The 115,343-nt window shown below is 56.3% G+C and carries 100 protein-coding genes (1 of these 100 running past the window's edge); 56 read left to right on the forward strand and 44 right to left on the reverse strand.

From position 1 onward, the window contains the following. The first annotated feature begins 233 nt into the window (after positions 1–233). The 3 genes from V6F78_RS00005 (at position 234) to V6F78_RS00015 (ending at position 2,139) form a co-directional block, all read left to right on the forward strand. Positions 234–449, forward strand: a complete 216-nt coding sequence (locus tag V6F78_RS00005) for an RHS repeat-associated core domain-containing protein (protein ID WP_421666740.1) — start codon at positions 234–236, stop codon at positions 447–449. A gap of 884 nt (positions 450–1,333) precedes the next feature. Next, positions 1,334–1,717 carry a hypothetical protein gene (locus V6F78_RS00010; RefSeq protein ID WP_047292650.1) on the forward strand — a complete coding sequence of 128 codons (384 nt, stop codon included), beginning with the start codon at positions 1,334–1,336 and terminating at the stop codon, positions 1,715–1,717. Between the two features lie 281 nt (positions 1,718–1,998). Beyond that, positions 1,999–2,139 (forward strand): hypothetical protein, encoded by a 141-nt coding sequence (locus tag V6F78_RS00015; protein ID WP_157315208.1) that lies wholly within the window; start codon positions 1,999–2,001, stop codon positions 2,137–2,139. Here V6F78_RS00015 and map read toward each other — a convergent pair. The 4 genes from map to poxB form a co-directional block, all read right to left on the reverse strand. Beyond that, positions 2,121–2,912, reverse strand: a complete 792-nt coding sequence (gene map / locus V6F78_RS00020; RefSeq protein ID WP_094991506.1) for a type I methionyl aminopeptidase — start codon at positions 2,910–2,912, stop codon at positions 2,121–2,123. The genes V6F78_RS00015 and map overlap by 19 nt on opposite strands. Then, on the reverse strand, positions 2,909–3,169 hold the full coding sequence (locus V6F78_RS00025; protein WP_332726419.1) for a ParD-like family protein: 261 nt from the start codon (positions 3,167–3,169) through the stop codon (positions 2,909–2,911). The genes map and V6F78_RS00025 overlap by 4 nt, the downstream gene beginning before the upstream one ends. Positions 3,170–3,306: 137 nt before the next feature. Next, the gene (locus V6F78_RS00030) at positions 3,307–4,854 is read right to left on the reverse strand and encodes a TerC family protein (RefSeq protein WP_047277817.1); all 1,548 of its coding nucleotides are present in this window, start codon (positions 4,852–4,854) and stop codon (positions 3,307–3,309) included. A gap of 401 nt (positions 4,855–5,255) precedes the next feature. Further along, the gene (poxB, locus tag V6F78_RS00035; RefSeq protein WP_332726420.1) at positions 5,256–6,977 is read right to left on the reverse strand and encodes a ubiquinone-dependent pyruvate dehydrogenase; all 1,722 of its coding nucleotides are present in this window, start codon (positions 6,975–6,977) and stop codon (positions 5,256–5,258) included. A gap of 511 nt (positions 6,978–7,488) precedes the next feature. Here poxB and V6F78_RS00040 point away from each other — a divergent pair. Then, the gene (locus V6F78_RS00040) at positions 7,489–8,868 is read left to right on the forward strand and encodes a glutamine synthetase family protein (protein ID WP_169858814.1); all 1,380 of its coding nucleotides are present in this window, start codon (positions 7,489–7,491) and stop codon (positions 8,866–8,868) included. A gap of 229 nt (positions 8,869–9,097) precedes the next feature. Next, a complete protein-coding gene (locus tag V6F78_RS00045) occupies positions 9,098–9,733 on the forward strand; it encodes a class I SAM-dependent methyltransferase (RefSeq protein WP_047292658.1) in 636 nt (211 codons plus the stop codon). Here the strand turns inward: V6F78_RS00045 and ampC are convergent. After that, positions 9,730–10,878, reverse strand: a complete 1,149-nt coding sequence (gene ampC, locus V6F78_RS00050) for a class C beta-lactamase (protein WP_047292660.1) — start codon at positions 10,876–10,878, stop codon at positions 9,730–9,732. The genes V6F78_RS00045 and ampC overlap by 4 nt on opposite strands. A gap of 295 nt (positions 10,879–11,173) precedes the next feature. Here ampC and rnd point away from each other — a divergent pair, with 295 nt between their 5' ends. The 3 genes from rnd (at position 11,174) to V6F78_RS00065 (ending at position 13,657) form a co-directional block, all read left to right on the forward strand. Further along, positions 11,174–12,307, forward strand: coding sequence for a ribonuclease D (gene rnd / locus V6F78_RS00055; RefSeq protein ID WP_047292661.1), 1,134 nt, complete (start codon positions 11,174–11,176; stop codon positions 12,305–12,307). Beyond that, positions 12,304–12,597 carry a YcgL domain-containing protein gene (locus V6F78_RS00060; RefSeq protein ID WP_047274112.1) on the forward strand — a complete coding sequence of 98 codons (294 nt, stop codon included), beginning with the start codon at positions 12,304–12,306 and terminating at the stop codon, positions 12,595–12,597. The genes rnd and V6F78_RS00060 overlap by 4 nt, the downstream gene beginning before the upstream one ends. Positions 12,598–12,724: 127 nt before the next feature. After that, entirely contained in the window at positions 12,725–13,657 is a 933-nt protein-coding gene (locus V6F78_RS00065; RefSeq protein ID WP_048377675.1) for a D-2-hydroxyacid dehydrogenase, read from the forward strand. 91 nt (positions 13,658–13,748) lie between these two features. On the opposite strand, the gene V6F78_RS00070 is transcribed toward V6F78_RS00065, so the two are convergent. Next, positions 13,749–14,342, reverse strand: a complete 594-nt coding sequence (locus tag V6F78_RS00070; RefSeq protein ID WP_094991510.1) for a nitroreductase family protein — start codon at positions 14,340–14,342, stop codon at positions 13,749–13,751. 154 nt (positions 14,343–14,496) lie between these two features. Between V6F78_RS00070 and V6F78_RS00075 the strand changes: the two genes are divergently transcribed. From V6F78_RS00075 to V6F78_RS00110, 8 genes are all read left to right on the forward strand, one after another. Then, positions 14,497–14,946, forward strand: a complete 450-nt coding sequence (locus V6F78_RS00075; RefSeq protein ID WP_047274118.1) for a YcgN family cysteine cluster protein — start codon at positions 14,497–14,499, stop codon at positions 14,944–14,946. Positions 14,947–14,973: 27 nt separating this feature from the next. Continuing rightward, on the forward strand, positions 14,974–16,206 hold the full coding sequence (locus tag V6F78_RS00080) for a hypothetical protein (protein WP_169858811.1): 1,233 nt from the start codon (positions 14,974–14,976) through the stop codon (positions 16,204–16,206). Between the two features lie 168 nt (positions 16,207–16,374). Beyond that, entirely contained in the window at positions 16,375–16,464 is a 90-nt protein-coding gene (gene kdpF, locus V6F78_RS00085; protein WP_047274123.1) for a K(+)-transporting ATPase subunit F, read from the forward strand. Positions 16,465–16,472: 8 nt separating this feature from the next. Continuing rightward, a complete protein-coding gene (kdpA, locus tag V6F78_RS00090; RefSeq protein ID WP_332726421.1) occupies positions 16,473–18,167 on the forward strand; it encodes a potassium-transporting ATPase subunit KdpA in 1,695 nt (564 codons plus the stop codon). 10 nt (positions 18,168–18,177) lie between these two features. Further along, a complete protein-coding gene (gene kdpB, locus V6F78_RS00095) occupies positions 18,178–20,250 on the forward strand; it encodes a potassium-transporting ATPase subunit KdpB (RefSeq protein WP_332726422.1) in 2,073 nt (690 codons plus the stop codon). Between the two features lie 18 nt (positions 20,251–20,268). Then, positions 20,269–20,820: a potassium-transporting ATPase subunit KdpC gene (kdpC, locus tag V6F78_RS00100; protein WP_047277802.1), complete on the forward strand. Its 552-nt coding sequence runs from the start codon at positions 20,269–20,271 to the stop codon at positions 20,818–20,820. A 74-nt stretch (positions 20,821–20,894) separates the two neighbouring features. After that, a complete protein-coding gene (locus V6F78_RS00105) occupies positions 20,895–23,561 on the forward strand; it encodes a sensor histidine kinase KdpD (protein WP_332726423.1) in 2,667 nt (888 codons plus the stop codon). Positions 23,562–23,597: 36 nt separating this feature from the next. Then, positions 23,598–24,287, forward strand: a complete 690-nt coding sequence (locus tag V6F78_RS00110) for a response regulator (protein WP_047292680.1) — start codon at positions 23,598–23,600, stop codon at positions 24,285–24,287. On the opposite strand, the gene V6F78_RS00115 is transcribed toward V6F78_RS00110, so the two are convergent. Continuing rightward, entirely contained in the window at positions 24,284–25,324 is a 1,041-nt protein-coding gene (locus tag V6F78_RS00115) for a patatin-like phospholipase family protein (RefSeq protein ID WP_047292682.1), read from the reverse strand. The two genes, V6F78_RS00110 and V6F78_RS00115, sit on opposite strands and share 4 nt — an antisense overlap. Positions 25,325–25,478: 154 nt before the next feature. Between V6F78_RS00115 and V6F78_RS00120 the strand changes: the two genes are divergently transcribed. The 3 genes from V6F78_RS00120 to V6F78_RS00130 all read left to right on the forward strand — a co-directional run bounded on the left by V6F78_RS00120 (position 25,479) and on the right by V6F78_RS00130 (position 27,425). Continuing rightward, positions 25,479–25,757 (forward strand): hypothetical protein, encoded by a 279-nt coding sequence (locus tag V6F78_RS00120; protein ID WP_047274136.1) that lies wholly within the window; start codon positions 25,479–25,481, stop codon positions 25,755–25,757. A 26-nt stretch (positions 25,758–25,783) separates the two neighbouring features. Then, entirely contained in the window at positions 25,784–26,551 is a 768-nt protein-coding gene (locus tag V6F78_RS00125) for a CHAD domain-containing protein (protein ID WP_047277796.1), read from the forward strand. 76 nt (positions 26,552–26,627) lie between these two features. After that, a complete protein-coding gene (locus V6F78_RS00130; protein WP_169858805.1) occupies positions 26,628–27,425 on the forward strand; it encodes an acyl-CoA thioesterase in 798 nt (265 codons plus the stop codon). A 133-nt stretch (positions 27,426–27,558) separates the two neighbouring features. On the opposite strand, the gene V6F78_RS00135 is transcribed toward V6F78_RS00130, so the two are convergent. The 3 genes from V6F78_RS00135 to V6F78_RS00145 form a co-directional block, all read right to left on the reverse strand. Next, positions 27,559–27,813, reverse strand: a complete 255-nt coding sequence (locus V6F78_RS00135; protein WP_052959377.1) for a hypothetical protein — start codon at positions 27,811–27,813, stop codon at positions 27,559–27,561. Positions 27,814–27,912: 99 nt separating this feature from the next. Next, positions 27,913–29,394: a methyl-accepting chemotaxis protein gene (locus V6F78_RS00140; RefSeq protein WP_332726424.1), complete on the reverse strand. Its 1,482-nt coding sequence runs from the start codon at positions 29,392–29,394 to the stop codon at positions 27,913–27,915. Between the two features lie 124 nt (positions 29,395–29,518). Next, positions 29,519–30,331 (reverse strand): TatD family hydrolase, encoded by an 813-nt coding sequence (locus tag V6F78_RS00145; RefSeq protein WP_047274144.1) that lies wholly within the window; start codon positions 30,329–30,331, stop codon positions 29,519–29,521. Between the two features lie 238 nt (positions 30,332–30,569). Here V6F78_RS00145 and V6F78_RS00150 point away from each other — a divergent pair, with 238 nt between their 5' ends. From V6F78_RS00150 to V6F78_RS00160, 3 genes are all read left to right on the forward strand, one after another. Further along, positions 30,570–31,988 (forward strand): transglycosylase SLT domain-containing protein, encoded by a 1,419-nt coding sequence (locus V6F78_RS00150; RefSeq protein ID WP_047292686.1) that lies wholly within the window; start codon positions 30,570–30,572, stop codon positions 31,986–31,988. 103 nt (positions 31,989–32,091) lie between these two features. Then, the gene (locus V6F78_RS00155) at positions 32,092–32,529 is read left to right on the forward strand and encodes a DoxX family protein (RefSeq protein WP_047292687.1); all 438 of its coding nucleotides are present in this window, start codon (positions 32,092–32,094) and stop codon (positions 32,527–32,529) included. A 280-nt stretch (positions 32,530–32,809) separates the two neighbouring features. After that, positions 32,810–33,118, forward strand: a complete 309-nt coding sequence (locus tag V6F78_RS00160) for a hypothetical protein (protein ID WP_047292690.1) — start codon at positions 32,810–32,812, stop codon at positions 33,116–33,118. Positions 33,119–33,170: 52 nt separating this feature from the next. Here the strand turns inward: V6F78_RS00160 and V6F78_RS00165 are convergent, their stop codons facing one another. The 4 genes from V6F78_RS00165 to V6F78_RS00180 form a co-directional block, all read right to left on the reverse strand. Beyond that, positions 33,171–34,025 (reverse strand): hypothetical protein, encoded by an 855-nt coding sequence (locus V6F78_RS00165; RefSeq protein WP_169858803.1) that lies wholly within the window; start codon positions 34,023–34,025, stop codon positions 33,171–33,173. A gap of 109 nt (positions 34,026–34,134) precedes the next feature. Next, positions 34,135–34,632 carry a transcription elongation factor GreB gene (gene greB, locus V6F78_RS00170; RefSeq protein ID WP_047274153.1) on the reverse strand — a complete coding sequence of 166 codons (498 nt, stop codon included), beginning with the start codon at positions 34,630–34,632 and terminating at the stop codon, positions 34,135–34,137. A gap of 34 nt (positions 34,633–34,666) precedes the next feature. Further along, the gene (locus V6F78_RS00175) at positions 34,667–37,171 is read right to left on the reverse strand and encodes an ABC transporter permease (protein ID WP_095007807.1); all 2,505 of its coding nucleotides are present in this window, start codon (positions 37,169–37,171) and stop codon (positions 34,667–34,669) included. Beyond that, positions 37,171–37,854, reverse strand: a complete 684-nt coding sequence (locus V6F78_RS00180) for an ABC transporter ATP-binding protein (RefSeq protein ID WP_047274157.1) — start codon at positions 37,852–37,854, stop codon at positions 37,171–37,173. The genes V6F78_RS00175 and V6F78_RS00180 overlap by 1 nt, the downstream gene beginning before the upstream one ends. 10 nt (positions 37,855–37,864) lie before the next feature. Between V6F78_RS00180 and V6F78_RS00185 the strand changes: the two genes are divergently transcribed. From V6F78_RS00185 to V6F78_RS00195, 3 genes are all read left to right on the forward strand, one after another. Next, a complete protein-coding gene (locus tag V6F78_RS00185) occupies positions 37,865–38,470 on the forward strand; it encodes an arylesterase (RefSeq protein ID WP_169840040.1) in 606 nt (201 codons plus the stop codon). Positions 38,471–38,528: 58 nt separating this feature from the next. Next, the gene (locus V6F78_RS00190) at positions 38,529–38,822 is read left to right on the forward strand and encodes a hypothetical protein (RefSeq protein WP_003446817.1); all 294 of its coding nucleotides are present in this window, start codon (positions 38,529–38,531) and stop codon (positions 38,820–38,822) included. A 109-nt stretch (positions 38,823–38,931) separates the two neighbouring features. After that, entirely contained in the window at positions 38,932–39,987 is a 1,056-nt protein-coding gene (locus V6F78_RS00195) for a L,D-transpeptidase family protein (RefSeq protein WP_047274164.1), read from the forward strand. Between the two features lie 124 nt (positions 39,988–40,111). Here the strand turns inward: V6F78_RS00195 and oprI are convergent, their stop codons facing one another. After that, the gene (gene oprI, locus V6F78_RS00200; protein WP_003172710.1) at positions 40,112–40,363 is read right to left on the reverse strand and encodes an outer membrane lipoprotei OprI; all 252 of its coding nucleotides are present in this window, start codon (positions 40,361–40,363) and stop codon (positions 40,112–40,114) included. A gap of 482 nt (positions 40,364–40,845) precedes the next feature. On the opposite strand from oprI, the gene V6F78_RS00205 reads away from it, so the two are divergent. The 3 genes from V6F78_RS00205 to ppk2 all read left to right on the forward strand — a co-directional run bounded on the left by V6F78_RS00205 (position 40,846) and on the right by ppk2 (position 43,141). Then, positions 40,846–41,127 (forward strand): GNAT family N-acetyltransferase, encoded by a 282-nt coding sequence (locus V6F78_RS00205; RefSeq protein WP_047292697.1) that lies wholly within the window; start codon positions 40,846–40,848, stop codon positions 41,125–41,127. A 161-nt stretch (positions 41,128–41,288) separates the two neighbouring features. Continuing rightward, entirely contained in the window at positions 41,289–41,795 is a 507-nt protein-coding gene (locus V6F78_RS00210; protein WP_047281719.1) for a macro domain-containing protein, read from the forward strand. 176 nt (positions 41,796–41,971) lie between these two features. Next, positions 41,972–43,141, forward strand: a complete 1,170-nt coding sequence (ppk2, locus tag V6F78_RS00215; RefSeq protein ID WP_047274170.1) for a polyphosphate kinase 2 — start codon at positions 41,972–41,974, stop codon at positions 43,139–43,141. A 57-nt stretch (positions 43,142–43,198) separates the two neighbouring features. On the opposite strand, the gene V6F78_RS00220 is transcribed toward ppk2, so the two are convergent. Beyond that, positions 43,199–44,275: a 3-deoxy-7-phosphoheptulonate synthase gene (locus tag V6F78_RS00220; protein ID WP_047274545.1), complete on the reverse strand. Its 1,077-nt coding sequence runs from the start codon at positions 44,273–44,275 to the stop codon at positions 43,199–43,201. 131 nt (positions 44,276–44,406) lie between these two features. Next, positions 44,407–44,853 carry a PilZ domain-containing protein gene (locus tag V6F78_RS00225; RefSeq protein ID WP_047277779.1) on the reverse strand — a complete coding sequence of 149 codons (447 nt, stop codon included), beginning with the start codon at positions 44,851–44,853 and terminating at the stop codon, positions 44,407–44,409. On the opposite strand from V6F78_RS00225, the gene V6F78_RS00230 reads away from it, so the two are divergent. From V6F78_RS00230 to V6F78_RS00250, 5 genes are all read left to right on the forward strand, one after another. Next, positions 44,852–45,238 carry a thioredoxin family protein gene (locus V6F78_RS00230; RefSeq protein ID WP_047281721.1) on the forward strand — a complete coding sequence of 129 codons (387 nt, stop codon included), beginning with the start codon at positions 44,852–44,854 and terminating at the stop codon, positions 45,236–45,238. The genes V6F78_RS00225 and V6F78_RS00230 overlap by 2 nt on opposite strands. Before the next feature lie 40 nt (positions 45,239–45,278). Continuing rightward, positions 45,279–46,196, forward strand: coding sequence for a 5'-nucleotidase (locus V6F78_RS00235; protein ID WP_047292704.1), 918 nt, complete (start codon positions 45,279–45,281; stop codon positions 46,194–46,196). An 83-nt stretch (positions 46,197–46,279) separates the two neighbouring features. Continuing rightward, the gene (locus tag V6F78_RS00240; RefSeq protein WP_047277774.1) at positions 46,280–46,780 is read left to right on the forward strand and encodes a universal stress protein; all 501 of its coding nucleotides are present in this window, start codon (positions 46,280–46,282) and stop codon (positions 46,778–46,780) included. A 114-nt stretch (positions 46,781–46,894) separates the two neighbouring features. Beyond that, positions 46,895–47,869: an HTH-type transcriptional regulator CysB gene (cysB, locus tag V6F78_RS00245; protein WP_094991297.1), complete on the forward strand. Its 975-nt coding sequence runs from the start codon at positions 46,895–46,897 to the stop codon at positions 47,867–47,869. A 161-nt stretch (positions 47,870–48,030) separates the two neighbouring features. Then, on the forward strand, positions 48,031–49,383 hold the full coding sequence (locus V6F78_RS00250; protein ID WP_332726425.1) for a hypothetical protein: 1,353 nt from the start codon (positions 48,031–48,033) through the stop codon (positions 49,381–49,383). A 17-nt stretch (positions 49,384–49,400) separates the two neighbouring features. Here V6F78_RS00250 and V6F78_RS00255 read toward each other — a convergent pair whose 3' ends face one another. Further along, on the reverse strand, positions 49,401–50,537 hold the full coding sequence (locus V6F78_RS00255) for a catalase family protein (protein WP_332726426.1): 1,137 nt from the start codon (positions 50,535–50,537) through the stop codon (positions 49,401–49,403). 40 nt (positions 50,538–50,577) lie between these two features. Next, positions 50,578–52,392, reverse strand: coding sequence for a di-heme-cytochrome C peroxidase (locus V6F78_RS00260; protein ID WP_332726427.1), 1,815 nt, complete (start codon positions 52,390–52,392; stop codon positions 50,578–50,580). A gap of 266 nt (positions 52,393–52,658) precedes the next feature. Here V6F78_RS00260 and V6F78_RS00265 point away from each other — a divergent pair, with 266 nt between their 5' ends. The 4 genes from V6F78_RS00265 to V6F78_RS00280 all read left to right on the forward strand — a co-directional run bounded on the left by V6F78_RS00265 (position 52,659) and on the right by V6F78_RS00280 (position 54,971). Continuing rightward, complete coding sequence (locus tag V6F78_RS00265) at positions 52,659–53,396, forward strand: FKBP-type peptidyl-prolyl cis-trans isomerase (RefSeq protein ID WP_047274188.1); 738 nt, start codon at positions 52,659–52,661, stop codon at positions 53,394–53,396. Positions 53,397–53,811: 415 nt separating this feature from the next. Continuing rightward, positions 53,812–54,150, forward strand: a complete 339-nt coding sequence (locus V6F78_RS00270; RefSeq protein WP_047274190.1) for a helix-turn-helix domain-containing protein — start codon at positions 53,812–53,814, stop codon at positions 54,148–54,150. Further along, positions 54,147–54,515, forward strand: a complete 369-nt coding sequence (locus tag V6F78_RS00275; RefSeq protein WP_047274192.1) for a hypothetical protein — start codon at positions 54,147–54,149, stop codon at positions 54,513–54,515. Before V6F78_RS00270 ends, V6F78_RS00275 begins: the two co-directional genes overlap by 4 nt. After that, the gene (locus V6F78_RS00280; RefSeq protein WP_047292714.1) at positions 54,516–54,971 is read left to right on the forward strand and encodes an SEL1-like repeat protein; all 456 of its coding nucleotides are present in this window, start codon (positions 54,516–54,518) and stop codon (positions 54,969–54,971) included. A gap of 189 nt (positions 54,972–55,160) precedes the next feature. Here the strand turns inward: V6F78_RS00280 and V6F78_RS00285 are convergent, their stop codons facing one another. Beyond that, a complete protein-coding gene (locus tag V6F78_RS00285; protein ID WP_169838526.1) occupies positions 55,161–57,242 on the reverse strand; it encodes a carboxy terminal-processing peptidase in 2,082 nt (693 codons plus the stop codon). A gap of 139 nt (positions 57,243–57,381) precedes the next feature. On the opposite strand from V6F78_RS00285, the gene V6F78_RS00290 reads away from it, so the two are divergent. After that, a complete protein-coding gene (locus V6F78_RS00290) occupies positions 57,382–58,344 on the forward strand; it encodes a zinc-binding dehydrogenase (RefSeq protein ID WP_094991301.1) in 963 nt (320 codons plus the stop codon). A gap of 45 nt (positions 58,345–58,389) precedes the next feature. Here the strand turns inward: V6F78_RS00290 and V6F78_RS00295 are convergent, their stop codons facing one another. From V6F78_RS00295 to V6F78_RS00320, 6 genes are all read right to left on the reverse strand, one after another. Continuing rightward, positions 58,390–59,043, reverse strand: coding sequence for an HAD family hydrolase (locus V6F78_RS00295; protein WP_047282611.1), 654 nt, complete (start codon positions 59,041–59,043; stop codon positions 58,390–58,392). Between the two features lie 34 nt (positions 59,044–59,077). Next, a complete protein-coding gene (locus V6F78_RS00300; protein ID WP_048377431.1) occupies positions 59,078–60,067 on the reverse strand; it encodes an ABC transporter ATP-binding protein in 990 nt (329 codons plus the stop codon). Beyond that, positions 60,064–60,864 (reverse strand): ABC transporter permease, encoded by an 801-nt coding sequence (locus tag V6F78_RS00305; RefSeq protein ID WP_332726428.1) that lies wholly within the window; start codon positions 60,862–60,864, stop codon positions 60,064–60,066. The genes V6F78_RS00300 and V6F78_RS00305 overlap by 4 nt, the downstream gene beginning before the upstream one ends. Further along, the gene (locus V6F78_RS00310; protein WP_047292719.1) at positions 60,851–61,687 is read right to left on the reverse strand and encodes an ABC transporter permease; all 837 of its coding nucleotides are present in this window, start codon (positions 61,685–61,687) and stop codon (positions 60,851–60,853) included. The genes V6F78_RS00305 and V6F78_RS00310 overlap by 14 nt, the downstream gene beginning before the upstream one ends. After that, positions 61,684–62,499 (reverse strand): alkaline phosphatase family protein, encoded by an 816-nt coding sequence (locus tag V6F78_RS00315; protein WP_047292721.1) that lies wholly within the window; start codon positions 62,497–62,499, stop codon positions 61,684–61,686. The genes V6F78_RS00310 and V6F78_RS00315 overlap by 4 nt, the downstream gene beginning before the upstream one ends. A gap of 80 nt (positions 62,500–62,579) precedes the next feature. After that, positions 62,580–63,647 carry an ABC transporter substrate-binding protein gene (locus tag V6F78_RS00320; RefSeq protein WP_047292723.1) on the reverse strand — a complete coding sequence of 356 codons (1,068 nt, stop codon included), beginning with the start codon at positions 63,645–63,647 and terminating at the stop codon, positions 62,580–62,582. 334 nt (positions 63,648–63,981) lie between these two features. On the opposite strand from V6F78_RS00320, the gene V6F78_RS00325 reads away from it, so the two are divergent. Further along, positions 63,982–64,704 (forward strand): UTRA domain-containing protein, encoded by a 723-nt coding sequence (locus V6F78_RS00325; protein WP_047292724.1) that lies wholly within the window; start codon positions 63,982–63,984, stop codon positions 64,702–64,704. Here the strand turns inward: V6F78_RS00325 and V6F78_RS00330 are convergent. The 7 genes from V6F78_RS00330 to minC all read right to left on the reverse strand — a co-directional run bounded on the left by V6F78_RS00330 (position 64,701) and on the right by minC (position 71,614). After that, the gene (locus V6F78_RS00330) at positions 64,701–66,857 is read right to left on the reverse strand and encodes a mechanosensitive ion channel domain-containing protein (RefSeq protein ID WP_047292726.1); all 2,157 of its coding nucleotides are present in this window, start codon (positions 66,855–66,857) and stop codon (positions 64,701–64,703) included. The two genes, V6F78_RS00325 and V6F78_RS00330, sit on opposite strands and share 4 nt — an antisense overlap. Before the next feature lie 290 nt (positions 66,858–67,147). Beyond that, positions 67,148–67,330 (reverse strand): hypothetical protein, encoded by a 183-nt coding sequence (locus tag V6F78_RS00335; RefSeq protein WP_047281732.1) that lies wholly within the window; start codon positions 67,328–67,330, stop codon positions 67,148–67,150. A gap of 135 nt (positions 67,331–67,465) precedes the next feature. Next, positions 67,466–68,755, reverse strand: a complete 1,290-nt coding sequence (locus V6F78_RS00340; RefSeq protein ID WP_047292727.1) for a M18 family aminopeptidase — start codon at positions 68,753–68,755, stop codon at positions 67,466–67,468. A 122-nt stretch (positions 68,756–68,877) separates the two neighbouring features. Beyond that, a complete protein-coding gene (locus V6F78_RS00345) occupies positions 68,878–69,513 on the reverse strand; it encodes an RluA family pseudouridine synthase (RefSeq protein WP_047292728.1) in 636 nt (211 codons plus the stop codon). Between the two features lie 91 nt (positions 69,514–69,604). Next, positions 69,605–69,859, reverse strand: a complete 255-nt coding sequence (minE, locus tag V6F78_RS00350; RefSeq protein ID WP_010208824.1) for a cell division topological specificity factor MinE — start codon at positions 69,857–69,859, stop codon at positions 69,605–69,607. Between the two features lie 3 nt (positions 69,860–69,862). Continuing rightward, positions 69,863–70,675 carry a septum site-determining protein MinD gene (minD, locus tag V6F78_RS00355; protein WP_047292732.1) on the reverse strand — a complete coding sequence of 271 codons (813 nt, stop codon included), beginning with the start codon at positions 70,673–70,675 and terminating at the stop codon, positions 69,863–69,865. Positions 70,676–70,876: 201 nt separating this feature from the next. Further along, positions 70,877–71,614 (reverse strand): septum site-determining protein MinC, encoded by a 738-nt coding sequence (gene minC / locus V6F78_RS00360; RefSeq protein ID WP_047292734.1) that lies wholly within the window; start codon positions 71,612–71,614, stop codon positions 70,877–70,879. A gap of 120 nt (positions 71,615–71,734) precedes the next feature. Between minC and V6F78_RS00365 the strand changes: the two genes are divergently transcribed. Next, positions 71,735–72,667 (forward strand): lipid A biosynthesis lauroyl acyltransferase, encoded by a 933-nt coding sequence (locus tag V6F78_RS00365; protein ID WP_047292736.1) that lies wholly within the window; start codon positions 71,735–71,737, stop codon positions 72,665–72,667. A 27-nt stretch (positions 72,668–72,694) separates the two neighbouring features. After that, a complete protein-coding gene (locus V6F78_RS00370; RefSeq protein ID WP_047292738.1) occupies positions 72,695–73,855 on the forward strand; it encodes a patatin-like phospholipase family protein in 1,161 nt (386 codons plus the stop codon). Positions 73,856–73,938: 83 nt separating this feature from the next. On the opposite strand, the gene V6F78_RS00375 is transcribed toward V6F78_RS00370, so the two are convergent. Beyond that, on the reverse strand, positions 73,939–74,289 hold the full coding sequence (locus tag V6F78_RS00375; RefSeq protein ID WP_332726429.1) for a DUF6124 family protein: 351 nt from the start codon (positions 74,287–74,289) through the stop codon (positions 73,939–73,941). Positions 74,290–75,001: 712 nt separating this feature from the next. Between V6F78_RS00375 and V6F78_RS00380 the strand changes: the two genes are divergently transcribed. From V6F78_RS00380 to V6F78_RS00390, 3 genes are all read left to right on the forward strand, one after another. Next, positions 75,002–76,984 (forward strand): hypothetical protein, encoded by a 1,983-nt coding sequence (locus tag V6F78_RS00380; RefSeq protein WP_332726430.1) that lies wholly within the window; start codon positions 75,002–75,004, stop codon positions 76,982–76,984. Positions 76,985–77,154: 170 nt separating this feature from the next. Next, positions 77,155–79,362, forward strand: a complete 2,208-nt coding sequence (locus tag V6F78_RS00385) for an autotransporter outer membrane beta-barrel domain-containing protein (protein WP_442965101.1) — start codon at positions 77,155–77,157, stop codon at positions 79,360–79,362. Between the two features lie 186 nt (positions 79,363–79,548). Further along, the gene (locus V6F78_RS00390) at positions 79,549–81,048 is read left to right on the forward strand and encodes a hypothetical protein (RefSeq protein ID WP_047292742.1); all 1,500 of its coding nucleotides are present in this window, start codon (positions 79,549–79,551) and stop codon (positions 81,046–81,048) included. Between the two features lie 197 nt (positions 81,049–81,245). Here the strand turns inward: V6F78_RS00390 and V6F78_RS00395 are convergent, their stop codons facing one another. The 5 genes from V6F78_RS00395 to V6F78_RS00415 all read right to left on the reverse strand — a co-directional run bounded on the left by V6F78_RS00395 (position 81,246) and on the right by V6F78_RS00415 (position 91,562). Beyond that, positions 81,246–82,331 carry a fimbrial protein gene (locus V6F78_RS00395; RefSeq protein ID WP_080963765.1) on the reverse strand — a complete coding sequence of 362 codons (1,086 nt, stop codon included), beginning with the start codon at positions 82,329–82,331 and terminating at the stop codon, positions 81,246–81,248. A 61-nt stretch (positions 82,332–82,392) separates the two neighbouring features. Continuing rightward, on the reverse strand, positions 82,393–84,891 hold the full coding sequence (locus tag V6F78_RS00400; RefSeq protein WP_332726431.1) for a fimbria/pilus outer membrane usher protein: 2,499 nt from the start codon (positions 84,889–84,891) through the stop codon (positions 82,393–82,395). Between the two features lie 35 nt (positions 84,892–84,926). After that, positions 84,927–85,682, reverse strand: coding sequence for a fimbrial biogenesis chaperone (locus tag V6F78_RS00405; RefSeq protein WP_080963766.1), 756 nt, complete (start codon positions 85,680–85,682; stop codon positions 84,927–84,929). Between the two features lie 77 nt (positions 85,683–85,759). Beyond that, complete coding sequence (locus V6F78_RS00410) at positions 85,760–86,314, reverse strand: fimbrial protein (RefSeq protein WP_047292744.1); 555 nt, start codon at positions 86,312–86,314, stop codon at positions 85,760–85,762. A gap of 241 nt (positions 86,315–86,555) precedes the next feature. After that, positions 86,556–91,562, reverse strand: coding sequence for an RHS repeat domain-containing protein (locus V6F78_RS00415; protein ID WP_332726432.1), 5,007 nt, complete (start codon positions 91,560–91,562; stop codon positions 86,556–86,558). 304 nt (positions 91,563–91,866) lie between these two features. Here V6F78_RS00415 and V6F78_RS00420 point away from each other — a divergent pair, with 304 nt between their 5' ends. From V6F78_RS00420 to V6F78_RS00440, 5 genes are all read left to right on the forward strand, one after another. Beyond that, a complete protein-coding gene (locus tag V6F78_RS00420) occupies positions 91,867–93,654 on the forward strand; it encodes a hypothetical protein (RefSeq protein WP_094990748.1) in 1,788 nt (595 codons plus the stop codon). Positions 93,655–93,694: 40 nt separating this feature from the next. Continuing rightward, a complete protein-coding gene (locus V6F78_RS00425; RefSeq protein ID WP_332726433.1) occupies positions 93,695–96,040 on the forward strand; it encodes a hypothetical protein in 2,346 nt (781 codons plus the stop codon). 49 nt (positions 96,041–96,089) lie between these two features. Further along, positions 96,090–99,062, forward strand: a complete 2,973-nt coding sequence (locus V6F78_RS00430; protein WP_169858793.1) for a hypothetical protein — start codon at positions 96,090–96,092, stop codon at positions 99,060–99,062. Positions 99,063–99,102: 40 nt separating this feature from the next. Then, positions 99,103–99,585, forward strand: a complete 483-nt coding sequence (locus V6F78_RS00435) for a hypothetical protein (protein ID WP_047292751.1) — start codon at positions 99,103–99,105, stop codon at positions 99,583–99,585. A 156-nt stretch (positions 99,586–99,741) separates the two neighbouring features. After that, positions 99,742–103,410 (forward strand): RHS repeat domain-containing protein, encoded by a 3,669-nt coding sequence (locus V6F78_RS00440; protein WP_332726434.1) that lies wholly within the window; start codon positions 99,742–99,744, stop codon positions 103,408–103,410. Between the two features lie 122 nt (positions 103,411–103,532). Here V6F78_RS00440 and V6F78_RS00445 read toward each other — a convergent pair whose 3' ends face one another. The 3 genes from V6F78_RS00445 to V6F78_RS00455 all read right to left on the reverse strand — a co-directional run bounded on the left by V6F78_RS00445 (position 103,533) and on the right by V6F78_RS00455 (position 106,430). Continuing rightward, on the reverse strand, positions 103,533–103,871 hold the full coding sequence (locus V6F78_RS00445) for a LuxR C-terminal-related transcriptional regulator (protein ID WP_094990744.1): 339 nt from the start codon (positions 103,869–103,871) through the stop codon (positions 103,533–103,535). A 479-nt stretch (positions 103,872–104,350) separates the two neighbouring features. Then, entirely contained in the window at positions 104,351–105,139 is a 789-nt protein-coding gene (locus tag V6F78_RS00450) for an MlaA family lipoprotein (RefSeq protein WP_047277744.1), read from the reverse strand. After that, a complete protein-coding gene (locus V6F78_RS00455) occupies positions 105,132–106,430 on the reverse strand; it encodes a serine/threonine protein kinase (protein ID WP_047274245.1) in 1,299 nt (432 codons plus the stop codon). The genes V6F78_RS00450 and V6F78_RS00455 overlap by 8 nt, the downstream gene beginning before the upstream one ends. 229 nt (positions 106,431–106,659) lie before the next feature. On the opposite strand from V6F78_RS00455, the gene V6F78_RS00460 reads away from it, so the two are divergent. Further along, a complete protein-coding gene (locus V6F78_RS00460; protein ID WP_047277743.1) occupies positions 106,660–107,025 on the forward strand; it encodes a hypothetical protein in 366 nt (121 codons plus the stop codon). A 78-nt stretch (positions 107,026–107,103) separates the two neighbouring features. On the opposite strand, the gene V6F78_RS00465 is transcribed toward V6F78_RS00460, so the two are convergent. Further along, positions 107,104–108,657, reverse strand: coding sequence for a glycoside hydrolase family 17 protein (locus V6F78_RS00465; protein WP_332726435.1), 1,554 nt, complete (start codon positions 108,655–108,657; stop codon positions 107,104–107,106). 212 nt (positions 108,658–108,869) lie between these two features. On the opposite strand from V6F78_RS00465, the gene V6F78_RS00470 reads away from it, so the two are divergent. The 3 genes from V6F78_RS00470 (at position 108,870) to V6F78_RS00480 (ending at position 111,914) form a co-directional block, all read left to right on the forward strand. Continuing rightward, positions 108,870–109,721 (forward strand): glycine betaine ABC transporter substrate-binding protein, encoded by an 852-nt coding sequence (locus V6F78_RS00470; protein ID WP_047292757.1) that lies wholly within the window; start codon positions 108,870–108,872, stop codon positions 109,719–109,721. Between the two features lie 226 nt (positions 109,722–109,947). After that, the gene (locus tag V6F78_RS00475) at positions 109,948–110,259 is read left to right on the forward strand and encodes a DUF485 domain-containing protein (protein WP_047274253.1); all 312 of its coding nucleotides are present in this window, start codon (positions 109,948–109,950) and stop codon (positions 110,257–110,259) included. Beyond that, positions 110,256–111,914 (forward strand): cation acetate symporter, encoded by a 1,659-nt coding sequence (locus V6F78_RS00480; RefSeq protein WP_332726436.1) that lies wholly within the window; start codon positions 110,256–110,258, stop codon positions 111,912–111,914. The genes V6F78_RS00475 and V6F78_RS00480 overlap by 4 nt, the downstream gene beginning before the upstream one ends. 328 nt (positions 111,915–112,242) lie before the next feature. On the opposite strand, the gene gltA is transcribed toward V6F78_RS00480, so the two are convergent. Next, on the reverse strand, positions 112,243–113,532 hold the full coding sequence (gene gltA / locus V6F78_RS00485) for a citrate synthase (protein WP_047292760.1): 1,290 nt from the start codon (positions 113,530–113,532) through the stop codon (positions 112,243–112,245). A gap of 351 nt (positions 113,533–113,883) precedes the next feature. On the opposite strand from gltA, the gene sdhC reads away from it, so the two are divergent. The 3 genes in view from sdhC to sdhA are tightly spaced (at most 3 nt apart) and all read left to right on the forward strand, a layout consistent with a single transcriptional unit that may run on beyond the window. Then, entirely contained in the window at positions 113,884–114,270 is a 387-nt protein-coding gene (sdhC, locus tag V6F78_RS00490) for a succinate dehydrogenase, cytochrome b556 subunit (RefSeq protein ID WP_070411961.1), read from the forward strand. Continuing rightward, positions 114,264–114,632 carry a succinate dehydrogenase, hydrophobic membrane anchor protein gene (gene sdhD, locus V6F78_RS00495; protein ID WP_003446906.1) on the forward strand — a complete coding sequence of 123 codons (369 nt, stop codon included), beginning with the start codon at positions 114,264–114,266 and terminating at the stop codon, positions 114,630–114,632. Before sdhC ends, sdhD begins: the two co-directional genes overlap by 7 nt. A gap of 3 nt (positions 114,633–114,635) precedes the next feature. Next, positions 114,636–115,343: the start of a succinate dehydrogenase flavoprotein subunit gene (sdhA, locus tag V6F78_RS00500; RefSeq protein ID WP_047274260.1), read on the forward strand. The gene runs 1,068 nt beyond the window's last position; 708 of the gene's 1,776 nt are visible here — the first part of the coding sequence; its start codon is at positions 114,636–114,638; its stop codon lies beyond the right edge, outside the window.

Genomic DNA, 115,343 nt, shown 5'->3' on the forward strand with positions numbered 1-115,343 from the left:
AGATAATTTAAGTTGGCTTTGATTGGAGAGTTAGGCAGTGGACGAAATTTGCTGACGAGTTAGTTATTGGCTCAGCGAAGTTACACCGGCGCCTATGACATCGACCAGGACCCGCTATGGACCCATACCCCGCAAGTGCAGCCGACCACACCGGCCAAATCGCCTGAAGCGCCCAGTACAGGGCGTGGGGAGAAATCAAAGAACAACGCTCGGAATGGGCACAGCAGAAAAGCCTGACCAATCCGATCATGTTTCAGGGCCAATACCTCGATCACGAAACAGGGCTGCACTACAATCGGTACAGGTACTATGATCCACGGGTCGGGCGGTTTGTCAGCAAAGACCCGATCAGCTATGCGGGTGGGCTGAATCTTTATGCGTATGCGCCGAATCCGCTGGGGCTTCAAAATGAAACTCTCCCACTCGGTAGTGAAAAAATCCGTTTGTAACATCAAGAGCTGCCCGACGTTAAGCGATGAGACAAGCACGAATACCAACTAGCCAGCAACCGATAAGTCCATCTAAAAACAACTCAGGATGGGAGTATCGTTATGAAACCCCTCAACCGGGTGGGGGTAAGGGATTAGCTTCTGTACAACAACAAACAATGGACGTTAGCCACCCCGATCAACCCCACTGGGAAGCCGGGAAAGTGAAGCTTGATGACGACGGAAACCCAAGAATGAGTAGGCACGGGCGGCCGCAAATTCGTAACGGTAAAGGAAAGGCCTTCGACATAAAGGAGTGCTGCAAATGAATATCGACCCTTACAAAAAAGAGCTGTTATATAGAAAGGCTCAAGAGAAAAAAATACTAAGCGCATTTGAAAAAAATTAGCGGACTTTTTTTGGATCGCCACCTGCAAAAGTTACAGATTAAATCTGTCAGAAACAGATCGAATTGTAAATTTTATTAGATCATTGCACGTGACTCCATGCATAGAAAAGTCTTACACCTCTCTTGGTGACTGCTTTGGTTTTGTTTCGGCTGAAATTGAACAAAGAGAATTCTACGTGCTGGTTGATGAGGACTGGGAATACTGTGGAGCAGTATTGGTGGGCTCTGGGGCGATTACGTTCAGGATTCAGGCGAATGCCTGTATGAATGCTCATTCAAAAGATATATGAGGCCGAATATTTGAGCGCTATTACTTCTTGAGCTCAAACAGGTTAAAGATACTGCCAGACATCTATTTAACAATGCCGGACGGTGATCGACTTATAAGCCATCAGAGTGGGTTGCAAGCCAAGAAAGTGCATGGCTCCTTAAGTGGTCTCGGGGAAAATTCCGGAACCGCAAAAAACTTACCAAAAAACAGAAAAGTCCGATAATAATGAAGCTTCAAAAAGAAAAAATATATGACGCTGCTTACAATATGATTGAAAACTTCATAGATGCGTTTAATAAGAAAAAATATACTAAGCTCGAGACCGAATTTGGTATGACCCCGGCTATATATAATGAGGCGCGCGAATACCTAGATGACTATTTTGATACTGACCAATACCTGCTGAAGCCCCCCCCAAAAAAAACCACTTCCCCGCATCTTCTAGAACCTAACCTTTTAGATATCTACGGTGCCGATGAAGAAACTGATTATTGGAGAATAAATTGCAGGCTGTTTAGCGAGCAGGGTGAAGAGGAGGTCTCAGCAAACTTTGATTTTTTCTATAATAAAGGAGAATTTAAACTTAAATATCTATATACAGCATCCTGATATGCTTGATTGAAATATGCTAATAGCTTGCCTTAGATATGCCGCCGAGTACGACGGTGTGGTTACCGACAATCACCCCTCTACACTAATTTACACGGCAGTTGAAGGCGGATTTTTCTCACGGTACAGCCATTCACATCAGCGCTCTTTAACAAGTAAATATCACCCTCCATGGCCCAGCGTCGCCAATGCAAGCGCGTCGTATATTGATCACGCCATGCTTGGCTTCTGTCTACGCTTCACGCTAACCAAAGGAATGCATAGAGCAGCACGAATACAACGTGCTCAACCAACGCATCGCCACCACCCGCCCGGATGGCCACGCAGTGAGCTGGCTGAGCTACGGCAGCGGCCACCTGCACGGGCCTGACCGCTCGGCAGGCCCGCTCATTGATCACGCGTTTCAGCTGACCGGCGGGTAATCAGGCACGCTGTCCGGCCACGGGCTGAGGACTTCGAAGCCGTTATCGGTCACGGCCACCATGTGCTCCCATTGGGCGGACAATGAATGGTCCTTGGTCACCACGGTCCACTGATCGGCCAGGGTTTTTACGTGACGTTTGCCTGCGTTGAGCATCGGCTCGATGGTGAAAATCATGCCCGACTTCAATTTCATGCCTTGGCCCGGGAAGCCGTAATGCAGCACTTGCGGCTCATCGTGGTACACCTTGCCGATGCCATGGCCGCAGTATTCGCGCACCACGCTGTAGCCTTCTTTCTCGGCCAGGGATTGAATGGCATGCCCGATGTCGCCCAGGGTCGCTCCGGGGCGGACGACGCGAATACCGGCGCACATGGCGTCGTAAGTGGTTTTCACCAAGCGCCGCGCTTCAGGGCTCGGCTCACCCACAAAGTACATGCGGCTGGTGTCGCCGTACCAGCCGTCCTTGACCACGGCGATGTCGATATTGACGATGTCGCCGTCTTTCAACGGGGTGGCTGTCGGGATGCCATGGCACACGACGTCGTTCACCGAGGTGCAGACTGTTTTCGGGAAGCCGTGATAACCCACGTTGCCGGGGATGGCCTTCTGCACATTGACGATGTAGTCGTGGCAGAGCTTGTCCAGTTGGTCTGTGGTCACGCCGGGTTTAACGTGTTCCGCGATCATGGCCAGGACTTCGGCGGCCAGCATGCCGGCCAATTTGGACTGAGCGATTTGCGCCGGGCTGTTGATGACGACGTGGTTTCTCATTGATCGGCCTGCGATACGGTTTCGAGGGGGGAAGCGTTGAGTGCGAGTTCGCTCAGGGACTTGAGGTCCAGACCGCCCGTCAGTTCGGCGCGAATCAGCAACCGGCAGATGTGGTTGTGGTCCAGGTCAGGGTGCAGCTCGCTCAGCATGCCGATGCGCATCCAGTGTTCGGCTTGCGCGTTGATGGAGCGGCTCAGCGCGTTGCTCGCGAGCCGCAGGTTTTCGTGCATGGGGTCTGAAATTTTTACGATGCCCATTGATACGCTCAATATGAAATGCATATGAAACGTATATTAAGCGATTGTTCTGGCGAAACGGAAGGCCGGATGTCGCCTTTGCACTCGGTGGGTGGCCCTTGCCGCTGGTGTGAAACGGGGCAAGGGCGCGCAGGTGTTTACGTTTTGGAGAGGTGCACGCGGGTTACGCGCCGTTCTTCAACGTCGGTGACGATCAGGTGCCAGCCCTCCCATTGAATCCGGTCGCCTTTGATCGGCAAGCGGTCTAGCAGGCTCATGACCATCCCCGCCACCGTGTGATAGTCGTCCGTGCCGTGGGCCGGGAACCCGGTGCGCTCACGTACCTGACTCAGGTTCAACGCGCCGCTGACGGCGAATCCGTCGTCCAGTACGTCGATGTCAGGCCCGTCAATTTCGCTGGCATCGGGTAACTCACCCGCAATGGACTCCAAAATGTCGGTCATGGTCAAAATGCCGAGGAAGTCCCCGAATTCATTGATCACAAACGCAATGTGGGTCGATTCCTTGCGCATCTGCTCCAGGGCGTTAAGGATCGTGAAGCTGTCCAGCAAGTTGATGGTTTTACGCGCCATGGCCTCCAGATTCGGCTGATTGCCCGCAAGCAACTCCTTGAGCAGTTCTTTCTTGTGAATGAACCCCAGCGGCTCATCAATTCGCCCTTCACGAATGAGCGGCAAACGGGAGTAAGACGAGTGCATCAGGGTCGTGCGAATGGTTTCGGGCGTATCCGCCAGATCGATGTGATCGATTTGGGCGCGAGGCGTCATCACGGTGCGTATAGGGCGTTCAGCCAACTGCAGCACGCCGCTGATCATGATGCGTTCGCGACGGTGAAACACCTCTTTGGTCTCGCCGCCTTCAAGCAGATCGGCAATTTCCTCGTCCACTTCATCTGCTTCCAGCTTGCGTCCGCTCAACAGCCGCATGACCGCATGCGCCGTCCGCTCTCGCATCGGGCGAAGGCCTTGCACACTTTTTTTGCGACGGGCCCGTGCGATCTGATTGAACAATTCGATGAGGATCGAGAAGCCAATCGCGGCATACAAATACCCTTTGGGGATATGGAAGCCCAGGCCTTCGGCCGTGAGGCTGAAGCCGATCATCATCAGGAAGCCCAGGCACAGCATGATGACCGTCGGGTGGCTATTGACGAAGCGGGTCAGCGGCTTGCTGGCCAGCATCATCAGGCCGATGGAGAACACCACGGCAATCATCATGACCGACAAGTGCTCCACCATGCCCACTGCTGTGATCACGGCGTCCAGTGAAAACACCGCATCCAGCACGACGATCTGCGCCACGATTGGCCAGAACAGTGCGTAGGTCGTGTTCGAGGTGCGTTCAGAGACATGGCCTTCCAGCCGTTCATGCAACTCCATCGTGGCTTTGAACAGCAGGAACAGGCCACCGAATAACATGATCAGGTCGCGGCCCGAGAACACTTTGCCGAACACTTCGAACAGCGGCTCGGTGAGCGTCACCATCCACGAGATACTGGCCAACAGGCCCAGTCGCATGATCAGCGCCAGCGACAAGCCGATCACGCGTGCCCGGTCGCGCTGCTCAGGCGGCAGTTTGTCCGCCAGAATCGCGATAAACACCAGGTTATCGATGCCCAGCACCAGCTCCAGCACGATCAGCGTCAACAGGCCCAGCCAGGCCGTCGGATCTGCAATCCATTCCATAGGAATCAGTAAACCTCTTGTTCAAGACAGGAAACGACAGGCCGGGCGACCACAGACGCGCTGACGCACGAACGCAGCGTGGGTGTCAGGGGTAGGGCAGGGACTGAAACAATGAGCGAGCACCGAGCGGAAGCGATGCCGGGAGATGAGGTGAAGCGGTGCACGTGAAGGGGCGTTGCGAGCGCCAAGAAGCGACTGGGAGGCTCCAGAAGGGTGTTCATATAAACCTTGCGTCAATGAGGGAGGGCAAGACTACAGCGATCCAGGCTTTTTCGGTCAGCCGGAGTTATTACAAAATTTGACGGGATAGCCTTGCGGGTGGGGTGAGGAACCGGCGCGGGCTGCGGGCGAACAAAACCCTCGAGGCGCCGGCCCCAAGGGTTTTGACAGGGCGGCGAACCTCAGCGCAACAGGTTGACCTTGGCCAGGTCGATCAACTCCCGCGCACGGCCGTCCATCACCGTTTTGAGCATGAACAGGCTAAAACCTTTGGCCTGCTCAAAAGTTTTGGTCGGCGGCATGACCAGTTCCTGACGGGCGCTGACCACATCCACCAACACCGGCCCCGGGTGGCTGAAGGCTTCGCGCAGCGCGGCTTCCAGTTGCGAAGGGTGTTCCACACGGATGCCCTTGACACCCATGGCCTCGGCCATTGCGGCGAAGTTCGGGTTTTTCAGGTCGCAGCCCACGTCGGGATACCCGGCCGCTTTCATTTCCATCTCGACAAAGCCCAGCGTGCCGTTATTCAGTACGATGACTTTGATAGGCAAACCCACCTGATTGAGCGTCAGAAAGTCGCCCATCATCATGGTGAAACCACCGTCGCCCGACATTGACACCACTTGCCGGTGCGCGAACGCCGCCTGTGCGCCAATCGCTTGCAACATGGCGTTGGCCATGGAGCCGTGGTTGAACGAGCCGACCAGACGCCGCTTGCCGTTCATTTTCAAATAGCGCGCTGCCCAAGCGGTGGGCGTGCCGACGTCGCAGGTGAAAATCGCGTCGTCATCCGCCAGCTCGCTGACCAGTCGATTGAGGTATTGAGGGTGAATGATGTCGCTGTTCGGTCCGCTTTCGGCCAGTGCATCGAGGTCTTCACGGGATTTTTTGTAGTCCTTGAGTGCCGCCTCCAAGTGCGCGCTGTCGGCGTTTTGTCTGATGCTGGGCAACACGGCCTGCAAGGTCAGCTTGACGTCACCGAGCAATCCCAGCTGCAACGGGCAACGGTTGCCCAGTGCTTCGGGACGCATGTCGATTTGCGCAATATTGCCGTGCTCCGGGTAGAACTGGCGGTATGGAAAGTTGGTGCCCAGCATCAGCAAGGTGTCGCAGTTCATCATCGCTTTGTAACCGGATGCAAAGCCGATCAAGCCCGTCATGCCGACGTCATACGGGTTGTCGTATTCGATGTGTTCCTTGCCGCGCAATGCATGCACGATCGGCGCTTTGAGGCGTTCGGCCAAGGCCAGGATCTCGGTATGTGCCCCGGCGCACCCTGCGCCGCACAGTAATGTCACGTTGCGCCCGTCGTTAAGGAAGGAGGCCAACTGATCGATTTCGGTGTCGGCGGGGCGAATCAGTGGCATGGTGGGCTTGAGCCAGTTGGGCACCTTGGCTTGCGTGGTTTGCAGGGCGACATCCCCCGGGATCACCACCACCGCCACGCCGCGCTTGGCGATGGCCATGCGCATGGCGCGTTCCAGAATCTGCGGCAACTGCTCGGGGTGCGACACCAGCTCCACGTAATGGCTGCACTCTTTGAACAGGCTTTCGGGGTGGGTGGCCTGGAAGTAATCAATGCCGATTTCGCTGCTGGGGATATGCGCGGCCAGCGCCAGCACCGGTACGCCGCTGCGGTGGGCGTCGAACAGGCCGTTGATCAAATGCAGGTTGCCGGGGCCGCAACTGCCGGCGCACACCGCCAGCTCACCGGTCAAATGCGCCTCGGCACCGGCGGCAAAGGCAGCGGCCTCTTCGTTGCGCATGTGAATCCACTCAATCTGTTCCTGACGGCGCAGCGAGTCAGTAAAGCCATTCAACGAGTCACCTACCACGCCAAACACGCGTTTGACGCCTGCCTCTTGCAGCGTTTCGGTAATGAAATCAGCAACCGTTCGGGACATGGGAGAGGCTCCTTGAAGTAAGAAAACAGACGGCCTGAGACAGGCGATTAACCCGTTCCCAAGCAGGTTAGACACTGGATCCGACCTTGCGCCTGGCGCAGTCGTTCGATGAAAAGATGTTCATCAGCGCAAGGCGTGCGGCATCGCATCGCTATCAGGTGCGTTCAAATGTTTAGCGGTTGGCCACTCAAAGGTTGATAAGTCTGTATTTAAGCGGGCTGCGGCGCATGGGAGGCTGCGTGTTCTTTTTCGGCAATGGTTTCAGGTATGAGGCTTGGCCTTGTAGAGATTCAACGCGTGAAGCTGTCAGGCATTTACGCGCCTGCAGGACGGCCGCTTCGAGGTTATCTTCCCTGCGCCACCCTTGATCGGTGTGATCTGCCGTGCGAACTGGCGTTTTGGGCCTTGTTTCACTGCCGTCATGCGCGCCCCCCGGATACCCCTTGTGTTGGCTGATGTTGATCAACCGCGCATTTGCGCGCCTGTCTGATACGCCTATACGAGTCTTCCCATGAGTGCCACGACCCTGTTTGCGCCGTTACAAGAAGCGTTGGATTTTCTGCAATCGCACCCGCATATCGAGATGTTTGAGTTGTTCATCCTTGACAACAACGGCGTGCCCCGCGGCAAGTTGCTGCACCGCGATGAACTGTTGGCGGTTTATGAAAGCGGCCGGCCGCTGCCGAGCACCATTCTGGGCCTGAGCATCAATGGCGACGATGTGGAAAATACCGGGCTGGTCTGGGACGTGGGCGACATCGACTGCCGCGCCTACCCGTTGAGTGGCAGCCTGCAGCCCATGCCGTGGCGCCAGATACCGATGGCAGCGGTGCAAGTCAGCATGCACCCCGAGCAAGGCATGCCCGCCACCGTGGCCGACCCACGTCATCTGCTGGTCAAGGTGATCGACGGGCTAAACGCCGACGGCTATTACCCGGTGATGGCGGCGGAGCTGGAGTTTTACTTGCTCGACCAAAAGCGCGACAGCCAGGGCCGGCCGCAACCGGCGCGTGATGCCGACGGCCAGCGACCGCGTGCGACGCAGGTCTACGGGTTGCGTGAACTGGAGCAAATCGAGCCGTTTCTGGCCGATCTGTACAGCGCCTGCAGACTGCAAGGCATTCCGGCGCGCACCGCCATTTCCGAATACGCACCGGGGCAAGTGGAAATCACCCTTGAACACCGCGCCGACGCGTTGCAGGCCATGGACGAAGCGGTGCGCTACAAGCGACTGGTCAAGGGCGTGGCGCACAAGCACGGGATGGCTGCGTGTTTTATGGCCAAGCCGTTTGACGATCTGGCCGGGACGGGCATGCACATGCACGTCAGCCTGGCCGACAAGGACGGCAACAACCTGTTCGCCAGTGAAGCGCCCGAAGGCACGCCGTTGCTCAAACAGGCGGTGGGCGGCATGCTCAGCACGCTGCTCGACTCACTGCTGATGTTTTGCCCGAATGCCAACTCTTATCGACGTTTTCAGAGCAACAGCTACGCGCCGCTGGCCGCGACGTGGGGCGTGGACAATCGCACGGTGAGCCTGCGGGTGCCGGGCGGCCCGGCTTTTTCGCGGCATATCGAGCACCGGATTTGCGGCGCCGATGCCAATCCTTATTTGGCCGCAGCGGCCATTCTGGCCGGTATCCATCGCGGTATTCGAGAGCAGCGTGATCCGGGCGCTCCGGTCCAAGGCAATGGTTACGCACAGGCCGCCGAGCAACTGCCCACCGACTGGTTGACGACCTTGCGTGCCTTGGAACGCTCCGACTGGGCCAAAGAAGCGTTCGGCCCTGCGTTTGTGAAGGTATACCTGGCGGTCAAAAACGCGGAATACCGCCAATTCATGGGCGAAGTGGGCGAGCAGGACTGGCGCTGGTATTTGCAGCACGCGTGAGCTTGCCGCGACAGGGTGGGGTGATCGGGCGCAATGGACCTGTCACCCCGGCCACGGGGCCACGGGGCCACCGTCCACGGCGACTGGGCCATGGATGGCTAAACGCCTTGTTCCTGTGAGGGCAGGCGTTTAACCGCCACGAAGGTTTTCATCCTTTCCTGACAATTTTTTCACTGCTGGCCCGCTAACCTCCTTGGCGAATAACTTCATACACAAGAGTTCGCGGGCCATGTCATCGCAGCCACCTTCCACCATTGAGCTTGAATTCGCTGAACGCTATGACCGCGAGCATGCTCAGGTATGCCGGGAAGTACGGCCCGAAGGTGTGCTCCGGCGTCTGGCCATGTGGCGGGAGCAGTCGCTGATTCGGCGCGCGCTCAAAGTGGCGGGCGAGCCAGGGCTGGTGCTGGACCTGGCGTGCGGTGCCGGGCGTTTCTGGCCGTTGTTGGCCGAGCATGGCAACCGGGTGATTCTGGCCGCCGATCCGTCTCAGGGCATGCTCGATCACGCCAGAACCCACCATTCGACGGGCTTGCTGGCGCGTGTCACCTTGTTTAAAAGCTCGGTGTTTACCATCGATATGCCTGAAAACGCCGTGGACTGCATTTTTTGCATGCAGCTGTTTCACCATGTGCGTGACAGCGAGCACCGTCTGGCGATCTTGCGCGAATTGCACCGGGTCAGCCGTGACACGTTGATCCTGTCGCTGTTTATCAAACCCTCGCAGAACCCGCAGCGCATCTGGGTGACCAAGAACGCAATCGAAGCCCAGTTTTCACAGGCGGGCTTCAGCGTACTCAAACAATACGATGTGTTGCCCGGCCACACGGCGGGCAGCATTTTCGTGTTGCGCAAAGGCAGTTAATTCAACGCCTCTAAAAGCGCATGAGCCAATTTCACCCGGGCTTCGTTCGGGTAATTTTTGTTCGCAAGAATGACCACGGCCTGCTTTTTGGCGGGCACGAACGCGATGTAGCCACCGAAGCCATTGGTGGAGCCGGTCTTATTGATCCAGCTGTCGGCGCGTGGGGCCAGTGGTGGATTCAAGGCCTCAACCGGTTGAGTGTCGTAGGCCATGGCGTTCGAGTTGCCCTCGACCAGTGCAGCCAATGTGACCGGTAAGGGGTATTGCTCCCACACCAGGTCCTGGGTCATGGGCCCGGCCCGGAAGTAACCGGTGTGAGTGGTGTCCAGGGCGCGGCGAAGGGGTGTGCTGACCTGGCCAAGGCCTGCATTCAGCTCGGCGAAATGGATCAGGTCGCGCGCCGAGGTTTTCAGGCCGTAGGCTTCGTCCGCCAATACGCCTGCCCCTAAACGTACGGGCGCATCCTCTTTGTTGTACCCCTGAGCGTAGCGGTGCATCTCGCTGTCAGGGATCTGCAGATAGCTGCTTTTCATCCCCAATGCCGGCAGCAAATGGTCTTGCATGGCCTCGGTGTAGGGCATGTTCATGCGTTTGGCGGCGATCACCCCCAGCATGCCGATGCTGGGGTTGGCATAGCTGCGCTGGGTGCCCTGCGGGTACGTCGGTTGCCAGGCCTTGAGGTAGGCCATGAGTTGTGTATCGTTTTGAACATCATCGGGCACCTGCAACGGGAATCCGCCAGCCGTGTGAGTGGCCAGCCCGATCAGCGTCACGTTGCCGAACGGGGTGTTGCGTAATTCGGGCAGGTACGTACTCACCGTCTTAGTGAGTGACAGTTGCCCATTGGCTTGAGCGTAAGTGGCCAGGGTCGCGGTCAGGGTTTTGCTGATGGAACCCACCTCGAACAGCGTGTCGGAGGTCACTTTGGTGGCTGTCATTTTTGAAGCGACACCGAAGTTATAGAAATGCTGTTGACCTTCGACGCTGATGGCGATGGCCAGGCCGGGCACGTTGTACTGTTGCATCACCGCTTGGGCGGCGTCTCGCACAGTGCTGTCGAGGCTCGCGGACACGGCGGGCATGCTCATGGCGCACAAACCCGACAGTAAAAGAGTAGATACGGTGTGTTTTAACGGCTGGCGCATGAGGGCGTCCTTCTTGTCTCTGTGGAAAAAGGGCAGGTTGAGTCGGATGCAGCGTGCGGCCTTGTCACCGAATGTTTCTTGATGACGGAGCAGCGATGCGTTTCATCACAGGTGTGAGCGTGCAGGCACGCTGTTCGAGGCGTGAGCTGGGTGAAAATACACATTTAACGGGGGCGTGTGTTGAAGGTGGAAGCCTGAATTTATGTAGGTTTTTTCGTCGACAAGTTTGTCAGTCAATCGCCGGAAATGCCTGATGCCGATATATACTGCGCGCCATTCTTCAAGGGAGAGCCGTGTGGCCATCGATATTCACTGGATTCGCGACAACGATAGCCTCGGCCAACATTGCGCCCAATGGCAGCATTTGCCGTTTGTAGCCCTCGACACCGAATTCATGCGGGTCGACACCTTTTACCCCATTGCCGGCTTGATTCAGATCGGCGACGGGGAGCGGGCTTACCTGATTGACCCGCTGACCATCGACAACTGGCAGCCGCTGGCGGCCCTGCTGGAAAACCCGGCCGTGGTCAAAGTGCTGCACGCGTGCAGCGAGGACCTTGAGGTGCTGTTGCGCTTGACCGGCAGCTTGCCCGCGCCATTGTTTGACACCCAGTTGGCAGCCGCCTACCTGAACCTGGGGTTCTCGATGGGCTATTCGCGTCTGGTCAAGGAAGTGCTCGACCTGGACCTGCCCAAAGGCGAAACCCGCTCTGATTGGCTGCAACGTCCACTGTCCGAAACGCAGATCAGCTACGCCGCCGAAGATGCCCAGCATCTGGCTGAAGTGTATGTGCTGTTGCGTCCGCGGTTGTCGCCCGAAAAGTACAACTGGGTGCTCGAAGACGGTGCTGAGCTGGTCGCCAACTTGCGCCGCGAAGTGGACCCGAACGAGGTGTACCGCGAGGCCAAGCTGGCGTGGAAGTTGTCCCGCGATCAGTTGGCGGTCTTGCGTGAAATCTGCGCCTGGCGTGAGCGTGAAGCCCGCGCCCGTGACCTGCCGCGCAACCGGATCGTGCGTGAACATGCGTTGTGGCCATTGGCCAAAACCCAGCCCGACAACCTGGTCTCGCTGGCGCGCATCGAAGACATGCACCCGCGCACTGTGCGTCAGGACGGCGAGTTTTTACTCGACTTGATCAAGCGTGCAGGCAGCCTGCCACCTGAGCATTGGCCGCCTGCCGTGCCCGAGCCGTTGCCGGTAGAAGCCGCGGCGCTGATCAAACGTCTGCGGGCGGTGGGCCAGGTGTATGCCGAACAACTGAACATGGCGCCCGAGCTGATGCTGCGCAAGAAAACCCTGGAAGCGCTGGTCAAGAGCGGCTTCCCCAATGGGCCTTATCAATTACCGGACTCACTGCGCGGATGGCGCCGTGAGCTGATGGGTCAGGCGCTGCTCGACAGCCTGGCCACTGCTGGAGAACCGTCTTGAAACGTATTTGCTCTATTTACCGCAGCACCAAGCGCAACGAAATGTACTTGTACGTGCTCAAGGCCGATGCTCTGGAGCGCGTGCCGGAGCCTTTGATGGCGGCATTTGGCAAAGCCATTCACGCGTTCGATCTGGTGCTGACCCCCGAGCGCAAGCTGTCGCGCGAAGACATCGCCGTGGTGCTGGAGAACCTTGAGAAACAGGGTTATCACCTGCAGATGCCACCGGCCGAAGACGAATACATCGAGCACTTGCCTGAAGAGCTGTTGCGTCGCAACGACCCGATGTAACGACCTGATCCGGGTGCCCGGCAAAGGGCACCTGTCCTGAGTGGATTCAATTGCATTGGCGGTGCCCCCATTCGACGCGTTAACCCGCGACGGCGGCCGCTGGCAGCGTTTTAAAAAGGTTACGAGCATGCGCGTTCTGATTGCCGAACATGACCACCCCCTTTACACACGCCTGCTGCAAGCGGCCGCGCCTGAACTGGAGGTGTTGACCAGTGGCGACTCGGCGCAGCTGTCGCGTCTGGCGGCCGATTGCCCGGTATGGCTGGGCCAGCCTGATCTGCTGGCCACGCTGATGCGTCAGGGGCATCAGCCACAATGGCTGCAATCGACCTGGGCGGGCATTACGCCGCTGTTGGCCGGCGGCTTGCAGCGCAACTACCGCCTGACCCGTGCCGTGGGTATTTTCGGTCAGGTCATGGCCGAATACGTGCTGACGTACATCCTCGGTCACGAGCGTGAAGTCATGGCGCGGCTGGTCAGTCAGGTGGAGCGCAAATGGGATAACCGCATGGGCCAGAGCCTGGTCGGGCGCAAGGTGCTGATCGTCGGCGCCGGCGACATTGGCCAGACCGTGGCGCAGTTTCTGCAACCGTTTGGCGTGGAGCTGTATGCCATCGCCCGTACCGCCCGTGAGCAGGCGCCCTTCAAGGAAGTCGGCACGCTGGACGATCTGCCGCGCCTGGTGGGGGCGGTGGATTACGTGGTGAACTTGTTGCCCAACACGCCGGACACCCACGACCTGTACGATGCCGAACTGTTTGCACAATTCAACCCGACCGGGGTGTTCATCAATGCCGGGCGTGGCGTCGCCGTGGTGGATGCGGACTTGGTTGAAGCGTTGCGGGTCGGCCATATTGCCGCCGCCGTGATTGACGTGTGCCGGCAGGAGCCATTGCCCGCGAAGCATCCGTTCTGGACCGCCTGGGGCCTGTTGTTGACCGGTCACAGTTCGGCGCCGACGTCACCGTCGTTGATGGTGCAACTGTTTGTCGACAACCTGCGTGCGTTTCAGGCGGGGCAGCCGATGCGTGGCGAAGTGGATTTCGCACGCGGCTATTAACAAGACTGGGGTCGCTGCCGGACAACGCGAGGCTGCGAGCTTTCAAGGGTCAGGTCAAAAGCTCGCGGTTTGCGGCAGCGACAGGCCGCGCTTAGAGGCTGAAATCACCTTCAGCGACTAATTTGCTCAGCGGCTCACGCTGGCTGGGCACTTCCTTGGCTTGCAGGTAATCGACCAGCGTCGCTTTGTCCCCCAGCTTGCCGATTGCCACCATGGCTTGCACGGCATAGCCTTCCGGGATCTTCAGCTCTTTGTGCGCGCGCTCGTAATCGAGCCCGCTCATGCCGTGGGTGTGCCAGCCGCTCAGGTGAGCTTGCAAGGCCAGATGGCCCCAGGCTGCGCCGGTATCGAACGCGTTAGTCGGTGACGGTTTTTCTTCGGTGGTGCCCGGAGCGGCAAAGGTGGTTTTCGACACAATCACCACCAGCGCGGCGGCGTGTTTAGCCCAGCCCTGGTTGAATTCCACCAGCAGGTTCAAGTAGCGATCAAACGCCGGGGTGCCGCGCAGCGCGAACAGAAAGCGCCAAGGCTGCGAGTTGTAAGCCGAAGGCGCCCAGCGTGCGGCTTCAAAAAAGCTCATGAGGGTCGGTGTGTCGAGGGTGGCATCGGTGAAAGCACGGGGCGACCAGCGCTGGGTGAATTGCTCGTGAATGGCGTAATCGGCGATGCGGGTATTAGCAGTCATTCTTGATACCTGAGTTGATTTTCGCGGTTCAGCGTAGGCGCAAAGCTACTGTTATGCCATCTGGCTGACAAGTCTGACGACAAGCGCTTGGCCCGCGGGGCCTTGGGCACTAGACTGGCGGCCTTTTCCATTCCCCGATGTTGATGTTTGAGCCATGGCCGCAAAAGTTGAACCGTTCTGGATCCGCAAAACCCTCGATCAACTGGATCAGGAGGAATGGGAGTCGCTGTGCGACGGTTGCGGCTTGTGCTGCCTGCAAAAGCTCGAAGATGAAGACGACAACAGCGTCTACTACACGCGCATTGCCTGCAAACTGCTCGACCTGAAAACCTGCCGGTGCACGGACTACCCGAATCGACGTGATTCTGTCCCGGACTGCATTCAACTGTCGCCGGGCAAGGCGGAGGAATTCAAATGGCTGCCGCCCACCTGTGGCTACCGGCTGGTCAGCGAACGCAAGGACCTGCCGCTGTGGCACCCCTTGGTGTGTGGTGATCCGGACGCCGTGCACCACGAGCGCATCTCGCAATCGGGGCGCATGCTGGCCGAAGGCAGCGTGCCGGAAGAAGACTGGGAAGATCATCTGATTTTCCGCGCCGGTTAATCGCCGGAGCGGTCGCAAGGAGTGTGTATGCCGCTGCGTTACCGAATCCCCCTGGGGCTGCTGATGGCACTGCTCGGCAGTCCGCTGTGGGCCGCGCAAAAAGTCAATCTGGATTACCACGTGCGCCTGATGCCGCAAACCGGCCAGGCCGACGTGCGCCTGACGCTGGCTGAAGGCTCAGCCGTGCGCAGTCTGGATTTCGACCTTGGCGCCCCCGGCAGCTACAGCGATTTCAAGGCCGATGGCGGCTGGCAGCTCACCCCCGACCCGCAGCACAGCCGTGGGGTGTGGCATCCCGCGTCAGGCACCGCCACGCTGAGCTACCGGGTTCGCCTCAATCACCCCTTTAAAAACGGCAGTTTCGACACCTATGCCACGGCCAAGTGGGCGTTGTTCCGTGGCGAGCAACTGGTGCCGCCTGCCAGCCTCGACCAGCAAGACGGTACCGAGCTGGTGTCACGGCTGACGTTCGCCTTGCCCGAAGGCTGGAAAAGTGTCGAAACCGCGTGGCCGCGCATCGGCAAAAACCGTTTCCGCATTGACGATGTTTCGCGTTTGTTTGATCGGCCAACCGGGTGGATGCTGGCGGGCACGCTGGGCAGCCGGCGCACCACGCTGGGCGAAACCGAGGTCACCGTTGCCGCGCCGCAAGGGCAGGGCATGCGGCGCATGGACGTCCTGACACTGCTGACCTTCGTCTGGCCGCAGGTGCAAGCGGTGTTCCCGCGCAACCCGCCCAAGTTGCTGATCGTCGGGGCCGGCAGCCCGATGTGGAAAGGCGCCAGCGCCGACCGCAACTCCATTTATCTGAGCAGCGCCTTGCCGATGGTCAGCGAATCTGGCAGCAGTCCGTTGTTGCGCGAATGGGTGCAACTGTTCAGTGGCATCAAGGTAGAACCGGGCCATGACTGGATCAGCCAAGGGTTGAGCGAGTATTACGCCATCGAACTGATGCGCCGCGCAGGCGGGATGAGCGACGAGCGGTATCAGACCTTGCAGCACAAGCTCAATGCGACTGGCAAAGGCGTGACGCGGATGCGCGGCGCGCAGGCCAATCCGGCGGCGGTGGCGCGTGCGGTGACGCTGTTGCAGGCGCTGGACCGCGAAATCCGTCTGCAAACCCATAGCAAGCGTTCGCTGGACGATGTGAGCCAAGCGTTAATGCGCATGGACAAGGTCAATACCCAATCGTTTATCCAACTGAGCGAAAGCGTACTGGGCGGCGCGTCTGACGTGCTCGCCACCCCACTGCTGCACTGAGCGTTCGCTTTACGGTCGTCGCAGATCCGCCAGCCGCGACAGGTCTGGCGCGATGGTTTTCTTTACGCCTTCTTTACGCCCTCGCATCCCCCTCGATCTCGATCCTTTACACCCCTGAACCCCACACTTTCCCCACACGCGGCAATCGCCGCTTTGGGGAGCACGTCGATGGGCATTCTGGATGGGGTGTCGCTGCTGTTGGCAGTGGGGCTGTTCGTTTATCTGCTGGTGGCGCTGTTGCGCGCTGATCGGAATTAGGAGCGGGTATGCACAGTTATGACTATGGGCTGTTGCTGGCCTTTTTCGCGTTGGTGTTGCTGCCTGCGCCCTGGCTGGGACGTTTTTATTACAAGGTCATGGAAGGTCAGCGCACCTGGTTGACGCCGGTGCTCGGGCCGGTCGAGAGGGTCTGTTACCGGGTGGCCGGGGTCGATCCGGGCGATGAGCATACCTGGCAGAAGTACGCGCTGGCGTTGCTGGCGTTCAACCTCGCAGGGTTTGTGTTGCTGTTTGCGATTTTGCTGTTGCAACAGTATTTGCCGCTCAACCCCCAGCAGTTGCCGGGGCAGGAGTGGACGCAGGCGTTCAACACCGCCGTGAGTTTTGTCACCAACACCAACTGGCAGAGCTACAGCGGCGAAGCAACCCTCAGTTACTTCAGCCAAATGGCGGGCCTGACCGTGCAGAACTTCGTCAGTGCGGCGACCGGCCTGGCGGTCTTGGTCGCCTTGTGCCGTGGCATCAGCCGCCGGTCCGCCCGCACGCTGGGCAATTTCTGGGTCGACATGACCCGCGCCACGCTCTACGGCCTGCTGCCGCTGTGCCTGGTGCTGGCGCTGTTGCTGGTGTGGCAGGGCGTGCCGCAAACCCTGGCGCACTATGTTCATGCGCTGACCCTGGAGGACCTGGATCAGGTCATCCCGTTAGGGCCGGCCGCGAGTCAGATTGCGATCAAGCAACTGGGCACCAATGGCGGGGGCTTTTTCGGGGTCAACTCGGCGCACCCGTTCGAGAACCCCACGGCCTGGAGCAACCTGTTTGAAGTGGCGTCGATCATCCTGATTCCCGTGGCGTTGGTGTTCACCTTCGGCCATTACGTCAAGGACCTGCGCCAAAGCCGCGCCATCATCGCCTGCATGCTGGCGTTGTTCCTGATCGGCGGCGGCACTGCGTTGTACGCAGAGTCTCAACCCAACCCTGCGCTCAACAGCCCGCTGGTTGAGCACACCGCACCGCTGGAGGGCAAGGAAGTGCGTTTTGGCACCACCGCCACGGTGCTGTGGACCGAGACCACCACCGCAGCCTCTAACGGGTCGGTCAATGGCATGCATGACAGCCTCAACCCGCTGAGCGGGATGGTGGCGATGGTCAACATGATGGTGGGCGAAGTGATCTTCGGCGGTGTGGGCGCCGGTCTCTACGGCATGTTGCTTAACGTACTGATTGCTGTGTTCCTGGCCGGTTTGATGATTGGCCGAACCCCCGAGTACCTGGGCAAAAAACTGCAAGCCAAAGAGGTTCAACTGCTGGTGGTCACGCTGCTGGTGATGCCGGTGGGCGTGCTGGTGCTCAGCGCGCTGGCGACCAGTTTGCCGAGCGCCGTGGCGTCGGTGAGCAACCCCGGTGCCCATGGCTTCAGTCAAGTGCTGTACGCCTTTACCTCGGCCAGTGCCAACAACGGGTCGGCGTTTGCCGGGCTCAATGCCAACACGCCGTTTTATAACCTGATGTTGGGGTTGGGCATGTTGATCGGCCGTTTCGGTTACATCCTGCCGGTGCTGGCGCTGGCCGGAAGCCTGGCGATGAAGAAAACCGCACCCGTGGGGCAGGACAGCTTTCCCACCCACGGCCCGCTGTTTGTGGTGCTGCTGACCATGACCATCGTGCTGGTGGGCGGGTTGACCTTCTTGCCGACACTGGCCCTTGGCCCAATCGCTGAACAACTGATTCCGGGTTTCTGAGGACACGATGATGAGCATGCCAGCTCCTGTTAAAACCCTGACGCCTGCGCCTGACACCCAGGCGCCTGCGTCACCGAAAACCGCGTTTGCCGACCTGTGGCGTCCGGCGTTGTTACACGCATTCGTCAAGCTCGACCCGCGTCAGCTCAAGCGCTCGCCGGTGATGCTGGTGGTGGAACTGACGGCGGTCTTCACCACGATCTTGTGCGTGTTGCCCGACCCTGTGGTGTCCACCGGCGTAGCGCTGCAAATCGCCGTGTGGTTGTGGTTTACCGTGCTGTTTGCCAACTTCGCCGAAGCCCTGGCCGAGGGTCGGGGCAAGGCGCGGGCTGACAGCCTGAAAGCAGGCAGCGTGGGGTTAAGTGCGCGCCGCCGCACGGCCAACGGCAGCTTTGAAGTGGTGCCGGCCACGCGCTTGCGCAAAGGCGATGTGGTGCGTGTCGAAGCCGGTGAGATGATCCCCGGTGATGGTGAGGTGATTGAAGGCATTGCCGCGGTCAACGAAGCGGCGATCACCGGCGAGTCTGCCCCGGTGATTCGCGAGTCGGGCGGTGATCGTTCGGCCGTCACCGGCAATACGCGGCTGGTGTCGGACTGGCTGTTGGTACAGATCAGCGCCAACCCCGGCGAGTCGACACTGGACCGCATGATCGCGCTGGTCGAAGGCGCCAAACGCCAGAAAACGCCCAACGAAGTGGCGCTGGATATTCTGCTGATCGGCCTGACCCTGATCTTTCTGATCGTGGTCGTGACCTTGCAGCCCTTCGCCTATTTTGCGGGTGGCAGTCTGCCGTTGGTGTTTCTGGTCGCGCTGTTGGTGACGCTGATCCCGACCACCATCGGTGGCTTGCTGTCGGCCATCGGCATTGCCGGTATGGACCGGCTGGTGCGCCTGAACGTGATTGCCAAGTCCGGCCGTGCGGTGGAGGCCGCCGGTGACGTGCACGTGTTGATGCTGGACAAGACCGGCACCATCACCTTCGGCAATCGCCGCTGCACGGCGCTGTATGCCACCCCCGGCGTGACCGCGATGGAGCTGGCTCAGGGCGCGCTGTTGGCGTCGCTGGCGGACGAGACGGCGGAGGGCAAGTCGATTGTCGAGTTCATCCGTGGCCTGCACGCGCTGCCAGAGCCGGAGGCGCACGCAATCACAGCGGTGCCGTTCACGGCTGAAACGCGGCTCTCGGGGGTCGATTACAACGACCGGGTGTACCGCAAGGGCGCCGTGGATTCGGTGCTGGCCTTTATCGGCCTGAAACGCGATGAAGTCGCCCCGGCCTTGTCCCGTGAAATCGACAAAATTGCCCAGAGTGGCGGCACGCCGTTGCTGGTGTGCGTGCAAGGCAAGCTGCTCGGCGCGATTCACCTCAAGGACGTGGTTAAGCCCGGCATCCGCGAGCGTTTTGCCGAACTGCGCACGCTGGGGATCCGCACGGTCATGGTGACCGGCGACAACCCGCTGACCGCCGCGGCGATTGCGGCCGAGGCGGGGGTCGATGATGTGCTGGCAGAAGCCACGCCGGAGAAAAAACTGGCGCGCATCCGCCAGGAGCAAAACGACGGCCGTCTGGTGGCGATGTGCGGCGACGGCGCCAACGACGCACCGGCGCTGGCACAGGCCGACGTGGGCATGGCCATGAACGACGGCACCCAGGCGGCCCGCGAAGCCGCCAACATGGTCGACCTCGACAGCGACCCCACCAAGCTGCTGGATGTGGTGCAGATCGGTAAAGAGTTGCTGGTGACCCGGGGCGCGCTGACCACGTTCTCGATTGCCAACGACGTGGCCAAGTATTTCGCCATCCTGCCTGCGCTGTTTGCCACGATTTACCCGCAACTGGGCGTGCTCAACGTGATGCACCTCAACAGCCCGCAGAGCGCCATCGTGTCCGCGATTGTGTTCAACGCGCTGATTATCGTGGTGCTGATCCCGCTGGCCTTGCGCGGCGTGCGGGTGCAGGCGGCGAGTGCCGCGCAACTGCTGCGTCGCAACCTGCTGATTTACGGGCTGGGCGGGCTGGTGGTGCCGTTTGTGGGCATCAAGCTGATCGACATGCTGCTCACGGCGCTGCATCTGGTTTAACCCGAGGAGGAACGCAACATGGCTACTCTTTTACGTCCGGCCCTGAGCCTGATGGTGCTGTTGACGGCCATCACCGGGGTGATCTACCCGCTGACCGTGACCGGGATCGCGCAACTGGCGTTTCCCGATCAGGCCAATGGCAGCCTGGTGCGCGATGCGGACGGCAGCGTGCGCGGTTCGCAGTTGATCGCCCAGGCCTTCACCGGCGAACAATGGTTTCACTCGCGGCCCTCGGCCGGGGCCTACGCCACGGTGTCGAGCGCGGCCAGCAACCTGGCGCCGAGCAACCCGGCGCTGGCGGCGCGGGTCAAGGACAGCGCCGCCGAATGGGCCGTGCCCGAACAGGGGCCAGTGCCGCTGGCAATGCTGACGACATCCGCCAGCGGGCTGGATCCGCACTTGCCACCTGAGGCAATACGCTATCAACTGCCACGTGTGGCTGCGGCCCGAGGCTTGCCGGTGCAAACGGTCGAGCACTTGCTGCAGGCGCACATCGAGCAGCCGTGGGTTGGGCCGCCGGTGGTGAACGTGCTGAACCTGAACCGGGCGCTGGCGCAGCTCACACCCTGAGCCATCTGCCGCCGTTGTCGCTGCCGCCTGGTGCGGCAGCGACCGCGTTGATCTCCATTTGAATAGGTAAAGACATGACAGATTCCGGTCGCGCCGATGCGTTGTTAGCGGATTTGCCTCGGGCTGGCCGTGGCCGGCTCAAGGTGTTTCTGGGCGCGGCCCCCGGCGTGGGCAAGACCTACGCCATGCTTCAGGCAGCCCACACCCAGGTGCGTCAGGGTGTCCGGGTGCTGGTCGGAGTGGTGGAAACCCATGGCCGCGCCGAAACCCAGGCCCTGCTCAACGGCCTGGCGCAACAGCCTTTGGTGCGCTCGCAATACCGGGGCGTGCAGCTTGAAGAAATGGACCTGGATGGCCTGCTGCACGCCCGGCCCGCATTGGTGTTGGTGGACGAATTGGCCCACAGCAACGCGCCCGGCAGTCGCCACGCCAAACGCTGGCAGGACGTGCAGGAATTGCTGGCCGCCGGGATAGATGTCTACACCACGGTCAACGTCCAGCATCTGGAAAGCCTCAACGATCAGGTGCGCGGCATCACCGGGGTGCACGTGCGCGAAACCCTGCCGGACTGGATCGTGCAGGAAGCCTATGAACTGTTGCTGATCGACCTGCCGCCCCGCGAACTGCTGGAGCGGCTGCGCGATGGCAAAGTGTATGTGCCCGAACAGGCCCGCGCGGCCATCGATGCCTTTTTCACCCAGACCAACCTCAATGCCCTGCGCGAATTGGCCATGCAGACCGCGGCGGTGTATGTCGATGATGAGCTGGACAAAGGCTATCGCCAGTTGGGTCAGGCTGCCCCGGCGTTGCGCGGGCGGTTGCTGGTGGGCATTGATGGCGATGCGCAGGCCCAGCGGCTGGTGCGTCACGCCAGCCGGGTTGCCGAGCGCCGGCATTTGCCATGGAGTCTGGTACACGTGGACAACGGCAGTGCGCGGGACGAGCAGTCGCGGTTGCGCCTACAAAGCGCGCAGCAATTGGCTGAGCGTCTGGGGGGCGAGGTGGTGTTGCTGCGCGCGGGCGAAGTGGCGAAAACCCTGATTCAGCACGCCGCCGAGCGCCGCGCCAGCCTGCTACTGGTGGGCCAGTCACGGCCGAAATGGCGCAGGAAATGCTTCGGCGGCGGGCTGGCATCTCGCTTGTTGCGCGATGCCCACGGGCTGGAAATCAACGTGCTCGATAACGAGCAGGCACCGGATGCCACGCCGCGTTGGCGCGTGGGGTCGCTGGTGTGGTTCGACTACGGTCTGGCGCTGCTGGCAACCGTATTGGCCAGTGCGTTGGCCTGGGGTGTGTCCAGCGTGCTGGCGCTGCCCAATATTTCGATGGTGTTTCTGGCGGCCGTGCTGCTGGTGGCGGTGCGCAGCAGCCTGGGACCTGCGCTGGCCTGTGCAGCGATGTCCTTTTTGACCTATGACTTTTTATTCATCCCGCCGAACTTCTCGTTCAGTATCCAGCGTGAAGAAGATGTGCTGACGCTGGTGTTCTTCCTGCTCATGGCCGCCTTGACCGGCAACCTCGCGGCCCGTCAGCGCCGCCAGTTGCAGGCGCTGCGCGAGACCCAGCAAGAGACCAGCGAGCTGTTGGACCTGTCGCGCAAACTGACCGCTGCCACCGACCGCAAAGCGGTGGTCAACGCCGCCGCCCAGCATTTGAGCGGCTGGAAAGAACTCAACCTGTGCCTGCTCAACCGTGATGGCAGCGGCGGCTGGACCGTGGAAACCGGAGGGCCGTTGACCTTCAACGAGGCCGAGCGCGCGGCGGCCGACTGGGCCTGGAATCACGAGCAACCGGCGGGCAAAGGCACCGGCACCTTACCGATGGGCCGTTGGTGGTGGTGGCCCTTGACGGTGGACGACGGCCCATTGGCCTTGCTGGGCGTCAGCCCGAAAGAAGGCCAGAGCTTGACCGGTCAGCGGCGGCGCCTGCTGATGGCCCTCAGCCAGCCATTGGCACAGGCGCTGGCCCGTGCGCAATTGGCCCAGGACCTTGAAGCCGCCCGCCTGCATGGCGAAACCGAACAATTGCGCAGCGCCTTGCTGGCCTCCGTGTCCCACGACCTGCGCACCCCGCTGACCACCATGCGCGGCAGTATCGACACGCTGCTTGCGCTGGGCGAGGCGATCCCGCTGGAGGACCGGCGCGAATTGCTGGAGGGCACCCGTGACGAGGCCGAGCGCCTGGACCGCTACATTCAGAACCTGCTGGACATGACCCGTCTGGGCCATGGGGCCTTGAAGCTGGCGCGGGACTGGGTGTCGCCGACGGACATCGTCGCCAGTGCGTTGAACCGGCTGCGGGCGGTGCTCGCGCCGTTGCAGGTGCAGGTCGACGTGGCGCCGCAATTGCCGCTGTTACACATTCACGCGGCGTTGATCGAGCAGGCACTGGTCAACGTCCTGGAAAACGCCGCACGTTTTTCACCGCCCCATGGCGTGCTGCAACTGGTGGCCGGGGCCGATCAACAGGAGCTGTGGTTTGCCGTGAGCGATCAAGGGCCCGGTATCCCGGAAGAAGACCGGGCGAAGATTTTCGACATGTTTTACACCGCTGCCCGCGGCGACCGGGGCGGGCAGGGCACGGGGCTGGGGCTGGCGATCTGTCAGGGCATGGTCGGCGCCCATGGCGGGCGCATCAGTGTGGGCGAGGGCATCGGCGGGCGCGGCACGTGCATCACCTTGCACTTGCCGCTGCCTGAACAGCCGCTGCCGGAAGGGGAAGAGCCGCCCCGTGAAGCCTGATATTCTGCGCGCCTCTTTACACGGTGAACCCACGCCATGAGCCAACCCACCACCGTTTTGGTCATTGATGACGAACCGCAGATCCGCAAGTTTTTGCGCATCAGCCTGGTGTCCCAGGGGTATCAGGTGCTCGAAGCGGCCACGGGCGCCGACGGCTTGAGCCTGGCCGCGCTGCAGAAACCGGATCTGCTGGTGCTCGACCTCGGCCTGCCGGACATGGACGGCCAGCACGTGCTGCGCGAGTTTCGCGAATGGTCAGGGGTGCCGGTGCTGGTGCTTTCGGTGCGGGCCAGCGAAGCGCAAAAGGTCGAAGCGCTGGATGGCGGCGCCAATGACTACGTGACCAAACCCTTCGGCATTCAGGAGTTTCTGGCGCGCATCCGTGCGTTGTTGCGTCAGGCTTCGGCGGGCGAGGTGCAGCAGGCCGCCGTGGCCGTGGGGCCCTTGACCGTAGACCTGGCTTATCGCCGTGTATTGCTGGACGGCGTCGAAGTCGCCCTGACGCGCAAGGAATATGCCGTGCTGGCGCAGTTGGCGCGCCATCCGGGGCGGGTCATCACCCAGCAACAACTGCTCAAGGATATTTGGGGCCCGACCCATGTCGAGAACAGCCATTACTTGCGCATTGTGGTCGGTCATTTGCGGCAAAAGCTGGCCGATGACCCGACCTGCCCGCGCTTTATCGTGACCGAACCGGGTGTGGGTTATCGCTTGCTGGACGCTTAGGGGGTTTCACTCTCATAGCGGTCCAGGGTGTCGCTGGCAATCTCGCGGCCCAGGGCGATCAATTCGGGCGCCTTGTAAAACTCAAAAAAACGGCACACCCGCTTGGGCACGTTAATCAGAATGTCGGGCGGATAACCGGCGATTTTGTACTGCGCCAGTGACGTCTGCATGACTTCGAAGCTCTGGTTGATCAAATCCAGCAGCGACGCCGGGCCCACGTTGTCGATGATGAATGAACCCGAAGCGGATTTGGGCGCGCCTTCCTGGGTCGGGGCGGCGGCCGGTTGCTGACTGTCGGGGCGCGACGATTCAATCCAGGGATTGGGAGCGGTATCCAGGGCAGGCGTGAGCAGCGCTTGCTCCAGCTCCAGCAGGTCGTTTGCATGTTTATTGCGAAAGGGGATGTGTGAACCGAGGGAGTTCATCAGGTTGTCGAAACGGCTTTTGAACGCCGGGGCACGTTGAATGACGGGCAACTGGTAGCCGTTTTGGTGGGTGGCGTTCAGGTTGACAGCGATGATCAGGTCGCAATGGCTGGAGACCACCGGCACGATGGGCAGCGGGTTGAGCAGGCCGCCGTCGACCAGCATGCGGTTGCCCTGCATCACCGGGGTAAACAGGCTGGGAATCGCCGCCGAGGCCCGCATTGCCTGATGCAGGCAGCCTTCCTGAAACCAGATTTCCTGTTGGTGGGTCAGGTCCGTGGCCACGGCGGTGTAGGGGATACGCAAGTCTTCGATGTTGATCTCGCCAACGATGTTGCGAATTTGACCGAACACTTTTTCCCCACGAATGGCGCCCAGGCGAAAGCTAACGTCCACCAGCCGCAACACATCGAGATAGTCCAGACTTTGAATCCAGTCGCGGTACAGATCAAGCTTGCCCGCCGCGTAGATGCCCCCCACCACGGCCCCCATCGAGCAACCGGCAATGCAGGCGATGTCGTAGCCACGGCGTTCGAGTTCCTCAATGACGCCAATGTGGGCGTACCCTCGGGCGCCACCCGAGCCCAGCACCAATGCAACGCGCTTTTTCATGAATCAATCCTTGGCCAGTGAGGTGCTAACAATGCAATGCCTTTTCCTGAATGGGCAAGCTAGTCTTGCAAAGACGGCGCGCCGGGGCAGGGCACTTTCTACCTGCTTTTGCGTCTTAGCCTCTAATTAACATTAATTGTTTGAGGGTATGTCCATGAAAGCTCTGATCTGTGTGCCGTTGATGGCGTTGATGCTGGCCGGTTGTGCGGGCAAAACGGCCTACCGTGACAGTTGCGCGACGCAGCTGGATGCCGCCTGGCACGAGCTGGACCTGGCCAAGGCCGAAGGGTTTGCCGGTACGATCAGTTATTCCAAGGCCCTGTCGTTGCTGACCGGGGCTAAAACCCAACAACAGTTCGAAGCGTTTGAAGGCTGCTCGAAAAAAGCCGAGAAAGCGCGTTTTTATATTCGTGAGTCACGCGCGGGTCGTTAAACCGGTGCGGGACGGGGAGGGGAAGGATGTCTGAATGGGTTGACAAGATTGTGGCGAACATCGTGCGTCTGGAGGTCAGGTTGCTGGCCTGTCAGGCGCGCTTGCAGGCTGAAACCGACCCCGAAGCCTTGCATGATTTGCGCACCACGGTGCGCCGTCTGCGCAGCCTACTAAGACCGCTGCGGGGGTTGCCGGGGGTGGTGCAGCTGGAAATGGCGGCCTCACAGGTGGGTGCTCTGACCACGCCGCTGCGCGATCTGGAAGTGCTGGCGGCGTATTTGCAGCAACAGGGTCACGCGCAACTGGCTGGGCGTCGGTTGGCGCAACTGGCGGGCAGCTATGTCGCCGTGGCTGAAAGCGCGCAGTTGGCGCAACTGCTGATGATCCTTGACGTCTTCCCACGGTTTCTGCGGGCCGCCCAGCGTGAAGGGTTGCTGCGCGGGTTGCGCCCGCGCATCGAAAAGGTGCTTGAAAAACAGTGGCAGACCCTACAAAAGGCGCTGAATGACCCCGGCCATGACCGGCACCGTGTGCGTTTGCTGATTAAACGCGTGCGCTATGCCGCCGAGGCCTACCCCGAACTGGATCGCTTGCCGCCGAGGGTACTGGTACGCCTTAAAGAGGCGCAAAAAGCCCTGGGCGACTGGCACGATGCCTGGCAATGGTTGTTGCAGGCCGAGCAGCAGCCGGACTTGCAGCCCTGTGTCGAGGGCTGGCGTGACACCCTGGCCCGTGGTGAACAGGACGCCGACCGCGCGTTGATCAAGTTGAGCGCGGCCTGTTTTCACTCATGATTTGGCCGAATCAAGCGCTGTGCTGCCTGCGACGGGTGCGTAGTATCTGCCTCTGATGATCCATGACGAGGTGCTCATGCAGTTTTCAGAATTGGTTGCGCAGGTGCGTCATAACCCGTCGTCCGTCACGATTCCGGCCGATTGGGGTCAGGGACGTGCAACATTTGGCGGTTTGATGGCGGCCTTGCAGTATGAGGCAATGCGTGCCCAAGTCCCTGCGCAGCGCGCTTTACGCTCGCTGTCGGTGAGCTTCGTCGGGCCTGTGGCCCCGGATGTGCCGGTTAGCTTTGAAGTCGAAGTGCTGCGTGAAGGCAAGGCCGTCACGCAGGTGCTGGGCAGGGCGCTGCAACAGGGTCAGGTGGTGACGCTGGTTCAAGGCAGCTTCGGCGCGCCACGCGAATCGTCCGTCAAGGTGCAGAGCCTGCCGGCGCCGGATATGAAGCCCGTCGACAACTGCCCGCTGTTGCCCTACATCAAAGGCATCACGCCGGAATTCATGCGGCATTTGTCGATGGGCTGGGCGGTAGGCGCCTTGCCATTTACCGGCAAGGGCGGGCGTGACATGGGCGGCTGGGTGCGGTTTGCGGATGAGGTCAAGGACGAACCCCTGACCGAAACCCACGTGCTGGCCCTGGTCGATGCCTGGCCACCGGCCTTGCTGCCGCTGCTGGACAAGCCCGCCGCCGGTAGCACTTTGACCTGGACCATTGAGTTTGTGCAGCCGCAGGTTCACATCAGCACCCGTGAGTGGTGCAAATACCTGGCCGTGATCGAGCATGCGCAGGATGGGTATGGCCATGTGGCGGCTAATCTGTGGTCGCCTGCGGGCGAGCTGATTGCGATCAGCCGCCAGACCGTCACGGTGTTTGGCTAGGGGATGAAAGACCACGTGGCGCAGGGTGGCGTTGATCGATGCTTATTGGCTACAACTTAACCCCGCTTCTCTCGCCTTGCCCTGCACCCCGTGGGTGTTCGTCACGGCGGCTATTAAACGGGAACCGCCCCAGTCAGAACGCCTGACTGTGTGGTTCTTCATGCGCCTTGTGACGCTGGTGTTGCAGGCGTGTGGCCGCAAACAGCGTCACCAGGCCGATCAGCGCGCTGGTGGCGTTGCCACTGAAGATGCCCGAGGCCAGTAGCAGAAAGGCCACCACCATCAACGCGACAGCCATCAGGTCAATCGCCTGATGCGAGGCGCTCGCGTGGCTCTGTGGGTTCGAGCGCCATTGCCAGGCAGGCAGGTTGGGATGACGTTTGCCCATGATTGCACTCCTTGTTCGAGGGTTCAGCGATGGCTGAACCGGATGAACAGAGGATAGGCCCGCGCAAGGCACGCGGCGAATCGACAATGGCTATTGGCCTTATAGCTTTAACTGACCGATGGCCCGGTTCAGTTCACCGGCCAGCGTCGCCAACTGGTTACTGGTCGTGGCTGAGTCGACGGTTTGTTGCACTGTGTTTTCAGTGACGTCGCGGATGCTGACCACGGCGCGGTTCATTTCTTCGGCAACATGGCTCTGCTCCTGGGCGGCCACCGCAATTTGCGTGTTGCTCTCGCGCATCTTGGCCACCGCGTCGGTGATTTCCGCCAGCGCCTCGCCCGCCTCTTGGGCCTGCTGCACGCAGTCATCGGCCTTGAACGAGCTTTCCTGCATGAAGTCCACCGCGTCTCGGGTGCCCGCTTGCAGGGCCGATACCATGGTGGTGATTTCGTCTGTCGAGGCTTGCACGCGCTTGGCCAGGTTGCGCACCTCATCGGCCACCACGGCAAACCCGCGACCCATCTCGCCAGCCCGGGCGGCCTCAATCGCCGCGTTGAGCGCCAGCAGGTTGGTTTGCTCGGCAATGCTGTGAATCACACTGACGACGCCGTTGATCTTCTGACTGTCTTGGGCCAGTTGCTGAATCATCTCGGCGGTTTGTTGCACACCGTTGGACAGGCTGGCGATGGAGTCCTGAACCCGGCTGACCACTTGCTGACCACTGCCGGCGAGGGTATCGGCGGTTTGCGACAGGTCGCGGGTGGCGCCAGCGTGCTGGGCAATGTGATAGACCGTGGCAGACATTTCATTGATGGCAGTGGCGGCCTGATCGGTTTCGCTTTGCTGGCCGAGCATGCCATGACGCACTTCGTCCATGCTGCTGGCCAGTCGCGCGGCACCGGCATCCAATTGCGCGGCGGTGTCGGCGACGGTCTGTACGATACGTTGATAACCGGCTTGCATGGCATTGAAGGCCCCCGCCATTTGCCCCACCTCGTCGGTGCAGGCCAAAGGCACGCGGGCGGACAGGTCGCCGGTTTTTTCGACGTGCAGCATCACGTCTTTGAGCGTGTTGAGCTGGCTGAGCAAGAACTGAATCAACAGTTGCGAAGCGCAGAGCATCGCCAGCATCAGCACGAACACCGCTACCGCGTAGTTCGCCAGACGTTCGACAAACACTTGCGCCAGGCTTGGCGCGTAGGCCAGTACCGCAACCCGTTGGCCGTCAGGGCGGGTGATGACCTCGGCGCCCAGCAGCGGGTTGTGCCCGAAGAACGGCATGGCGTGGAGGGAGACCCACCCATTGCCCTCACTGAGTTGCGGCAGGGGGTGTTCGTCCACGGTGGGAACCTGGCCCGGTCTCATCGGCAGCAAGAAGTCGACGGCGGGCAAGGCCTGACCGCCCGGCCAGGCACTGAGCAATTGCGCCTGCGCATGGGCATTCGCGCGGGCGGCATCGGCGCGCGATTGTTGTTCGAGCTGCACGGCGTAGAGCACCAGCAACAGCGTGGTGACGAAGGCCACCGCGTTGACGGCCCAGAATTTGTATTTGAGCGAGATGTTGCTAAGCCAGGCACCCATGGAAGGTCTTCTCTGATTTGGCGGAAACAATATTGGCAAGGTGCCATCATTGTGCCGTCAAACCATGACGATCTTGTTGATGTGGGTCAAGGGCGTGAACCTGTGACGGCTCACCCCTGGTGCCTCAAACGTGTTGCAGGGTCGGCAAGCCAAAAAAGGCGCGGGCACAGGCGGTGCTGTGTTCGGCAAGATCGGCTTCGCTTTCACCCCGGTGCAGCGCCACTTCTCGCAGGACTTCGGGGAGGTAGGCCGGTTCGTTGCGACCGTTTTTGGGTTTTGGGCGCAGGGTGCGGGGCAGCAAATACGGCGCGTCACTCTCGAGCATCAGGCGACCACGAGGAATGTTGCGCACCAGCGGGTGCAAATGCGTTCCGCGGCGTTCGTCGCAGATCCAGCCCGTGATGCCGATGTGCAGATCCAGGTCCAGATAACTGAACAGCGCCTTCTGCTCGCCGGTGAAGCAATGCACCACGGCAGCCGGCAGGCGGTCGCGGTAGTCGCGCAGGATCTCCAGCAGGCGCTGATTGGCGTCGCGCTCGTGCAAGAACACGGGCAGTTGTAAATCCACAGCCATCGCCAAGTGTTCTTCGAGCACTTTTTCCTGTTGCGGGCGTGGCGAAAAATCACGGTTGAAGTCCAGGCCGCATTCGCCCACGGCAAGCACCCGTGGCTCTGTGAGCAAGGCATGTAAACGCCGGGCGCTGTCGGTGTTCCAGTCGCTGGCCGAGTGCGGATGGATGCCCGCTGTCGAGAACAGCCGCGTGGCGCTTTCATCCTGCTCATGGCACAACTGCAAGGCGTGCTCGCTGCCGTCTACGCTGGTGCCGGTGAGCACCAATTGGCACACGCCGGCGGCGTAGGCACGCTCCAGCACGGCCTCATGTTTGCCGTCGAAGCTGGGGTTGGTCAGGTTGACGCCGATATCGATGAGTTGCATGGTGCTACCTCAGGCCACAGGCCGCGAAGCATATCAGAGCTGTCGATTTAATAAGAAAAACCAAGAACTACAGAGAGTTGTGGTTGTCTTTGAATGCCGCAATTGCGCAATTCCCGGTACAGGATTCGCTGTATCCGCGCAATTGCACACGTCTCGCAGCGCACCTTATGCCCCAAAAGGGCGACCGGTTGTCGGGTAATCCGGCACGCTGACGGGCTGTATTCTTTGCGGAGAACGGATGACAAGACTGACGCTGTGGATTGCGCTGTGCCTGATGCTGTTGCCCGGTCTGGCAACGGCACGCCTGCCCGGACCGCTCCAGGCGGCGCAGCCGAGTCAGGTCCGCGATCTGGCCCAGATTCGTAGTAGCCAGGTGCTGCGCGTGCTGGTCAACCAAAGCCGCAACAGTTCCGGTGAAGTGCAGGGCCAGTCGATTGGTGTCGAATACCATCGCTTGCGGGCCTTCGAGCGTTACCTCAACGGCCATGCGCGAACGGGTCAACAGATCACCCTCAAAATCATCCCTAAAGCCAAGGATCAACTGCTGGGTGCGCTGTTGCGCGGCGAAGGCGACTTAATGGCGCCCGGCGAGCTGCTGGACGTCAAGCCGAGCCATGCCATTAGCCCGAGCGAGCCGATCATTGATCGCGTGTCGCTGATTCTCGTGGGGGTCAAGGGTGAGCGACGCTTCACCCGGCTTGAGCAATTGTCGGGCCGCACGGTGGCGCTGACGACGGGCAGTGCGGCTGGCGAAGCGGTGAACCTGATCAATCAAAAACTGGCACTGCGCAAACTGCCGCCGGTGAAAATCGAATGGGTGGACCCGACCCTGGCGGTCGAAGATGTGCTGGAGATGGTGCAAGCCAAAATCTACCACCTGACCCTGGTCGAACAGCCGATTGCCGAGCGTTGGGCTGCGTTGATGCCCAAGCTGCGCTTTGATCGCAAAGTGCTGGTCAGCGAGCCGGGCGCCATGCGCTGGTACGTGCGTCGCGATGCGTCGATGTTGCGGGCCAGCATCGATCGCTTCCTGACGACCTACCGCGTGCCTGACGATCAGAATGTGGCGTTCGAGCGCGTCTATCGACGCCTGTATCGCGTGCACTACCCGCTGGCGCGGGCAGACCGGCAGAAGCTTGAAAAACTGCGTCCGGTGCTGCAAAAGCATGCGCAGCAACAAGGCATGGACTGGCTCAATCTGGCGGCGCTGGCGTTCAAGGAGTCCACGCTGAACCCGAATGCCAAAGGCTCGGGCGGCGCCATGGGGCTGTTGCAGATCACGTCCTCGGCGGCGCAGCGGGTGGGCGTCAACAATATTCAAAGCGTCGACAGCAATGTGCAGGCCGGTGCCAAGTACCTGGCGATGATCCGGCGCAAGTTCTTTGCCAGCCCCAAATTAAATGAACGCGAGCGCATGGCGTTCGTGCTGGCGGCTTACAACATGGGGCCCGAACGCGTGCAGGCCATGCGCGCAGAGGCCCGACGCAGGGGGCTTAATCCCAATCAATGGTTCTTTCAGGTAGAGCGCATTGCCATGGAGCAGGTGGGAATGGGGGCGGTCAGCTATGTTAATAGTGTGAATAAATACTATTTGGCCTTCGACCGTGAACGCGACGCGCTGGAGCCCACGGAGCCGAAGTTGGCTTCCCGCAAATAATCGATAAATTCGATTGTTATTGGGCATTTATTCGGCTTTTAACCGGATAAAAACTGATTAATATGGCGCCACTCCCAACCTGACTGACGAAAAGGACTGCACCATGAATAAATTCACCCACACCGTTTTGGGGACTCACGCGGGCTACGGCTTGACCGTGTTGCGGGTTTTGGTCGGTATTATCTTCGCCGCCCACGGTTCGCAAAAACTCTTTGGCTGGTTTGGCGGGGGCGGTCTGGCGGGTACGGCGCAATGGATGGAAAGCATCGGTCTGGCGCCCGGGACCCTGATGGCGCTGCTCTCGGGCGGGACGGAGTTCTTTGGCGGGCTGGCGCTGATCATTGGGCTGCTGGCGCGGCCTGCCGCATTGGGGCTGACCTTTACCTTGCTGGTGGCGATTTTCACGGTGCATATCAGTAACGGTCTGTTCATGGCCAACAACGGCTATGAATTCGCCCTGGCGCTGCTGGGCGGCACCCTGGCGGTATTGATCGAGGGCGCGGGCAAATTGTCCCTGGATCAGGCGATTGCCCATAAGTAAGCGCAAAGGCCTGTTCGTCTGACCTGACTACAGACGAGCAGGCGGTTGCTCTCGGGGGGGGCACTGCTTTGCGGACTGCCTGAGAACGTGATTCTTGACAGTTGTAATCGGGTTTATCTAGGATGTTTTCTTGCGCCGATTTAAACAGCTACTTGCGGGGCGCCGAGTGTTCGACTGAACACCCAAGAGGCTTGTAACAGGCCTTGAAATACCGCTAAAGCGCTGGTTCGGTGTTGCCTCTCACCTGCCACGCAGAATCCTGAGGCGGAGAAACCGATAGATGAGTCAGCCACGTCCCCTTGTACGTCTTGCGCCGATCACGGCGAATCAAACCTTCCGTAATCCAAAAATCCTGTTGGGCGGTAAACACCAGCCGACGCTGTTGCGTTATCTGGACGGTTGGCCGCGTCGAAAGGGACGGGCTTCGGCGTTCTTGATTCAGTTTGTAGAAGGCGACGACAGCCTGGCGCGGTTTGCCACTGACAGTTTTGATCTGGCCGTGATTCAGTCGCCCTCTGCCCAACAGGCCGAGTCGGTGATTGGCAACTTGATACGTATATCCCGCCAAGGACTGATTACCTTGCGTTGAAGCACGCGTGCGCCGAGTGTTCTGAACTATGCCCGGCGCCTCTACAAGCGTGTCAGGTTACACGTTGGGCTTTGACTTGATTGGCGTGTTTGCAGTTGTTGACCAGTTCACTGCGGGTTGCCCAGTCGGTATTAATAATGAAGAAGTTTTGAATGTAACTTTCTGAATGCTCCGACTTGAACCACTGATTGATTTCCTCTTTGAAATCATCAGGTACATGCAGCGGCAAGACATATTTCGCGCACTGGATGGCGACCAATGCGTTTCGCGCTTTGTAGCGGGTAATGGTGCTGTCCATAAAGTGTTTGAGTTCAGCCGTCGAGATCAGGTTTTTACCGCTCCAGCGTTGATCGACGCCCTCCCAGAGCGACGTCGAGCCGGTGTAATGGTTGTAAGCCGCGACCACGTTGGCCCCTGGATGGGCGGTGTAGAGTTCATCGAGCGTTAAACCGGCCCATTTTTCAGGCACGATGCGTTCGCCCAGTAGGGAGAGGATCAGCGCCTGAAGTTCGCTGTGCGCCTCTGCCGTAAAGTCCCTGAACTCATGAAAGTCCAGCACGACGATCTCTTTAAACGCCCGTTTATCCGCGTAAAACGTCTTGAGCGCTTGCAGGATATCGCCAGCGACCGTGCGCCCGGATGATGTTTTGTGGAACAGTTGAAAGCGGCGCGCGTCACCGCGCGGATACTTGCCGTAAAACGCGACCCTTAAATCCAGTGCCCTGATCCCGTGCCTGAGTTGCTGAAGGGGGGCGAAGTCTTGGGTGATTTCTTGTGGCCACTGGAAGTTGGGTGCTTGTTTATCGCTGCCTGAATCATGACTGCCGGGGAGGATGAGTTCGCCGATGCGCAGTCTGTTGATGTCAGGGACTTCACTCATCCAGTAATGGTTAGTTGTTGTGCTCATGGTCTTTCGCTCCGTGAATGACCGTTGGTGGATACACCTGAGCATAGGAGGGGAACTGAGCTTTTAAACGGCTGCTACATATGCCGCTACATCTTTGTGGGGGTATCGGTCAGGGGTAATCGATGGCGACGATATACACCCACTGTTCGCCGGTCGGCGTCTGGACCTGCACTTCAGCATCCAGCGCCTTGCCGATGAGCGCGCGCGCCAGAGGCGAGTCAATGCTGATCAAGCCTTGTTTCAAATCCAGCTCATCCGGGCCCACGATGCGGTAACGCGCCTGCTTGCCGTCTTCATCCTCAATGGTGACCCACGCCCCGAAATACACTTTGTTGGGGTCGCTGGGCTTGTCGCTGACCACTTTGAGGCTTTCGAGGCGCTTGGTCAGAAACCGCACGCGGCTGTCGATTTCACGCAGCATCTTTTTGCCGTAGGTGTATTCGGCGTTTTCCGAGCGATCGCCCTGCGCCGCAGCCTCACTGACAGACTGCGTGACTTGCGGGCGACGCACGTGCCACAACTCGTGCAGTTCGGCCCGCATCCGCGCTTCACCTTCGGGGGTGATCAGCGCGGTGCCGGCGGGGCGAGGGGGGCGGTAGCGGCTCATGGGCAATCCATTGGCAGAGAAGGCGGCGAGTCTATCAGCCCTCGCGCAGCACTGTCAGGGGGCTGGTATTGAGCGCTTTGCGTGTGCCAAAGACACCGGCCGCCCCGACCATCAATGCCCCCGCGACTGGCAACAGCAACAGCCACGGGTGAGGATGCCAGGGCAGGTCAAACGCGAAGCGGTACAGCACCAGGCTGACCAGTTCGGCGCCGATCGCAGCGAGCAGACCGCTGGTTGCACCGAGCAGGCCGAACTCGATCCGTCGGGCCTTGATCAACAGTGCGCGCCGTGCCCCCAGTGCCCGGAGCAAGGCCCCTTGGCGGATGCGTTCGTCCAAGGTGGATTGCAGGCCGGAAAACAGCACGGCCATACCGGCCGCGAGAACAAACAGCAGCACGTATTCGACGGCAATGGTGACCTGCGCCAGGATGCTGCGCAGTTGGGCCAGCAAGGCTTCAATGGGCAAAATCGTCACGGCCGGAAAACGGCGGGACAGCTCGATGATTTCCCGGTCATGGCCCGGCGCCAGATAGAAGCTGGTGAGGTAGGTGGCCGGTAAGTCCTGCAAGGTGCCGGGCTGGAAGATCATGAAGAAGTTGGGTTGGAAATTGTCCCAGTTGATGCTGCGCAGGCTGGTAACTTGCGCTTCACGTCGCGCCCCGCCGACGCTGAAGGTCAGGTGGTCGCCCAGTTTGAGTTTCAGGCTTTGGGCCACTTTGGCCTCGACCGAAACGCCGGGGATGCCGTCGCCGGGGTCTTGCGTCCACCATTGGCCCTCCGTCAACTCATTGCCCGCTGGCAGGTTGGCGGCCCAGGTCAGGCTCAAGTCGCGCTGAATGGCTTTGTCGCCGCTGGAGTCCTTGCTGACGAGCCCTTGCACGGCTTGGCCGTTGATGCTGATCAGGCGCCCCGGGACCACCGGATACAGGGGCGCTGCCGTGGCCTGCAATTGCATCAGCCGCGTGCCAAAGGCCTCTTTGTCAGCGGGCAGGATGTTCAGGGCAAAGTAATTGGGCGCATCTTTGGGCAGTTGGTTCTGCCAGGTGTCGAGCAGCTCTGTGCGCAACAGGGCAACCAGCGCCATCGACAGCAAGATCAAGCCGAACGCCAGGGCTTGGCCGGCGGCGGCCAGGGGATGGCGCAGCAGTTGCCCCAGCCCCAGACGCCACGGCAGTGAGGCACCAGCCAACAGGCGACGCAGGCTTTGCAGGCCCAACAGCAACAGGCCGCCCAAGCCCAGCGCAGCCAGCACTCCGCCACCCAGTAGGGCGAAGGTGAGCACCAGATCAAGGCTCATGCGCCACATGATTAACCCCAGGGCGAGCAGGGCGGCGCCATAGACGCTCCAGGTACTGGCGGGTATCGGCAACAGGTCGCGCCGCAATACCCGCAGCGGCGGCACCCGGCCCAGCGCCGCCAGCGGCGGCAGGGCGAAACCGGCCAGCGCCACCAGCCCGGTGCCCATGCCGGCGAACGCAGGCATCAGACCGCCCGGCGGGACGTCAGAGGGCAGCAGGTCATGCAGCAGCGCGAACAGGCCGAGCTGGGCGAGCCAGCCCAGCAAGGCGCCCACCAGGCTGGCCAGCAGCCCCAGTACGGTCAATTGCAGGGCAAACAGCCACAAGGTTTCGCGACGGGACAACCCCAGGCAGCGCAGCAGCGCGCTGGCATCGAAGCGGCGATTGGCAAAACGCGTGGCGGACAGTGCCACGGCCACGCCCGCCAGTAACACCGCTACCAGGCTGGCCATGTTCAGGTAGCGCTCGGCTTTGCCCAGTGCGCCGCCTATTTGCTGGTTGCCGTCGCGGGCGTCCAGCAGGCGTTGATTGGCGTCAAGGCCGGGCTGGATGACTTGCCGGTATGAGGCAAGCGCGGGCGCTTCGCCGCGCCACAGTTCACGGAAATTGACCCGGCTTCCGGGCTGTACGATGCCGGTCGCAGCCAGGTCATCCAGGTTGATCAGTACCCGTGGGGTCAGGCTGTAAAGATTGCCGGCCCGGTCGGGTTCGTACGTCAGGACACGGGTAATGCGCACCGTTTTTGAACCCACGTCGATCGGGTCACCGACCTTCAGGTCCAGCGCTGTCAGCAGGCGTGATTCGGCCCAGGCCTCGCCCGGTTCAGGGCCGCCGCCGGGCTGCTCTTGGGCGTAAGGTTGGGCAGCGCTTTTCAGTTCGCCGCGCAGGGGATAGGCATCGTCTGCGGCCTTGATGCTGGACAGTTGAATGCCGTTGTCGGTGGCAATCACGCTGGAGAACTCCACGACCCGCGCATGCTTGAGGCCCAGTTCCTTGCCGAAACGAACCTGTTCGTCCCGGGCCGGGGAGGTGCCATCGAGGACCAGGTCGGCGCCCAGGAATTCAGTGGCACGCAGCAGCATGGCGCCGTTCAGGCGTGCGCCGAAATAACCGATGGCGGTACTTGCCGCCACCGCTACCAGCAGGGCGAAGAACAGTACGCGTAATTCTCCGGCACGTGCATCGCGCAGCAATTGGCGTACGGCGAGGCTCAACAGGCGTAACAGTGGCATGCGTGCCATCAAGGCTCCAGAGGGCCGACCAGATGGCCAGCTTCAAGGCGGATCAGGCGCCGGCAGCGGTGTGCCAGGCGTTCGTCATGGGTCACCAGCACCAGCGTGGTGCCGCGCTCTTGATTGAGCTCAAAGAGTAAATCGGTGATGCGCTCACCCGTGTGACTGTCGAGGTTGCCGGTGGGTTCATCGGCGAACAACACGTCGGGCTCGGCCGCGAAAGCCCGGGCGATGGCCACGCGTTGCTGTTCACCCCCGGACAATTGACGCGGGGAATGGCTCAGGCGCTGCCCCAACCCGACGCGCTCCAACAGGTGCCGCGCGTGATCGCGCGCGTCTGTGCGGCCCTCCAGCTCCATCGGCAACATGACGTTTTCCAGCGCATTGAGGCTGTCGAGCAATTGAAACGACTGGAATACAAAACCGACGTGTTCGGCACGAACCCTGGCGCGCTGGTCTTCATCCAGCGTGCTCAGGGCGTGCCCGGCGAGGATGACTTCGCCTGCGCTGGGCAGGTCGAGCCCGGCCAGTAATCCCAGCAGGGTCGACTTGCCCGAGCCGGATGCGCCGACGATGGCCAGGCTGTCGCCTTGACGCAGTTCAAGGCTCAGCGGGTGAAGGATGGTTAACTCGCCTTCCGCGCTGGGTACCACTTTGCTAAGGTTCTGCGCGGTGAGAATACGTTCGCCCATGGAGAATCCGATGCGTGTGTGGTTTGTAAGTGCTGCTCTGGCCCTGATGTGTATGGCGCAGAACGCAGCGGCGGGAACAATCTTGATCGTCGGCGATAGTATCAGCGCGGGTTTCGGCCTGGATACCCGGCTGGGCTGGGTGTCCTTGCTTGAGCAGCGACTTGAACGCGAAGGTCATGACGACCGGGTGATCAATGCGTCGATCAGTGGTGACACCAGTGCGGGCGGGCAGGCCCGGTTGCCCGCCCTGCTTACAGAGCATAAACCGGATGTGGTGATTGTCGAATTGGGCGGCAATGACGGGTTGCGCGGTCAGCCGCCTGCGCAATTGCAACAAAATCTTGCCGCGATGATCGATGCCGCCAAAACCGCCGGCGCTAAAGTGCTGCTGTTGGGGATGCAGTTGCCGCCCAATTATGGCCCGCGCTATACCGAGGCGTTTGCCGGTGTTTACACGCAGCTGGCTGACGAAAAACAGATCGCGCTGGTGCCGTTTTTCCTTGAGGGCGTAGGGGGGCATCCCGAGCTGATGCAGGCTGATGGCTTGCACCCTGCCGCCGCCGCACAGCAACGCCTGCTGGATAATGTGTGGCCTGCGCTAAAACCGTTGCTTTGATGCTTTTCTAGTCGCAGCGTTTCGGCTAAGGTGGCGCCCCCCCGATTTGGAGCCCCCGATGTCGCGTCCTGCCTGGTCTTTATATGCCTATCAACTGATCGAGCCCGATGAACAGCTCGATTTGTTCGCCTGCCAGGAGGTACGGGTGCATCTGGTGACGCGTCAATTGGAGCTGGGAGGCACCATTGACCGTACGTTGTGCGGCTCGTTGCTGCCTGCGCAGCCGCGTTGGTCGGACGTCACGCGCAAGGTGTTTCAGGACCACCGCCTCTGCCCGCTGTGCCGCGCAATCATTGAATCGCAGCGCCGCGGCACCGAGCCCATCTGGCCCGAATTGCGCTTTGAACTATGATCTACCTCGTCTGACTGTTTCGGCGAGGTACGCCGCCTCCAGAACCCGGCAGGCTGCGTGTACACTTTCCCCCTTTTGTCCCCCGTTGATTATGCGAAGGATGTTCCGGATGTTGTCGCGCCTACCTGCCGTCACCCGTTGTCTGTCAGTTGCCGCACTGTGTGTGGCAGGCCCTGTTGCTGCTCTTGAGTTTCCGTTGCCACCGCCCGGTGAAGACGTGGTGGGGCAGGTACAGGTCATCAAGGGCCGCTACGAAGACTCCTTCGCAGACTTGGGCAATGAGCATGAGCTGGGCTATTCGGAGATGATCGCGGCCAACCCCGGCATCGATGCCTGGCTGCCGGTCAAAAAGCACCCCGATGGCACGCTGGTGGACACCGACATCGTGCTGCCAACCCAGTTCATCCTGCCACCCGGCAAGCGGGAAGGGATCGTGATCAACCTGGCCGAATACCGGTTGTATTACTTCCCCAAAGGTCAAAACAAGGTGTACACCTTTCCGCTGGGGATTGGCCGTGAGGGCTGGGGGTCGCCGTTGGGCCAGACCCGAATCACCGCCAAGACGCCGAACCCGACCTGGACGCCCCCTGCGTCGATCAAGGCTGAACATGCCCGCAATGGTGATCCGCTGCCCAATGTGGTGCCCGCGGGCCCGGACAACCCTCTGGGGCCTTTCAAGTTCACGCTGGGCATGCCGGGTTACCTGATCCATGGTTCCAATGCCAAGTTCGGTATTGGCACGGGCACGAGCCACGGCTGTTTCCGCATGCTGAACAAGAACGTCTTGCAAATGTCGCAGTTGGTGCCTGTGGGGACGCCCGTTCGCATTATCAACGAGCCCTACAAGATGGGCGTAAGTGGCGGCAAGGTGTATCTCGAAGTGCACGAGCCATTGAACGTCAAAGACGGGTCCCTGCTCGCCAAGAGCGACAAGTCGCATCTGACTCAAGAAGACAAAGAACAAAAGTGGGCTGGTTTCATGAACTTCGTGCTCAAGCACAAAGCACTGGAAAACAGCATTCAGATCGACAAGGAAAAAGCGTTCCCGGTGGTCGTGGCAGAAACGGGAATACCGGCTGAGATCGGAATCAGCACCGCTGTCGTACCGCAAGTGCCTGGCGTGCTTGAAGTGCCAGAAGGGCAATCGCTCGATTACGTGCAGTAATCGATCTGTTTAAAAGCCGCCGCAGTCACTGACTGCGGCGGCTTTTTAATGCCTGTTGAAAATACCTCAGGCAAAAAAAACCGACCCATAAAATGGGTCGGTTGGTAACAGCCCCGAAGGACTATTACTTGCGGCTTGCTTTTTCAAGCATGCGCAGAGCACGTTCGTTTGCTTCATCAGCAGTCTGTTGTGCTTTTTGAGCAGCAGCCAGCGCTTCGTCAGCTTTACGGTAGGCTTCGTCAGCACGAGCCTGGGAACGTGCTGCTGCATCTTCAGTTGCAGTCAGACGGGCTTCAGTTTCTTTAGATACGCTGCTGCAACCGGTAGCCAGAACTGCGGCCAATGCCAGAGCAGAGAATTTCAGAACGTTGTTCATCGTGTTCCCCTTCAAGGACTTTCTAATTGAAGCTGCTCCTTCAACATGAGGAAACAGCCGGCGTACATACTACCCATTACTTGTAGTAAGTAAACTGACCTAGCGCAAGAACCAAAAAAAATAATTGGTAATGACTGGCCATGGGCTAGCTTTAACAGATTGTGCTTGTAAAACAGTCGGTTTGACGCACTAAGCACATCGCCCTATTTGGGGACAGGTCATCAGGTTTCAAGTGACTTTAGTGCCGGAGTCACGTCATAGCTTCCACATTGCGCAAAATGTTCAATGGTCTGGCACGAGGCTGGGCGAAAGATGCTCCGGCCACGTCGCGTGCACCGAGCGTTTATGCCGAGTTTGACTACTCTTTACACAGGCTGGCGTCTTGCTATTGCGCGAGGTGCAAGCCTGGTGTCCAGTGGTTCCCTCGGCCCCAAAACAACAGTAAGGTAGGGGTCACGGTTCAAGACCCGCGAGGAGTAATGATGAGCGAGGCGTTGTCCATCCACCATGACCAGGCAGGTCACCAGTTTGAGACCACTGTCGACGGTCATCGTGCTTACCTGACCTACATGGATCTGGGAAAGCAGACTCTGGATATCTACCGCACCTTTGTTCCGAACGCCCTGCGTGGCCGTGGAATTGCCGCTGCATTGACCGAAGAAGCCCTCGATTACGCCGAGAAGATGGGCTATGACGTGATTCCTTCATGCTCTTACGTCGAGCGTTACATGGAGCGTCACAAGCGCGCTCAAGCCAAAATCTGACCCTTTACTGCTCGCCGTCTGCCCGCCCCGGGCGTTGCCCGACGCCGCTCTTGCCGCTATTGACCTGAATCAACGTGATCACTGACCCCCTCGCTTAGTCTGGAATCAGGCGGGGGCGGCGCGTTGCCGAGCCCGGGTTAATGACTGTGGAGAGAACGCATATGATCCGTGAAGTCGAAGGCGACATTTTACTGAGTCAAGCGCAGGTGATTGCTCACGGCATTGCGCCTCAGGATCCTTTCGATACCGGCCTGGCGCTGGCTCTGCGCGAGCGCTGGCCATCCTTGGTGGCGGATTATCGTCACGCCGCCCACAGCAAGGCCCCACAGCCCGGTGAAATCTGGTGCTGGTCAGGCGTTGATGACAAGGGCGCAGTGCGCAGCATTGTGAACCTGTTGACTCAGGATTCGTTGCATACCGGTCATGCGGCCAAGCCCGGCAAGGCAACCCTGAAAAACGTAGGGCATGCTTTGCGCGAACTGGCCCGGTATGTGGCTGACGAACACATTAAAAGTGTGGCGCTACCGCGGCTGGCCACGGGCGTCGGCGGGCTGGAATGGCACGACGTCAAGCCATTGATTGAAAAGCACCTGGGCGAACTCAACGCTGATGTCATCGTGTATGAGGTGTATCGCAAGGGTGTGAAAGCGGACGAGCAACTGGGTTAGATCCGCCGCACCCCCGTATAAAACGCACCCCCTTGCACCCCGCGAGTCCTTCGTTCTCGCGGGGTGTCTGCGTTTGCTGCAAGGGTGATCGAGGGGGGGGTTGATCTGTGTCTAGGCGGTCGGGCGACAGATGCTGTATTTATTTGAATCATCCGCCGTTCATTTAAGGAAATCTCATGACCGATGTGGTCACTCGCACTGCCTCCGTAAAGCCCGCAGCCAAAAAAGCGGCACGTACCTCCCGCCCACGCCGCACACAGTCCGGTGATGTCGCACCGACGCAAAGCCCTGCGCAACTTCAGCGGCATGTAGTCGAAGACAAAATTCAGTCGCGCCAGGCGGCCACCAGTGCGGCGGTCAAAGACATCCTGCAGCAGATTCCGCAGGGCGATACACAGGGCCTTATCCAGACCTTGGGCACCTTGATGTCGGGCATGTCTCCCGACGATGCGGTGGTGTTGCGCAACGCATTGCTCAGCCAGGAAAGCGAGTCGGTTTTCCACCAGCGTCCCCTGCACCCGGACGATCAATTGGCACCGGACTGGCGCAAAGGCAACTACCCCTACAAGAACCTGATGTCGCGGCGTAACTACGAGCGCGAGAAATATCGCCTGCAAGTTGAGCTGCTCAAGCTACAGGCGTGGGTCAAGGAAACCGGTCAGAAGGTCGTCATTCTGTTCGAAGGGCGAGATGCGGCGGGCAAGGGCGGATCGATCAAGCGCTTTATGGAGCACCTCAACCCACGGGGTGCGCGGATTGTCGCCCTGGAAAAACCCAGCGAAGTGGAACGCGGCCAGTGGTATTTTCAGCGCTATGTTCAGCATTTGCCCACAGCCGGCGAAATCGTGATGTTTGACCGGAGCTGGTATAACCGCGCGGGTGTTGAGCGCGTGATGGGCTTCTGTTCGGACGATGAATACCTTGAGTTCATGCGCCAGACCCCGGATTTCGAGCGCATGCTGGTGCGCAGTAACGTTCACCTGATCAAGTTCTGGTTTTCGGTCAGCCGCGACGAGCAACGTCGACGCTTCAAGGAGCGCGAGAAACATCCGCTCAAGCACTGGAAACTCAGCCCGATCGATCTGGCGTCGCTGGACAAGTGGGACGACTACACCAAGGCCAAGGAAGGCATGTTCTCCTACACCGATACCTCGGATGCGCCCTGGACGGTGATCAAGTCCAATTGCAAGAAACGCGCGCGGCTGAGCGCCATGCGCTATGTGCTGCACAAGCTGCCGTATGCCGACAAGGATTTGAAAGGTATCGGGGCGCTCGATCCTTTGATCGTGGGGCGCGCCAACGTGGTGTATGAGCGCGGCGAACGCCGGGCTTCGATTCCGCTGTAGCACTGTAAAGCCCCTGCAGGAGCGGGCGCGCTCCTGCAGGTTCAACCGTGGCTGTGCTTAGCCGCGAGCACGGTTTGGCAGTACATCCTTAAGCTTGGCCCGCATGCTGCGCAGGGTGCTCTCGGTGCTTGCCCAGTCGATGCACGCATCGGTAATCGACACGCCGTACTGCAAGTCTTCGAGGTTTTTAGGAATGGCCTGGCAGCCCCAGTTCAGATGGCTTTCGACCATCAGGCCGATAATCGACTGATTGCCTTCGGCGATCTGGTTGGCCACGTTTTCCATGACCAGTGGCTGCAAGGCCGGGTCTTTGTTGGAGTTGGCGTGGCTGCAATCGACCATGATGTTCGGGCGGATGTTCGCTTTGTTCAGCGCTTGCTCGCACAAGGCGACACTCACTGAATCGTAGTTCGGCTTGCCGTTGCCGCCGCGCAGCACGACGTGGCCGTACGCGTTGCCTTTGGTGGTGACAATCGAGACACCGCCTTCCTGGTTGATGCCCAAAAAGCGGTGCGGGCTGGAAACCGACTGCAACGCGTTGATCGCCACCGTCAGGCCGCCATCGGTGCCGTTCTTGAAGCCGACGGCCGAAGACAGGCCCGAAGCCATCTCACGGTGGGTTTGCGATTCGGTGGTGCGCGCACCAATGGCCGACCAGCTGATCAGGTCTTGCAGGTACTGCGGGGAGATCGGGTCCAGCGCTTCAGTTGCGGTCGGCAGGCCCATTTCAGCCAGGTCCAGCAGCAGTTTGCGCCCGATGTGCAGACCATCTTCGATCTTGAACGAGTCATCCAGGTACGGGTCGTTGATCAGGCCTTTCCAGCCGACGGTGGTGCGTGGCTTTTCAAAGTACACCCGCATGACCAGGTACAGCGTATCGCTGACTTCAGCAGCGAGGGCCTTGAGGCGCTCGGCGTATTCGTGCGCAGCCTTGATATCGTGGATCGAGCAAGGCCCGATGACAACGAACAGTCGATGGTCTTTGCCATCCAGGATGTTGCGAATCACCTCACGGCCCTTGGTCACAGTCTGCAAGGCAGTTTCACGCAGAGGCATCTCGCGCTTGAGCTGTTCAGGTGTGATCAGGGTTTCGTTGGAGGCAACGTTTAGGTCGTCGATCGGTAAATCAGCCATCGTGTTACTCGTCAGGTCACGGGTGCTGGCCGCCAGCGATCCCCGTGCGGCGGAGCACAGCATGATTGAGCGCAACGGGGAGCCGAACCTTAACGCGTAAAGCGGTTATCCGACAATGGGCACACGCAGGTTTAATCCAGTGCTGGTTGAGCCAGCGCGCGCTCCAGCGTGGCTTGGGAGAAGTCCACGGCGTTCAGGCTGATCCATTCCAGTGCCAGCGCTTGCAGGTTGTCCACCTGCGGGTTTTGTAGTCGCTGCAAGCGGTAAAAGTGTTCGATCTGGCACACCTGTTCGCCCATGCGGGCACCAAACAGCGTTTGGGCATCGGTGAAGGCAATGCCCACTCGGTAGCCCTGTTCACGTTTTTCACACCACGCGATATAGCCCTGGTAATGCGCATCCTCGCCCAGGGTGGGCATGTGAATGTCAACGGCCGCTCCACGCTTCCAGCCTCGGTCGCTGTTGCATGAAACGCCGCCAAGGCTGATAGAGTGCAGCTTGTGGCGTGAAAGGGCGGGGTGTTTGCGGGGCGTAATCTCAGCGGGGATATCATCTGGGTGAGGTAAAAAACGACCCATGAACGCACACTCCAAGTGCCAGCACTTTGATATTGTTTGCCTCAGTATAGTGGGTGAAATGGAACTGACAGATTTTGATGCGGACCAGCACCTGCTGGCGCTGCCCGGTACATCGCTGGTGATCTTCACCAGCGTCGGGTGTTCGAGCTGCCGTGTCGCCCGGCACAGGCTGCCTGCGATGACGCTGCCCATTGACCGGCTGTGCTGGATCGATGCGGGTGACAACGGCGGGTTGGTGCAGCGTTATGGGATTTTCCATTTGCCGACCCTGCTGGTGGTGCGTGACGGCCAGTTTTATGGCGAGTTGAAATCGCGTTTGAGTGAAGGCGAGCTGGCGCATCACATCCGGCTGGCCTTGATGACGGAACCGGACGAACTGCCTTGACCCGGTCGTCCCCCCCCCATGCACTGCCAGCGGAGGCGACATGAGTAAAGGCTTGAAAGGCAAGTTGGTGCTGGCGATCTCGTCTCGCGCCCTGTTCGATCTGAGTGCGAGCCATGAGGTGTATCTGGCCCACGGCATTGAAGCGTATCGCCAGTACCAGATTGAACACGAAGATGAAGTGCTGGCGCCGGGGGAGGCTTTTGCGCTGGTGCAAAAGTTACTGAGCTTCAACGCCACCCTCGGCCGCGAGCGGGTAGAAGTGGTGCTGGTCTCGCGCAACAGTGCCGATACGGGCTTGAGGGTCTTCAATTCGATCCAGCATTACGGGCTGGGGATTTCACGAGCGGCCTTCTCCGGGGGGCGTAACCCGCATCCTTATCTCAATGCCTTTGGCTGCGACCTGTTTTTATCGACCCACGCCGACGATGTCCGCAGTGCGCTGGATGCCGGTTTTGCGGCCGCGACGATCCTGTCCGGGGGCACGCGGCGGGCTGAAAACAAAGAACTGCGCATAGCGTTCGACGGTGATGCGGTGCTGTTTTCCGACGAAGCCGAGCGCGTGTATCAGTCGGGCGGCATTGAAGCGTTTCAATCCCTGGAGCGTGAATCAGCGCGCAGCCCCTTGCGCGGCGGTCCCTTCAAAGGGTTCCTGGAGGCGCTGAACCTGTTGCAGCGTGAGTTCCCGGACGACGCCTGCCCAATTCGTACCGCACTGGTGACGGCGCGTTCGGCACCCGCCCATGAGCGGGTGATTCGCACCCTGCGTGACTGGGATATCCGGCTGGATGAGTCGCTGTTTCTGGGCGGCCTGGACAAGTCGGCCTTTCTCGAAGCGTTCGCGGCCGACGTGTTTTTCGACGATCAGGCCGGTCACTGCGAGCGCGCCCGCCAAGTCGTAGCAACCGGGCATGTGCCCCACGGTATCAGCAACGAACGGCAGGATTTGCCTGCCGACTGACAGCACGGTGATAGCCCTCGCACTTCCCTTGGCGCTGCTAAGCTGAATCCATCTCGGCCACTCATTGAGTCGGGGGAGGTCGCATGATTCGCTCGATACTGTTTGCCAATGACCTCGGTATTTATGCGCCACTGGTGATGCAGCACGCCTTGGGGCTGGCGCGTACCTTCCGTGCGGACTTGTATGTGGTGCATGCCGTGGAGCCGATGGGGCTGTTCGCGGAGTCGGTGTTGCAGAGTTATCTCGATGAAGAGGCGTTCAGTGCGCTGCACCAGCAGGGCATGAGCACCATGCTGTCGAACATTGAGGGACGGGTGTTGCAAAGTCTGCGCGATGAGCTGGGCGAAGGCGGGCAGGAACTGGCCCTGATTCGCTCGGTCAAGGTGATTCAGGGCGAGCCTGCGCACGTGATTTTGCAGCAGTCCGACAGCCTGGCGGTTGACCTGTTGATCCTCGGCAGTCATGGCCAGCCTTCGGGCGGGCTCAGCCACTTGGGACGCACGGCGGCGCGGGTGATTGAGCTGGCACGCATGCCGGTGTACCTGGTGCCGCTGCTGCAGCGCCGTCGTCGCACGGAGGGTTAAGACGCTTGCAGGCTTGATAACGATAAAAAAGTTCTAGATTTCTTCTTCTGACCTTCCATATAGTTATATACCGCCGCCGATACCCTTGGCGTCTAATTGCTTTGAGGGATGCATATGAAGCTTCAACAATTGCGCTACATCTGGGAAGTGGCGCACCACGACCTCAACGTTTCCGCCACTGCGCAGAGCCTTTACACCTCACAGCCGGGTATCAGCAAACAGATCCGCTTGCTTGAAGACGAATTGGGCGTCGAAGTGTTTGCCCGCAGCGGCAAGCACTTGACCCGCGTCACGCCGGCCGGCGAGCGCATTATCACCACGGCCGGCGAGATCTTGCGCAAGGTCGAAAGCATCAAGCAAATCGCTCAGGAATTCTCCAACGAGAAAAAAGGCACCCTGTCGATTGCGACCACCCACACCCAGGCGCGTTATGCCTTGCCGCCGGTTATCAGCAACTTCATCAAGCAATACCCGGACGTGTCCTTGCACATGCATCAGGGCTCGCCGATGCAGATCGCCGAGATGGCAGCCGATGGCACCGTTGATTTCGCCATTGCCACCGAAGCCCTCGAACTGTTCGGCGACCTGGTGATGATGCCGTGCTATCGCTGGAACCGTTGCGTCGTGGTGCCCCAAGGGCATCCGCTGACCAAATTGCCCAAGCTGACCCTTGAAGCGCTGGCCGAATACCCGATCGTGACCTACGTGTTTGGCTTCACCGGCCGCTCGAAGCTCGACGAGGCGTTCAGCCATCGTGGCCTTACGCCAAAAGTGGTGTTCACGGCCGCCGACGCCGACGTCATCAAAACCTATGTGCGACTCGGGCTGGGGGTTGGCATCGTGGCCAAGATGGCCGTCGACACCAACCTTGATAAAGATTTGGTGGTGCTGGATGCCAGCGAGCTGTTCGAGTCGAGCATTACCAAAATCGGTTTTCGTCGGGGCACGTTCTTGCGCGGTTTCATGTGTGACTTCATCGAAAAATTCGCCCCGCACCTGACCCGCGAAGTGATGGCCAAAGCGATCCAGTGCCATAACAAGCAAGAACTTGAAGAGCTGTTCGAAGGCGTCGAATTGCCTGTGCACTGAGGCTCGATACCTGCCCCGGCAAGCGGGGTACGTATTAAGGGGGCGTTTGACGGGTAGTAACCCTGTAACGCCCTGGCACCGGGAATGACCTTGACACTGTTGCGTGATGGCCCGTTGAACCAAGTCGGCTCAACCCCCCACGCGACCTCAAGGACCCCCTTATGGACGACTCCACCCTCGACACCCCCCGCCCTTACTCAACGCTTGTTCCCACCCTGAGTCCTGCGTTTATCAGCGCAGACGATGCAGCGGTGTATGCCCACGATTTAATTGGCAATCAACGCGAAGAGGAATTCGGCGGCTTTATTTTGAGCAAAGACCATCAGTACTTTGCCACCATCCCACAGAGCAGTGAGGGCACTCTGTTCCGGCCCGCAGACGTGCTGTCGCTGGGAGAAAACGGCGATATTTTGCCGCCTGAAGGCTATGCCATTGAAGGGCTTTATCACTCACACACTGTTTTCGCGCACCCGCTGAACCTCAGTGATGAAGAGCGAGCCCTGCAAGACAACTTCTTCTCCATGATGGATCTGCGTACGGCCATTTCATTTCGCCACAATTACGGACGTTTCTACTTATCCAATCCCGATGGCAGCCTGCTGTGCTACGTCTCCAGCGATTCGCCGCTGGAGCGCGCCTTGATGCCTGTGTTCAGGTTGGTCCATCCGGGCCCGCCAGGGCACCTTGAACAATCAGATGCCGAGAATGTGCTGCTGCCGAGCGATTTTTTGGCGATGGTGTATCTGGCCGGGGAATTGAGTGTGGTGTGCCCTGGTACTTTCTGGCGTCGACGCGCTCGCATTACCGGCGATTGGCGAACCGGCCAGGTCATTGACACGCAGGTTGATGACCGGCCGCCCCTGTGCGGGCCGATCGCGGCAACGGCTAATGCCGCCGCCAGACTGGCCCATGCCCAGATGCTTAAAGGCGCAAGGGTTCAACGGGTGGGCTTTATTCTCAAGCACACGGAGCACGCGCGATTTGTCAGCACGCGCCCTCACATTGCCGCGTTCGAACGATACGATCGCCCGCACGCCTATGGCAGAGAGCGCTCAGGTGCGCCTCTGCTGCCTGCCGGCTATCGGGTGGTGGCGGTGTATCACTCGGCTGATGACGCTGGCGTGCCTGTGCCGGCCAGCCAGCGCTTACTCATGAACAACTGTTTTTCGCCGGATAACGTGTGCATGGGTTTTTGGCTGATGCAAAACGCGATTGGCCAGAAAATCTATTTTTCGGCGCCCCAAGGGGCATTGTTGTCGTATCGCCAGTTGTCAGAAGGTATCGACCGCGCGTTGATTGCCAGCGTGACCCGGCGCGAGGGCGAAGTCAGCGACTTCGAGCATTTGCTCAGCCTCGGTGTCCTGAGCGCCGCCGATTATATCCGGCATGTGGCCCAGGGGGCCGTGTTGGAGGTGTTGGTGACTGACACGGTGTGGACGCGCAAAGGTCGGGTGACCGAGCGCTGGCAGCCCTTTGTGGTGCTCACGGATCAGGGGCAAAGCCCGTCTGCCTGAGACGGGCCTGTTGGCCTTTATTGTTCGGCGTTGCGCGAGTGACGGTATTCACTGACCGACTCATACACGGCCTTGCGCAACCGATTGATGCCGCCAATCGGCCGATGCGCCGCGATCCCGTGCCAAGGGTTGAAGGACAGGTTGTCGCACGTCAGGTTCTGGCGCGGGGTGTCAAAGTCCTGAGCGGGTACGTTGATGCGCGCGACGGTCTCGAACGGTGCATCGGACGTTTGCCACTCGATGCTGGTGTCTTCAATCGGCATGTAGCGATTGGCGTTCTGACGCTGGATTTGCAACACAAAACACGCCGGTACACGGTCAGTCGACAGTTGCCGGGTCAGCGCCTGGCGCAAGAAATTGGGCAGCGCCTGATTCTGCTCGGGCAGCGTGTAGGCCGGGCACCGCTCAGGGTCGGGGGCTACCCGGAACTTGGCGTTCACGCTGCCAAACTTGTAAGGCGAGACCGAAAAATAGGTGGTCTGCGTCGGGCTGGCCGGCGCCGGTGACAACGTCGCCAAGGCAATGAACAAATGGCGAACTTGCCAGTCCTTGGGGTTCCACGACGGGAAGAACGCCATGACCTTTTTGCCGTCAGCCTGCGCCCCGATGTTTTGTCGGTACTCGGCCACATCACTGACGAAGAAGTTGGGATGGTTGAACATCACAAAATCCTGTTCGGTGCGGCCTTGTTGACTGGGCATCAGTTGAGTGCCCGGGACGTCCAGCAGTTTGATGGCCATCCCCCGGGCATCGCGAATGCTGTCAAATTGCGGGTAGGCGTTGCCGTTGGACAGGCGCATCACGGCGTGCCAGGTCTTGCCCGGTTCGGCGAAGACACCCTGACGCAAGGCCGGATCCAGGTCGCTCAACACCTCAACCTCGGCGTTGACGCAACCATGTGCCTTGGCGTGAGCATCGCGCAGGTAACGGGTGTTTTCCCGGTGCTGATCGACAATTTTGAGGGCGGTCTGAATCGTATCCCTGGTCATCGAGGCTTCGCCGGTCGGGATTTCCTCTTGCGTGGACACCGGCCCGCGGTGTTGCCAGGCATACCAGCCGCTGGCCAATGCCCAGCCGATCAACCCCAGCGCTATCAGTGCCAGCAGCAGTTGGCCCAGCCATGAGCCCAGGCGCATCCAAAGAGTGGTCAGCATGCAAAGATCCTTTCAGTTACCGTGCGTTGGAATGGCCTTTTCACAGTGCGGGCACCTGTTGTTCGAGCGGGCTGCCGAGGACTTTCAGGTACTCCAGCAAGGCCCAGCGCTCTTCAGGTTGCAGAAAGCGCCCGATGACCCCATTGCCCTGCGGCCCGGCCCGAAACTCATGGCCGCTGTTGTGATTGCCGCTGATGCGGGTGTCGAGCACAAAGCCCCCGTCAAAGGCTTCAGTGCGATAACCCAGATGGCGTGGATCGTACTCAAACGTGCCGCGGTAAAACGTTTCGTCGCGCTCGGACTGAGGCGACAGCAATTGATACAGCGTGGGCACCGAGCCGTTGTGCAAATACGGCGCTGTGGCCCAGATCCCGTCCAGCGGCCGCGCCTTGTATGCGCGCACTTCCTGCACGGCAATCGGCAGCCCGTAACCATTGAGGCGATCCTGTTCCTGCGGGCTGAGCCCGGCGGCGTCGTACGCATGCTTTTCAACAAAGGCGGTGATGTACGCCAGCCCCTTGGCAACGGACAGTTGATGCAAGTCCAGCGGTTCATCGCTGTGGGGAAACAGCGTCACGTTCATCTTCGCTAACTCGGCCGGGTCCCATTGCAGGGCGCTGACGTCATAGCGGTTATCGGCGATGTTATTGGCGGTATTGGGGTCCGTGCCGATCACGTCCAGTGCAATGACGGTCAGCTGTTGCACGCGACGGCCTGCTTCGTCCTTGACCTGCGGCACGTGACACCCGGCGCAGTTTTCCGTGAACAGGGCGCGCCCTTTGGCGGCCAGCGGGCGGTCGATCTGGCCGAAGAGTGCTTCAGGCCACACGGGCGGTTTGAGCTTTTGCAGGGTTTCTTCGATCAGGTGCAAGTCATGCACCCGTACACTGGAGGGGTAGCGCGCATCCCCTTGCAAAGGCTGGCCGTGGCTGTCGAAAAAGCTCAGGGTGGCGCCGACACCCAGGGCCTCACCGATGTTGCGTGCCATGGGTTGCTTGGCCGATGCGGTCCACTGCACCCAGTCGAATGTCCACATGTCCCACAGGTGCGGGTAATCGACCGGCGCATTGGCGACGCGGTAGTTGTCAGGGGAAATCGCGTCGCCAAAACTGGCATTGGCAATGCGGCCGAAGGCGTCGGTACGGCCGGGGCCTTCCAGGGTGGGGTAGAGGCCGCGATGGGTGTCATTCCAGGCCACGGCGAGGAAAGTGTCCAGCGCGGTTTTGAATTCGCGGCGCAACTGTTTGTGCTGCGCTTGATAGTCATCGCCCAGCACGGCGTGGGCGAACCGCTCGAATTTCCACGGGTTGTAATAGGTGGCGGCCAGGCTGGCCACCAAGGCCTGGCCGAAGCTGCCACCGCGCAGGGTCGGCACGCTTGAAGGCAGCACGTGCTGGGCCGGGGCGCCATCTATGCGCAGGGCTTGCCCTTGATAACGCAATTCGCCGGTGTGGCAGGCGGCGCAGGTGATGTCGAGGTACTCAACCGTGCTGCCGGGGTTGCTGTGACGGGTAAACCCCACAGGCAAATTGCCGGGGTTGGCAGCACTGGCTTTTTGTTGAGGGTCGACCAGAAAGCCGAAGCGCGCCAAGTACTCGGGCGCGGCAAAAGGTTGCTGCGAAAACGGCAACTCCAACGCGCTGAACCAGTTGTAGCGCAAGCCTTTCACTTGAGTGCCTTGGGGCGTGTAGTAATAAGTCTGGCGGTCTGCCGGGCTCCATTGATCCAGGTAATGCAGCTGCTGCGGTGCCTGATAGGCCGGTAAGTGTGGATGGGCGGTGAAATAGACCACCACGGCAATCAACCCCGCCACGGCCGCCAGCAGGATTAGCAGAACACGGTAAAACAGACGCACAGTCACGCTCCTTGTCAATTTTTTATCGTCTTATGCCTTACAGAGTGGCTGGCATCAAGTAGCCATTAGTTCCTGCTGAAAAATAGGCATCCGCCTTGACAGACCGTCTTAAGTGTTTACAAAAGTTGCAGCGATTATGAATTGTCTTTTAGGCGTGAACTTCTGATCGTTTTGTGGCTCTCATGCCGGTAGCCATTGGTCGCGGCCGCCTGATAAGCTCGCGGCTTTATTCGATTGCCCATTTGGCGCATGAACAAGGAAATAGCATGAAACAGCATCGGTTGGCGGCAGCTGTGGCTCTGGTAGGCCTGGTACTGGCGGGTTGCGATTCGCAGACCAGCGTAGAGCTGAAAACTCCGGCACAAAAAGCTTCTTATGGCATCGGCCTGAACATGGGCAAAAGCCTGGCTCAAGAAGGCATGGATGATCTGGATTCCAAAGCCGTCGCCCTGGGCATCGAAGATGCCGTTGGCAAGAAAGAGCAAAAACTTAAAGATGACGAGCTGATCGAAGCCTTCTCCGCACTGCAAAAGCGTGCTGAAGAGCGTCTGACCAAAATGAGCGAAGAAGCCTCGGCAGCTGGCAAAAAATTCCTCGAAGAAAATGGCAAGAAAGCCGGTGTCACCACCACCGCTTCTGGCCTGCAATACGAAGTGATCAAGAAAGCCGATGGCCCACAGCCAAAAGCGACCGACGTGGTGACGGTTCACTACGAAGGCAAACTGATCGACGGCAAAGTGTTCGACAGCTCGGTTGAGCGTGGCAGCCCGATTGATCTGCCAGTGAGCGGCGTGATTCCGGGTTGGGTTGAAGGCCTGCAACTGATGCACGTTGGCGAGAAGTACAAGCTCTACATTCCAAGCGAACTGGCTTACGGCGCGCAGAGCCCAAGCCCGGCCATTCCAGCCAACTCGGTGCTGGTGTTCGACCTGGAGCTGCTGGGTATCAAAGACCCGGCCAGCGCTGATCAGGAAGTTGCCCCGCAAGCACCTGCCAGCAAGTAAGCGAGTTGCAGCACATAGCGCCCCGTCTCGACGGGGCGTTTTCGTTTCTGTAGTTCATTTCCTACGCTCTGTTTGACCTCTGATCGGAACATCCCCAAAGCGCTGTGTGCGGGTTGCTAGTGCCACTCGGCTGCCAAGTCAATGAATTTATGGGTTTTTTTATGTGTGTAAAAAATGCCCGATCTGAGCGCAGCCCTTATGGAACGGGGCTTTCAGGGATCGAAATCAGCTCTGTTCACAAGGTTATCCACAATTTGTGTGGATAACATTTGCAGCGCCCCGCCCCGTTTTCCTCGCCGGTCGTAGGTTTATCTGACCTCACATCAAAAACCCCCAAGACCTTAGCGGCTGTTAGGATTAAGCTTCTAGGGAAAGTTCCGACTCGATTTATTTAAAAGTCTGACGGGGTTTAGTAATGGATCTTCAAATTATCAAGCGCAACGGGGAACCCGAATACGCGGTTCTGTCATGGGAAAGCTATCAGGCACTGCTCAAGGCCGCGGGTATGAGCCAGCAGCCAGCACCCGCCGAGGCGCCAGCTGCGCCTGTTCCTGAGCACACGCTGCCAGGGCTTGATCAACTGCGAAGCTTGCGGGAAGCAAAAGGCCTGGCGCTCGACACGCTGGCGCGCACGGTCGGTATCAGCCCGTCTTACCTGAGCATGATCGAACGGGGTGAGCGCACGCCGGACAGCGCCATCAGCCGCAGCCTTGGCTGGGAGTTGGGGATCACCGGCTGGAGGGACGCGTCATGAGCGTACGCATCAGTCGTCAACACTGGGACGCTTTGCTGGCAGAACTCGATCAGGCCCGCCGCCAGCGGCACCTGGTGACCTATCGGGCCTTGCTGGAGCGTTTGCAATTGCCCAGCCCGGCCATGTTGACCCTGACCGCCGCACTTGAGCATCTGGCCGCGCTGGACACCAAAGCGGAACAGCCGATGCGCAGTTCATTGGTCATCAGCCAGGGGGCGAGCCGTTTGCCCCGTACCGGTTTTTTCGAATGCGCAGAGCGGCTCGGCCGTTTCAGCGGGCCGCCTGACGGCATTGCAGCTGCTTCCTGGCATGCCGCTGAAGTGGTTCGGGTCTTTGAACATGTTTACGAACATGAGGAAGCCTGAGTGATGTGGCGACTCAAGGCGCGCTTAAGCTACTGGCTGGCGCGCAAGTTGTTTCACTGGCGCTGGTGTGTTCGCCAGCCACGTTTATGGCGCTGGATGGAAGGCCAGTTCGCGCGCATGGCCAACCTGGGTGATGCCGATGCCCAGAGCTTCTATGGGCACATTCTGGCGTTTCGTGGGCAAGGGCTGGGGGCCAAGGAGGAGGGCGTGCGCCTGTTGCGCCTGGCGGGTCTGGCGGGCGATGGCAAGGCCGCGTACCAAGTAGGTGTGTTCAGCCTCGCGGGAAGTGTGAGCAAAGCCCCTGACGCCGCTGAAGCCGTTCGCTGGTGGACAATGGCGGTCAAGGCAGGCCACCCGCTGGCGCCGATCAAACTGGCGGCGCTGTACGAGCAAGGTGCTGCGGGGGTGCAAGCCGATCCCGAACAGGCTCAGCATTATCGGGCCGGGTTGCGTTAAGCCCCCGACGTGACAAAAAAAGGGCGGACCGCTTTGCGCGGCCCGCCCTTTTTAGGTCAGTGAACAACACGGCTGTTCCCGATCAAACGCCCGTGCCGGGGTGGCTCAGAAACCAGGCTGAGATCGGGATCGGCTTTAACGGCTGATCCCGATCGTGCGCTGCCACTGCGCCACGACACGCGTGCGTCGTTAGCGGGTGGCCACCTGACCATTGAGCTTGAGGTAGTCGAGCAAGATGCGCCCGGTCTCGCTCAGGTAGGCGTCATCTTCCGGTTTGGTCTTTTCAGGCTCGACCGGCAGCGCGTCTTCGTCTTCTTTTTTCATTTCCTTGAGCGGTGCTTCGCCTTTGGCCTGACGACGGGCGTTTTCCATCGCCAGTTGCTTGGCTTCAATGTCGGCGTGCTGCGCGCGGCGCTCGGCTTCATTGAGGCTGACGGTCTTCTCGTTCATCAGCTTGTCAGCCAGCGCCAGCTTGTCACGGATAAAGATGAATTCTGCATCCTTGGCCGTGCGCGCTTCATGGTCCGCCTTGAGCTTGGCAATGAAAGGCTTGAACGGGTCGACCGCAGGCTTGATTGCCGGGCGGATGGTGTCCCATGGCATGGCTTCAGGCAGGGCGCTTTCACCGATTTCCTTGGTGTCGATGATCGACGGGAACGCGACGTCAGGCAGAACGCCCTGATGCTGCGTGCTCTGGCCGGAAACCCGATAGAACTTGGCCAGTGTCAGTTTCAGTTCACCATGGTTGAGCGGTTGAATGGTCTGCACGGTGCCTTTGCCGAAGGTCTGGCCGCCGATGATCAGTGCACGGTGGTAATCCTGCATGGCGCCAGCAAAAATCTCCGAGGCCGAAGCCGACAGGCGGTTGACCAACAACGCCATCGGGCCTTTGTAGAAGGCGCCCGGATTTTCGTCTTCCAGCACGTCTACCTTGCCGTCCGCGTTACGCACCAGCACGGTCGGTCCTTTGTCGATAAACAGGCTGGTCAGCTCCGTCGCTTCCTGCAACGAACCGCCGCCGTTGTTGCGCAGGTCGATAATCACGCCATCGACTTTTTCTTTCTGCAACTCGGTCAGCAGTTTCTTGACGTCGCGGGTGGTGCTCTTGTAATTCGGGTCACCGGCACGGAATGCCTTGAAGTCCAGGTAGAAGGCCGGAATTTCAATCACGCCCAGCTTGTAGTTCTTGCCGTCCTGTTTCAGGTTCAGGATCGACTTCTTGGCTGCCTGTTCTTCCAGCTTCACGGCTTCGCGGGTGATGGACACCACTTTGCTGGTCTGGTCATTCGGCGCATTGCTGGCCGGAATCACTTCCAGACGCACCACTGAGCCTTTAGGGCCGCGAATCAACTTGACCACTTCATCCAGACGCCAGCCGATCACGTCGACCATCTCTTTGTCGCCCTGGGCAACGCCGATGATCTTGTCCGCCGGGGCCACCTGCTTGGTCTTGTCCGCCGGGCCTGCCGGCACCAGACGCACGACTTTCACTTGGTCGTTATCGCTTTGCAACACGGCGCCAATGCCTTCCAGCGACAGGCTCATGTTGATGTCAAAGTTTTCCGCGTTATCGGGCGACAGGTAATTGGTGTGCGGGTCGTAAGACATGGCGAAGGTGTTGATATATGCCTGGAAGATGTCTTCGCTACGGGTCTGGTCAAGGCGCGACAGTTGGTTCTTGTAGCGCTTGGTCAGCAGTTCCTGGATTTTCGCGGGCTCTTTGCCGGCGATTTTCAGGCGTAGCACTTCGTCCTTCAGACGTTTGCGCCACAGGTCGTTGAGTTCGGCTTCGGTCTTGAGCCATGGGGCGTCCTTGCGGTCGACCTCCAGGGTCTCTTTGGCATTGAAGTCGAACGAGTCGACCCCCTTGTTCAGTTCGGCAAGGGCGAAGTCCAGACGCGATTTGACCCGGTCCAGGTAGCGCTTGTAGATCGTGAAGCCGGGGTTGAGGTCGCCGCTTTTGAGGAAATCGTCAAATTGGGTTTTCCATTTGTCGAATTCGGCAATATCGCTGGCCAGGAAATAACTGCGCGAGGGGTCGAGCAGTTTCAGGTAGCTGTCATAGATGATCACGGAACGTGCGTCATCCAGTGGCGGCTTGCTGTAATGATGGCGTTTGAGCAGCTCAACAACGTTAAGACTGGCAATTACCTCATCACGATCGGGCTGAAGGTTATCCCAACTGTTAGCGGCGAATGTATTGGCCGAGAGCGGCAAAACGCTGAGGCCAATGAATAGGGCAAGTGCGGTGCTAGGGAATAAATGCTTCATGCTGATTCGACGCGGGGGCAATTGATAACGCATATTAGGCCGTCTTTGAAGTCGCCGGTTCCATCAAGGACCGGTCGCATAATGCAAAAAGCCCGGTGCTTCAGCGCCGGGCTCAGTCCGGACTCACTATGGAGGCACTGTGAAAGCATTGCAAGGCGTTGAAGGTCATGTGAAGTGGGTTGAAGAGCCAAGTCCCACCTGCGATGCAGGGCAAATTCGGATTCGTGTGGCGGCAGCGGGGCTTAACCGCGCCGATCTTTTACAGCGTGCGGGGCTCTATCCACCACCGCCCGGCGCCAGCCAGGTGTTGGGCCTGGAATGCTCGGGCGTGATCAGTGAAGTCGGCCCCGGATCGTCGTGGCAAGTGGGTGACCGTGTGTGCGCGCTGCTGGCCGGCGGCGGCATGGCTGAAGAGGTTGTGGTGGATGCGCGCCACGCTTTACCGGTGCCCGAAGGTCTGTCGTTGGTCGACGCCGCGGCCTTGCCCGAGGTGTACAGCACCGCCTGGTTGAACCTGTTCCAACTGGCCGGTTTGAAACCCGGTGAAAAAGTGCTGTTGCACGCCGGAGCCAGTGGCGTCGGTTCAGCGGCCATTCAATTGTGTAAAGCCTTTGGCAGCCCGTGCTGGGTCAGCGTGGGGTCTGCAGAGCGTCTGGCGTACTGCCAGTCTCTCGGTGCTCAAGGTGGCGTTTTGCGCAATGACGGACTCGACAGCCTCAAGGCGCTGGGACCGTTCGATGTGGTACTGGACCCGGTGGGCGCCAATTACGTGGAGTCCAACCTCCAATTGCTGGCCCAGGACGGTCGCTGGGTGCTGATCGGTCTGATGGGCGGGCGCAAGGCTGAGCTGGATCTGGCCCTCGTACTGGGCAAGCGCATCCAGCTGTTGGGCTCGACCCTGCGCAGCCGCGATGACCAGTTCAAGGCGGATTTGCTCAGCGATTTGGGTCAGCAAGTGTGGCCTTTGTTCACCGAGAAGCGCTTGAGCCCGCAACTGGCCAAGACCTTCCCGATCGAGCAGGCACAAGCAGCGTTTGATGAACTGGCCGGCAATCAAGTGTCCGGCAAGCTGGTGCTGGTGATCGACCCGGACCTGCTCTAAAACGGCGGCCATGCCCCTGTCCCTTGTGGTCAGGGGCTTGTTCGCCTACTTCCAGTGGTGGATCGGCCACCCGGCTTTTTCAGCGTGTTCACGCAAAACCGGGTCAGGATTGACCACGTGTGGGTGATCCACTTTCAACAGCAACGGCAAATCGTTGCGTGAGTCGGAATAAAAACTCGCCCCTTCCAGATTTTCTTCTTCGGCGTCCAGCCACTCCAGCAAGCGCGTGATTTTGCCTTCCCGGTACGTCAACGTGCCGACAGTGTTGCCCGTGTAGACCCCGTGCTTGACCTCCAGCTCAATGCCCAGCACCTCGTCGATGCCCAGTCGTTCGGCAATCGGCTTGACCAAATGGGTGCCCGACGCGGAGATCACCAGAATCCGGTCCCCGGCCTGGCGATGGGCAGCGATCGTGCGGGTGGCATCACTGAAAATGATGGGCTCGATATGGTCCTCGACCCATGGGCCCACCAGGTGGGCTACTTCTTCAGGCGTGCGACCGATCATCGGCTCCAGGCTGAAGGCCATGTACGTCTCCATAGCCAGTTCGCCCCGGCTGTAGGCGTCCATGAGTTCGTTGTTACGCTGCATGAACGAAATGGGATCGACCCAGCCAAGACGGCCCATCTGTTCGCTCCACAAGGTGGCGCAGTCGCCGTGAATGAGGGTTTCGTCCAGATCAAAAATTGCCAAAGCCATCAGCGCCACTCTCTTTGCAATGAATTGAAGCGCATCAGGCTACCTCACACAGGGTGCCCGGATCGATGGTCAGGGCAACCCGTTGGCCATCTGCAAGCAAATCCGCGGATGAGCGATTGAGTACGTCAACGATCAACTCCACGCCGCGCACCTCAACCCGATAGCGAATCACATTGCCCAACAAGCTGTGGCCGCGGATCACCGCGTCCGGCTCACCGTGCAGGCTTAAAGCGAGCGTTTCGGGACGGATTGCAATGCGGCTGGTGACCGGGCGTTGCAACAGGCGCGTGGCGGCCTCGGGGTCAAGCAGGTTGTAGTTGCCAATGAAACCGGCCGCGAAGGCGTCCACCGGGGCCGCGTACAAGGTTTGAGCATTACCGCTCTGGACGATGCGGCCCTGATTCATCAGGAAGATGCGATCACTCATCGTCAGCGCTTCTTCCTGATCGTGGGTCACGAAAATGGTGGTCAGGTTCAGTTCGCGCTGGATCTGCCGGATCTGCTCGCGCAAGTGTTTGCGAATGCGCGCATCCAGGGCAGACAGCGGCTCGTCCAGCAGCAACAGGCGTGGGCGGGTGACCAGCGAGCGCGCCAGTGCCACGCGCTGGCATTGCCCGCCTGACAACTGATGCGGGTAACGTTTGGCGTAGTCATTGAGCTCCACCAGTTGCAGCGCCTCTGTCGCCCGCTTGTGGCTGTCATTGGCATTGACCTTTTGCATGCGCAGGCCAAAGGCCACGTTTTGCTCGACCGTCATGTTGGGGAACAGCGCGTAACTCTGAAACACCATGCCAATGCCGCGCTTTTGCGGGCTCAGCGGGACGATGTCCTGACCGTCGAGCAGGATCTTGCCGTCATCCACGGGGGTGAGCCCGGCGATGCAGCGCAGCAGGGTGGACTTGCCGCAACCCGACGGCCCGAGCAGGGTGACGAACTCTCCCTGGGCGATGCTGCAATTGATGTCGCTGAACACGGGCGTGCCGGAATAGCTTTTTTGCAGATGTTCGACGCTGACGAAGCTCATTGGCTTTTGTCCTTGTTCAATAAGGTGGCAACCCAGGTCAGCACCAATACAAAGAGGAAATACGAGATCACCAGTGCGCTGGTGAAATGGCCGCTGCTGTTGCGCATGTTGTTGAGGAACACTTGCAAGGTTTCGTAGCGGGTGCCCACCAGAATGTTGGCAAACACGAACTCACCGAACAGGAACGAGAACGACAGCAGCAGTGCCACCAACAAGCCTTTGCGCAGGTTGGGCAACACCACCAGAAACGCCGCTTGCCAAGTGTTGGCACCCAGCAATTGCGCGGCGTCCATCAGGTCGCGCAGGTTGATCGCCTGCAGGTTGTTGGTGATGGCGCGGTACATGAACGGCAGGGCCACCGTGAAATAGCAGCCGATCAGAATCCACGGGGTTCCGACCATTTGCAGGGGGCCGGAGCCATACAGTTGCAGCAGGCCCACCGACGACACCACGGGCGGCACGGCAAAGGGCAACAGGATCAGAATGTTCATCAGCGCGTCGAGCTTGGGAAAGTGGTAATGCACCACAAACAGCAACGGCAAAATCAGCCCCACTGACAGCGCCAGTGCTGCCACGCACACCAACAGCGACTGCCCGAACGCTGCAAGGAACCGTGGATCGCCCCACAACTGCACATACCACTTGAACGTAAACCCGCTGGGCATAACGGTGGCCGACCAACTGCTGGCGATGGAGTAAATCAGCGTGCCCAGTAGCGGCAGCAGCAGGATCAGGAACAGCAGCCAGACCACGCTGCGGTGGTAGAGGCTGGCGGAGGTGGATTCAGCGCGCGACATGGTAAGTCCTCTTCAACAGCCACTGATGCACCAGCGTTACCAGGGTCATCAAACCCACCAAAATCACCGCCAGCGCACTGGCCATGTTCGGGTCGAGGCTGATATCACCGGACACCAGCGCAGCAATCCGGATCGGCAATACGTTGAAGTTGCCGGTGGTCAGGGCGTACACCGTGGCGTATGCGCCCAGGGCGTTGGCCAGCAAAATCACGAAGGTGCCGAGCAGGGCGGGGGTAAGCACCGGCAAGCCGATAAAACGCCAGAATTGCCAACTGCTGGCGCCCAGCAGCGAAGCCGATTCGCGCCAGTCTTCACGCAGCGCGTCGAAGGCGGGGTACAGCAGCAATACCCCCAGCGGGATCTGGAAATAGGTGTACAGAATGATCAGCCCGGTTTTGGAGTACAGGTTGAAATCTTCGATGATCCCCGCCTGTTTGAGCATGATCGTGATGCTGCCGTTGAACCCCAGCAAAATGATGAAAGCAAAGGCCAGCGGCACGCCCGAGAAATTACTGGTCATGTTGGCGAAGGCGTTGACGAAATTGCGCAGCCGCGAATCCACCTTGCGCAGCGAATAACTGCCGAGCACCGCGATCACAATGCCAAACACACTCGACCAGAAACTGATCTCCAGGCTGTGCTCAATGGCCTGTCGGTAAAACTTGGAACTGAAAATCTTGCTGAAGTTGGCCAAGCCCCAGCCGCTGTCTGGCGATTGCACGCTGTGGATCAGCACCCACACCAGCGGCGCAATCTGAAACACAATAAAAAACACCGCGAACGGCAACAGACACAACAGCGCCAGCCCTTTGCTTCGACTCATACGGCGGGCCTCAGCAGGTCGCGGCACACCGGCTTGTCATGGGCCACGCCCAGCAACGCGCAGACCGTGCCGCACAGCTCGGTTTGCCGGGGTTCGACGTCGGGGTTGAAGCTGAACGCATCGCCCAGCACAAACAGCGGCACCTGGCGTTCCTCCTCCAGCAAACCGTTGTGCGAGCGGTCGTTGTTCATGCCGTGGTCGGCCGTCACCAGCACCTGATAACCCGCGTCCAGCCAGCCTTGCAGATAGTCGGCCAGAAGGATGTCGGCCGAGCGCGCACTGTTGCGGTACTGCGCCGAGTCCAGGCCATGCTTGTGCCCGGCATCATCAATGTTCATGGGGTGAACCAACAGAAAGTCAGGCGAATGCTTGACGCGCAAATGCTCCGCGTCAGCGAACAGGTGCGAGTCGGGGTAATGATCGTTCCAGTAAAAATGCCCGTACTGGATCGGGAAATCCGGTGCTTCGGTATGACGGTCGCGGGAGATGACAAACGGCGAGCGGTTATACAGTTCGCTGACCCAGTGATAGGCCGCCGCGGCCGTGCTCAGGCCCGCTTCACGTGCGTAGTGGAACACGCTGCGCTGGTGGGACAGGCGCGACACATTGTTGTGCACGATGCCGCTGTCAATCGGCGGCACGCCGGTCAGGATGCACTCGTACAGCGGGCGTGACAGGGCGGGCAACTCGCACGTGAGCGTGTACAGGGCCGCGCGCCCGGCGGCGGCATACGCTTGCAAGTGCCCCATGGCATGGCGGGCAACGCCATCGTTGAGCCCGTCGAGCACCACCAGAATGACCTTGTGTTTCATGTACGACTCCACCAGGGAAAGAGCATGCCTTCCAATCGCGGCTGCCGCAGTCTGCGACAGCCGCTCCAGGGTTAAGGGCGTTACTGCATATTGATGATGACTTCTTCCTGCCACATCTGCGGCAGTGCCTTGGAGGTGTTCTCCCAGGCTGTGGCATCCTTGATAGGCGTTACGTGTTTGTACTGTTCATTGGGCAGCAACTGCTTTTGCACGTCTTCGGGCAGCTTCAGGTGTTCAGCCCGAATCGGCCGTGCGTTGCCGCGTGCCAGGTTGGTCTGCCCTGCATCGCTGAAAATGAATTCACGGGTCAATTTGGCCGCGTTGGGGTGCTTGGCGTATTTGTTGATGATGGTGGTGTAACCAGAGATGACCGAGCCATCTGACGGGATCAGCACCACGTAGTCCTCCGGGTTGGCCATCTTGGCTTTATAGCTCAGGCCGTTGAAGTCCCAGACCACGCCCACTTCGACTTCACCTTTTTCCAGGGTGGCGATGGTCGGGTTGGCCAGCGACAGGCGCCCTTGTTTGGCGATGTCAGCAAACATCAGCAACGCCGGTTGAATGTTCTTTTCGTCCCCGCCATTGGCAAGTGCGGCGGCCAGTACCCCATTGGCGGCTTGGGCCGCTGTGCTGACATCCCCGATAGACACTTTGTATTTTCCATTTTTCAGGTCCGCCCATCGGGTGGGGACGTCGGAGCCGTGCAACAGTTTTTTATTGACGATAAACGCAATGGTGCCGGTGTAAGCCAGCGCCCAGTTGCCGTCTTTGTCCTTGGCCCAGTCGGGGATTTGCTCCCAGGTGGTCGGCTTATAGGGCTGGGTCACGCCCTTGGCCATGGCAATCGGTCCAAACGCCGCGCCCACGTCGCCGATGTCGGCGCTGGCGTTGTCTTTTTCAGCTGCAAACTTGGCCACTTCCTGCGCCGAACTCATGTCGGTGTCGATGTGTTTGAGGCCGTAGAGCCGGTTCAAATCGGCCCAAGTGCCTTTCCAGTTAGCCCACTCATCGGGCATGCCCACGCTGTTGACAGCACCCTCGGCACGCGCAGCGGCTTCCAGGGCTTTCAGATCGACGTCGGCGGCCATGGCCGTGCTGCACAGAGCGATGCTTGAACCTAACAGTGATGCCAGAAAAAACTGTTTCATCCGTAGCTCCTTGGGCGTTTTCACGCTGATTTTTTATGGGTCTTTTGCAGGTGTTGGTCTAGGTCAGCAATACCCGAGCCAATTTAGGCCGGTCGTATGACACTTTGATGTCGGCATCAACCGTGCAAGGGCTGAACGAGCCCGATGCGCTCATTGCGAGTAAGCGTAGACCATGCCTTTGCCCCCGTTTTTCGGGGCGTTGAGGGTGCAGTGGGCCTGCAGTGTCATCGAACAGTCATGTGAGCTGCCTAGTCTTGGTACCTCAGGAACGCGGGGCAGATGACCCTGCCTTTGCCCATATTTGGTGCTGGACTAGTCCAGATAGGTAACGTTGATGCGTGAAGAGGCCCCCAAGGCGGTGACAGCCATCAGCCGTGCGTTGCAGGAGCAAATCGGGCACGGCTTGCTGGCCTGCGGCAGCCAGTTGCCTGCCGAGCGCAAGCTCAGTGAGTTGTTCGATACCACGCGGGTGACAGTGCGCGAAGCCCTGTTGCAACTCGAAGCCCAAGGGGTGGTGTACCGCGAAGAACGGCGCGGCTGGTTTATCTCGCCACCGCGACTGGCCTACAACTTGATGCAGCGCAGCCATTTTCACGCCATGGTCAGCGCCCAGGGGCGAGTGCCCACCACAGATGTGATATCGGCGCGGCTACAGCCCGCGTCGGCAGCGGTGTGCGAGCGTTTGAAGTTGCCGGCCCTGTCCAGCGTGATTCAGATTTGCCGGGGGCGGCGTATCGACGGACGACGGGTGCTGTATGTCGAGCACTACTTGAACCCGCAGTATTTCCCGCGAATTTTAGAGTTTGATCTGACGCAGTCCATCACCGAGCTGTATGCCCGGCACTTCGACCTGCATTACGGTCGGATACAATTCGAAATTGTGCCGACTGCGTTACCCACACAAGCCGCCGCCACGTTGAAAGTCTCAACGGGCAGCCCGGGGTTGTGCATTGCGCGGGTCAACTACGATCAGCACGGGCGGCTGATCGATTGTGACCTGGAGTACTGGCGCCATGACGCGATTCATGTCGGCGTGGAGGTGCCGGCGCAGGGTTAATCCTTCTGCAAGATCCCGCTGCCGGCCGTGACGACTTGTACGCTCAGGCGCGGCGTGGCCAGATCAAGCCCGGCTTCGTCCAGATGGCGTTTGAGCGACAGGTTGAACGCACGTGATACTTCCCATTGCTTGATCGGCGCGGTCTTGAAGCGCGCCCGCAAAATGGCGCTGCCCGATTCAAAACTTTCAACCCCCTGAATTTCCAGCGGTGACCAGATGTTGCGGCGCTGAAGCGGGTCGGAGCGCATCTTTTGCCCCACTTCGCGCATCAGCTTGATCGCGTCGTCGATTTCCATGTTGTAAGGAATGGCCACGCGAAAGATCGCGTAGCCGAATTCGCGGGAGTAGTTCTTGATGCTTTTGATTTCGCTGAACGGAATGGTGTGCACGATGCCGTCGATGTCGCGCAAGCGCACGGTGCGAATGGTCAACCCTTCGACCGTGCCCAGGTGGCCGCCAACATCCACGTAATCATCGATGGCCAATGAGTCTTCAATGATGATGAACAGGCCGGTAATCAAGTCCGCGACCAGCGACTGCGCACCGAAACCGATGGCCAGACCGATGACACCGGCACCGGCCAGCAGCGGCGTCACGTTCATGCCCATGTTGGCGAGGGCAACGATCAGCGCAATGATGAAAATGGCCGCGAACAGCACGTTGCGGATCAGCGGCATCATGGTTTGCGCGCGGGCGTTGGCCAGCCCTTTGCGCGAGCGGGTCAGGGCGTGGTGAATGGCGGTGTCGGCCAGAATCCAGATCAGCCAGGCAAACAGCAGCGTGCCGCCCAGCCCGAACAGCTTGACGGTGATCTCGTGGCCGTCGCCCTCGGTGATGCGAATCAGCGACAGCCCCCACACTCGCAGCCCCAACTCAATGAACACCAGCCACACCACCAGGTGCACAAGGGTGTAGACAAAGCCTTTAAGGCGCTCGGAATACAGGGCGTGACGTTTGTGACCGCGTTGTGGTTTTTGCGCGTGGCGACGCACCAGCCCGTTAATCACCATGCACAGCACCACCAGCACGGTGCAGATCAATGACTGACGCAACGCGGTACTGGTGTCGCCGGCCGAAATAAACGTCGCGGCCAGCGAGATGGCCACCAGAATCAGCGCCGCAATCCACCAGTACGTGCCGAGCAATTCAATGGTGTCGCTCAAGGCACGACGGGTCAGGCGCCGCGACAAAGGCTGGTTACGAATCAGGTGAGCAATCGGGCGGCGGAAGCGAATGATGAACAAACCGGTGGACAGCGCCGCCATCACATTGGCAAACGTGGCGGCCGTGTGGGCCAGGTGCACGCCCAGGGTGGCGACCAGTCGCGGGTCGCTCAGGGCCTCGCCGAAGGCGGCAAAGCTGCCGATCCACCACAGCGGACGAAAGGCCTGATGCCGCAGGATGTGCAGGGCGCGGTGGCGGTGCGGGCCGTCGAGCAGGGAAAAAGCAATCACGCAAATGGCCGAGAAACAGGTGCCGATGACCAGCGCATACGCCAGCACCATCGCCAAGTCCTTGCCCAGCGACGACGGCAACGAATAGCTCATGTACACGGTAATCACCAACGCCACCAGCCACGGCCCCAGCTTGCGCAAGGCAAACCGCAGCATGTCCACCGCCTTGGGGTGTTGCGGCAACTCTTCGCTCAGGCCAAAGCGCAGGCGCACCCGGTGGCTGACCCAAATCAGCAGCGCGGCCAGCAGACTCCAGACCATGATGATCAGCGCAAAGGCAAAAATGATCGGCAGCCATTGACTGGCCGGCAGCATCAGCGCCTTGAGTTCGTCCTGTGCCTGATCGATCTCCCGTGCCCAGCGCGAGGTCGGGCTGTCATTGCCCAAAAACTGTTTTTCGAGGTCGGTGAGGGTGCTGCCTATCAGCCCGAGTACGCCGATCTCGGCTTCGGGTTGCGCCTTTTTGGTGGCGTCGCGCAGCTTCTTCAAGTCGGCCAGCAGCTTGCTGCGTTGCTGGTCGTTCTCCAGGTTTTTGATCACTTCGTCCAGCGACTGACCCAGGGGCTCGGTGGGTTGGGCCTGGGTTTTATCCGGGCTGAGCAGGCCAGGCAGGCCGACAGCCTGCGCAGACGTGATGGGGAGCAGCGTCAGCATGCAAACGAGCAGTAAATACGGCAGGGCGAACAAACGAACAAGCACTGGGCGGTCAACCTCAAGGGGGCAGGTCGACCGAGTGTACGCTAGGGGCTGTTCCCGTTTCACTGCAAACCGCGTCGCGGGGTCACATTTAGCCAGGCAAGGCGCAGAGCGAAGGCAATGGTTGTTCCCTTCTCAAGCGCTGCGATGCAGCCTGACTAAATACAACCCGCGACCCGTGGGTGTTCGTCGCGGCTGCTATGAAACGGGAACAGACTCTGGGGCAGCGCTGATTCGTTTCTTGTCACACATGAAATCAATCAGCGCTGGATTTTGCGAAAAAACGCAGGTGTTCAGGAATTCAGCTTGGCCAGAATCTTGAACACAATCGTGCCGAATATCAGCAGCATGCCGCACCAGATCATCAGGACGCCGATGCCGCTGGTTCGCTCGCGAAGGGTGAAACCGACAGTCAGCAGCAACATGCCGCACACAATGGGAATCATCATGGAGTGGAACGCAGACATCTCGATCATTGTTATGGACCTGAAGGAATGAATGGGCTCCAGTCTAGGCCTGATTGTGAAAGTGTGCGGTGACGTGTATCAAAATTGAGCGGCACGCCTGGACTTTACAGGGTTTGGAGCGGGGCAGGCCCGCTCCGAGGCCCTTCACGGGAGTTGCTGGCTGGCGTAGAACGCGCTCAGCACTTTGACCAGATGCGCCAGGTCATGGCTGCCGGCCAATTCGCGAATGGAGTGCATGGCAAACGTTGGCAAGCCGATGTCCACCGTGCGCACCCCCAAGTGGCTGGCGGTGATCGGGCCGATGGTCGAGCCGCAGCCCATGTCACTGCGTACCACAAAACTTTGCACCGGCACTTCTTCGGCCATGCACAGGTGGCGGAAGAAACCGGCCGTTTCGCTGTTGGTGGCGTAACGCTGATTGCTGTTGACCTTGATCACCGGCCCGGCGTTGAGTTTCGGACCGTGGTTGGCGTCGTGTTTGTCGGCGTAGTTGGGGTGAACGCCATGGGCGTTGTCAGCCGACACCAGCAGGGATTTCTGGATGGTGCGTACGAACTCATCCCCTTCTGGCAGCAGGCGTTGCAGGATTTGCTCCAGCATCGGGCCATCGGCGCCGCAGGCCGAGCAGGAGCCGACTTCTTCATGGTCATTGGCCACGAACAGGCAGGTTTCGTCGGTCTCGGTATTGAGCAGCGCTTGCAGGCCGGCGTAGCACGACAGCAAGTTGTCGAGACGGGCGCCGGCGATAAAGTCACCATTGAGACCAATCACCGCAGCGCTCTGGGTGTCGTAGAAGCTCAACTCGTAATCGAGCACCACGTCAGCGTTCAGGCCGTGTTCGCGGGCCAGTTGGTCGGTCAGCAAGGCACGGAAGTCCACACGTTCATCGCCCGCGACCTGGGCCAGAATCGGCGGCAACTCGGTTTGCGGGTTAATCGCCCAGCCTTCGTTGGCGGTACGGTTGAGGTGGATTGCCAGGTTCGGAATGGTCGCAATGGGCGCCCTGAAATCGATCAGCTGGCTTTCGACTTTACCGTCGCGGCGGAAGGTCACGCGCCCGGCCAGTGACAGGTCGCGGTCAAACCACGGGGCCAGCAAAGCGCCGCCGTAGACTTCGACGCCCAGTTGCCAAAAACCCTGGCGTTGCAGTTCGGGTTGAGGCTTGACCCGCAGGCAGGGGCTGTCTGTGTGCGCGCCGACCATGCGAATGCCGCCGTGCAAGGGCGAGTGACGGCCCAGCTTGAACGCGACAATGGAGGAGTCGTTGCGAGTGACGTAATAGCGACCGTTGGCTTCGGTGAACCAGGTCTCGCGCTCATCGAGGCGCTGATAACCGGCGGCCTCCAGACGCTGCACCAGGCTGGCGGTGGCATGAAAGGGGGTAGGGGAGGCCTTGAGAAAGTCGATCAGGCCTTGGTTCAACTCTTCGCGCATAAGTTACTCCAGACAGCAAGGCCGCGAGTTTAGCGCATTGGTCACAAAAATTGACCCCGATTGAACCTCAATCCGGCAGTCGCCGCCTGTGTTGCCTGGCAGCGACCACGCAGAGGCGGGTGTCAGAACGGCGCCGGGCACTCGAAGCGCAAGCGCTCACCGGTTTGCGGGTGAGTGAAGCTCAGCATACTGGCGTGCAGGCACAGGCGTGGGTAAGCCGCTAGCGCCTGTTCATGGGCGTACAGACCGTCGCCCAGCAGCGGGTGGCCGATGGACAGCATGTGGACCCGCAGTTGATGCGAGCGGCCGGTGATCGGCGTCAGTTCCACGCGGCAGTAATCCCCACAGCGCTCCAGGACTTTCCAGAACGTCAGGGCGTTTTTGCCAAACGCGTGATCCACCACGTGCCGGGGTTTGGTCGGCGGGTCGTAGCGCAGCGGCAGATCAATGGTGCCGCTGTCCAGCGCCGGTTGGCCCCACGCCAGTGCGGTGTAGGCTTTTTCGGTTTCGCGGTCATGAAACTGGCGAGACAGTTCGCGGTGGGTGTCAGCATCCCGCGCCAGCAAAATGATCCCGGACGTTTCCCAATCAAGGCGGTGTACGATCCGCGCTTCGGGGTAGCCGTTTTCTTGCAGACGGGTAATCAGGCAATCCTTGTTGTCTTCTGCGCGGCCGGGCACGGACAGCAGCAACGTCGGTTTGTTGACCACAAGAACGCCAGCGTCCTCGTGGATGATGTGGATGTTGGACAACGGCATTAAAACAGCCTCTTGAGAAACGCCAACGGCGACGTGGGAACCGTCTCCGCAATGGAAGGTGCCCAGGTCGCCGTGGTGTCGGCCGGATCGGTTAACGATCTGGCAGGGTGATGTTGAGTTCCAGTATCGAGCAGCTGCCGTCGTTTTCCAGCGCGACATGCACGTCATCGTTGCCGATATTGACGTATTTGCGAATCACTTCTACCAGCTCTTTCTGCAAGGCGGGCAGGTAATCCGGCGTGCTCCGTTGGCCGCGTTCGTGCGCCACGATGATCTGTAGACGCTCTTTCGCGACCGACGCGGTGGTTGGCTTTTTGTTGGCGCGAAAGAAGTCGAGAAATTTCATTGTTTAGTTGCCTCCAAAGATACGCTCGAAGAATCCCTTCTTCTTGACATCGAGGAATCGATGTTCCACGGACTTGCCCAGCAAGCGATCGACGGCATCGCTGTAGGCCTGGCCAGCGTCGCTCTGGTCGTCAAGAATGACCGGCACACCTTGGTTGGAAGCCTTCAAAACAGCCTGGGACTCCGGAATCACGCCCAGCAGGGTCACGGCGAGGATTTCCTTGACGTCTTCAACGCCGAGCATTTCTCCGTTGCTGACACGCTCCGGGTTGTAACGGGTGAGCAGCAAGTGCTCCTTGATCGGGTCCTGGCCTTCTTCAGCACGCTTGGACTTGCTGGCCAGCAGGCCGAGCATGCGGTCCGAGTCACGTACCGAGGACACTTCAGGGTTGGTCACGACAATCGCTTCGTCAGCGAAGTACATGGCCAGGTGCGCACCGGTTTCGATACCGGCCGGGGAGTCGCACACCACGTATTCGAAGGTTTGTTTAAGTTCCATCAGAACTTTTTCGACGCCTTCTTTGGTCAGTGCGTCCTTGTCACGGGTCTGGCTGGCAGCCAGCACGTACAGGTTTTCCAGGCGCTTGTCTTTGATCAGTGCCTGCTGCAGGTTGGCTTCGCCGTTGACCACGTTCACGAAGTCATACACCACGCGGCGCTCGCAGCCCATGATCAAGTCCAGGTTACGCAGGCCGACGTCGAAGTCGACGATCACTGTTTTATGGCCGCGCAGTGCGAGGCCTGTACCGATAGCGGCGCTGGTGGTGGTCTTACCCACACCACCCTTGCCGGATGTAACCACGAGAATCTTGGCCAAGGTGTTTCACCCCTAAGGAAAAAGGACTTTTTAGCCCCTGAATAACATCTCTATTAACGACGGCAGGTGAACAGTCCTGGCGGATGATCGTTCAGGTCGGCGTTTACAAGCCGTAAGCGCTGGCTGATTGGTGATTTCCTACAAGGTTTAAACTGTTTTCTCTACGCTGTTGAGATGGTTGGAAAATGGCGAGAGTATCCGTTAAAGACGGGTGATGTTCAACATGTCACTTGACAGACTGATTTGAACCCCTGCACCCCACAATGGATCACGGCGCAGGTCTTCCGACACTTTGTACTTGCCGGCAATCGACACCAGCTCGGCGCTCAACTGCTGGCAGAAAATGCGCGCCTTGGTGTTGCCTTTATGCCCGGCCAGTGCTCGACCGCGCATTGGCCCGTACACATGGATGTTGCCATCGGCCATAAGTTCCGCCCCGGGGCTGACCGCCGCCATGACCACCAGGTCGCCGCCTTCGGCATACACCGTCTGGCCGCCGCGTACGGGGCTGGTGATGATGCGGGTCGGTTTGACCACAGGCTCGGGCGGTTTTTCGGGTTTTTTCTTGACCTCGGCTTCGACCGGTTCAATCGGCCGCTCACGGGCGCCGGACGGCGGCAGCACAGGCAGGTCGATAGCAATCGCGGCGGCAATGTCTTCAATGCGGCTGGCGCGAATGGCCAGTGTGCGCAGGCCATGTTGACGGCAGACACGCATCAGGCCTTGCAAATCAATCGCACCTTCACCGGCGGGCATTTTGTCCAGCGCCAGGACGAGCGGGGTATTACTGAAAAAATTCGGGGCTTGGGCCACTTTGGCAGCCAGTTGGCGATCCAGGGCTTCAAGGTTGTTTTTGGCCAGTTCCAGCACCGTGATGGCGAGCATACTGCCCTTAAGCTGGAACACAGGGGCTTGGTCTAGCGATTCGGTTTGGCTCATGGTCGGCTTAATGCGGCTTGTCACTTAAAGTGCTGAGACTTATAACGAGATCGCCCGCGAGCCGCAAGCGGGGTCGAACGATGTAGAATGCCCGGCCCTTGTGTCTGTCCGGAATCATTAATGGATCGCCCGCGTTTTCGTGCTGCTTTTTTTCACCCGCGTTTTTGGCTGCTGTGGTTTGGCCTTGGCCTGCTGTGGCTGGTGGTGCAGCTGCCTTATAAAGTGCAATTGGGGTTGGGGCGTGTGTTGGGCGCGCTGATGTACCGGGTCGCCGGTGATCGTCGGCGCATTGCCGCGCGCAACCTGCAATTGTGTTTCCCCGAAAAGTGCGCCGCCGAGCGCAAGCACTTGCTCAAGCAGAACTTTTCGTCCACCGGTATCGCATTTTTTGAAATGGCCATGAGCTGGTGGTGGCCCAAGCCGCGTCTGGCCCGGCTGGCCCACGTAGAAGGGCTGGAGCACCTCAAGCAGGCGCAGTTGGAAGGCAAAGGGGTGATCCTCATGGCGTTCCACTTCACCACGCTGGAAATCGGCGCGGCCCTGCTCGGGCAAAAGCACACCATCGATGGCATGTACCGCGAGCATGGGAACGCGCTGTTCGATTTTATTCAGCGACGGGGCCGCGAGCGCCACAACCTGGATTCGCTGGCCGTGGAACGTGATGACGTGCGCGGCATGCTCAAGCTGCTGCGCTCGGGGCGTGCGATCTGGTATGCGCCGGATCAGGACTACGGTGCCAAGCAGAGTATCTTTGTGCCCTTGTTTGGCATTCAGGCGGCCACCGTGACCGCCACCAGCAAGTTTGCCAAGCTGGGCAAAGCGCACGTTGTGCCCTTTACTCAACAACGACTGGCGGATGGCAGTGGCTACAAGTTGGTGATTCATCCGCCTTTGAAGGATTTCCCCGGAGAAAGCGATGAGGCCGATTGCCTGCGCATCAATCAGTGGGTCGAGCGGGCCATTCGTGAATGCCCCGAGCAATACCTGTGGGCCCACCGCCGTTTCAAGACCCGTCCGCCGGGCGAGCCCAAGTTGTACGACAAACGCCGCTGACCCGCGCTGCCTGCAGGGCGCCCGTCGGTGAGCGGCGTGGCGCCGGTAACCGGCCTGATTCTCTCGGGCGGCGGCGCGCGTGCCGCGTATCAGGTGGGGGTGCTGGCGGCCATTGCCCAGTTGCTGCCCAGCGGGGCGCCTAACCCGTTCCCGGTGATCGTCGGCACCTCGGCCGGGGCGATCAACGCAGTCAGCCTGGCCAGCGGCGCACTGAACTTTACCCTCGCCGTCGAGCGTTTGACCGCCTTCTGGCAGCACCTGCAAAGCCATCGGGTGATGCGCAGTGACTGGCCGGGCGTGATTCATCAGGCCAGCCGTTTTGTGAGCCGCAGTGTGTTGGGGCTTGGCCCTCAGGCGCCGGTGGCCCTGCTCAACAGTTCGCCATTGCGCGATTTGCTCAACGACAACATCAGCTTTGCGGGGATCGATCAGGCCATTGCGGCGCAGCAGTTACGCGCCGTGGCACTGACTGCCTTTGGCTATACCTCGGGTCAGGCCGTGACCTTTTACCAAAGTGAGCGCGCCATCGATGGTTGGTTGCGCCATCGCCGTATCGGGCGGCCAGCCGCCTTGACGGTCGAACACCTGCTGGCCAGCTCGGCCATCCCGCTTTTATTTGCTCCGGTCAACATTGGCGAAGAGTACTTCGGCGATGGCGCCGTTCGTCAGTCCGCGCCCATCAGCCCGGCCTTGCACTTGGGGGCCAATCGGGTATTGGTGGTCGGTGTCAGTGGCAACCCGCGCGGGCCGGACCCGCAGGGTGCGCAACGGCGCCCGTTCAATGCCCGGCAGCCGACGCTGGCGCAGATCGGCGGGCACCTGCTCAACAGCACGTTTATTGACAGCCTTGAGAGCGACATTGAACTGCTGGAGCGCCTTAACCACTTCAGCCGTTTACTGCCCGACCAGCCCCACAGCCTGGGCCTGGCGCCCGTGGACGTGCTGGTGATTGCCCCCAGCCAGCCCCTCGACGAAATTGCCGCCCGTCATCGCCACGAACTGCCCGCCGCCCTGCGCCTGTTTTTACGTGGGCCGGGTGCGACCAAAACCAGTGGCGCAGGTGTGCTCAGCTATTTGTTGTTCGAGAAGGGTTACTGCACCGAGTTGATCGAACTGGGGCGCAAGGATGCGCTGGCCCAACGTGCGGCACTCTCGCGCTTTTTAGGCATTGACGCCCACAGTCTGTAAGGGGTGCTGACGCGCACCGGGAGCAGATACCCGGCGGCACACGCTGTTGTGTCGCGCCTGCTTGCACTCAGGCGCGTGCTGCATCAGTGCGTTGTCAGACTGTCCAGCGACTTATCAACGTAGGCTTTGGCCAGTGCAACCAAATGTGTGATCGATAACACCAGGTCGCGCGCCGGCCCGCTCATGCCATTCCCCGCCTCAGTCGCCGATGCCCCGGCGCAGCGCAACAAGTCTGACGCTTGGGCCAAAGCCGCTTCTAAATTGACGCTGTTCGCGATGGCATACGTGGTCGTGTCCACGGGGTGAGTGGGCTTATGGCCGTGCAGGTAGTAATCAAGCGCGCGATTGGCGGCGGCCCGGTCCAACAACTGTGGATCGCACGGCGCAGCGTCTTGCGGGGTGAAAGCGGGTGGGTCGGGGACGAGCTTTTTCATGGGTCAACTCCAGATGCATGCAAAGGAGCTGTCACCTGTCGCGACTAAACGAGGGGGGTGGCAGCCGTACGCAGGTTAGTCGACCGGTGCATCTGGAAACCGGCGCGCCACGAGGGCGCCCTGCGCACGGCCACCATAAAACGCAGGCCGTAAAAAAGCGCCTCGCGGAGGTGGCGCCTTGCGCCAGATGACAAACCGGGCGACTAAACCCGACCGCTGAATGGGCAGCGATGGGCCGAGACTAGCCCTCGATTTGACTGGGCGCAAGCGCGCGGGATTTTCTCGGAAATTTCGCATGATTGAAAGGGAATTGTCATACGTAACGGCTGCACAGTGAGAGTGAAGGGCGGAACGGTTTAGGGGTTAATTGACCGGTGAGCTTTTCGAGCTAGAAGTTGTCGAGCGGGTTTGCTGGGTGGTGGCGTGTTTGGAGGGGAGGGATGGCGGTGGGTGTCCTGATGGAAAAGTGGGATACCTGTCATTTCTGACAGTATTCAGCCGCCATAAAAAGGCGTTCAATATTTTTAAGCGTTTAGAGATATTAAGGTACTCATAGCGGAAACTATTCGTTCGATAGTGTCATGCCTCATTAATTTGTTTTTAGGCTTCGGCGCTTTAACACGCACTTTACCTGTTCGTGCAAGGCGAAAACCAAGTTTCTATCAGTGGTGCTGAGGTACAGGTACTTTCTCTGTGAATTGAGGGTTACACGATGAATATGCTTGAAAGGAAATTGGCTGCTAAAAATGCGCGTAAGGCTTTTTTTAAACGTCGCGGTGAGTTAAGGCGTGCGGGTGAGCATGCCAAGCCTACGGTGCAAGGTGTTTTGCCTGGTGAACCGCTAGGGCTCATCCCTAAAACGCTTTTGACAGCCCCTCTGAAAGTTGAAATACCGCATTGGGAGAATTTTCCAGTCGATCCAACTAGACCGGGTGATAAATTAAGGCTGCAATGGCGGCCGCAAGGTAGCACAGATGATGCAGCTTATACAGACCTCCTAGATCCTCCTGTTATTGACATAAGAGGGGATCACCCAGATCCCATGATTCAAGAAATACCGCTAGTTTCTTTTGAATATATCCACGGTGCTTTTGAGTTTAGATATCTCGTAGAGGGCGGAAATGATGGCGGAGCTGCTATACCTTCAGAAACCACACCCATCGTGCTCGATATTATTCCGCCTTATGGCAATGAATATCCCACAAACTTAGATCTTACTGATGGCCCTATTACGGATGCCAACAGCAATGCTGTAGTAGCGACTATTCCTTCGTATCCAGACCAAGCGGATGGCGATAGAATTGGCGTCTATTGGGTAAAAGACAAGGTGCCCGAAGAGGTATCAGGTTGGCCACCCATCGGTGGCTTTCAAGCTATTCCGATAGACCGAAAGTTCCCCATTCCCCAATCAACTATCATCGACGCGGGGGATGGTGACTTTTTCGCGTGTTATGTCCTGCTCGATAAAGCGGGTATTGACAGTCGCGTTGGCGGGTCCGTGAAAATGCCAGTAGCGCTTGGGCCCTTACCTACGGATCCGTTCCCTGCGCTAACGGTGCGCCATGCCGATGAGATTTCAGATGAATTAATTGACCGTGATGATGCTTTTTTGGGTGTGTATGCCGATATCAAGACGGAGATAACCAACTGGAAAATTGGCGATAGTCTTACGGTCACGTGGGGAGACCAAACACTGGATACCCCTTATCCGATCAACCAGTTTCCAGTTAATATTCCTGTGCCGTGGACTGTTTTGAAAGCGGCCTATGATTTTCAGACGCCTGGTTCTCAAGATACTATTGTCCAGTACGATTATTTTCGGGGCTCGCTACTCTTGGGTTCTGCCAATGTAATGATTAAGGTTGATTTGTCCAAGGTAGGCCCTGAAAATCCGGATGAGCCTAATCCAGTAAACCCAGCACTGGGCGTAGTGACCGTAGAAAGTTACTCGAGTTTAATCGATAAGATAGAGGCTGTTGATGTTAACCAACCTGCCAAGATTCATCTAAAACCTTATGAGGGTATTGATTCCGATCAAGAAATCGAATTTTTTTGGGGCGGTAAGTCCATCGGAACCCATACGGTAACGACAGAGGTACCCGGGGGTCCTGACATAGAGTTCACTGTTAATTGGGCCGATATTGAGGCGGCGGGCAACGGCGACGTTGATGTGTGGTTTACCGTGTCTCATCCAGATTTTATTAATGAAGAAAAATCAAAGCCCAAGTCGGTAGCGGTTTCGGCAGTCCCTATTGTTTTGCCCTCCCCTGAATTTCCAACACTTGACCCGGCTTGGAACTGGCTGAATTGCCCTTCTCTGGAACTGACTGATGATACTTCCTATGGGGTTCGTGTCCATATTCCGGTTTCCAAGTATTTGGTTGAGGGTGCAAAAATAAAACTGAAATGGACAAGTTTTATTGATCGAGGCACCACAACGCCGATTCCAGGCGATCCACTTGAAAGTGGCGAGCTCACGGTTAGCAAGGACCAAGCAGATAATGGTTTTGATTGGTGGATCAGACCTTATGAAACCTATTTTCTGCCCATTTATAATGCTGATAGTGACAATGCTGGCAGTGGCAAAATCGAATACACACTTCTCATTCAGGGCAACGAAGAGCCTGGAGTAGCGACTGTCGAGATAGGCATGTATACCTCGAGTGGGTCGTGCCCCATTCCCCCAAATCCATAGACATTTTAAATGTTGCGACAATAGGGACTATCCTTACAGCGGTGTAGGGATAGTCCTACATTAAGCCTTAGGTACGGTGCGTAGAATGCGTCGGCTTTGTGCGAATGTGCCGAGAGAAGCCTAAGGTGATTCTTTGCATAAAATCCGAACCGATTATTAGGTTGATGACTATGCCCTATCTACGATCTCCACTTTCTCAATGCATTTTTCTTGTTGCGGTGGGCTCCAGTCTGTTGGTCAGTGAGCGCTCGTATTCTGAAACGGTATTGGTCCGCTTTGAAGATGCCATTATTAATGATTCAAGCAGTCCGCTGGATAAATATAAAGTATTTAATGGCTGGACGTTGACAGCCAATAACGCGACTTCGCGCAATATTGAGGTGACCACGTCAAATTTGGTATTAAACGGGTCAACTGTAAACGGTGACGGTACCGAACCCGGCGTGAGTCTTTATGGCAGCACGGCGACCATCACGGGCAGTACGATTACCAGTAATGAGATAGGTCTTAGAGTTACTGCATATTTAGATACAGGGTCTGCTGCACAGGTATTCAGTAGCACCATCACAGGTATGACCCGCGGCGCAACAGTTTCTCATTTGAGCCAGTTGGAGATGACCGACACAACGTTGCTGGCCAACGGGGCCGATGGTATCGGACTTGAGGTGTTTAATGGTACGGCTTCAGCCTTAAGAGGCACGATTGTCGGGGGGCTGAACGGCATACAAGTCATTGATTATTTTAACCCCGAAGATGCGCTTATTAACCTCGACAGTACAACAGTTGTCGGGCGTACCGGGGCAGCCATCGTTGTAGATAACTACGATTCAGGCGCTACTCACACTCAAATCAATGTGACAAATGGCTCGACACTCTCCGGTGGTAATGGTCACTTACTGGACGTTAACGGCACGTCCAAGGCTACCTTGCGAGTCAGTGATAGCAATACCCACCTTGCGGGAGATGTGATTGCCGCATCGGGCGCTACTGCCCATGTGATCCTTGACAATCAAGCCACCTTGACCGGGCGCCTCGAAAACCTCACGAGTCTGGCAATCAATAGCCAGGCGCAATGGGTCATGGTCGAAGACGGTACGGTGGCCGATTTATCCATGAATGGCGGTTCGATCAAGTTTGGTGAGCCTACTTCTTACTTCACGCTGTCGGTGGGCAACCTGAGTGGGGCTGGCGGCACTTTCTATATGGCTTCAGATTTTTCAACAGGCCAGACCGATAAACTTGACGTGACTGGCACCGCAACTGGGAGTCACCAATTAGTAGTGGCCAGTTCCGGCGCTGATCCAATTAATGCAGACAAGCTTTACCTCGTTCATACCGCAGCAGGGGATGCAACATTTTCGCTGCTGAATGACCGGATTGACCTTGGGGCTTATTCCTATCAGTTGGCTAGCACTGAAACTGGAGGCGCAACCGATTGGTATTTGAACCCAGAAAGCAAGACCATCAGCCCCGGCACTCAGTCGGCCATGGCATTATTTAACACGGCACCGACCATCTGGTACGGGGAGCTGACCACATTGCGTACACGTATGGGTGAGTTGCGGGTGGGTACGGGGCAGTCCGGTGCATGGGTTAGAGCCTACGGTAATAAGTACGTGGTGTCCGATTCTACTGGCGTGGGCTATAAGCAAAACCAGCAGGGGTTAACATTCGGTGCGGATGCACCGTTGCCTATCGGTGATGGTCAATGGTTGGTGGGCTTAATGGCCGGTTATAGTCAGTCGGACCTTGACCTCGATCGAGGTACTTCCGGTACCGTAGACAGTTACTACGCGGGTGCCTACACCACCTGGATTGATGCTCAAACCGGTTATTACTTTGATGGTGTCGTGAAGGTTAACCGTTTTCAGAACAAATCTGATGTGAGCTTGAGTGATAACACGAGCACAAAAGGCGCTTATGACAATTATGGTGTCGGTGCCTCTGCAGAGTTTGGGCGCCATATAAAACTCGATGACGGGTATTTTGTTGAGCCCTATGCTCAGGTATCGAGCGTTGTTATACAAGGCAAGAACTACGACCTGGACAATGGGCTGCGTGCGGAGGGTGATCGCACGCGTTCATTGCTGGGTGAGCTTGGTTCAACGGCGGGTCGTAATATTGAATTGGCGAGCGGTCAGGTAGTACAGCCCTACTTGCGCGCCGCGTACGTGCATGAGTTTTCGAAAAACAATGAAGTCAAAGTGAACGATAATGTATTTAATAATGACTTGTCCGGTGCTCGCGGTAAGTTGGGTGCAGGCGTCACGATGACCATGACTCAAAAAATAAAAGTCTATGCTGATGTGGAGTACAGCAAGGGCGACGGTATTGAACAGCCGTACGGTGGCTCTGTGGGGCTTCATTACAGTTGGTAAGTAGGGCGTGTGCGAAAAGTAAGAAGGTGGCTTACAGCTGAAAAGGGAGGAGACTAGTAGTTCTGCTAGTAACCGACCGATTAAAAACGTGCTAAATATACTGGACGTGCTGTGCGCGCAAAGGGGTTATCCGTTTTGCGCGTCAGGTTAAGTTTCAATTCAGTTGAAGTTTAGTGAGTGATAGTTATGGCCGATTTTGATGACGGAAAAAATGTAAAACCAACTAAACGCTCGGCGAGTATAAGCGCGTTGTTGCAAGAGCCCACTATACAAGGCATCTTGCCGGGGCTTCCCGAAGGTCTACTACCGGCTGCGGCACTTGAAGATCCGTTAGCAGTTGAGGTTCCAGCATGGGATAATCTCCCGCCAGAAAACGCTATCGATAAACTCTCCTTTCAATGGCGCAGGCAGAATACCTCTAACGCTTTTAATACGATGCAAACCTATGACGTTGCAGGGCCACTCGATGACAGTGATTTTCCTTTGTATCTCAATATTGATGCGCAGAAGCTAGAGTTTGAAGAAGGGCCTTTTGACTTTAGGTACGTGATCGTTGGCCATAATGGAGGAGATGAGAACGAATCAAAAATTGTCCCCTTGGTGATTGATCGTACGCCTCCCTACAAGCATGGAAAACCCAGCGCACTGATACTTCCCACTACGCAAATTACTATTCCCTTCTTTGAAGCTAATGACAATAAATTTGTCTGTGTGATACCGGAATATACCGATTATCAAGATGGCGATGAAGTGGTTTATTTTTGGAGGACCTCTTCGGGCAGTCAATGTATTGGTCGGGAAGCGGTATCTGCCAATAGAGAAATAGTCTATACCCGTGTGCAGATTGAAGCGGCACTGAACGGTGAGTGTTATGCCGAGTACCAACTTATCGATAAAGCAGGTAATTCTAGCCCTGTCAGTGAGTCTGTAACGATTGACGTAGACATGACGCCGCGTTCTCTTAACTTTGTAAAAGTTAAAGGCGCCAAGGGTTCCCTTGAGTATGGGGAGTTGAATATCGACTTTGCAGGAGACGGTGTAGTTGTTGATCTTCCTGCTGATGCTGATATTTATGAGGGTGAGAAGGTTCGTCTGCAGTGGGCGGATCCACTGGCATTTAATGCAATAAGTCTGAGTGATGCTGAGCCAATGAATCCTTTGCAGTTCAAGGTGCCTAAAGAGAATATTGCAGCCCACATGGTCAGCAGTTTGGCCGCCGGGGTTAAATACATTCCTGTATATTACGAGGTGCTAGATAGCTCAGGCATGACAGTGGTGGCCACTTCAAAAGTTTATAACTTGGCTATTTCTGATGTGCCAGCGGCTAACTTTCCTACTCTGCAGTGCGGCAGTGTCAAAGGCCAACAATTAAGTTTGGCAAGCGTGCCGCAAAGTGGTGCCGTTGTATTTGTCAGCTATTGGGCTTTTATGGCAGATGATCAGTTTGTGTCTTTTAGTTTGGTAGGGTTGGGTGTGGATGATAACGACCTGACGATTGAATATTTTACCGAGCACGCCGTCACGGCTGAGGAAGTGACAGCAAAAAAAGTATCAACGGTTGTGACAAAGGCAGATATTGAAAAATTTAAAGTGGGGGCTCAACTTAATTTTGAGGGGCGGGTGAGTTTTAATAATAAAGGCTATTGGTACAACCTCCGGCGTGAGTGGGCAACGCTAGTGAGTTAGCTGAGTAGCCCCGCCCTTTAGTTGATGGTCAGCGCGCAATGCTGTTCACTCAAGAGCAGCGCACCCTCAGTGGAAGGAGCAGTCGACGCTTTATTGCTCGCGATCTGTTAAAGATCAAAAAATCGCGAGCAAGTTCGCGCCTACCAGGTTGGCTTTTTACTTCAGTGAACAACATTTCTGGTCGGTGCAGGGGGTATTCATTTATAAGTCAAGGTGAAATTCAGGGCGCCCTCTACTGAGCCTGGCTCAACGTTAATGGTGGGATGGGTTTGATAGAGGCGAGCTTTAAAGTGCATAGCCATATTGCCCGGCGTTATCGCAACTATTGGAACATCGACGCCTAGCGGGACGGGTGTTAGACCATCTTCTTTTAGCATCTGAATACCCACGCCTTTTGCTGTTGCGCTGGTAGCCAATGTGAAAATGCCGTTCACTGGGTCAAACGGTACAGAACCTTTAGCGCCCTCTAGGCGAATATGAGCCAGAGCAATAGATTCCCCCGACGGATCGGTCTCGCATGAAACCATATTGATGTGAAAGTCTACGGCGTCTGTAGTATCACCCTCTTGGGTGAAGTGTTTACTGTCCCAATGACCCAGTTGTACAGGGTCTGCGCTGACCGGGGTACTTGACAAACTGCATTGAGATTGAATAACAGTGCCGTCCAAGCCGTAGCTAAAGGCTTTGCCGATACCCGTGAAATGTCCACTAAACAGAGTGCTGCCATTCAATATGTGAACGCCGGGGGCAATGGGACCAATTTTAATCAAGGTCAGCGTATGTCTTAAGCTACCAAAACTAAAATTTGCACTGCCCATCGATTGCCGATGCTCACTGAGCATCGGCACGTAAGGGCCATTGAGTGCGGTAAACGAGTTATCTTCATTAAACTCTTTAACCAGCGGTCTTCCCAATTTGATCAAAACCCCTACGCCAGGAATATTGGTATGTAAAACAGTCCCCGGCTGTGGGGGGATGGGGCCAATATAAATAGGGGCAGACGCAATGGCACTGAAGTTTAAAACGGTACTCCCATCGTTCCTGCACTCTATTCTTCCCCCTTCATCGTTGGGTGTGAACAAACTCTGTTCTGAGCCAATGAGCGTTCCCACAGGCGCATCTCTGGGCACATAAAGTGTGCCAAGTCTGGGGGTGTAGGTTACCGGGCCTGCCCCTTCCGCCCAAAAGCATTCATTGTCTTGCTGAGCCCCTGATGCCAAGGGCATTACTAACCAGGTAGAAAAGCCGATCAAACTTGCTAGGCGTCGCATTAGTGTTGTCATTAAACATCCCAAAGGTACCGGGCGAGCCTACTAAAGGTCGCCAATATGTTGCTCAAGTGAGTTATCGGCAGACCAGATCTTGTGTGTAAAAACCATCAAGATTTTGCATAGCCTCTGGTTCGATCTTTAGCTCACAGTGCTGATCACTCAACACTCCCCACCGCACGGTTAGAGTTTGTGGTGTCAAGTCAGTCGAGAGCAGTATTTGCCCAGCTTGACCGATGACCCCTAGCTGCTCACCGTCCGCTGTACTCACTTGGGCTGCAAAAGGCAGAGGTTGCCCATTTGGCATAGAGCCTGTTAACAGCAGCCTGTTAATTTTTCTCGCTGTGAACACATGTTTAACAATCGCGCCACGCCTCGGAACAACTTGTGCTGTGCCATTTTCAATTTCGATGGTGGGGTCTAGATCGTCAGTTTGGAGCTCTAGGTGGTTGATGCGGTAGGGGCGCATGTAAGGCGCTATGGCAAATCCTTCTTTGTTAGTCAGCGCTCCGGTCGCGTTGACGACACCCACCCCGGCGATCTGCGGAACTTGAATCAGTGCAACCGTCTCTCCCAAGTATGGGCTGAACTCAATCCCTTGGTCATGGAGTAATACCGCGCCGCTGGTGTTGATGGCTAAGCTACGGTAGTCGGTGCCATAGGTGACTCCCCCACCCAGACTGGCAAATGGCGTTTGATAGTTTGTCGAAAAGGAAGTGGACGTTTGCTGTGATTCCGTTTGGCTGAGTGAGGCTCGATAGCTAAGTTTTTGATTATGGATTTTGCCGCTGATACTTGAGCGCTTACTAAAGTGATCGCCATTTTTTTGCACATCAAATGTAGCATTGCTGGCCAGCGCAAAGTCCAGAGGAATCGAAACACTCAGGCTGATTTGCCGATCATTGTTGTACGTGTCGCTCAACGCCTGAGAGGCCATCAAGCTGTAGGTAATACCTTTATGCTGGGTATTAAAACTGAACTGAAATTGACGCTGATTGTAATCGGTCCCCCAATAGTCCTGGTGCGAAAGTGACAAATTAACGGAGCTACTGTTCGTTAAGTTTTGATAGAGGGAGGCAACAATCTGACTCCTTCGGCTACCCAAAAAATCAGAGGATTGAGAACGCTCGCGTAAAGCTTCATCAAAGTCACGATAGCCTTGAGTTGAATAGCGATAGCCCGCAAAACGCAAGTCAGTGCCCGTTTTGAAAGATTTGCCATATTTGATGGCATAACTCATCCCTCGCAAGCTCTGATCATTGATAGTGTTGATCTGAACATTGGAGCGCGTCACATCAAATGCCAGTGCGCCAATGGCGCCTAGGTCCTTGGCTAAACCTAATGACCCAGCTTGATAAAAGTCACTCCCCATGAGCCCGCCATACAGCGTGGTATCCCAACCCGTCCCGACAGTCAGCGTGCTTTGCCAAAGCAACGGGGCGCTCATGTCGTAGACGGCGTTGTAACGACCGGCGAAAACGCTATATCGCCAAACACCTTCGCGCAGCAGGTTGCTCAAGGTCGAGAAGGGTTGTGTGAAGCGCCGCACTTGACCATCTTCTTCTGTCAGAACAATCTCGAGTTCTGCACTGCTACCCGCTGTAGTCAGATCGTTAATTTCATAAGGCCCGGCACTGACATAAGTTGAATAAATAGGATAACCATTTTGCCGAACTTCGAGTTTTGCGCGTGTTTGAGCGACACCACGGATGATCGGAGCGTAACCTTGCAGCACGTCAGGAAGCATGCCTGCATCCGAACGGATTAAAACGCCTTGTACGGGGATGCTGCGAAAAACGTCGCCATCGGTTGAGGTTTCTCCCACGGTAATGTTCGCCAGAGTGCCCGGTATGTCACGTTGCAAAAAGGTTGAGGAGCGGACCCAATTACGTTTGTCCGATTCGCCCTGTCGCAGTGCCTGGGTGCTCCGAAAACGCCACCCTTCATAATTAACACCCATGTTGAGGAGTACATCTTCGCTGTCGGTCGGGCTGTTATAACGATTTCTGCCGCGTTGCGCGGACGCCTGATAGTTCAGGTAAGCGGCATTGATGCCCGAGTCCCAGCGCTTGGGGTCAACATAACCTACGACGTCAGCTCGAAGTGCGATTTGTGGAATAGAAATATCGATCAGCATTTTGGAGCTGTCAAAGTCAACGGTTGAGCCGGGAACTAAGATCGCAAGGTCCAGACAGCTCGTCTGCAAAGAGCTCGGGTCTTTTAAGGCGTCAAGTTTCACGCCGCTCAATGTCAGCAGGCTGGCAGGCAAACAAGGCACAAGGGTTTCATTATCGATTGCCAGGCTGAAATCAAGGTGCTGTTGATCTATCAAGCGTGAATTCACTTGAATCGCAACCCAATAACGCCCTGGTACCACGTCTTGCCCCTTAGACAACGCATCAAGCGCAATATGTCCGGCCTCAGATGTTTGGCGCATGAAGCTGGACTGGAAGTATTCAAGCTCTTCGGCGTGAACGTCGCGCAATGTGAATAGATTAAAGCTGGCACAAATTAATGCGAACTGGCTGATAGACAGGCACGCAGCGGTGCCCCTCAGACCGGATAGACAGATCATGATGAGTTCCAGACAGATTGAAGCGCAGCGATGTATTAATCGGCAGAAGTAATAGCAGCAGTTAGAGGAGGGCTAACACCGCCATAATCATTGATAGAAGAGAAGGTGACTAGCGCATCTGCTGTGGGCTTGAACGCTGAGAGTCGATACAGTTGGCGAGAAAATGGAGCCGCCATCGCGGGGTTGGTTGGGGACTCTTTTTGTCCGTTAAACCTCAGCTCAAGGCTCGCAAAAGAAATAAAGTAAGGGGACGGGTTGTGAGCTTCTAAATAGTAGTGACCGTCCATTTTTTTTACGGCCCACTGTAGGTGTTTTAAATGTGTGTCCGCAGGGTTTTTTATCGACGTCGGGCGGTAAAAAAATTTGATGCGGGTACGCATTGCGATATTCAGAACACCCGTGTTCGAACTCTTGGATTGAGGGATTTCCTGAACATTAAAATAAAATACCGATTCTCGGTCATTAGGCAGTGTGTGAGGCCACTGATTGATTTGAACGTATTGTTCTTTACCTGCGTTCAGTCGGAAGAGTGCAGGTGTGGGCATAAAGGGGACGGCAGTGGTGGTGTCATCGAGCTCGGTATTTATCCAGGTTTGAACGGCAAACGGGCGTTTACTGGGGTTGGAGATAATAACGGAAACGCTGCGCTTATGGCTGTCGTAAATAATGCGTGTGCCGTTGATGGTGAGTGCAGCATGGCTAGGGGAGCTATAGAGCAGTACAGCACTGCTAAACGTGATGGCAAGGCAAAGGAGGCGTGAAAAAGTTGACCATCTGAAGAGGCCTGGCATTAGATGAATACCTGTGCATAACGATAGAAAAAGGAGTAACGGGTGTGCCCTTGCAAAGCAAAGGCACACTTTATGGATCAGTTAATAGTGACCAAGAAGTTAACATCGGCATCAGCCGGGCCGGGCAGTACCGTGGCAGAAGTTGAAACGTAGTAAGCATCAAATTTCATATCGGTGGCGACGGTGTCACTGAGTGGGTATGTAGCAGATTCGGTGCCATTGTTGACCGATTGACCGGTCCGATCCTTGATGACAATCGCTACGCCTTCGGCTGCACCGGCATAGGATTTGGTCGCATAAAATTTACCGCTAGCATCTGCAGTGCCGGTGAATGTGACTGTTCCCACATTTGGACCGCCAGGGGTTAAATTACAACCAGATTCAGTCGGTACACGCAAGATGAAGTCATTGCCCGGATACTCTTGCCCGATTGCGGTAAATCTAGAGGGAGAGACTGTGCCCATTTGTACTTCATTGCCGATCGCGCCGCTGCCCGGGTTTACAATTTCAATCGGGCAAGTCGAACTATCAATTTTGCCAACAAAATTAATAGTGCCGGTGTTCGCAGAAGCAACGTGGCTGACCACACCCGTCAGAAGAGCCAGCGTCAAAGGTATCAATTGCGTTTTCATAGAGTTCAACCTGTTAGAAATATAGGCAGTGTGAAGGGCGCAAGAAAGCTAACTTTTATGTACCTCTAAGTGTGAGTGTGCAGTGTTAGTCTTTTTTGCGGGCTGGATTCTGAATGGATGAGCGGGCGGAAGATATGAGAGAACTCTCATTTTTGCGGTGAGGAGTAAAGACAACTGGATAGCATCCCCATGCTCTGGATGCACTGAGGGCACCTGAGCATGGGGCATTGATGAGCTTCTATTACAAGCGGGTAGTGCTTGTGTACCTCCAATCTACGCCAGTAGTCGCAGTGATACCTGTTATATTTACAGCTGGCCATGATTTGGCCGCAGAGCTGGTAATGGGAGTCTCCGAGTCTTGTCTTTTATTTGTAACAGTGTTGGTATTTACCCTTTCGAATAAAACTTCTGCTCCCGAGGCATAGCTGGGCACAGTTTCAGGCAACGGCGGAGGGACGCTTTGATCAGATATTGATGAAATAATGTTGTCAACGCTATCACCTTCTCGTAGGGTCATTAAAGAGGCATTATCTGTTTGATCAGTCATTTGATTAATCGGGAGGTATATAGACCTTCTGGAGGCTTTTCGTACAGCAGCACTGAACACACTTGCTAATACACCTGCTGGTAAGAGCAACCAATTAGCCGTATTAAGTGCGCCTACAACACGATATTGCCTCGCTCCGACTAAAGACCCTTCAACTAGAGTCAACGCCACATCAATACCAAACACAGCTTTATCTAGGACACCGGTGAGCGGAAGCAGTCCGACGAAAAATTTTGTCATTATAAAAGTTGCCGCGTACAAATGTCCAGCTACCATTTCCGTTGCCAGCGCACCGACGCCAACAGAAACTGCTAAAGCAGAAAAACCCGCAGCTATCTTGGCGGCTACAGCCGCAGCAACTGCAGCAGCCGGCGGGAAAAATATCGTTGCGGCAACGGCGAGTATTAAAAGTGGTACACCAATGATGATACCTAACCATGGCATCACTCCCGCACCCGATGTGGGTCTCTTAGCTTTAGGTCGTATGTTACGACCCGACCCTGCGTGGCCTGTTGGGTCTTGCAAAGCGATTGGATTCCCCAGGCAATACACATAAGGGTTTAGGCCACCAGCACCGAATGGGCTTAGGGAGTCTGGGCTATGAAATCGCATCAGCTGCGGGTTGTAAGCGCGATAACCCTTGCCCAGCAAGTACCAGCCGCTGGCCTCATCCAGTACTTCACCGTTGAAGGCCATTATGCTTTGAAGCGCTTGCTCGCTACTGCGTTCTCCATAGGCAGTGTAAGTAGCGGTTATGAGTTCGTTATTGAGACACTCCCCCACGACACTGTGGCTAGCATCAGTGAGTAGTATCAGTGTTTTAGTCTCATCCCCATTGTGTTGCTGGCCAACGGGTTGCTCATTAACCGTAAGCAGATGGGTATTGATGCCTTCATGTACCGCCAGGCTCAAACGATTACCTTCGTAGAAACACAAGGTTTCAGACTGCTCTTTTACTTGTGTGGCAATCAAATGATTGTGCGCATCGTAACGGTATCTGCCGACTGGTTGCCCAGTGCCGGCGGCTTCAACGCGCACTAAACGACCTAGCGTGTCATAAACCAAGTGCTGGTTTTGCTCATCGTTTTCCATATTGCCATCGGCGTCATACGTAAACGCCTGATGGGCCGGGTAGCTTGCATGATCATGAGTGACGCTTAGCAGGCGGCACGCATCATCGGGTGAGTAAGTGAATAGGGCCAGATCTGATTGTCCATCGACGAAAGTTGTCCAGCAGCGCTGGATATTATCGAGGGCATCAAATCGAAATACCTGACGCGTGATGTCATGTCCGTACCGATCTTTGGGTAATGCAGGCCCCTTGTAGGTATGTTTACGCAGGCGTCCCTTAGCGTCATATTCAAATTCTTCCAAGAGCTGCGAAATACCGGCGACTGTGCGTTCGCGACGAGCTAACAGATTATTGGGTAACCAACGCTGTGAGAAAGTGTCTGGAGCTTGAGCATTTAGCATTTGAGTACGTAGAACTTCACGACCCTGATCGTCATATTCTAGCTCGACAAGAAGGGTTGTTTTGGCAGCCTCGTCCAAAGTGATCGAGCGCCAAAGTTGTCCTAGACGGTTGTAAGTGAAGGTGATACTCAGCGATTTATTATTTTCGTTTTGAGACTGTTCTACAGATGCGAGCCGAGCAAACGGGTCATAAGAATACCGTTTTACCATCCCTGTATTATCAGTTTTAGTCAGCGGCATACCATTAATAGTATAACTATACTGCGTGATCAACTCATGGCCAGAACTGTCTGAATGCGTTTCCCGAATAAGCTTTTTACGATTGTCATACTCGTAATGCGTCGCGCCATCAGCAGTGCTGGCTTTAGTCATTGAGGCGTTGAGTTGGTTATAGTCGAAACGACAAAACATCTCGCCTTCATCCTTGGACTGAATAAGTGTGGGCTGAGTTGTCAGTCGCAGATCGTAGTCGTAATCTATAGTCTTGCCACTGGCTTTTGTTAAGCGGCTGACTTGAGATTGACCCTCAACATAATGATAAAGCTCAGTCAGTGTCCCAACAGTCCTGGAGCGGATTCTTCCAAATCCATCGAACTGTTGAGCACCCACACACTGTGCCGGTATTAAGTTGTTATTGGTGTTTATCCAGATCGACGTATGCAGGCTTTGTTGCGGGTGCGGAGCATAAGTGTTGGTGACCACGGTCAAGTCCGAGAGTGTAGTAGTCAGTAGGCGTGACCGGCTGTCGTAGGTATAGCGTGTGACGCGGTCAGACTCATCTTTAGATTCAATGCAACGTCCCAAACCATCATAGGCGAACATTTTAATGGCCAACAGTTTACGGTCGGTAGCAAGCGACTCAATGCGGATAGGTTTCTCATAGGCATTCAGTACGGTGACGGTTAAGCCACTGATAAGTGTAGGCTCAGCAGCACATTGTAGGTAGTGAGTTTCTGTAGGGTGTTTAACTGCTGGGGCACCTACATTGATACCAATAGGGTCGTAACACGTTACCGTACGCGTACCGTCGGGTGCCGTGACAGAATACTGCTGGCCCCAGTTGTCATAGTCGAATGTCCGAGAAAATACATGCTCATTGTTGTCCAGCCAATCATAAACGGACTCTTTAATCAAATTGCCCTGAGCGTCGTAATGGGCACTGTAAGTACGGACTTCCTCGTTGGCAAAAACGCCAGCAGTCGGGTCTAAACGAGATTCACGGACGGCACGATTAAGTCCGTCAAAATAAGTGTGTGTCTCAACACCGTCAACATTTAAAATTACTTGTTTGGGCTGAGAGCCTTCAATACTCAGGGTGTAACTGTAAAATTTAGAGGCTTCTACATCTGTGCCGGGTGCAATCGTTTCCTGAGTCAGCCTGCCTAAGCTGTCGTAACGATACGTTTGAACAACTGAGTTATCAATAATTTGGCGTGGTTCGGCATCAAAGATGGAGAGTTTGGTGATTAACGTCTTGCTCAGTGGCTTTTGATCAAGCACGTCAGTGCGATCAGTTTGGGTCACGACTAAGAGAGTGGGGTCATTGTCGAGCTCGTATTCGTATTCAGTGGCTAGGGCAGTGGTGTCAGCGATGATGGTTTTATTTTTCAAACGGCCGTGCTGTAGGGGATCGCTGGTATCATCAATGTAAGTGGTTAATGTCTTCTGCAATTCAAGTTGTGTGTTTTCTTTAAGTTCGAATAGTGTCTCCTCACAGCCTAAGATGTAATCGCTCATTAGCTCGTAAGCCAGTGAATTCAGCGATGTATAAGAAAAGCGGGTGAGTAGTTTAGGTGCCGATGAACCAAGTTGGCCGACACTTGGAATGACTGTTTTGTCACGCAGGTATCGCACGAAATCCTCCGAATTGGGGGGGCAATAGTAACCCTCTGAGTCTTCTCCATCCGGGCTGTAATACGTGTAATGTTCCACCTCGCCTGTTTCTTTGGTATGACTCGTTACCAGACCTCTGTTGTTATAGGTGCTATAAGTTGTGCTACTGCGCAGCTGGTTAATATCAGCTGCCTGATACCACGTTTGTTTCTTTTTGACAGGCAGTTGGCAATAGGCGACTTGCTGGTGAAAAGGTTGGTTATGATTAATCGCATATTCTGAGATGACGCGATGCACATGACCGTTCTGCGTTGTTTCCTCTAGTGTCAACAGGTGATAGCGATTGAACGTGCGCGCCTGGGTGAGCACAGGGCTCTCATTGACGATTAGTGTTTGGGTGCTGTGATAGGTGTAGTCGTGTAATACCTTATATAGGTTGTCATACCCATCATCGCTCCATTCAAAGCTGCCCGCGCCGAAGCCTAAAAAATTCTCAGTACTGTAAGTGTAATGGTGCTCTATTGGCGGTTGGTCAAAAAACGGGAATTGGACATGTTTGAACACCCGGGGTAGAGGTTGAGCACCAGGATCCGGGTGCTCATGCCCCTGTACGTCATAGGTGATTTCTTCCCGGCTGCCAGCGGGTGAGGTTACAGTTTCGATGCACAGGAATTCAAAGACATTTTTATAAGTGAATTCCCACTTGGCTTTATCGTCAGAGGGTAAATGGATCTGTGTGACCCGACTCTCATCGCCTGTTAATTCCAAACTGTAACGTGCAACGGGTGTCCCGCCCTCGGCAGAAAATGGATACAACTCAATATCTATCAGGCTGCTTCCAGACTCTCGTGTTACTGATAGAACAAGTAAATCGTTCGCATCCGTGATGCTGGCGAGCAACGGGTAGCCATTGAAGTCAGTATAAGCCAATATAATTTTTTGTCCTTGGGGGGAGTAATACTCTTCAGGCACTGCAAGGGTGCCTTGATTGACTAATATTTCCATTTCCCCAGAGACATGCATGAGACGGTAAGTGTTGTTGCCTTGGTCATAAAGATGAAAGGTATCTAGCCTTTGCTCAGGGATGATTGCGCGGGCTGTTTCTGGATCCCAACCCTCAACTTTATAAGTCTCTCCGGTATGTAATGAAATAATTTGTGTGGTGACATCATATTCAGTGAGTTGTAAGTTCCAACCATAGCCAAAACCACGATCAATCCGGCTTAGTGGACTGAATGCAATCGCCAGAGGGAGGGTTGGACCATTTAAGTAATAGGTTTTAAGTTCAGGTAGCGTTACCGTAATAGTGTATTGGCCGGTGCGAGGATCAACCCCGTTTTGTAGCGCACCTAAAAAGTTGAATGCATTTGAATGCACTGCTGTAGAAGCGACCATGGGTTAAGTTTCCTTATTAAAAAGTGAATCAATAGACGTAGACGACCTAAAAAATGAAATGCAATAACCGTATTCGATAAAAATCAAAGCAGACAGTCAGCTGTGTGCAGGTACCCGGTACGCAGAGTCTTTTTTAGTGGGGGATTTCAACCAGCGTAGCAGCTCTTTATCTCAAGCGAACCTAGTACTTCTGATAGTAGGCAAGGAGCATCGTGAGGTGTAAAAAATACCCACAGCGATTGCTGAAGAAAAAACATGACTCATCATGCCCGCTTGCTTAGCGTGCTTTCGTGGAGTAACTCTTGTGGCTGATAGATACCCGCAACCTATTATCAATAGTCTGGATCCGGAAAATGTACTGGATCTGGTTGCATTAGGGACAGCCGATTTGCAGACATACGTATGGTATGAAGGCATTAAGGTGGGCGATACAGTATGGCCTAATTGGCGCGGGTGCAGTGCCTCGGGCGAGGTATTTGATCGGGATCGTTCTGGGGTAGACGTCGAAGGAGACTTTAGCAAGGGTATGCCTGTGAGTGTACCCAATAATCTTCTTGTTCCACTTGATCAAGGCTGGGCTTTCTATTCCTATGCCGTTCAACTTCAGGGTGAAGTTGACCATGAGCCAGAGTCCAAGCGATTGGTTATTTATGTCGGTAAACGCCCTGCACAAAAGCTGCCCTGCGCTCACATTACGGAGTCTAATGCGTTAAGTATTGATGTTGATGACATCCCTGGGACGGGTGCGACTGTCACCGTCTTGCCTTATCAAGCAATGGCCGCAGGTGACATAGTCACCTTTACGTGGGAAGGATACTTGGAAGACGGTTCGCCTGATGCGAGATTCAGTTGTGAGTACGAGGTAACGCTGAAAGATATCGGTCAGCCATTAACATGCGTTATCGAAAAGACCTATTTTGATTTTATAGAACGTGGTTATGGCCACTTGGATTATTGCGTAGAATACAAAGCACCTTCACTCCTAGGCGTGTCGTATGCTATTCAGCAACGATTTGAAATTATCCCTTCAAGTGAGAGTTTACTGAAGGCTCCGACAATCAATGATTTCAGTGGCGTAGAGCTCAATCCTCACGATTATAAGTCAGGAATTACCGTGAGCGTGCCTTTGTTAGAGCATTCGCGGATAGGTGACGATGTAAGGGTTTATGGCGTGAGCAGTTTGCAGGCACTTAGTGCGCTACGCACACTGCGTGTAGACCCCTCGAACCTTGATAGTGGGCGGTTGGAGTGTCACTTTGACTCAGATTGGTTAGTCGCTAATAATTGGCAGTCAGTAGATTTTTTTTATCAGTGGGGGCGTCCTAAGTTCTCGAGAAGTTCTAATGCTTTATCGCTTGCGATAAAGCAAAAACGTGACCTGATAGCCCCCATGGTGAAAACAGCTTACCCGGACCGTTATGACCAGTTTTGGTTCGATGCGATTGAAGGGTCGGTGAATGGTATCGATGTCATTATTCCTGATGCTGCGATTATCGATATGACCGATACGGTAAACGTAGAGTGGGCCTTTGACGGAGTCGTAGCTGCTTATACAGGTCTGGCCTACGAAGATAAACCAAGAGAGTTTCATGTGCCACTTGAGTACATTGCACCTTTCATGGGTAAGCGTATCAATGTGGCCTACAGTGTGACACCTGAATCCACTCAGGTGGAAGGTGAAATTTATTATTCAGATTTTTTCAATGTTGAAGTTAATCGTTTGCCAAGTCACCAGTTCCCACTGTTGAAGCATGAACTGCCAGGTGACGCTAATGCATTGTCTTTGGCCTCGGTGCCCGCCACTGGAGCTCCATTTGTACTGAATAAGTGGAAGTTTATGGCGGCCGGTCAGCGTGTCACGATTCAGGCAAAAGGAGGCCCGAGTGAACCCCATATTCAAGAGTATTTGTGTCAAGAAGTTGAAGTGCATGAGGACGATGTCGGCGCGGGCCGATTCAGTGCTGTCTTATCAAGGGATTTCTTGACACAAGTCACGCTTAATTCAACGTTCACTATAAGCACTCAGGTGAGTTTTGATGAAGGAGATACCTATTTACCTTTTCGTGTGCTGACGTTAACGCTTAGAAAATGAATGTGCATTCTTCTATCACCTATTTGAAGGTAGCAATGATATGAGTAAGGTATTTAGAGCGGCGCGTAACTTGAATAAACAACCTGCATCACCTGACGCATCAGAACAGTTGATGGCGTGGTTAAAAGAAACACCTCGAACCTATGGGTGGGGGGCAATCTTAGCGTATGATCGCCAAAAAGCCAATAAAATGTTGAAGCAGGAGTATATTAGTCGATTTAATAGCGACTCCGTGATGCTGCCTGTTGATATTGATGTTCCAGGGGGGGGGGAAATTAAACAGTTATATGGGTATGAATTTGACGCGCCGTTAATGTCGTTTGAAAATTATGAGAACACTGATATTGAAGGTGAGCCCCGCTGTGTCATAAGACTGCCTATTATCGCAGGGTCTTACAAGACGGTAGCGGCAAAAGGCATTGTCACTTCTATCTCTGTGCTTGACCCTTTGGACGGTCAAGTACTGTCAATGATCATGAACTTGGAAACAGGAGTTGTTAATGACAAAAATGAAGTCATATTTGATATCGCAACGGGAACCGAATTTTCTGTCGATGTCAATGAAAATTACATTGATCAAGTTGATGTAGGTAACGCGTTTAAAGCTTATTTTGAATGTGAGGTGCCTCCTGAGAAAAAAAAGTGGGTCTTAAGTCGGATTGATACCAGCAAAAATAAGTATTTGAAGCCTGCAATCGTTAAGCTTGCGGTACATAAGCGCGAAGGCGTTGCAGAGATTGCTGATGGTGAGTTGATCATCTGTGTGAGCATGGAGGGAGATGTCGCAGGCAGTACGCTGCCCGAGGATTTTAAATATTTAACGGAGCGTGACTCTGCTGTTATTATATTAGGACAGAAAACACTACTCGATAAAGTTGTTCGCAACCAAATATTGGTTAATTACTCATCGGCCGAATCTCGCGTGGTACCGGATGGCGATGTTTATAGACTGGATGTCATTTCGGGTAGTCGTGTTTCGGAAGCTAAAGAATATAATTATGTAATAGATGGCTCGACACTTCCTGTAAAGATTGGAGGGCAGGAGTTTAGTTTTGCAGGCTCTTTGGATAAACATGGTTTAACGGTTGATGTCCAAAATGGTAATTTGAATGCGAAATGGCTCGATCAAAATTCGGTTAGTGCGTCTGCAGGATTTCCTGATCAATGGGGTGGCACATGGAGGGGAGTTATTGATCAGAGTTGGACAGGGTTTACGACGGTTAAATACATCGTGAAATCGGATGGAAGTGGTGTGGTTGCTTCTGATGTGTGGGATGGTACAGTGGCGTGGGGGCGAGAAATTACCTGTACAAATATTCCAGCGGCTACCCCTGAATTTAGTCGCGCCATCACTGAGTTGTGCCCACGTTACAGGGATGAATATTTACCTGAGCTTGAGAGCATAATAACAAGCTCAATCGTTAACGTTATTTCTGATTTGCCCGAATTGAACACGTTTGTTCTTGAAAGTATTCTGTTCAAAAACGAAGACACCATCTCATTGTCTTCTTGTGAACTGCCCAATGATTTGGTGATGTTCGGTGACGTGGGTCCGAGTCAAGCAGCCTATGAAATAACGCCTATGGAGGCCGTGACATTAAACGGCAATACCCAGCAGTTTGCAATTACGCCTGAGGGTGCTACCGGTGTCACGTGGTCGGTGGAAAGTGCGTCGGGTGAACCTCAGTATGTTGGCAGTATTAATTCGGTTAGCGGTCTCTACACCCCGCCTGATCTGGTTGATTACCAAGGCTCACAAGTACGTGTCCGTGTTATTGCCACACAGGGAAGTTACACAACCTATGCGTTGGTAAGCGTTTTGAAAAAGTCGATTACCGTTAACCCTTTGGTGACTGTAAGAGTGGTCAGTGAAAACCCGGTTGACAGTGATAAAGTTACGCTCACAGCCAATACAGCAGACGGTATACCGCCTAGATGGTCACTTAAAAAAACCGGTACAGAAGGCACGCTATCCGCAGAAGAAGGGTTCACTAATGAATACACCCCACGGCCCTATGACGACGTAGAGGATGTATACGTAGTGGATGAAATTATTTTGACAGATAGCAAGGGTTTTGAGCAGCGTGCGATAATCGTCTTAAATTATGGCGTCAGTATTAATTCTGCCATGAAGGAAGGCTCATCTACTGCAACCACTGTTCAGTTGGAATGCAAGATGAATAAAGAGGATATGACCCCTTTAACTGAATTCAATGTCTTGTTAAATGGTTCGGGCACTATTAGTGATACTGGTCTTTATACACAAGATCAAAAGCTAAATGAACCGTTTGCATTGATCGGTTGCAACACGTCATTTGCCGGGATGGATTTTCATTCTTATATTCTTATTCCATTGCCGCTAAGTCCTTATGTGGGTGGCGAGTAAAAAGGCCTTGGTTGTTCAATCCTCAGGTAGTCAGTGACAGGTGATAGAAATGGGTATTAACTCTCGCAACGAAATATTGAGTCAAATGGCTGGCAAATCAGTAACGCTTGGTTGGGGGGCGATAACAGTATTCAATCGCACGCGAATTAATCGCTTCTTAGAGCAGCAATACATCTCGCGTTTGGAAGGGTATAGTTTTATCCCTGCATTTAAAGGTGCTGTGACTCTTGAGGGGAATGCTTCGGCCACTGTACAGCTTGAGTCGATTATGCTGGGCAAGCCTTTATTGTCATTTGCCGATGAAGCTTCGCTGGATGAGTCTTATGCGACTGTCACTATGAATATAGTGTCTGGCACTGTGCTGATGATGCAACCGGGCGAAAGGGTGGAGCGAGTAGCAACGAGTCTCAGAATTCGAGAGTCACAAGGCTATCAATTAAAACTTCGTATTAAATTATCCGTGGTTGCGGGTTCTATCAATGATTATGGCCTGGTCATGATGGATTTAAAAGAGGGAGTCAATTTTAGTTGTGATGTCTTACCGGATTACCTGGATCAAGTGGCAATAGGTGCTGCATTTAAAGAATACTTCGAGCGTTTGCCTGTCTATCAGCGCGTCTTTGTTCTGGGAATGCTGGATGTCAGTGAATATGATCCTTTGGCCCCTAAAGAGTTCGCGATTTTGACTCAGCGTGCCCCCGGAGCGGAAAAAATAGCCGCCTCAAATTACGGGGATGGTGGTGTGGTGGTTTTTATCAGGGTAGCTGGGGATAAAGAAAAAGGGCTGTTGCCTAATGAGGGGTCAGGTTTTCCTTACTTAATTCCTGACGACGAAGAGGAGGGGGGGGCTAATATTTACTCAGCAGCCATCGTGGTGGCAGAAAAATGGAAAAAGTATGTTGGGGATGAGCAGATCTCTAAATTAAGTAGTTTGTTGTATCCTGGCGCTGACGTGTTTGAAAGTAAGGACACTGCGGTTCCTCATGACTATGTCAATTTTGGTAATGTAAATCCAGAAAGCACTCAGTTAACAATTGAACCTACATTTGTTACATTGCAGGCGGGTGAAGTTGAAGCTTTCAAACTTTTAGACGCTCAAGGTATACCCGTAACCGGGGTGGTATGGACAGCAAAAAGTTTGAATAGCCGCACTAAAAATGGGGATGGTTCAATAAGCTCAAGTGGTGTCTATACTGCTCCTGATCAGGCATATATTGGACATGACTCAGTGCGGGTTGTCATTACGGGAACGGTAAATCGGGAGGACAGGGTCTTCACTGTTTCTGCCGGTGTGACAGTTTCTGTCGATAATATGGTGGTGGCCCCTCAACTCAGTAGTAGGATTATTGAGCTCAACCCTAAACCGATAAAATTAAGTGTCACTACTACTTCACGGTCACAGTTGACGTGGACCCTGTCACGGCCTGATGTCGGCACACTGGAGTTCCCTACCGTCAATACCGCGATCTATACCCCCCCGACTGGCGAACAACCCGATTTCGAAACTGTCCAAATCATCACCGCTTACGATGCGTCTACTAATCAATCAGCGTCCTCAACGGTGATGTTGTTTAATGATTACCTTACGAGTCGCGTTTCCCCTGCTCATGTCCGTCACATGAAACGATCTGCGTCGCAGCTCTTCGAAATCGCTGATGATACCGGTGTAGGTACTAAGACATGGAGTGTCATCAGTGGAGAAGGTGAGTTTAAAGATCCAACAGTCGGCGAGTTTACCGCGCCTGATACGGTTACGGAGTCTGTCTCTATTGTTAAGTGTGATTGGGTTTATCAAGGTTTTACGAGGACCTCCTATAGCACGGTAGAGCTTGATCGGTTTGAAGATGGTGCCGAATGGAAAGACCTGAAGACATTCAGCGTGAGGGTGCTCGACAGTAATCGGGGGTTGGCAGACACTGGATACGCTTATCGCAATGGATTGCAGCAAATCAAGTTGCAGGTAGTCATTGAGACTAACAAAGTAGGCGTAGAATTCATTCGCCCCACTGCAGAAGAGTTACAAACGCTGAGACTTTTATTTAGCAATGGGTCCGAAGTTGAACCTTTGTTACCTTTGCAGTCAGGTATCATTCCCGGGTCTTCAGTTAAGTGGGCGACGCATACTATTGCTAATAGTGTTCATCTGTTTCCTGCTTCAAAAGCTTCCTTGTCAGCCCCATATCTACCTGTACCTTTGGACGAGGAGAGTACTGTAAGGCTGGAAATGTATGTTCATACCACGGCACCGTCAAAAGAGAACGGCACCTTTCACCTAATGTTCGTCGGCGGAAGTCTTGATGAAACCTGGTATTCAAATGAGTTGAATGACAGTTTAGGTAAGGTAACGCTGAACCCGATAGAAATTCCTACTGTGCAAGAGAGTGAATTCACTTTCGTGAGAACGGAGATCGATGATGGCACACGACTAGCGCCTGGTGCTTCAGTAGCGGCCACAGGGTCAGAATTAGCACGCGCTGTAGAGCCCGAACCTGGAGAAGACTACGATTTTAAATTGAACACTATTGCCTATTACGAGTTTAATTTTCTCAACAGAAAAGTCGCGAGTTTTAAGTTTGCGACCAACCAAGACAGTGACAACAGGGCTCGTAAATCTACCGTTCGCTGGGAGTCGAGGCTTCAAGAAGAAACAATGTTCAGTTATACCGGGTATGCGTGGAGCCCTGCCCTGCTGGAAGGCATATCAGAGGGCGAACCAGGAACTAAACAATTGCAGTTTGATCCTGATTTGAATCTGTTAGTGACAAAGGAGGGGGCGCTGACAATTCCGGTGGAAAAACCTGCCGCTGTAGGAGGGATCATATTTAGCATGCACCGTACAGATGATGTACGTTATGGTGACGCTAAAGAGGGCGATGCCCTCATAGTGCGTGATGCCTTGTACAGTCCAATTTATGCCAATGTGATGGACCAATATGGATGTTGGTATCTTATGGAAGTAAGTTTTCCACCAGAGAACATGCATGATCGGCAAAACTTGGCACTTAGATTTTTGAGTAATTAATACTCGAAAGTACTTATGTTATCTGAGATGAGGGTATGAGATGAAAAACTTATTAATGCCAGGGCTCGCGCTGGCGCTGGCGCTGATGGTAGGGCTTGTGGCATGCACGGCGGTGGATGAATCATCAATAGTGAAAACAAAAGCTGAAGATGGGACGATAGAACTTTTTGATAAGAATGATAATAGAGATTGTTATTTTTCTTTTAAGACAGGGAAGCATAGGCTGGAGCAGGGTAATGACTGTAGGAATAATGAACTCTATAGTTTTAAGTTGAACAATGTACCGTCGGCTGCGACCATTATCGTGGCGGATGCAGGGGACTGTGGAAAGGATGAGAATTTTTATTTTAAGTTTAAAACTATAAAGTATGAGGTCAGTACAGATTATATTCGACTTGATAATATTCCATCTTTTGAAGAGGGGGCTGTTGTTGCACCTGGGTTGAGGTTAATTGAAATGCATGCCCCTGGTGCCACTATTGGAGGTAAATGGTCCTGCTTGGAGATAATACGCTCTGAGTAGTCGTTATTTTAAGTTGTCACGCCAATACATCTTGGGTGCCCACGTGTTCTCTTGGGCACCATCACCTCAGGTTAGGCTTCGTTTTAGTTAGGTTGCTAACGCGGTGTGTTAGCTAGGCCGATCTGTTTTTATTATTTGTTGTTGATGGAGGCCGTTATGGCAGCATCTACCGCCGTGCATTCGAATGCATTTAACTTCTTAAGCTATTTGCAGGGAGGGGTTGACCCTCGGACAGGGCAATATACAGTCGCTATCAGTATGCCCGCATTTAAAGCCAATAATCTGGCGGGCCCAGAGCTTACCCTTCAACTTGGGTTTAACCCCCTTAATGCACACGATATGGGGTGTGGACTGGGATGGTCTTTACAGCGGACTGAATATGATCCAGTGCGTTCTATCATTTCTTTGAGTTCGGGTGAGACATTTAAAGTTAATGGCGTTCTGCCGGGCATGGAAGGCTTATGCGAAATTGAGGAACAAAAAATTCTCAGTTTCAAACTTTACGATAAAGGTAATGGGCGGTACTTGGTTGCACACAAATCTGGACAGCTAGAGGAGTTAGAGGAGGTAGGCCGAGCCGGATCGAAAATAGCGTTGCCTGTTCGTTTACACTCTTTTGAAGGACGAACAGTTTCTTTGTATTATGAAGACACAGATTTTCCCTTATTGTTGACACGTATTGAAGATGAACAGGCTCAAACAATCTTTATCTCAACACGTGATTCTGACAACAACGTGATGATGCACTTGCATCCCTATGCGGGTGAGCAAGGTACGCCCTTAGCGACCTTTGAACTGTTACTCGATGGTGATAACACCGTTAAGTCTATAGTCTTACCCACACCTGAGCGGGCAAACTGGCGATTCAAATACCAGCAGGATCCCGTAACCGGTCTCATGTTTATTGTTCAAGCTCATACACCAGTGGGCGGGCAAGAGGATATTACTTATGACTGGTCGGGGCATCCATTACCCCCGGGTGCTTTTAGCGCCACGTTACCTCGGGTCACCCACTGGCAGCGCGATCCAGGTTTCGGCCAAGGAATTATCGAGACCCAGTACAGCTACTCTGAGACTAACTTCTTGGGTGCGGGCTCTGGTATCACGTGGGATAATTCAGGTGTTGATAACCTGTATCAAGCATCGATGGATTATGTGTACCAGTCTCTTGAGTCTTGGCAGGTGGCGGGTCAAGCTGTAAAAACAATAGAACGGCTATTCAATAGTTTTCATCTGTTGACGTCGGAGCTTACGACTCAAGGCGCTAACGTGTTGACGGTTAGCACGGAGTACTATCTTCAAGTTGATGTGCCTTTCAGTCAGCAGTGGCCATACTGCCAGTTACCCAAAAATACGATCACTCAATGGAGTTCGAATACAGAGTCATTGCTACGTAGCCAGACTGAGTATCGAGAGTATGATATGCAGGGCAATGAAACGTTGTTTGAACAAGCAAATGGTGTGATTGAGGAGTCGACGTATTATCCTTGGGAAGGGGAGGGACAAGCCTGTCCGCCTGATCCTAAAGGTTTTATCCGGCATCTAAAGAATACAACTATCAGGCCTAACCCCGCGGCTGTGCATGCAGCCCCAATACTGAGTACCACGTATACTTACAAGTTGTTACCCTCGTTCAATAATGTGTTAGACCATTGGCATGTCCAGGATGTCGCGTTGCTGGAGTCTATTGATAACCAAGTTTTGCAGGTGCTGCAAAGCACACAATATGAGTACAACGATGATGTGAACGATCCATTACGTCACGGGTTATTGGCGCGTGAAACGCTGAATATAAATGGCCATGTCATGAGCACTGAGTATGATTATGACTTGGTTGCACTCGTTGAGCAGGATTCAGGCTTTGGTACATTACGAACTAAAATTGTCAATTCCTCAGATGTGGATTCGCATACTAAAACTGTCTTGAGTGAGGCATCTATCTATTCTGGGCTGCCGTTATTGGTTCGTGATGATAACGATGTTGAAATACGTTATGAGTACGATGCCTTGCAGCGCGTTACGCGGGAAATTGTAGCGCCAGGTACTAAGTATGAAGCCGCACGCAGCTACCATTATATGTTGTGTTCGCAACCTGGGGATCAGGCAATACAATCGACAAAGAATGTTAAGGACGTTTTGACGGTTACTTTTTTCGACGGCTTCAATCGAACGATTGCAGAGCAGCGTATGAACGCTGACAGTAAGTTAAAAGCCAAGCTTCTTAGACCTACTTATGCGGCGCAGTATGATGCGTTGGGCCAACTGGAAGAAGAAACTGAATATGATTGGGAGGGCGAAAAGGATTGGCCTCTTGTCACACACTTACGTTATGACGATTGGGGGCAGCAAGTCTGTTCGGTTGGACCTGATAGTGTTGAAACTTACGAGGTTATGGAACCCCGCGGGGCTAATGATTGGCAGCAAGGAGGCATTAAAACCGCTTGGCAGCAATCGGTAGATAATAATGGTAACGTTACCAATACAACAGGCAAGACGGTGACGTACATTGACAGATTTGATAACCCTGTGCGGCTCGTACGGTTTAATAAGGTTGGCGACTATTACAGTACCCACTCTTACGAATATGATGGCCTAGGACGTAAATCGAAAGAGGTGGATGCACTCTCTAATACAACGCTTTATTCGTATGATGCTTATGATCGTACTACACACACCACATTACCAGGTGGTGCGATCGTAAGGCGTGATTATGCATTGCATACCGTCGAAGACCTGCCGATCTCTATCAGTGTGGACGGTACATTGCTTGGGACACAAGCATTTGATGGGCTAGGCCGGATGTCAGCCTCTTCTATCGGTAAGCGTGAGCAATCGTATGAATACGCTCCCGGTCAGACTCAGCCCAATAAAGTTATTAAATCTCGTGAGAGAAGCATCGATTATAAATATAATCCACTGCTGGGAGAGGAACCAAATTTAAGAAAAGTAAATGGTGTTGAGGCTATTTATGAATATGATCCCGCCAATGCTCGCATGCGCTCATGCTCTGAAAACGGAGTCACTATTGTTCGTGATTATTTCAGTACTGGTGAACTTAGTTGTGAGGAGATGGGTGAATATTCGATGGCTTATCGATATTCCTTGCGTGGCCTTATATTGGCCTACACTGATGTTCTGGGTAATACTCAGGATTATGAGTATGATTTTGAAAAGGGTGGTCGAGTGTGCTCGACCCGTTTGGGTAAGATAGCGTCTTGCTTTACGTATGACGAACTAGGGCAGACCCAGAGGATTACCACTACAGATACAACTGATGAATTAAACGAGCGGTATGTTGTCATTGATTTGCACTATGACGAATTCGGTCGAGAAGTACAAAGGGTTTTTGATCTTAATGGTTCCAAGCAAAAGCTGTCGCAAACTTACACAGCGGTAGATAATCTTGAGCGACGAGTGTTAATTGCCCTTGATGAAGAGGGGGCTGATGGTGAAATACTGCGTGATGAGTCATACGAGTATGATGCACGAGCCAGACTGACAAAATATACCTGTGAAGGGAGTCAGAAACCTGTTGATCCTCGCGGAAATGCAATTGACGAGCAACTATTTAGGTTTGATGCGCTGGATAATATCACCCGTGTGAAAACGTCTTTTGCTAGCGAATTCAATATGGCTAGCTACTACTATGAAAACTTAGACCCGGTACAGTTGAGTAAAATAGTTAACACGCATGGCAGTTATCCTTCACAGATCGATTTGGAATATGATGATGATGGAAATATGACTAGAGATGAATGCGGTCGTGTTTTGGATTATGACGATTTAGGGCGCTTGATTAATGTCAGTGAAACTGTCATTCATTAAGTCATCAATCCTTGCGCTGGCCTGAGCGATACTTGCAAGTGTTGCTCAGGCTTTTTTTACTGAATCTTAAATGACAACATCACTGCTGTTTTTATAAACCATTCCTGGTAGCATTATTCAATTTACTTAGGCGCCTGATACCCATTTTTTTGTATGGCTGAGCGTTTTTGTCGACTTATTGTTTTCTTGCTGTGGTTTACTTGTTTGGCTATTTCTCGGCCTGCCAGCCCGGTTGCCAATAAGCGCATGACTTCGAATTCTTTTATCGTTAGCACCTTCTGCCTGGTCTCACCACGTTGGCTCGCCGCCAGTGTTGATGAAAAGTTCTTGCTTATATACCTTCTGCCTTGAATGACGTGCTCAACAGCCTTGTTGAGCTCGTTCAGTGAGGCGTGCTTGTCGAAGAGCCCGTGTATGTTGAGATCCAATAAATGCTTGAGGATGAGTTCGTTATTAGTCATTGTTATGACAACGATTTTTGAATTTCCTGCACGGGTAACTTATTAAGCTGATGCCCTCAATAAATGTACCTCCCGGCATATAAAGATCTGTGATAAGTAGATCGCATGGATCATGCTCTAATGCTTGAAGTCATGTATCTGTACACAATGCCTCTGCGATGACGCGCACGTGAGGTCTGGAACTTTTAGTTAAAGCCACTCGGGGCCCAAGCAGTACTACGGGGTGGTCATCAGCGAGAATAATTCTTCCGGCGGATTCAGTAATATCTACTGGTCATTGGGCAGTTAACATACGTGTAATCCAGAGTAATCGTATCTGGGCGCACCTTAATAAGGTGTTTAACAATCCGTCTGTCGGATGAGTCTATGTGTTTAAGGGTTTTTGTCATTTATTGCGATGTTTTTGCACTCTTCAGAAAATTCTTGCTCCACAGCCAACTAAAGTGATACAGATATTTTAGTTGGCTGTGTGGGACTACTTATTCTGCAATCTGCAACTTACGCGCCTCGGTGTAGATATAACGCAGCTTGTCGTACTCAAACGGCGAGTCGAACTGTCCATAACGGAAGCTGGTGGTGTAGCGCTTGTCGACAGCACCCAGTACCCAGATTTCCGGATGACGCGTGCTTTCGTGGGGCACGTTGAGGAAGTTGATTTCCTGATTGACGCCGTAGTCGACCACTAGCCCTGTGGTGTCCCGCAGGTTGGACGGGCCAAGAATCGGCAGCATCAAGTAAGCCCCCCCTGGAACGCCATAGAAACCCAAGGTCTGGCCGAAGTCTTCGCTCACGCGAGGCAAGCCCATCGACGTGGCCGGGTCCCACAGGCCACCGACGCCGAGGGTGGTGTTCAACAGTAATCGTCCGGTGGTTTCCAGCGAGCGCTGCCCCTTGAGTTGCAGCAGGCTGTTAAACAGGTTGGGGACGTCACCCAGGTTATTGAAGAAGTTGCTCACGCCTGTGCGCACAAAACTGGGTGTCACGTAGCGGTAGCCGTTGACGACCGGCAGGAACACCCATTGATCGAAGCGGTAGTTGAAGTGGTAGATCCGGCGGTTCACGGACTCCAGCGGGTCATAAACGCTCAGGGCGTTCATGGTGGCGCGTTCAAATTCACGTTGATCCAGGCCGGGGTTGAACTTCAGGAGTTTCAAAGGCTGGGTGAAACCATCGACGTCTTGGGTGCGTTCGAGGTTGGCCTTGCTGTTGTCCGCTTGGGCGACGCCGGCGCTGAGCAGGGCGGCGACCAGTAATAAATGTTTAGCCACGGAAGAACTCCAGCATATCGTCAGCGTTGACACGGTAGTTGAGGTTGCCGCAATGGCCGCCATACGGGTAAACCGTCAGCCGATTGCCGAAGGTTTTACGCAGAAACCCAAGATCGCCCGGGCCGAGGATGATGTCGTCGGCGTTGTGCATCACGGCTATCTTCGGGCTGTTTTGCAGGTAGTCCTTCAGCGCGTAGAGGCTCACCTGGTCGATCAATTGCAATAACGTGCCGCCATCGGTGCGGGCCCGCCACATGGGGATGACTTGCTCTGTCAGGTAACAATCGAAGTCGCACAGCAGTGAACGCTTGAGGAACGGCGTGAGGCTGGTGCCTTCGGTGATCGGGTAGTTTGGCGGGGTGATCAGGCCGCGACGGTTGATCAGGTCCGAGGTGAACACGATGTCGGCTGACGAAAAGCGGAACATAGTGCCGATCAGCATCGCCATTTGTTCGTTGGTCAGTCGTTCCTTGGAGTTCTGGATGTCGTACACCAGTGCGGCGTTGAGGTCGACGTAGCCTTTCTGCTTGAAGTACCGGGTCAACTTGTTCAGTACCAGCTCATAGAAGGTGGTGCTGTTGTTGATGCCCTTAACTTCGGTTTGAACCAGTTTGTCGAGGTTGCTGATGGAGGTGTACAGATTGACTGGCGGGTTAAGCATCAGCACTTTTTTGAAGTTGAAGCTCTTGCGCGTCTCATCCAGATGGCTGACGAAGGCTGCGTCGAGCGCGCCCAGGCTGTAGCCGCTGAGGTAATAGTCGGTCACCGGAACGTCAGCCTGTTGTGCGCGGACCGCTTGCATGACGTGATACAAGTCTTCGGCATCGTATTGGCTGATACCCGGGGTGGCAAAGCGAGAGGCCGCGCTCATGAAGTCATAGCTGGTGGGCGATGACAGCTGCACCACGTGGTAGCCGGCTTGGTAAAACAGTTTTTTCAGATATTCGTTGAGGCTGCTGTTGTAAGGCGCGCCGGTGCCGGCAATCAGGAACATCAAGGGGGCCGGGTGGTCTTGTCTAGCCATGCGGTAGGTGAGCTTTTTGACTGCCCAAAAGTTGGCGGGCAGGGTGAACTCACGCTCCGGGCGCAGGGTCAGGCTGTAATCCGATTGCCGAATGTCATCTTCGCTCGGCAGATAAGGGCGCATCTGCGGTGGCGTGGTGGCGATCGTGGCTTCGAACGGATTGGTGATCGGGTAGCCATAGGTTGCGGGGTCGACATCGACCGCCTGTGCGGACGCACTCAATATAAGGCCGCCCAGCAGGGCAGCAAGGGACAGAGAACGAAGCATGAAGACTATCCTAGAGAAGGAGCTGAGAAGATTCGCAGGCTATGACCACAGGGCTACCTTCGAAGTGCCTTTTGCACCCCTAAATAAATCCCCCCACGCGTCGCAAGCGGCAAATGGCTACCAGACGATACACGTTGATTGACTTTAGTGAACAGATATCTGATTGCAAGGCTTGCATACCCGACAAGTGTGATTAAGCTGAGCGCCGCTTTTGCCTATCGGAGTTGTTATGCGCCCTCGTTTGCCGTTGATATTGCTGTTTATGGCTGTGCCCCTATGGCTGGCTGCCGGTTATGGCTTGCGTTATGGCTTGATGGAGGATCCGCAGTGGGTGGGCACCTGCGTGGCCGAGGCGACCCGTTGGGAGTGCCAGTTGCGCGCTAACCTGGGCTTGTTGATTCATTTCAGGGTGCTGGGTTGGGCAGCCATTGCCACGGCGGCGGTCGCTTTTTTTGTACGCGGCCGCCTTGGCCGTGCGTTGGCGGTGCTGGCCTTGGTCTTCGGGCTGCCAGCACTGGCGTTGTATAACGCCAGTCTCGCTGTGTTTGCGGTGGTGATTGCAGGATTGCGCCTGGTGAGGGCCAAGCGCGTTTGAACGATGCGCTTGCCTTGTGGGGGGCTGATGAGCTGCGCGAGACGCCGGGTCGGTGCGCCTCGCGTTGTTCCAGCGTGACTAAGGGCGGCGCAACCTGACGCTGCGCCACAGCGCCATGACCAGTAATGCGCTTACCAGCGCCCAGCCCCAAGCCTGTTCATTGCGCAGACCTTCACCGTACAGCTGCAATGGAGTCCCCGCACCGATGATGAACGCCAACAACCCCAATTCACGACGCGGTCCGCGCACGGGGCGCAGCAGGTACACCAGTGCCGGCAGCAAAAACGCAGCGCTCGGGAAGCTGCGATAACGCGGTTCAAACACCAGGCCAAGCATCAGGACGGCCCCGGCGAACCCGGCAGCGGCCAGCCACCAGCCAGCGCGACGTTCAAGCACATTGAACAGGCGCTCGCGCCATCCGTCTCTTTGCCCCAATGCCGACGCAGCGTGGGCCATGACGATGAGGTTGAGCAACAGCAGTGCTACGGCTCCTATCCATTCACCGGCATAACGGCTGGTGACTGACGCCAGTTGCGCCCAAGCAATGATCGAGCACCCCGACACTGCGCCTAATGCAGGCAATAGCAGTGCTGCACGGGTACTGCGAACCCGTCCGCCGATCAGCAGGGTGGCGATGAATGCTGCGCCGCCGAGGCCGAGCCAAACGGGCCAGTGGGGCAAGTTGGTCACGGGCCCGGCGAGTATGCCTTTGTCTTGACGATCGGCATCGAACAGGCCCCAGTAACCGCCAACGGCGCCTTCACTGCCGCGTTTCCAGGGTTGGTCGAAGGCTTCGATCAGGTTGTATTTCCAGCCGTTCTGCTCGGCCAGCGTGACAAAGCCACGAATGAACCTGGCTTCATTGACCCGGCTGGGCAGTGCTGTTTCGCGTTGGCGACCTTCGCTGGGCCAGCCGGTTTCACCGATCACGATGTCTTTGGGTGCAAATTTGCTGCCGAAAGCTTGGCGAATTTGTGCGACATGGTTAACCGCCTGGTCGATCCCCGCAGGGTCGTCTTCCCAATAGGGCAGCAGGTGGATGGTCAGGAAGTCGACGGCGGGCGCGATTTCCGGGTGTTGCAGCCAGAATTCCCAGACGTCCGCGTAGGTCACCGGTTGTTTGATCTGGCTTTTCACCTGCTCGATCAGTTTGACCAGTTGCGGGGCAGTGATTTCCTTACGCAGCAATGCCTCATTACCCACGATGACCGAACTGACGATATCCGGGTGTGCATTGGCCGATGCGATCAGCGCGTTGACTTCAGCGGCAGTGGCCACCGGGTCGCGGCTGACCCAAGCCCCCATCATGACCTTGAGCCCGTGTTTGCGCGCCAGCTCGGGCAGGGCTTCAAGCCCGGCCTGGGAGTAGGTGCGCACGCACTCAAAGCGCGTTGCCAGAAGGGCCAGATCCGCGTCCATGCGCTCAATACGCGGCACGAAGGGTTGATCGAAGGGCGATTGGTCTTTGTCGAACGGCGTGTAGGAGGCGCACTGCAACTTGTGGGTGGGCGTGGCCGCATCGGGCAGGATCACCGGCTGGCCCAGGCCATACCAGAAACCGGCCACGGCAAACAGGCTCAGTAAGCACGCAAAGAGATAAGGGAATGCGGGAAAGCGGGCAGTCGCAGACATGGTCGGGCCGTATGGGAGCAAAGCCGCGCATCTTACCTGCAATTGAGGCGAGTCAGCGCGTGCGAATGATTTTGTTACGTCTGGGCACATGTCGTTTGCAGTTGCCTTGAGGTCGCCGTCAGAGCAGGTTGCATTTAATCAGGGGTCGATCATCGAAATACGGGTTCAAGCGGTCCGGCACCCGTCGGGCCCGACACGGTGAGGATTCATTGATGAAGATGCGACGACTCTTGAGTGTGGGGGCTGCCTTGGTGCTGGCGATGGGGGCAGGCGTGGCCTGTGCGCAGGCAAAGCCCACACTTAATATCGGTTATGTCGATGGTTGGTCAGACAGTGTGGCCACGACCCATGTGGCCGCAGAGGTGATCAAGCAAAAGTTGGGTTATGACGTGAAGTTGATGCCGGTGGCGACCGGGATCATGTGGCAGGGTGTGGCCACCGGTAAGCTGGACGCGATGTTGTCCGCCTGGTTGCCCGTGACCCATGGCGAATACTGGGCGAAGAATAAGGGCAAGGTGGTGGATTACGGTCCCAATTTCAAAGACGCGAAAATCGGTTTGATCGTGCCTGAATACGTCAACGCCCAATCGATTGCCGACCTTAAAGAGGACAAGGGTTATAAACAGAAAATAGTCGGGATTGATGCGGGGTCCGGTGTGATGCTTAAAACGGATCAGGCCATCAAAGATTACGGCCTGGGTTATAAGCTGCAAGCCAGCTCCGGTGCGGCCATGACCTCAGAGCTGGGGCGTGCCTATGCCAAAAATGAACCGGTGGTGGTCACCGGTTGGGTGCCGCACTGGATGTTTGCCAAATGGAAGCTGCGTTTTCTCGATGATCCAAAGCAGGTCTATGGGGCCGCAGAAACCGTTAACAGTGTTGGCAGCAAAGCGCTGGACAGTAAAGCGCCGGAGGTGGCGGCCTTTTTGAAAAAATTCCAGTGGGCATCGAAAGATGAAATTGGCGACGTGATGCTGGCCATACAGGAAGGTGAGAAGCCAGAAGTGGCGGCTCGGGAGTGGGTAGCCAAACACCCCGATCGAGTCGCTGAGTGGACTCAATAAAAACGGCGAGGTGTCTAGCCCGGTATGTGCGTAACCGCCTGATGCGTGCGTCAGGCGGTTTTTGCGTTTCTGGGGCAGGCAAAATGATGTCAACTTCCATGCAGGCCAGATAAACCGGGGGCTACAGTGAATGGGTGGTTCTACTACTAAAGTCGTCTGGCTTAGAAATTGAAGCCCCCTAATAGTGAAATCGTTCCATCTCATCTGTGCTGCGAGGACAAAAATAATGAACGACAGCATTTACCTCACGATTCAAAACAGCCCCCGTTTCAAGGAGCTGGTTAAAAAAAGAGAGCGTTTCGCCTGGATTCTTTCGGCGATCATGCTTGGTTTGTATGCCGGTTTTATCCTGTTGATTGCCTACGGGTCGCACATCATGGGGGCGAAGTTGAGCCCCGGTTCGTCCATTACGTGGGGAATACCGATCGGTGTCGGGCTGATTGTTTCAGCGTTTGTGCTGACAGCTATTTATATACACCGTGCCAATGGCGAGTTTGACGACCTGAACAATGCAATTCTCAAGGAGGCTGCGCAATGATCCGGCGTCTATTGGCAACACTGGGCCTGGCAGCCTTGTCTTCTGGCGTCTGGGCGGGCGAAGCCCTGACCGGCGAAGTGCAGAAGCAACCTCTCAACGTGTCGGCGATCATCATGTTTGTGGTGTTCGTAGGCGCCACACTGTGCATCACGTATTGGGCCTCAAAGCGTAACAAGTCGGCGGCGGACTACTACGCCGCGGGCGGCAAGATCACCGGTTTTCAGAACGGTCTGGCAATTGCGGGTGACTACATGTCGGCCGCGTCCTTTCTGGGTATTTCCGCGCTGGTGTACACCTCGGGCTACGATGGCCTGATTTATTCCATCGGCTTTTTGGTGGGCTGGCCCATCATCCTGTTCCTGATTGCGGAACGTCTGCGTAACCTGGGCAAGTACACCTTTGCCGACGTGGCGTCCTACCGCCTTGGGCAGACTCAGATCCGCTCCCTGTCGGCCTGCGGATCGCTGGTGGTGGTGGCGTTTTACCTGATTGCCCAGATGGTGGGTGCGGGCAAGCTGATCCAGCTGCTGTTCGGTCTCGATTACCACGTTGCGGTAATTCTGGTGGGCATCCTGATGTGCCTGTATGTGCTGTTCGGCGGCATGCTGGCCACCACGTGGGTACAGATCATCAAAGCCGTGCTGTTGTTGTCCGGTGCGACGTTCATGGCTGTCATGGTGATGAAACACGTCAACTTCGACTTCAATGCGCTGTTTGCCGAGGCGGTGCAGGTTCACCCCAAAGGTGAAGCCATCATGAGCCCGGGCGGTCTGGTCAAGGACCCGATCTCGGCGTTTTCACTGGGTCTGGCCCTGATGTTCGGTACGGCTGGCCTGCCCCACATTCTCATGCGCTTCTTCACCGTGAGTGATGCTAAGGAAGCCCGTAAGAGCGTGCTTTATGCGACTGGCTTCATTGGTTACTTCTACATTCTGACGTTCATCATCGGGTTCGGCGCGATCATCCTTGTCAGCACGAACCCTGCGTTTAAAGATGCGGCAGGCGCGCTGCTGGGCGGCAATAACATGGCGGCCGTGCATTTGGCCGATGCCGTGGGTGGCAGTATCTTCCTGGGCTTCATCTCCGCTGTCGCTTTCGCCACGATTCTGGCGGTGGTGGCGGGCCTCACCTTGGCAGGTGCTTCGGCGGTGTCTCATGACTTGTATGCCAGTGTCATCAAAAAGGGCAAGGCAAACGACAAGGACGAGATTCGCGTCTCGAAAATCACCACCATCGCCCTCGGCGTGCTGGCGATTGGCCTTGGCATCTTGTTTGAAAGCCAGAACATTGCGTTCATGGTGGGCCTGGCGTTCTCCATCGCAGCCAGTTGTAACTTCCCGGTGTTGCTGCTTTCCATGTACTGGAAAAACCTCACCACGCGCGGTGCAATGATTGGCGGCTGGTTGGGGCTGGTCAGTGCCGTCGGCTTGATGGTTCTGGGTCCTACCATTTGGGTGCAGATCCTTCACCATGAAAAAGCCATCTTCCCTTACGAATACCCTGCGCTGTTCTCCATGATCATTGCATTCGTGGGTATCTGGTTCTTCTCGATTACTGACAAGTCCAAGTCGGCCGAGAAAGAGCGTGCGCTGTTCTTCCCTCAGTTTGTGCGTTCACAGACGGGCCTGGGGGCAAGCGGGGCGGTTTCTCACTAAGGTCATGCTGTAAGGCTGGAATAACCTGAAATCCCCCTGTCGAAAGGCAGGGGGATTTTTTGCATGCCTGAAAAAGGGGGGGCGTTAATGCCGTGCGGCAACCGAGGCAGTTGTGGTGCGTGGTGAGTTTAATCTACAGGCGCGCTGGGGCGTTGATGTGAGGCCGAGGGCGCGTGCTTGACAGTAACGGCAGGGTCTAGGGCGGGTAGCGTTGCGTTATGCGTGCGTGCTGTGTTGGGTCGGCGGGGGAGAATTCAGGGCAAAAAAATACGGCCTCTGGAGAGAGGCCGTATTTATTGCAGGTGTCGCGCGGTCGTTAGACGGACGCTTACTTGCGGTCTTCGAGTTTGGTCAGGTCACGCTGCTCGTAGCCGGTGTACAGCTGGCGCGGACGGCCAATCTTGTACGGGCTGGAGAGCATTTCTTTCCAGTGCGAGATCCAGCCCACGGTACGCGACAGGGCAAAGATCACGGTGAACATGCTGGTTGGAATGCCGATCGCCTTGAGGATGATCCCCGAGTAGAAGTCGACGTTCGGGTACAGCGAGCGTTCGATGAAGTACGGGTCGGTCAGGGCGATCTCTTCCAGGCGCATGGCCAGTTCGAGTTGCGGATCGTTCTGGATGCCCAGTTCTTTGAGCACTTCGTCGCATGTCTTTTTCATGACCGTTGCACGCGGGTCGCGGTTTTTGTAAACGCGGTGACCGAAGCCCATCAGTTTGAACGGATCGTTCTTGTCCTTGGCCTTGGCGATGAACGTGTCGATGTTGGAGACATCGCCAATTTCGTCGAGCATGGTCAGTACGGCCTCGTTGGCGCCGCCGTGAGCAGGCCCCCACAGTGCAGCGATGCCCGCCGCAATACAGGCGAACGGGTTGGCACCCGAGGAACCTGCCAGGCGTACGGTGGACGTCGACGCGTTCTGTTCGTGGTCGGCGTGCAGGATAAAGATCTTATCCATGGCCTTGGCCAGTACCGGGCTGATCGGTTTGATCTCGCACGGGGTGTTGAACATCATGTGCAGGAAGTTTTCGGCGTAGCTCAGGTCGTTACGTGGGTACATCATGGGCTGGCCCATGGAGTACTTGTAAACCATTGCGGCCAGGGTCGGCATCTTGGCAACCAGGCGGATCGCGGAAATTTCGCGATGCTGCGGGTTATTGATGTCGAGGGAGTCGTGGTAGAAGGCAGACAGGGCGCCGACTACGCCGCACATGACGGCCATCGGGTGGGCGTCGCGACGGAAGCCGTTGAAAAAGGTCTTCAGCTGTTCGTGAACCATGGTGTGGTTCTTGACGGTGCTGACGAACTCGGCTTTCTGCTCTGCGGTCGGCAGTTCGCCGTTCAGCAGCAGGTAAGCTGTTTCAAGGTAATCAGAATGTTCGGCCAGTTGTTCGATCGGGTAACCGCGGTGTAGCAGGATACCGTTGTCACCATCAATATAGGTGATCTTCGACTCGCAGGACGCGGTCGACATGAAGCCAGGGTCAAATGTGAACCGGCCCGTGGCCGTGAGGCCTCGCACATCGATTACATCGGGACCCACGGTGCCAGTTAAAATGGGCAGCTCGACGGGGGCTGCGCCCTCGATGATCAACTGCGCTTTTTTGTCAGCCATGTGGCCTCCTATTTATGCTTGAAATCATCAGACAGACCCCCCACGCAGGGCCCGCACCACTATAGTGAGATAAATTTGAATGTCAATTTGCCTAAAGTCTTGCTGTACAAGGCTTTGAGGAGCATTTTTTAGCGATTATCCCTGCCGTTTACGCCTTTTGTAGCTTCATTGCAATGAGCTATTAGAGGGAGGTGATTGCGTTGTCATTAGTGACCTAACTGTCTATACTCGGCAGCCGACCGCCAGGGGCTTTTGGGCCCGTTTAGATGGGGGTCGTCACTCCCTGGGTGGTGGGTACCTGACCAGTGCACATCCCAACAAACTTGCCCTGATTGTTAGGGGCTCTTCAGTGTGAAAAAAGCCGTGAATAGCCAACGACCTGTAAACCTAGACCTAAGGACCATCAAACTCCCCATTACCGGCGTTACGTCATTTCTGCACCGTGTATCGGGCATCATTCTCTTTCTCGGCCTGGGCATCATGCTTTATGCATTGAGCAAATCCCTGGGTTCGGAAGAAGGTTTTGCCGAGGTGAAGGCATGCTTGACCAGTCCGCTGGCCAAATTCGTAGCGTGGGGCCTGCTCTCTGCCTTGCTGTACCACTTGGTGGCAGGTATTCGCCATTTGATCATGGACATGGGCATCGGTGAGACGCTGGAAGGCGGCAAACTGGGCTCGAAAATCGTAATCGTCATTTCCGTGGTGATGATCGTTCTGGCGGGAGTTTGGATATGGTAACCAGCGTTACGAACCTGTCGCGTTCGGGCCTCTATGACTGGATGGCACAGCGTGTGTCTGCGGTCGTTCTAGCGGCTTATTTCATCTTCCTGATCGGGTACCTCGTTGCGAACCCTGGCATTGGCTACGCCCAATGGCATGAGCTGTTCGCAAGCAACTGGATGCGTATCTTCAGTCTGCTGGCCCTTGTTGCACTCGGCGCTCACGCCTGGGTCGGCATGTGGACCATCGCGACCGACTACCTGACGCCGATGGCGCTGGGCAAATCCGCGACAGCAGTACGTTTCCTCTTCCAGGCAGTATGCGGCGTTGCAATGTTCGCTTACTTCGTCTGGGGTGTGCAGATTCTTTGGGGTATCTGAGTCATGGCTAACACAGTTAATACACTTTCGTTCGACGCCATCATTGTAGGCGGCGGCGGTGCTGGCATGCGTGCTGCCCTGCAGCTGGCACAAGGCGGTCACAAGACTGCTGTAATCACCAAAGTCTTCCCGACCCGTTCGCACACCGTATCGGCACAGGGTGGCATCACCTGCGCCATCGCGTCTGCAGACCCGAACGATGACTGGCGCTGGCACATGTACGATACCGTCAAGGGTTCCGACTACATCGGTGACCAGGACGCTATCGAATACATGTGTTCCGTAGGGCCGGAAGCCGTGTTCGAGCTTGAACACATGGGCTTGCCGTTCTCCCGCACCGAACAGGGTCGTATTTATCAGCGTCCTTTCGGCGGCCAGTCGAAAGATTTCGGTAAGGGTGGCCAGGCTGCCCGTACATGCGCCGCAGCTGACCGTACCGGTCACGCCCTGCTGCACACCCTGTACCAGGCCAACCTGAAGGCCGGCACTGTATTCCTGAACGAATACTACGGTGTCGATCTGGTCAAGAACGAAGACGGCGCCTTTGTCGGCATGATCGTCATCTGCATTGAAACAGGTGAAACCTCTTACGTTCGCGCGAACGCAACCGTGTTGGCGACTGGCGGTGCAGGCCGTATCTACTCCTCCACCACCAACGCCCTGATCAACACCGGTGACGGTATTGGCATGGCGCTGCGTGCAGGCGTTCCG

Source organism: Pseudomonas sp. ESBL9 (assembly GCF_036668715.1).
In the GTDB taxonomy this organism is placed as follows: domain Bacteria; phylum Pseudomonadota; class Gammaproteobacteria; order Pseudomonadales; family Pseudomonadaceae; genus Aquipseudomonas; species Aquipseudomonas lundensis.

Coding starts and splice junctions, on each gene's coding strand:
- V6F78_RS00010 (WP_047292650.1), top strand. CDS start 1,334: ATGAAGCTTCAAAAAGAAAAAATATATGACGCTGCTTACAATATGATT.
- map (WP_094991506.1), bottom strand. CDS start 2,912: ATGAGAAACCACGTCGTCATCAACAGCCCGGCGCAAATCGCTCAGTCC.
- V6F78_RS00025 (WP_332726419.1), bottom strand. CDS start 3,169: ATGGGCATCGTAAAAATTTCAGACCCCATGCACGAAAACCTGCGGCTC.
- V6F78_RS00030 (WP_047277817.1), bottom strand. CDS start 4,854: ATGGAATGGATTGCAGATCCGACGGCCTGGCTGGGCCTGTTGACGCTG.
- poxB (WP_332726420.1), bottom strand. CDS start 6,977: ATGTCCCGAACGGTTGCTGATTTCATTACCGAAACGCTGCAAGAGGCA.
- V6F78_RS00040 (WP_169858814.1), top strand. CDS start 7,489: ATGAGTGCCACGACCCTGTTTGCGCCGTTACAAGAAGCGTTGGATTTT.
- V6F78_RS00045 (WP_047292658.1), top strand. CDS start 9,098: ATGTCATCGCAGCCACCTTCCACCATTGAGCTTGAATTCGCTGAACGC.
- ampC (WP_047292660.1), bottom strand. CDS start 10,878: ATGCGCCAGCCGTTAAAACACACCGTATCTACTCTTTTACTGTCGGGT.
- V6F78_RS00065 (WP_048377675.1), top strand. CDS start 12,725: ATGCGCGTTCTGATTGCCGAACATGACCACCCCCTTTACACACGCCTG.
- V6F78_RS00070 (WP_094991510.1), bottom strand. CDS start 14,342: ATGACTGCTAATACCCGCATCGCCGATTACGCCATTCACGAGCAATTC.
- V6F78_RS00075 (WP_047274118.1), top strand. CDS start 14,497: ATGGCCGCAAAAGTTGAACCGTTCTGGATCCGCAAAACCCTCGATCAA.
- V6F78_RS00080 (WP_169858811.1), top strand. CDS start 14,974: ATGCCGCTGCGTTACCGAATCCCCCTGGGGCTGCTGATGGCACTGCTC.
- kdpF (WP_047274123.1), top strand. CDS start 16,375: ATGGGCATTCTGGATGGGGTGTCGCTGCTGTTGGCAGTGGGGCTGTTC.
- kdpA (WP_332726421.1), top strand. CDS start 16,473: ATGCACAGTTATGACTATGGGCTGTTGCTGGCCTTTTTCGCGTTGGTG.
- kdpB (WP_332726422.1), top strand. CDS start 18,178: ATGAGCATGCCAGCTCCTGTTAAAACCCTGACGCCTGCGCCTGACACC.
- kdpC (WP_047277802.1), top strand. CDS start 20,269: ATGGCTACTCTTTTACGTCCGGCCCTGAGCCTGATGGTGCTGTTGACG.
- V6F78_RS00105 (WP_332726423.1), top strand. CDS start 20,895: ATGACAGATTCCGGTCGCGCCGATGCGTTGTTAGCGGATTTGCCTCGG.
- V6F78_RS00110 (WP_047292680.1), top strand. CDS start 23,598: ATGAGCCAACCCACCACCGTTTTGGTCATTGATGACGAACCGCAGATC.
- V6F78_RS00115 (WP_047292682.1), bottom strand. CDS start 25,324: ATGAAAAAGCGCGTTGCATTGGTGCTGGGCTCGGGTGGCGCCCGAGGG.
- V6F78_RS00120 (WP_047274136.1), top strand. CDS start 25,479: ATGAAAGCTCTGATCTGTGTGCCGTTGATGGCGTTGATGCTGGCCGGT.
- V6F78_RS00125 (WP_047277796.1), top strand. CDS start 25,784: ATGTCTGAATGGGTTGACAAGATTGTGGCGAACATCGTGCGTCTGGAG.
- V6F78_RS00130 (WP_169858805.1), top strand. CDS start 26,628: ATGCAGTTTTCAGAATTGGTTGCGCAGGTGCGTCATAACCCGTCGTCC.
- V6F78_RS00135 (WP_052959377.1), bottom strand. CDS start 27,813: ATGGGCAAACGTCATCCCAACCTGCCTGCCTGGCAATGGCGCTCGAAC.
- V6F78_RS00140 (WP_332726424.1), bottom strand. CDS start 29,394: ATGGGTGCCTGGCTTAGCAACATCTCGCTCAAATACAAATTCTGGGCC.
- V6F78_RS00145 (WP_047274144.1), bottom strand. CDS start 30,331: ATGCAACTCATCGATATCGGCGTCAACCTGACCAACCCCAGCTTCGAC.
- V6F78_RS00150 (WP_047292686.1), top strand. CDS start 30,570: ATGACAAGACTGACGCTGTGGATTGCGCTGTGCCTGATGCTGTTGCCC.
- V6F78_RS00155 (WP_047292687.1), top strand. CDS start 32,092: ATGAATAAATTCACCCACACCGTTTTGGGGACTCACGCGGGCTACGGC.
- V6F78_RS00160 (WP_047292690.1), top strand. CDS start 32,810: ATGAGTCAGCCACGTCCCCTTGTACGTCTTGCGCCGATCACGGCGAAT.
- V6F78_RS00165 (WP_169858803.1), bottom strand. CDS start 34,025: ATGAGCACAACAACTAACCATTACTGGATGAGTGAAGTCCCTGACATC.
- greB (WP_047274153.1), bottom strand. CDS start 34,632: ATGAGCCGCTACCGCCCCCCTCGCCCCGCCGGCACCGCGCTGATCACC.
- V6F78_RS00175 (WP_095007807.1), bottom strand. CDS start 37,171: ATGGCACGCATGCCACTGTTACGCCTGTTGAGCCTCGCCGTACGCCAA.
- V6F78_RS00180 (WP_047274157.1), bottom strand. CDS start 37,854: ATGGGCGAACGTATTCTCACCGCGCAGAACCTTAGCAAAGTGGTACCC.
- V6F78_RS00185 (WP_169840040.1), top strand. CDS start 37,865: ATGCGTGTGTGGTTTGTAAGTGCTGCTCTGGCCCTGATGTGTATGGCG.
- V6F78_RS00190 (WP_003446817.1), top strand. CDS start 38,529: ATGTCGCGTCCTGCCTGGTCTTTATATGCCTATCAACTGATCGAGCCC.
- V6F78_RS00195 (WP_047274164.1), top strand. CDS start 38,932: ATGTTGTCGCGCCTACCTGCCGTCACCCGTTGTCTGTCAGTTGCCGCA.
- oprI (WP_003172710.1), bottom strand. CDS start 40,363: ATGAACAACGTTCTGAAATTCTCTGCTCTGGCATTGGCCGCAGTTCTG.
- V6F78_RS00205 (WP_047292697.1), top strand. CDS start 40,846: ATGAGCGAGGCGTTGTCCATCCACCATGACCAGGCAGGTCACCAGTTT.
- V6F78_RS00210 (WP_047281719.1), top strand. CDS start 41,289: ATGATCCGTGAAGTCGAAGGCGACATTTTACTGAGTCAAGCGCAGGTG.
- ppk2 (WP_047274170.1), top strand. CDS start 41,972: ATGACCGATGTGGTCACTCGCACTGCCTCCGTAAAGCCCGCAGCCAAA.
- V6F78_RS00220 (WP_047274545.1), bottom strand. CDS start 44,275: ATGGCTGATTTACCGATCGACGACCTAAACGTTGCCTCCAACGAAACC.
- V6F78_RS00230 (WP_047281721.1), top strand. CDS start 44,852: ATGAACGCACACTCCAAGTGCCAGCACTTTGATATTGTTTGCCTCAGT.
- V6F78_RS00225 (WP_047277779.1), bottom strand. CDS start 44,853: ATGGGTCGTTTTTTACCTCACCCAGATGATATCCCCGCTGAGATTACG.
- V6F78_RS00235 (WP_047292704.1), top strand. CDS start 45,279: ATGAGTAAAGGCTTGAAAGGCAAGTTGGTGCTGGCGATCTCGTCTCGC.
- V6F78_RS00240 (WP_047277774.1), top strand. CDS start 46,280: ATGATTCGCTCGATACTGTTTGCCAATGACCTCGGTATTTATGCGCCA.
- cysB (WP_094991297.1), top strand. CDS start 46,895: ATGAAGCTTCAACAATTGCGCTACATCTGGGAAGTGGCGCACCACGAC.
- V6F78_RS00250 (WP_332726425.1), top strand. CDS start 48,031: ATGGACGACTCCACCCTCGACACCCCCCGCCCTTACTCAACGCTTGTT.
- V6F78_RS00255 (WP_332726426.1), bottom strand. CDS start 50,537: ATGCTGACCACTCTTTGGATGCGCCTGGGCTCATGGCTGGGCCAACTG.
- V6F78_RS00265 (WP_047274188.1), top strand. CDS start 52,659: ATGAAACAGCATCGGTTGGCGGCAGCTGTGGCTCTGGTAGGCCTGGTA.
- V6F78_RS00270 (WP_047274190.1), top strand. CDS start 53,812: ATGGATCTTCAAATTATCAAGCGCAACGGGGAACCCGAATACGCGGTT.
- V6F78_RS00275 (WP_047274192.1), top strand. CDS start 54,147: ATGAGCGTACGCATCAGTCGTCAACACTGGGACGCTTTGCTGGCAGAA.
- V6F78_RS00285 (WP_169838526.1), bottom strand. CDS start 57,242: ATGAAGCATTTATTCCCTAGCACCGCACTTGCCCTATTCATTGGCCTC.
- V6F78_RS00295 (WP_047282611.1), bottom strand. CDS start 59,043: ATGGCTTTGGCAATTTTTGATCTGGACGAAACCCTCATTCACGGCGAC.
- V6F78_RS00300 (WP_048377431.1), bottom strand. CDS start 60,067: ATGAGCTTCGTCAGCGTCGAACATCTGCAAAAAAGCTATTCCGGCACG.
- V6F78_RS00305 (WP_332726428.1), bottom strand. CDS start 60,864: ATGTCGCGCGCTGAATCCACCTCCGCCAGCCTCTACCACCGCAGCGTG.
- V6F78_RS00310 (WP_047292719.1), bottom strand. CDS start 61,687: ATGAGTCGAAGCAAAGGGCTGGCGCTGTTGTGTCTGTTGCCGTTCGCG.
- V6F78_RS00315 (WP_047292721.1), bottom strand. CDS start 62,499: ATGAAACACAAGGTCATTCTGGTGGTGCTCGACGGGCTCAACGATGGC.
- V6F78_RS00320 (WP_047292723.1), bottom strand. CDS start 63,647: ATGAAACAGTTTTTTCTGGCATCACTGTTAGGTTCAAGCATCGCTCTG.
- V6F78_RS00325 (WP_047292724.1), top strand. CDS start 63,982: ATGCGTGAAGAGGCCCCCAAGGCGGTGACAGCCATCAGCCGTGCGTTG.
- V6F78_RS00335 (WP_047281732.1), bottom strand. CDS start 67,330: ATGATCGAGATGTCTGCGTTCCACTCCATGATGATTCCCATTGTGTGC.
- V6F78_RS00340 (WP_047292727.1), bottom strand. CDS start 68,755: ATGCGCGAAGAGTTGAACCAAGGCCTGATCGACTTTCTCAAGGCCTCC.
- V6F78_RS00345 (WP_047292728.1), bottom strand. CDS start 69,513: ATGCCGTTGTCCAACATCCACATCATCCACGAGGACGCTGGCGTTCTT.
- minE (WP_010208824.1), bottom strand. CDS start 69,859: ATGAAATTTCTCGACTTCTTTCGCGCCAACAAAAAGCCAACCACCGCG.
- minC (WP_047292734.1), bottom strand. CDS start 71,614: ATGAGCCAAACCGAATCGCTAGACCAAGCCCCTGTGTTCCAGCTTAAG.
- V6F78_RS00365 (WP_047292736.1), top strand. CDS start 71,735: ATGGATCGCCCGCGTTTTCGTGCTGCTTTTTTTCACCCGCGTTTTTGG.
- V6F78_RS00375 (WP_332726429.1), bottom strand. CDS start 74,289: ATGAAAAAGCTCGTCCCCGACCCACCCGCTTTCACCCCGCAAGACGCT.
- V6F78_RS00380 (WP_332726430.1), top strand. CDS start 75,002: ATGAATATGCTTGAAAGGAAATTGGCTGCTAAAAATGCGCGTAAGGCT.
- V6F78_RS00385 (WP_442965101.1), top strand. CDS start 77,155: ATGCCCTATCTACGATCTCCACTTTCTCAATGCATTTTTCTTGTTGCG.
- V6F78_RS00390 (WP_047292742.1), top strand. CDS start 79,549: ATGGCCGATTTTGATGACGGAAAAAATGTAAAACCAACTAAACGCTCG.
- V6F78_RS00395 (WP_080963765.1), bottom strand. CDS start 82,331: ATGACAACACTAATGCGACGCCTAGCAAGTTTGATCGGCTTTTCTACC.
- V6F78_RS00400 (WP_332726431.1), bottom strand. CDS start 84,891: ATGATCTGTCTATCCGGTCTGAGGGGCACCGCTGCGTGCCTGTCTATC.
- V6F78_RS00405 (WP_080963766.1), bottom strand. CDS start 85,682: ATGCCAGGCCTCTTCAGATGGTCAACTTTTTCACGCCTCCTTTGCCTT.
- V6F78_RS00410 (WP_047292744.1), bottom strand. CDS start 86,314: ATGAAAACGCAATTGATACCTTTGACGCTGGCTCTTCTGACGGGTGTG.
- V6F78_RS00415 (WP_332726432.1), bottom strand. CDS start 91,562: ATGGTCGCTTCTACAGCAGTGCATTCAAATGCATTCAACTTTTTAGGT.
- V6F78_RS00425 (WP_332726433.1), top strand. CDS start 93,695: ATGAGTAAGGTATTTAGAGCGGCGCGTAACTTGAATAAACAACCTGCA.
- V6F78_RS00430 (WP_169858793.1), top strand. CDS start 96,090: ATGGGTATTAACTCTCGCAACGAAATATTGAGTCAAATGGCTGGCAAA.
- V6F78_RS00435 (WP_047292751.1), top strand. CDS start 99,103: ATGAAAAACTTATTAATGCCAGGGCTCGCGCTGGCGCTGGCGCTGATG.
- V6F78_RS00440 (WP_332726434.1), top strand. CDS start 99,742: ATGGCAGCATCTACCGCCGTGCATTCGAATGCATTTAACTTCTTAAGC.
- V6F78_RS00445 (WP_094990744.1), bottom strand. CDS start 103,871: ATGACTAATAACGAACTCATCCTCAAGCATTTATTGGATCTCAACATA.
- V6F78_RS00455 (WP_047274245.1), bottom strand. CDS start 106,430: ATGCTTCGTTCTCTGTCCCTTGCTGCCCTGCTGGGCGGCCTTATATTG.
- V6F78_RS00460 (WP_047277743.1), top strand. CDS start 106,660: ATGCGCCCTCGTTTGCCGTTGATATTGCTGTTTATGGCTGTGCCCCTA.
- V6F78_RS00465 (WP_332726435.1), bottom strand. CDS start 108,657: ATGTCTGCGACTGCCCGCTTTCCCGCATTCCCTTATCTCTTTGCGTGC.
- V6F78_RS00470 (WP_047292757.1), top strand. CDS start 108,870: ATGAAGATGCGACGACTCTTGAGTGTGGGGGCTGCCTTGGTGCTGGCG.
- V6F78_RS00475 (WP_047274253.1), top strand. CDS start 109,948: ATGAACGACAGCATTTACCTCACGATTCAAAACAGCCCCCGTTTCAAG.
- V6F78_RS00480 (WP_332726436.1), top strand. CDS start 110,256: ATGATCCGGCGTCTATTGGCAACACTGGGCCTGGCAGCCTTGTCTTCT.
- gltA (WP_047292760.1), bottom strand. CDS start 113,532: ATGGCTGACAAAAAAGCGCAGTTGATCATCGAGGGCGCAGCCCCCGTC.
- sdhD (WP_003446906.1), top strand. CDS start 114,264: ATGGTAACCAGCGTTACGAACCTGTCGCGTTCGGGCCTCTATGACTGG.